Source organism: Allokutzneria sp. NRRL B-24872 (assembly GCF_002155965.1).
GTDB lineage: Bacteria > Actinomycetota > Actinomycetes > Mycobacteriales > Pseudonocardiaceae > Allokutzneria.
In genome coordinates this window covers 1-95580 of record NZ_MUMH01000041.1, presented here as the reverse complement: position 1 = coordinate 95580, position 95580 = coordinate 1, and the positions used below count along the sequence as shown (strand labels likewise).

The window sequence follows — 95580 nt, the reverse complement described above, 5'->3', positions numbered from 1 at the left end:
ACCTCGCTGCCCGGGAGCGGGTGGGCGGGGTGCCCTTCCCCGCTCCCGGGCAGCGAGGTCAATTCATGACGTCGTCGACGGACGGCGACTCGACCCTGGACAGGTTGATTCCGAGGTTCGCGGCTGCGCGCTCCAGGTCCTCGTCGTCGGTGTCGCGCATCTCGATGGCGGCACCGTCGCTGGAGAGCACCTCGACGTTCAGGCACAGCGACTGGAGCTCCTTGAGGAGCACCTTGAACGACTCGGGGATACCCGGCTCGGGGATGTTGTCGCCCTTGACGATGGCCTCGTAGACCTTCACGCGGCCGATCACGTCGTCGGACTTGATCGTCAGCAGCTCCTGGAGCGTGTACGCGGCTCCGTAGGCCTGCATCGCCCAGCACTCCATCTCACCGAAGCGCTGGCCACCGAACTGGGCCTTACCGCCGAGCGGCTGCTGGGTGATCATGGAGTACGGACCGGTCGAACGGGCGTGGATCTTGTCGTCGACCAGGTGCAGCAGCTTGAGGATGTACATGTAGCCGACCGAGGTCGGGTACGGGTACGGCTCGCCGCTGCGGCCGTCGAACAGCTGTGCCTTGCCGTCGCCGCCGACCATCCGCTCGCCGTCCCGGTTGGGCTGGGTCGAGGACAGCAGGCCGGTGATCTCCTCCTCGCGAGCACCGTCGAACACCGGGGTGGCGGTGTTCGTGCCGGGGTCGACCTGGAGCAGCTCCTCCGGCATGCGCTTGGCCCAGTCCGGGTCCCCGTTGATGCTCCAGCCCTGCTGGGCGATCCACCCGAGGTGGATCTCCAGGATCTGGCCGATGTTCATACGACGGGGCACACCGTGGGTGTTCAGCACGACGTCGACGGGGGTGCCGTCGGCGAGGAACGGCATGTCCTCGACGGGGAGGATCTTGCCGATGACGCCCTTGTTGCCGTGGCGGCCGGCGAGCTTGTCGCCGTCCTGGATCTTGCGCTTCTGCGCGACGTAGACCCGGACCAGCTCGTTCACGCCGGGGGGCAGCTCGTCGTCGTCCTCGCGGCTGAAGACCCGGATGCCGATGACCTTGCCGGTCTCGCCGTGCGGGACCTTCAGCGAGGTGTCGCGCACCTCGCGGGCCTTCTCACCGAAGATGGCGCGCAGCAGGCGCTCCTCGGGGGTCAGCTCGGTCTCGCCCTTGGGCGTGACCTTGCCGACGAGGATGTCGCCGTCGCGGACCTCGGCACCGATGCGGATGATGCCGCGCTCGTCGAGGTCGGCGAGCACGTCCTCGGAGACGTTCGGGATGTCCCGGGTGATCTCCTCGGCGCCCAGCTTGGTGTCGCGGGCGTCGATCTCGTGCTCCTCGATGTGGATCGACGTGAGCACGTCGTCCTGCACGAGGCGCTGCGAGAGGACGATCGCGTCCTCGTAGTTGTGGCCTTCCCACGGCATGATCGCGACGAGCAGGTTCTTGCCCAGCGCCATCTCGCCGTTCTGGGTGCACGGGCCGTCCGCGATGACCTGGCCGACCTCGACCCGGTCACCCTCGTTCACGATGGGCTTCTGGTTGATGCAGGTGCCCTGGTTGGAACGGCGGAACTTGTGCAGCCGGTAGGTCTGGCGGGTGCCGTCGTCGGCCATCACCGTGGCGTAGTCGGCGCACAGCTCCTCGACCACACCGGCCTTCTCGGCCACCACGACGTCGCCCGCGTCGATCGCGGCGCGCAGCTCCATGCCGGTGCCGACCAGCGGGGACTCGCTGCGCAGCAGCGGGACCGCCTGGCGCTGCATGTTCGCGCCCATCAGCGCGCGGTTGGCGTCGTCGTGCTCGAGGAAGGGGATCATCGCGGTCGCGACGGAGACCATCTGCCGGGGCGAGACGTCGATGTAGTCGACGCCCTGCGGCGTGACCAGGTCGACCTCGCCGCCCTTGCGGCGGATGAGGACGCGCTCCTCGGTGAAGTTGCCGACGTCGTCGAGCACGGCGTTCGCCTGCGCGATGACGTGCCGGTCCTCCTCGTCCGCGGTCAGGTAGTCGATCTGGTCGGTGACCTGGCCGTCGACGACCTTGCGGTACGGCGTCTCGATGAAGCCGAACGGGTTGACCCGCCCGAAGCACGCGAGCGAGCCGATCAGGCCGATGTTCGGGCCTTCCGGGGTCTCGATCGGGCACATGCGGCCGTAGTGCGAGGAGTGGACGTCGCGGACCTCGAAGCCCGCGCGCTCACGGGAGAGACCACCCGGGCCGAGCGCCGAGAGGCGGCGCTTGTGGGTCAGGCCGTCGAGCGGGTTGGTCTGCTGCATGAACTGCGACAGCTGCGAGGTGCCGAAGAACTCCTTGATCGCCGCCACGACGGGGCGGATGTTGATCAGGGTCTGCGGCGTGATCGCCTCGACGTCCTGGGTGGTCATCCGCTCGCGGACGACGCGCTCCATCCGGGACAGACCCACGCGGATCTGGTTCTGGATGAGCTCACCGACGGTGCGCAGGCGGCGGTTGCCGAAGTGGTCGATGTCGTCGACCTCGACCGGCACCTCGACGACGTCCTCGCCCTGGCCGACCGACATCTTCACCTCGCCCGCGTGCAGGCGCACGAGGTACTCGATGGTGGTGACGATGTCTTCCTCGGTCAGCACGCCGGTGGTGAACGGCATGTTGGTGCCGATCTTCTTGTTCACCTTGTAGCGGCCGACCTTGGCGAGGTCGTAGCGCTTCTCCTTGAAGAACAGGTTCTCCAGGAGGGTCTGCGCGCTCTCCTTGGTCGGCGGCTCGCCCGGGCGGAGCTTGCGGTAGATGTCGAGCAGGGCCTCGTCCTGGCCCGCGGTGTGGTCCTTCTCCAGCGTCTGCATGAGCGTCTCGCTGAAGCCGAACCGCTCGCGGATCGCCTCGGTCGTCCAGCCCAGCGCCTTCAGCAGCACGGTGACCGGCTGGCGGCGCTTGCGGTCGATGCGCACACCGACGGTGTCGCGCTTGTCGACGTCGAACTCGAGCCACGCGCCGCGGCTCGGGATGATCTTGACGCTGTAGACGTCCTTCTCGGTCGTCTTGTCGATCGCGTGATCGAAGTAGACGCCAGGGGACCGCACGAGCTGGGAGACCACGACCCGCTCGGTGCCGTTGATGACGAAGGTGCCCTTGTCGGTCATCCGGGGGAAGTCACCCATGAAGACCGTCTGGCTCTTGATCTCGCCAGTGGTGTGGTTGGTGAACTCCGCGGTGACGAACAGCGGCGCCGCGTAGGTCATGTCCTTGTCCTTGCACTCCTCGACGGAGGCCTTGACCTCGTCGAAGCGCGGGTCGGAGAAGGACAGCGACATGGTGCCGGAGAAGTCCTCGATCGGGGAGATCTCGTTGAGGACCTCCTCGAGGCCACCGGAGGGGTTCTCGTCGCCTGCGTCGATGCGGCGCTGGAACCAGGCATCGGCGCCGATGAGCCATTCGAAAGACTCGTTCTGCAGAGCGAGGAGGTCGGGAATCTCCAGGGGCTCACGAATCTTCGCGAACGAGACCCTCTTGGGCGCTCCAGGGATCCCCGCCGTGGAGTTGGTCGCAGTGGCCTTGGTCGCGCGGGAGACTGCCAAGATGCGTCCTTCCAGGGACTGTTGCCAGCTTGAGCCGGGGACGACCCATCTAGCACAGTTGTCAAGAGGTGCGGTAGTGCCCTGAGATCCTAAGCCCCGGGGTAGGGCACGGAGAAAGAGGGCAGCGCAAAGGGGCAGTCTAGCCACGCGAACGGCGACTGTCGAGTGGGACCGGCCAGAAGAACCGCCCACTGCTCAGGGACAGAGTGACCTCAACGCGACCATCCGTCAAGGTGCCACGCGTTGATCACTCCCCTGGCGCAAAGCGCTCTCACCAGCCGTAACCGGGGGAAGGGGCGATCACCGGCGAAAACGCGGGAAGAGCGAGCCCTCGCCCCCTGGCCAGGAGCGTCGGAGAAGAGTATGGCGAACGCCACACCGACATCGCCAACCGGGGGTCTTTACAAATGGCCCAGGTCACGTCTCGGAGCGCCGAACGGTCGCTCACGACCGTTCAACGGCGGCCCGGTCGAGGCTCAGCGCAGCACGATGTCGCTGATCCGCCAGCGACCGTCGACGCGGCACTCCTCCGGCAGCGCCCGCACGTCACCGAGGGGCCAGCCGCCCGGCACGCCTGGCTAGGCCTTCAGCCAGGCCAGGACGGCGAGGACGCGGCGGTGGTCGTCGTTGGACGGCGGCAGCGTGAGCTTGGTGAAGATCGACGAGATGTGCTTCTCCACGGCCCCGCCGCTGACCGACAGCGAGCGCGCGATGGCGGTGTTGGTGCGGCCCTCGGCCATCAGCGCCAGCACCTCGCGCTCACGCGGCGTCAGTTCGGTCAGCGGGTCGTTGCGGCGGCGCAGCGCGAACAGCCCGGCGACGACCTCGGGGTCGAGCACGGTGCCGCCGTCGGCCACGCGGTGCAGCGCGTCGGAGAGCTCGTCGAGCTTGGAGATGCGGTCCTTCAGCAGGTAACCGACGCCGCCGGAGCCGGGCTGACCCGCCTCGGCGAGCAGGTCGGAGGCGTAGGACTCCTCCACGTACTGCGAGAGCACGAGCACGCCGAGACCGGGCACCGCGGAGCGGGCGCGCATGGCGGCGCGCAGGCCCTCGTCGGTGAACGAGGGCGGCATCCGCACGTCGACGACGGCGATGTCCGGCCGGTGCTCGATCGCGACCTCGACGAGCGAGTCACCGTCACCGACGGCGGCCACGACGGTCGCCCCGGCCTCGCCGAGCAGCCGGACAAGGCCCTCGCGCAGCAGGACGGAGTCCTCGGCCAACACAACGCGCACCGCGTCACCCCTCTTCGAGTTCGAGGGGTAACGCTACCGGTGCGCACGGCTCAGGTCAGGGGGATGTCGGCGGTGAGCACGGTCGGTCCGCCGGAGGGGCTGGCGATGTCGAGCCTGCCGTCCACGGCGGAGAGCCGGTCCATCAGGCCGGAGAGACCGTGGCCCTTGCCGACGTGCGCGCCGCCGTTGCCGTTGTCGCGGACCTGGAGCAGCAGCACGTGCGCGTCGCGCCGCACGGTGACGGTGCACAGGGACGCCCCGGAGTGCTTGGCCACGTTGGTCAGGGCCTCGCTGACCACGAAGTACGCGGCGTTCTCCACGGATTCGGGCAGCCGCTCACCGGTCTCCAGGTCGATGTCCAGCGCGACCTCGACGGGGCACCGGGCAGCGGTCGCCGTGAGCGCCGCGCGCAGGCCTCGGTCGGTGAGGATCGGCGGGGCGATGCCACGGGAGACCGCGCGCAGCTCGGACAGCGCTTCCTGGCTCTGCACAAGCGCTTCCTCGATCAGCGGGCGCGCGGCCTCGGGATCGTCGTCGAGCCTGCGGCGCACGGCTTCGAGGTCCATGTTCAGCCGGACCAGCCGCTGCTGCGGGCCGTCGTGGATGTCGCGCTCGACCCGGCGCAGCGTCTGCGCCTCGGCCTGCACGGCGGCGGTGCGGCTGGTGGTCAGCTGCTCGGTGCGGGCCCGCAGCGCGGCGGCCTCGTTGGTGAGCATCAGCCGCACCATGCCCGCCTCGAAGGCGGCCAGCCCGCGCAGCACGTACGGCAGCGTCAGCGCGAAGAACAACCCGATCGCCACGTAACCGGTGAGGTGGATGAACTCCGAGTTCATCCCGAGCAGCGCGAACAGGTGCACGTTGTCGTTGGGCAGCGACCACTCCCACAGGGGGTAGGTCACGCCGCCGAGCGCGCCCGCCGACCACGTGATCGTCAGCGACCAGGTCACCACGCGCACGGGCAGCTGGACGAAGCCGAAGAGCAGGTCCCGCCAGGACTGCGGGTCCTGGAGCGAGCGCCACAGCCGCCCGAAGCCGCGCCCCTCGTTGCGGCGGTAGTAGGTCGGCGGGAGGTCGCGGCGGTAGAGCCAGCGCACCCGCGCCCGCTCACCGGAGGCGTAGCCGCGCGCCGCGGCGTGGCAGCCGGCGAGGATACCGATGCCGATCCAGATCACCGTCAGGCCGACACCCAGCCAGAAGGTCACCATCAGCGGGATGAACGTGGCCAGCGCGATGAACAGGCCGGGAATCAGGTAGCCGAAGTCCCTGCGAGCCTGGGCCCAGGTCACCGGGACCGGCTGGTACCGGTCGATGCCGGTCGCGTTCGTGGTCATGGCACAAGCCTGTTCTCTCGGCGCTGCCCGTTCCATCCGGCGGCCCGCACACCGCTGGTGGGGCTAACCCCACCCCTGATCAGGTCCCGCGCATGCGGTGCGGCAGTTCCTCGTGGGTCAGCAGGAGGGTGTGGTCGGTGGTCCCGGAGACGATCCGCGCGCGCTCCAGGTTGTGCTCCAGGTAGGCCCACTCGATCTCGTCGATCTCCTCGACGGCGCGCTTGATCGTGGCCTTGTCGGCGGTGCCCCACGCGACCGGGACGGCGACGACGAAGTCCCAGTAGCCCATGCGCGCCCACGGGTGGTCCGGGCTGCTGGAGAAGCGGCACGTCACCGGAACCCGCTCGCCGACCGAGAGCGGGTGCCCCGGGAGGTGCTCCGCGCGCAGCGTGTGCAGCGCGAAGCGCCGGGGGACGTCGCGCGTCGTGGTCACGTCGGCCATCACGAGCACGGTCGCGGCGCCGGCGCTGTCCAGGTGGGAGATCATCCCCGGGCTGAGCGCACCCCGGCGGAAGTACTGGTAGGGACTGCCGTTGGTGCGCCGCGCTCGCAGCAGGAACAGCCCGCCGAGCACCGCCAGCCCGAGCAGGCAGCCGCCGACGACGTAGCCCCACAACTGTCCACTGAGGACGAACGCGGCTCCGGCGAGCGCCAGGACCGCGCTGGTCATGCCGACGGTGATCAGCCACGGCCGGTCACCCCGCCGGTAGATCTCGTTGTACTGGCGCGCGTGGCCGCGATCGGGCTGGAAGTCGAAGCGCCGCTGACCGTTCTTCGGCGACCACGACGTCCCCCGGATGAGCGGGAACACCGGGACGGCCTCCGGCGAGACGTGCGGCTGGCCGCGGTCGTCCCACGCCAGCTCCACGCCGAAGCGCTGCTGCGGGTAACGCAGCTCCGGGGGCAGCTTGTCGGCGGGCAGCACCAGGGGCCGGTCCTTGCCCTTGAGCTGGCTCGCGCCGTGGGCCAGCTCGCCCAGCAGCACCCACTCGGCCGCGTCGATGGACGCGGTGACCTCGCGCAGCACCTGCGCGTCGGCGATCGCCCACGAGACCGGGGAGGCGTCGAAGTGCGACCAGTAGGCCGACTTCCGGCCGCTGAGGTCGTAGGCCACGCACGGGATGCGCTCGCCGGGCGACCACATCGCACCGCCGGGCAGCTGCACCAGGCGCAGGGCGAAACGCGGCACGGTCGTGGGGGAGCGGGACATCTCGGCCATCACCAGCACGGCCGCCCTGCCGTCCTTGCCGACCTCCAGCACGACGCCCGGCACGACCTGGCCGCCGCGGTAGGGGCGCCACGGCTGCCGCCGACCCGCGAGGACGAGCACGACGCCGCCGATGGCGAGCAGCGCGCCCACCACGCCGAGCGCGATCGCCCACCACGGCCCCGTCATCGCCCAGACGCTCAGCGCCAGCACCGGGAAGGCTGCCCACAACGCCCTGCTCAGGCCGGCTCTCCACTGCGCGTAGTGCCCGCTGGTGCTCCGCAGGTGCGCGTCGTCGACCTCCCACTGCTGGTAGCGCTGCGGGTGGGTGGCCGGAAGGCCGTGTCGCGGCTGGTTCAACTCCTGCGCTCCCATGATCGGAGTGGTTCACGAGGAACTTACTTGAGCCGGTGAACCGAGCGCGGGACGCACAGGGGCGTACGTACGTATGAATGGATAGGCTCACTCCGTGGGACATCGCGAAGATCTGCTCGCCGGAGCGAAGCAGTGCCTGTACGAGCGGGGTTACGCGCGCACGACAGCCAGGGACATCGTCGCTGTCTCCGGCGCCAACCTCGCCTCCATCGGGTATCACTTCGGTTCCAAAGAGGCGCTGCTGACGGCCGCGCTCATCGAGGCGACCGAGGAGTGGGCGGCCGCCGTCGCCACCATGTGGTCACCCGATCCGGAGGCGCCCTTCATCGAGCGCTTCGAGTCGTTGTGGAAGGCCGTCGTCGCCTCCCTCGCCGAGCACCGCAACCTCTGGGTGTCCACCTTCGAGGCGCTCAACCAGGCCGAACGCCTGCCCGAGCTGAAGGAACGGCTCTCCGGCGACGTCGAGCACGCCCGCGTCGCCTTCTCCGGCCTCTTCGGTCCCGCACCCGCGCCGACGCCGCAGTCCGCTCCCCCGGTCGACGCCGAGCACGCCGATCGAGCCGTGGGCGCCTTCTACGTGGCGCTCATGCAGGGCCTCATGGTGCAGCGCCTGCTCGACCCGGAGCGCGCCCCCACCGGCGAGGACCTGGCGCTAGCCCTCCGCACCATCATCGAGCGCGCCGCACCCCAACCACCTGAATGACTCGTTCAGTCCGTTGAACGTGCTGAACGAGTCATTCAGCACGCCCAACCACCTCAACGAGTCATTCAGGGACTTCCCGGCGGGCGCTCGCGGCTGCGGTGACCGGGTCGTTCGGCGTGCGGTTCGAGGAGATCGCGGGTGGTCGTGGCACCCCCAACGGCCCGTTCGGTGCGCCCAACCACCTGAATGACTCGTTCAGTCCGTTGAATCACCTCAACGAGTCATTCAGCGCGAAGCCGGAGGCGGTCGGAGCGCGCGCTTCGGCGAGGTGGTGGCGGGTCAGCCAACGGCCCGTTTGACGCGTTGAACGCCCTGAACGGGTCGTTCAGGGCTTAAGCGGCGTGGAGACGTGGGGTCAGGGGGTGAGGATGACCTTGCCGATGGTGGCGCGGGTGGTGAGGGCGGTGTGCGCGGAGGCGGCCTCGCTGAGCGGGATGGGCGGGTTGACCAAGGGGATCAGTTCGCCGGCCGCGAGCGCGTCCATGGCGCGGCGTTCGAGAGCGCGGAGGCCGCCGGCGCGCTGGATGACGGTGGGGCCGATGGCGACGCCAGCGGTGAGGCCGCGGGCCCACAGGTCCTCCTGCGAGATCTTGGTGGACTCCCCGGCGGACCACCCGAAGAAGTAGACGCGCCCGCCCGCGCCGAGCAGGTCGAGCGACGCCTGGCCGACGGAGCCGCCGACGCTGTCGAGGACGAGGGTGACCTGGCGGTCGCCGAGCAGTGAGCGGACCTGGGCGGCCCAGTCCTCCTGCGTGTAGTCCACGGCGATCTCCGCGCCGAGCCCGCGCACGAGGTCGACCTTCGCCGAGCCGCCCGCGAGGCCGATGACGGTCGCGCCGACGTTGCGCCCGTGCTGCACCAAGAGGTTTCCGATACCGCCCGCGGCAGCGGTCACGAGCACGACGTCATCAGAGGTGATGGCGGCGGAGTGCAGGACGGCCATGGTGGTGCGGCCGGTGCCGATCATCGCGACGGCGGCACCGTCCGAGACACCAGAAGGGATGTCGTAGAGCGATTCCACCTGAGCCACGGCCAGTTCCGCGTAGCCGCCGCTGGCCATGCCGAGGTGCGCGACGACGCGGCGGCCGAGCCAGTCGTCGGAAACGCCGGGGCCGACCGCGTCGACGACCCCGGCGACCTCGCGGCCCGGGGTCATCGGCAGCTCGGGCAGCGGCATCGGGCCGCCGCCGATCCCGGCCCTGATCGTGGTGTCGATCAGGTGCACGCCCGAGGCGGAAACCCTGATCCTGACCGACCCCTCACCAGGTGAGGGGTCGGGGACCTCCTGGTAGAGAAGGGTTTCCGCCGGGCCGAACTCGTGCTGCCGGATCGCGTGCATCTCGTCTCCTCGCTCGTCGAGCTGTCGGAGACGACGCTAGAAGCCAAACTGAGGTTGAGGTCAAGCTCAGAACGGCTGCTGGTTCGGTTTGCAGACGAGCCCGGCCTTCGGCAGCTCCACCGAGGTCAGGTACTTCTCGGCGGCGGCGTCGACGCAGTCGCTCGACCCGAGGCTGGTGTGCCCGAACGCGTCCACGTCGAGCAGGCGCGCGTTGCCGAGCTGCTCCGACATCCGCTTGGAGAACGTGTACGGCGTCGCCGGGTCGTTGTAGATGCCGACGACCAGCACGGGCGCCGAGGTCTTGGCGTTCCACGGGCCCCGGTAGACCTTCTTCGCGCTCACCGGCCAGTGCGCGCAGCCGACGAAGTCGTGGAACGCCTGGCGCCGCCCGAAAGTAGGCGCGTCGCGCTCCCACGCGGAGGCGACCGAGGGCACGAGCGCGGGCACCTTCGGGAACGGCTTGTCGGAGCAGTTGACGCCGTAGAAAGCGTCGTGCTCGGTGTAGGGGGCGTCCGTCGAGCGGGACTGCGACAGCTGCTGGAGCTCGGTCGCCAGCTTGGCCAGCTCGACGGGGCCGGTCAGCGGGATGGTCTCCAGCACGCCGCCGACCTTCGCGACGAACTGGCTCAACGTCATCGGGCCCTCGCCCTTGCGCAGCCGCTCGCGGATCGCGTCGAACTTCGCGCGCGGGTCACCCTCGCTGAACGCGCACTTCGGGCCCTCTTCCTTGCAGCGCTTGAGGAAGGCCGACAGCGCGTGCTCGAAGGCCAGTGCCCGTTCGCGGTCGTAGCGCAGCGCGTCGTTGGTGCGCAGGGAAGGATCGACCGCGCCGTCGAGGATCATCGCGCGGACCTTGGTGGGGAACAGGTTCGCGTAGGTCGCGCCGAGCAGGGTTCCGTAGGACAGGCCGACGTAGGTCAGCTTCTGATCGCCGACGGCCGCCCTGATCAGGTCGAGGTCGCGTGCGGTGTCCTCCGTGGACATGTGGTTGATGATCGGCCCGCCGACCGCGCCGCAGGACTTCGCGAACTCCGCGTGAGCGTCCACAGTGGACTTGATCTGCGCGGCGGTCACCGGGACCTGGGTCATCCGCGCGCGCAGCGCGTCAGCGCTTTCCTGAGTGGTGAAGCACTTCAGCGGGTTGCTCCGGCCGACGCCGCGCGGGTCGAAGCCGATGAGGTCGAAGCGGTCGGGCACTGAAGAGGGGAACAGCACGCTCGGGATCGTGGCGAGCAGCAGCCCGTCCGCGCCAGGGCCACCGGGGTTGATCACGACCGAGCCGATGCGCTCGGCGGGCTTGGAAGCCGCGCGGCGCAACAACATCAGGTTGATCTTGCTGCCGCTCGGCTTGGCGTGGTCGAGTGGGACGGCGAGGTTCCCGCAGCTGTAGCGGAATCGGTCCTCCGGCGGCACGAAGGTCAACGCGTCCTCGGGGCACGGGCCCCAAGCGACGGGAGCGGCGGGGGACTTGATGACGGGCTGCGCGACGGCGGGTGCTGCTGACCCGATCAGTGCCGCGACGGCCAAGGTGATCACAGGGAACCGAAGCACTGAGAGCCCTCCTCGGGTTTGCCCTCAGCGTCGCACCGCCCACGTGCCACGGGCATCCACAAAAGTGCTCACTCGCAACACTGCGCGGCCTCATCGGCTCCATGCATGCGCAGGCACTAGAGCGGGGGCAGGGGCGCTTCGTCCAACCAGACGCCGAGTAGGGGGCGGACGTCCACGGCGGAGTGGGCTTCTGCCAAGGAGACGAAGTCGGGCGTGGTGGCGGTGGAGTGGCGGTGTGCGGTCGTCCACTCGCGGAGCAGGCGGAAGAATGCACCGTCGCCCATCGCCATGCGCAGCGCGTGCAGGGTCAGCGCGCCGCGCTCGTACACGCGGTCGTCGAAGATCCGCCGCACACCGGGGGCGCTGAGCGTGAGGTCCTGCGGGAGCAGCGAGAGCTTGGCGTGCGAACGCTGCGCGAGCGCGTGGCAGGACCGCCCGTCCGCCTCTGCCCACAACCACTCCGCGTAGGTCGCGAAGCCCTCGTGCAACCAGATGTGCCGCCAGTCCGACGCCGTCACGCTGTTGCCGAACCACTGGTGCGCGAGTTCGTGCGCCACAAGGCGTTCCGAGCCGCGCCGCCCGTCGACGTGGTTGCTTCCGAAGATCGACATCGCCTGCGCCTCGACGGGGACGTCGAGCTCCTCGTCCACCACGACGACGCCGTACTCCGTGAACGGGTAGGGGCCGAAGAGCCGCGAGAACTCCTTGAGCATCCTGGGCTGGTTGGCGAAGTCGTTGCGGAACGCGCGCAGCAGCCGCGCGGGCACGGCGGCGGGCTGGCGCACCGGCGCCTTCGCCAGCTCAGCCGACACGTATCGTCCAATTTGGACAGACACGAGGTAGGGCGAGGTCGGCTCGGGCTGCTCGTAGACCCACGTGCTGCCGGTGTGGGACACCAGCGTGCCGCTCGCGATCACCGTGTAGCTCGGAGCCGTCGTGACCGAGATCCGGTACGCGGCCTTGTCGGCGGGGCGGTCGTTGCACGGGAACCACGAAGAGGCGCCGGTCGGCTGGCTGGCCACCAACGCTCCGTCGGAGAGCTGCGTCCACCCGATCTCGCCCCAGTGGCCGCGATTCGGCCGTGGCACACCGGCGTAGCGCACCTCGACGGTGAACTCCTCGCCCACCGCGAGCACGCGCCCCGGGCGCACGCGGAGCTTGCCGAGCCGGTGCGCGTAGCGAACAGCCTTGCCGTCGAAGAGAATCCGGTCAACGCGCAGCGGACCGAAGTCCAGGCTCACGCTGTTCAGCGCGGAGCGCGCGACGGCGGTGATCACGGCGCGCCCGCCGAGCCGATTCGCCCCGGGGCGGTAGTCCAGGTGCAGGTCGTAGCGCAGGACGGAGTACCCGTCGTCGCCGTGCGCGTCGAGGTAGGACTGCTGCCTCATCCCTTGCGGGCCTTCCCGGTGCGCCACGCGGCGATCGGGTTGCCCAGCCAGCGGGTGTCCGGCGGAACGCTCTCGCCGCTCATCATCAGCGACGCCGGGCCGACCGTGGTGCGCGCGCCGATCGCGGTGCCGGGCAGCGCGATGCCGTGCGGGCCGAGCGTCGCGCCCTCGCCGAGGGTGACCGTGTCCATCCGCATGATCCGATCATGGAACAGGTGGGTCTGGACAACGCACCCCCGGTTGACCGTCGCGCCCCGGCCGATCCGCACGAGATCCGCTTCGGGCAGCCAGTACGACTCGCACCACGCGCCCCGGCCGATCCGGGCGCCGAGCCCGCGCAGCCACAGGTTCATCAGCGGCGTGCCACCGACCGAGCCGACCAGCCACGGCACCGCGAGCACTTCGACGAAGGTGTCGGCCAGCTCGTTGCGCCACACGAACGAACTCCACAGTGGACGCTCGATCCGGCCGAACCGCCCGACCAGCAACCACTTCGCCAGGCAGGCGACCACGCAGGCCACCACGCCCGCGCCCAGCAGCACGAAACCGCTCAGCCACAACGGGACCGAGCGCAGCGCCCAGAGCACGGACACGGCGAGCGCGACCGTGCACATCACCGGGACCACCCGGCACAGCTCGACGAGCGCCCGCGCGATCACGAGCCTGCGCGGCGGGTCGAACGTCCTGCTCTGGTCGCCGGTCTCCGCCACGCGCGGCAGCTTCATCGGCGGCATGCCGAGCCACGAGCTGCCAGCCTTGGCGCGCTTCGGCGTGGACGAGAGCACACCGACGAGGCCGCGGTTGGGCACCGAGCGGCCCGGTGCGGTCATGCCGGAGTTGCCGAGGAACGCGCGCTTGCCGACCCGCGCGGCGGCGATCCGCATCCACCCGCCGCCCAGTTCGTAGGTGCCGACCATTGTGTCGTCAGCGAGGAAAGCGCCGTCTCCGACCGTGGTCATCGAAGGCAGCGCGAGCACCGTCGACGCTTCGACGCGGCGTCCGACCTTCATGCCCAGCGCCCGCAGCCACACGGGCGTGAACAGGCTGGCGTAGAAGGGGAACAGGGCCACGCGCGAGGAGTTCATCAGCCGCTCGGTGGCCCACGCCTGCCACGCGATCCGGCCGTGCACGGGGTGGTAGCCCTCGCGCAGGCCGATGCTCAGCAACCGCACGCTGACCAGCACGAGCACCGCGTAGGTCAGCATGAACAGCACTGTCACCAAGGGAACCGACAGCAGAGACCCGTTGAACGCGACCAGCACGAACACGCTCGGGATCGCGGCGGCGACCGGCAGGAGGTCCAGGAAGAACGAGGTCACGTTGTAGGTCAACGCCCAGCGGCGCTTGTGCTCGGGCCGCTCGTCCGGCCACCGCTGAGCCGCCTTGCCGGAGCGCGCAGCGGGAACTCCGCCCCAGCGCTGGCCCGCCGGGACCGAGCCCAGCACGCACGAGCCGGGCGCGACCTGAGCGCGCTTGCCGATCCGCGCGCCGGGCATCAGCGTGCTGCGTGCGCCGACGGTCGCGCCCGCCCCGACCCGGATGCGGCCGACGTGCAGCACGTCGCCGTCGAGCCAGTGCCCGGTCAGGTCGACCTCGGGCTCGATCGCGCTTCCCTTGCCCAGCTTGAGCATTCCGGTCACCGGCGGCACCGAGTGCAGGTCGACGCCCTGCCCGATCCGCGCGCCGAGCGCCTTGGCGTAGTAGGTCGTCCACGCGCCGGAGAGCTTCGAAGCGCCGCTCAGCTCGGCCAGCTTCTCCGCCGTCCACAGTCTCAAGTGGACACTCCCGCCACGCGGGTAGGAGCCGGGACGCAAGCCGCGCAACAGCAATCGCGCTCCGCCGACCGCGATCCCCAGGCGTCCGGGCGGGCTGATGAACACCACCCAGCCCGCCAGCACCCACCACCACGACACGGCGGGCGTCCAGCCCAGCACGTTGCCCGCGGCGGCGAGCACGGTGACCCACCGCGTCCCGACCACGGTCAGCAGCAGCGGCAGCAACGCGATCTGCGCGAGCCCGGAGCGAATGCGAGTCGGCTGCACGACGCGCTCCGACGAGTCCGTGACCTTGAACTCGTCGAGCCGCGCGGCCAGTTCGGCGACGGTGGAGCGCTGGTAGACGTCGTTGACCGAGCAGCTCGGATAGCGCTGCCGGAGCAGCGAGACCAGCTGCGCGGCGGCCAGGCTGCCACCGCCACTGGCGAAGAAGTCGGTGTCCTTGCTGGCGGGCGGCCTGCCGAGCACTTCGGTCCACTGCTCGGCGAGCCAGGCCTGCGTGCCGTCGAGCTCGGCGGTCTGCTCGGGTGAACTCGGCAGCGGCCACGGCAGCGCGGCGCGGTCGACCTTGCCGGACGTGCGCGTCGGCAGCGTGTCGACGATCGCCAGCAACGGGACCAGCGCGGCCGGGAGCGCGGCGCGCAGCCGGTCGAGCGCGGAAGCCTCGTCGAAGGAGTCCACTGTGGACACCAGGTAGCCGACGAGGATCTGGTTGCCGCCCTTGGTGCCGCGCACGGCGGCCGCCGCGCCAGCCACGTCGGGCAGCGCCTGGAGCGCGGCGTCGACCTCGCCCAGCTCGATCCGACGCCCGCCCAGTTTGACCTGTTCGTCCGCTCTGCCGAGGAAAACGAGGCCTTCGGGCTCCGCGCGGACCAGGTCACCGCTGCGGTAGGCGCGGTCCCAGCCCAGCGACGGCAGCGGCGCGTATTTCTCCGCGTCCTTGGCCGGGTCCAGGTAGCGCGCCAGGCCGACGCCGCCGATGACCAGCTCACCGGAGCCGCCCATCGGGACGAGTTCCCCGGCGGAGTCCACGACGGCCAGCTCCCAGCCGTCCAGCGGAAGACCGATGCGCACAGGGCCCTCGCCGGTCATCTGCGCGCCGCACGCGACGACCGTGGCCTCGGTCGGCCCGTAGGTGTTCCAGACCTCGCGGCCCTCGACGGCCACACGCTCGGCCAGCTCCGGCGGGCACGCTTCGCCGCCGAAGATGAGCAGTCGCACGTCGTCCAGCGCCTCGGACGGCCATAGCGCGGCCAGCGTCGGCACGGTGGACACCACGGTGATCTCGTGCTCGATCAGCCACGGGCCGAGGTCCATTCCCGTTCGCACCAACGCCCTCGGCGCCGCGACGAGGCAGGCGCCGTGCCGCCACGCGAGCCACATCTCCTCGCAGGAGGCGTCGAAGGCCACTGACAGTCCCGCGAGCACGCGATCGCCGGGACCGATCGGTTCGTCCACAAGGAACAGTCGAGCCTCGGCGTCCACGAACGCGGCGGCGCACCGGTGGCTGACCGCGACGCCTTTCGGCTTCCCAGTGGAGCCCGAGGTGAAGATGATCCACGCGTCGTCGTCCGGTCCGGGCTCGCCCGCGACGTGCATCGGCGTGCCGCGCATCGTCAGCTCGCGGCGCTCGCCGAGCACCGCGCACACGTCCGCCTCACCGAAGACCAGATCGGCTCGCTCGTCCGGGTCCTCGGCGTCGACCGGCACGTAGGCCGCGCCCGCCGCGAGCACCGCGAGGATGCTGACGTAAAGGTCCGTCGTGCCCGAGGGCACACGCACACCGACGCGGTCGCCGACGCCGATCCCCACCGCCGCAAGGGAAGCGCGGAGGTCGTCGACCTCGGCCATCAGCGCCCGGTAGGTCAGCGCGGTCGCTCCGGCCCGCAGCGCGTGCGCCGTGGGGTGCAGCCGCGCGGTCTCGGTGACGATGTCGAGCAGCGTGCGCTCCGGCGGCGCGGACGAACCCGCGAACAAGGCCGGAGCCAGCGTCTGCACCGCGGTCATGCGCGTCCTCCGAACTCAGGGAAGCGCTTTTCGGCTGTGCGAAAGGAAAATCCGATCGGCGCGACCGCAGAGCCTACCGCGAGCGAAGCGAATCCGCTGCTCTCGCTGGCTAACGTCACACCAGGCGGAGCTTCGGCCGCGCGTTCTCCGTGCGCTCGGTGAACCCGGTGAGGCCGCGCAGCGTCGTGTTGTCGACGCGCAGGCGAACGGCGAGCGCGGCCAGGTCGACGCCGTGCTCGGCGGCGAGAACCACGGCGCGGCACAACAGGTTCGGGTGCTCACCAGCGTGCTCGCGGTCGATCGGCTCAGCCGTCCGCCACCCGCGCTTGGCCAGCGCTGTCAACAGCCGCCGGTGCGCCGCGTCGGTCATCAACCCCAGCGCACGCCCGCGCGCCGCGAGCGAGGCCGCGGTCACGCCGTACGCGTCGGCCAGCTCCTTCACCGCGTCGAGGTCAGCGTGCAGCGGGAAGACGCCCGCGATCTCCTCCGCGGGCATCAGGAGCTCGGCGGCGAAGGCGTCCGCCTCCGACTCGTGCACGCGACTGCCCGGCGCCGCGTCCGGGTGCAGCACCAGGTGACCCAGCTCGTGCGCGACGGAGAAGCGTTGGCGCAGAAGGTCTTCTGGGGCGGCCAGCACGATCATCGGCCGCTCGGGGAGCACGCAGGAGAACACGCCGACGGCGACGTGCTGGGGCAGGCGGCTCACCACGACACCGCGAGCTTCGAGCGTGCGGACGAGGTCGAGGACCGGGCCGGACTCCGCGCCCCACGCCCTGCGCACCGCGTGCGCGGCGCGTTCGGGACCGTCGTGCTGCCCGTCGAGATCGACCGGTGGCAGGCCGACCACCTCGTCCAGCGCGCTGGTGACCTCCCACAGCAGCTCCACGTGCGCGAGCGCCTGGGCGCGCTTGGCGGCCGTGGTCGCGCGCAGGGAGCGGAAGTGGGCGTGCGCGGTGTCCAGCCGCAGGTGCGGGCGTCCCGGGGCGAAGAACCCGACCTGCACGCCCAGCCGGTCGGCGCAGCGCGCGAGCACGCTCGGGTCCGGGCGGAGCTGGCCCAGCTCGATCCGCGCGACGGCCGTGGGGGCGAGCCCGACCGCCTCCGCCAGCTCCCGCGCGCGAAGCCCGGCGAGCGCGCGGGCCATCGCCAGCCGCGTCGGATCGAAGGCCCCCGCGCTGGCGTGGGCGTCCGTGGTCACGACGTCTCCTCGACCTGAACGTGGCGGGCTGGGCGTGGGGCTACCAGCATCATCACCCACCACTCGATCGTGGCGGCGCACCGGGGCCGATTCTGGGATGAGTGACCGTCGCATTTCGAGAAACGTTTGCGCACCTGGCAAATGCCCAATGTCTGAGCGGGTGAAATTCCCTAAACGGCGGTTGACGCACATGTCGGAAGATCTGTCGGTCACCCTGCCCTGACCTGCGAGTCCTTCGTTGTCGGGCTACCCGAGCGGCCTAATCCGGGCGCAGAAGAGCATCACCTTCCGTAGCCGTCGGCGCGGCGGACTCGCTAGTCTTCTTGCCCTGTGCGCAAAGGAACCTAGTGAGGTGGCCGTGGCGTTCCCCGCTCCATTTCCGGCCGCACCGCGTGGCGGACGGGCTCGATGACCCTTCCGCTGCCGGACCGGTCGCCGCACTCGGCGGAGTTCGAGATCTCTCCCGAGTCGCTGGAGCGCGCCCGCGCCAGGCTCGCCAAGAAGTGGGCGTACCTGGTCAGCAAGACCACCTACATCCCGATGGCGCAGCTGGAGATCGAGCGCAGGCTCGTCGAACTGGTCGACGTCCTGTTCACCACCATGCGCACCGAGCCGTTCTCGGCCGACGGCGCCACTGACGTCGGCGCGCGCCTGGTGGAGCTGAACTTCGCCGGCCGGGCCAGCCTGCGCCGCACGGTCGAGGTCCTCGGCAAGTCGCTGCTCGGCATGACCGACCTGCTCCCGGTCGACCGGCTGCCGGAGCGCGTCGTCGGCCTGCTCGGCGCCCTGACCTCCGGCTACGTCGAGGCCGTGCGGCTGTCGATCTTCACCCAGCAGGAGAACCTCAACCGCGCGCTGATCAAGGCGGCGCAGGACGCGCAGCGCGACAGCAAGGCCAGCGAGGCGCGCTTCGACGAGGTCTTCACCTCCTCCAGCAGCGGCATCGCGATCACCGACCTGGACGGGGTGTTCGTCCGCGCCAACGCCGCGCTCGGCGAGATCCTCGACCACGCACCGGCGGCGTTCGAAGGGCTGTCGCTGTTCGACGTCATCGCGCCGGAGGACGTCGCGCCCGTCCGCAACGGGCTGCGCGAGCTGGCCGACGGCAAGTCGGAACGGCTGCGCCAGCGCCGCACCATGCTCGGCAAGGACGGCGAGGCCGTGCAGGCGCACCTGGCGATCTCGCTGCTGCGCGACGGCGACGGCAACCCGAACCACTACGTGGTGATCGTCGGCGACGACACCGAGCTGACGTTGTTGCAGGGCCAGCTCAGCCACCAGTCGCTGCACGACGTGCTGACCGGCCTGCCGAACCGGCAGTTCTTCACCACCAGGCTGGAGCGGGTGCTCCGGCACGCCGACCAGACCTTCGGCGTGACCATGTACCACCTGGACCTCGACGCCTTCTCGGTGATCGCGAACGGGCTCGGCGCGCCGGTGGCCGAGGCGCTGCTGAAGAGCGTCGCCGAGCGGCTGCGCTCGATCTTCGCTGGCGAGAGCGCGATGGTCGCCCGGCTCGGTGGCGACGAGTTCGGCGTGCTCGTGCAGAACGAGGCCGGCACGCCGGACGTGGTGCGGACCGTCGAGCAGATCAACGAGGTGCTGGCCGAGCCGTTGTACGTGGACGGCAACGGCGTCGCCTCTTCCGCGTGCATTGGCGTCGTGCACCGCCCGCACCCCGACATCGAAGCCGCCGAGCTGTTGCGCCTGGCCGACATGACGTTGCGGCGCGCGAAGCGCAACGGCAGCAGGCAGTGGGGCGTGTACGACCCCGCGCAGAGCGAACGGGACCGCGCCCGCTTCGGCCTCGCCGCGACGATGCCCGGCGCGTGGGAGAGCGGCGAGGTCGGCGTGTACTCGCGTCCGCTCGCCAAGCTCGACGACGGCAGAACCGTTGCGGTGGAAGCACTTCTGCGCTGGGAGCACCCCGAACTCGGGCAGCTCCCGCACACGCGGTGCGTCGAGCTCGCCGAGCAGATCGGCCTCGTCATGCCGCTGGGCACGTGGCTGCTGCGCTCCGCCTGCCAGAGCATGGCCGAGCGCCAGGTCCCGCTCGGCGTCGGGCTCACCCCGTACCAGGCCGCGGACCCCGACCTGGTCGGCGAGGTGTTGCAGGTCCTGGAGGACACCGGCCTCGACCCGGCGCGGCTCCAGCTCGGCGTGCCCGTGCGGGCGCTGCTCTCCGACTGCGGCGAGGCCGCCGACAACCTCGCGGTGCTCGCCGACGCCGGGATCGGCATCGTGCTCGACGGCTTCGGCACCTCCGCGACCGATCTCGCCTTCGTCGAGGACCTGCCCGTGCGCGGCGTCCGCCTGGCCGCCTCGCTGGTCCGGCTCCAGGCCGAGCGCTCCGGCCGCTCCGCGCTCGACCGCTCGCTGACCGAACTCATCGCGCACGTGCACGCCGCCGGTGCGACCGTGATCGTCGACGGCGTCGAGACTCCCGCGCAGCTGGACTGGTGGCGCTCGGCGGGCGCCGACTTCGGGCTCGGGCGGATGTTCCCGGTCCTGTCCTGAGGTCCGTCCTGCCGGGAACTACCGAGTCGTTACGCTCGTTGGGTGAGTGGCAGTGCCGCCGGTGGGGGACGGACGAACGCAGTGATGGAGACGACGGGGGAGAACCCGCTGGTGCGCCGTTCGCGCTCTTCGCCATCGGAGCTCGCTGGAGCGCCGTTGCTGGAGGACTTCCGCAGGCTGTCCCAGTTCCTGCTGGTGTACAAGTTCGCCGTCGAAGAGCTGCTGACGAAGCTGCGCATCCTCAGCGAGGAGTTCGACTTCGTCCACCGGCACGATCCGATCGAGCACATCACCCACCGCGTCAAGCGGCCCGAGGCGATCATCGAGAAGCTGCGCCGCAAGGGGCTCAGCACCGATCTCGACTCCATCGCAGAACACCTCGACGACGTCGCCGGGGTGCGCGTGGTGTGCCCGTTCGTCTCCGACGTCTACGGCGTCCGCGAGATGCTCGGCCGCCAGCACGACGTCGAGATCCTGCGCACCAAGGACTACATCGCCTCGCCCAAGCCCAACGGCTACCGCAGCCTGCACCTCATCGTGCAGATCCCGGTGTTCCTCTCCGACCGCGTCGAGCACGTCAAGGTCGAGGTGCAGATGCGCACCATCGCCATGGACTTCTGGGCCACCCTGGAGCACAAGCTCTTCTACAAGTACGACGACCAGGTGCCCGCCGACTTCGCCGACGAGCTGGCCAGCACCGCCGCCGTCGCCGCCCAGCTCGACGCGCGGATGGAGTCCCTGCACCGCCGCCTGCACCGCTGAGTGACAACCGGCGGTTTCATGACTAGAATTCTGACCATGAAGACGCTGCCCTTGGCTGAGGTGAAGGCGCACCTGTCCGCCCTCGTCTCCGAGATCGAGGCTCAACACGAGCAGGTCACCGTGACCAAGAACGGCGCGCCTGCCACAGTGATGATCTCCGTGCACGAGTGGGAGTCTCTGCTGGAGACGATCGCCGTGCTCAGCGATCAGCAGACTGTCGCTGATCTCGCGGAGGCGCAGCGCACTCGTGATTCTGGCGAGGCTTACAGCACTGACGACGTCTTGGCGGCTTTCGAGGCACGGCGGTCCGCAGGCGCGTGAGTGAGATTTTTGGGCTTTCCTGGTCCAAGACCGCTAAGAGGGCGATCGCAGGAGAGCTGCCAGAGGCCGTGGCTGCCGCAGTGCTCGAACTCGTGCTCGGACCGCTGCGGGAGAACCCGTACCGCGTCGGCAAGCCGTTGAGAGAACCCTTCGATGGGGTTTGGTCGGCGCGGCGCGCCACCTATCGCGTGCTGTACCGCATCGACGAGGAGCGGCGGACCGTGTTGATCGAGGCGATCAAGCACAGGGGAGACGCGTACCGCTGAGCCGATACCTTCAAATCGGCCAAAGTAACGTTCGGCGTTACTTTAGGCGATTTCGAGGTACTCGTCGCGGACGCTCGCCTCAGCCGAGCGCTGGGCGGTGAACGTGGGGTTGGCCAGTCACCACGACCCCCCCAACCCCTGTCGATCATCGAACCGCCCCAACCCACACAGCGTCGGGGGATCGGTGACGCGCGCCAACGGCTCGTTTGACGCCTTGAGCGCACTGAACGGGTCGTTCAGGGCTTAAACGACGGCGTGGGTCAGAGGTGGTTGCGGCGCCATTCGCGGACGAGGAGCCAGGCGAGGTAGGTGCCACCGATGGCGCTGGTGAGGATGCCGACGGGCAGTGGCGTGGGGGAGAAGAGGCGTTGCACGGCCAGGTCGCTGGCGACGAGCAGCAGGGAGCCGGTGGCCGCGGCGGCGGTGAGGTTGGGGCCGGGGGCAGCGGTGAGCTTGCGGGCGAGTTGCGGGGCGGCGAGGGCGACGAAGGTGATGGGGCCCGCCGCGGCGGTGGCGACGGAGGAGAGGGTGACGCTGACGCCGAGCAGGGCCAGCCGGGTGGTCTCGACGGGGACGCCGAGTGCGCGGGCCTTGTCGTCGCCGAGTTCCAGGAGCGCGAGCTTCTGTCCGAAGTAGACGGTGGGCGGGAGCAGGAGCGCGATGGCGATCAGCAGCGGGAGGAGCTGGAGCCAGGTGCGGCCGTTGAGGCTTCCGGTGATCCACGTCTGCGCGGCGATGGCGCCGGTCAGCGAAGCGCGCGTGACGAGGTAGTTGTTGGCGGCCAACAGCATGGCGCTCAGCCCGATGCCGACGAGGATGAGCCGGAAGCCCTGGACGCCGCGCCGGAAGGCGAGCAGGTAGGCGAGCGCGGCGGTGGCGACGCCGCCGACGAGCGCGCCGAGGGAGATCTCGGCCATGCTGCCCTGGAACACCAGGATGGCGATCAGCGCCCCGGTCGCGGAGCCGTTGGCGAAGCCGATGAAGTCGGGGCTGCCAAGGGGATTGCGGGTCAGGCTCTGCAACACGGCCCCGCTCAGCGCGAGCGCGGCGCCGACGAGGACGGCGATGAGCACGCGGGGCAGGCGCAGGCGGTTGACGATGAACTCCGTCGCGGGATCGCCGAAACCGAGGACGGTGCGCACGACCTCCCAGACGGTGAGCGGGAAGTCGCCGGTGGTCATGCTGACGGCGCCGAGCGCGAAGGTCAGCAGCAGCAACGTGATCACGACCGTCGCCGAGCGCGGGCGCACGCGAACGGAGACAGCGCGGAAGCGGATGAGCATCACAACCTGCCAGGGGAGCGACGGCGGCACAGCGCGATGAACACCGGGGCGCCGAGGAACGCGGTGACGATGCCGACCTGCAACTCAGCGGGAGCGATCACGAAGCGGCCGATGATGTCCGCGCCCACCAACAGGATCGGCGCGAGCACAGCCGAATAGGGCAGCACCCACCGCTGGTCGGTGCCGACGATCAGGCGCGCGGCGTGCGGCACGGCGAGGCCGACGAAGGCGATGGGCCCGGCCGCCGCGGTCGCAGCTCCACAAAGGACGGTCACGGCGAGCACGCCGAGCACGCGCGTGCGGCCGACGTGCACGCCGAGGGACTTGCCGACCTGGTCGCCGAGCGCCAGCGCGTTGAGCGAGCGGGCCAGCAGCAGTGCGCCGGGGATGCTGACCAGGAGGAACGGCGCGACTTGGGCGAGCACGTCGGCACCGCGCCCGGCGAGCGCGCCGACCTCCCAGAACCGGAACTGGCCGAAGGACTGCGGGAAGAGCAGCAGCATCGCGGAGTTGAACGCGTACAGCGTCGCGGTGATCGCGGCGCCGGCCAGCACGAGCCGTTCCGGGGTGGGCCTGCCGCGACCGCTCGCGCCGAGCAGGTAGACCACCACGGACGCCACCGCCGCACCGGCGAAGGCGAGCCAGACGTGCCCGGTCACCGTGGTCACACCGAGGAAGGTGATGCCGGAGACCACGGCGGTGGACGCGCCGAGCGTCACGCCGAGCAGGCCGGGGTCGGCGAGGGGGTTGTGGGTGAGCGCCTGCATGAGCGCGCCCGACAACCCCAACGCCGCGCCGACCAGGACGCCGAGCAGCGTCCTCGGCAGCCGGACCTCGTGCACGGTCACGGCCTCGACGGAGCCGTCGTGGTGCCACAACACGCGCCACAACTCAGAAATCGGGATGTTCCGCAGTCCGAGCCACACGCTGAGCACGATGACCACGCCGAGCGCGGCCACCGCGACGACGAGGCCGAGCCCTCGCAGAGCTGGCCTCACTTCACCTTGCCCGCGAGCATCGGCACGAGCTTGTCGATGGCGTAGGGGATCGACAGCACGGTGTTGAACGAGATCGCGGCGCCGATGGGCGGCTCGTTGTACGGCACGAACAGGTCGCGCTTGTCCTGCGAGACCTTGAGCTTGCGGTACAGCGGCTCGTCGCGGACGCGCTGCGAGGCGACCTCGTCCTCGGAGAGCCAGAGCAGCAGGTCCACGTCGAGCAGGTCCAAGCCCTCCGAGCCGATGCTGATGATGTTCTCGGCCTTGGGCACGTCGAGGATCTTCTGCGGCATCGTGAAGCCGGACTCGGCCAGGAACGCGGCCTTCGGGTCGTGCGCGGCGAACGCGGCGTAGTTGCCGGGCTCGAAGGTGTCGGCGACGATCGCCGTCTTGCCCGCGAACGCCGGATTCTCCTTGCGCACCTTGGCGAAGCGCTCCCCGATGTCGGCGATCAGCTTCTCCCCGGTCGCGCCCCTGCCCAGCGCCTTGGCCAGGTTGCGGGTCATCTCCTGCCAGGTCGCGGCGTAGTCGGCGAACTTCCCGGACTGCGCGACAACGGGCACGCCGAGCTGGCTGAGCGTGTCGTACTGCTCCTTCTTCATCCCCGAGTACTGGGCGATGACCAGATCGGGGCGCAGCTTGGCGATCTTCTCCAGGTTGTACTCGTCGCGCTCGCCGACGATCTCCGGAGGAGTGTTGCCCCACAACGGCTGCGTCCACGGCCACTTGCCGAACGGGCGCTCCTTGAACCAGTCGACGACGCCGACCGGCTTGACGCCGACGGCGAGCGCGACGTCCTGGTCGGACAGGCCCAGCGTCACCACGCGCTGCGGCTGCGCCTTGATCTCGGTGACCCCGTACTTGTGCTCCACGCGCACCGGGAACACACCGTCCGCCGTGGGTGCCGACCCCCCGGCATCACCCGGCTGAGGGGTTGCGGCGCTTCCGCACGCGGTCAGGACCACGGCCATGGCTAGCGCGCTGAGCAGGCGTGATGACACTCTGGGCATGGGGCTCCCCTTCGGCGTGTAACCCGGATGAGGGAAGGCTAACCTAAGGACTTGCGCCCGTGTAACGCCGTGGTGCCCGTCGTCCAAGTAGAGGTGTCGCGCACATCTGGGGACGGGTGAGAGATGACCGACTTCACGCGAATAGGCCACGATCCCGCCGCGTTCGAGGCGTTCTACCGCGAGCACGTCCAAGCGGTGCAGCGCTTCGTCGTCCGCCGCGTCGACGATCCGCACCTCGCCGCCGACCTGACCGCGGACGTGTTCCTCGCGGTGATCGACACCGCGCACACCTTCCGCGCGGACCGGGGTGACCCCACCCGATGGCTCTTCGGGGTGGCGCGCAACGTCGTCGCGGGGGAGTTGCGGCGCCGAGCGCGCGGACTGCGGGCGGCGAGCCGGATCGCCGGGCGGGCGCTGCTCGACGAGGACGACATCGCCGCACTGGAGCGGCGGATCGACGCGGCGAGCCGGGCGCGCGAGCTGTACCGGGCGATGGACCGGCTCTCCGACGGGGAGCGCGCGGTCCTCGAACTGGTCGCGCTCGACGGGCTGACCGTCCAGGACGCCGCGAAGGCGCTGGGCGTGCGGGCCGGGACCGCGCGGGTTCGGCTGCACCGGGCGCGGCGGCTGATGCGCGAGCACCTCGTCTCCTCGAACGCGGAGGTCCTGCCATGACGCAACGTTTCGAAGACCGCCTGCTCGCCGAGCTCAAGCAGGTCGTGGCGGAGCGCGAGCCCGTTCGCCCGGCGGCCAGGTGGCGCGTCGCGCTCGTCGCGGTGGGGCTCGCGGCCGTCGCGGTGCCGTTGCTGTTCACCGGAGGCGGGGCGGCCTACGCGCTGGAGAAGCAGCAGGACGGCACCGTGCGCGTGGAGATCAAGCAGCTCAGCGACGCGTCGGGGCTGGAGCGCGAGCTGGCCGAACTGGGCATCAGGGCCAAGGTCGACTACCTGCCAGCTGGCAAGACGTGCCGGGCGCCGCGCTTCACCCCGATGCGGGACAAGCCGGTGAATTCGGCCGGAGCGCTGTCCTCGGGGCTCAGCAGCGCGCAGGCGGCGGGCACGGCGGCGGTGTTCACCTTCGACCCGGCGGACTTCACCGGCGACCGGGCAGTGGTGATCGAGACCTCCGGCGGCGGAGACGTGTCCGGGCTGGTGGTGGGTTTCGCGGAGGGGCCGGTCAGCGCGTGCGTGCCGGTGGACGCTCCGATCCGGCCAGGGCTGGATAGCGGCGGGTCCCGGTAGGCTCGGTGGGGTCCCAGCCCCGAGCCTGAGCCGGACGGATCGATGAAGCAGGTGTCCATGAAGGACCGCTCAGGCAGCCAGGCGTGGCTTGGGCCGATCTCCCTGGGCTTGGCGATCGCCAGCTGGGTCTTTCCCTACGTGAACCTGGCGCTCGTGGTGGTGGCGTGCGTCTGCGGCGTCGTCTCGATCGCGACCAGGAAGTGGCACACCATCGACTGGACGGCCGTCGCCGGTATCAGCGTGGCGTCGGGGCAAGCGGTGTTCACACTGCTGGTGTACGCCGCGTCTCTGCATCCGTGAGGGGGAGCGCCGTGGAGTACTTCGCGTTGCGCACGTACAAGAAGGACGGTTCAGCGGTCACCGGGCCGATCTGGCTCGCGCCCTCGGGGGACCGCCTCTACGGCTACACGCCCAGCCGCTCGTGGAAGGTCAAGCGGCTGCGGCGCGATCCGCGCGTGGAGTTCGCGCCATCGGACTTCCACGGCACTCCGTGCGGGGAGTGGCGCAGCGGGCGGGCGCGCGTGCTGCCGCCCGCCGAACTGCGCACCGCCAAGCGCGCCATGACCGCCAAGTACGGCAACAAGTTCCGGTGGTTCACCATCGTGCTCCTGCTCGGCAGGGGACGGCGCAACGGCGGTGCTGCTGTGGGGATCGAGATCGAACCCAGCCAGTCGGAGTTCAGCCCGTCGGAGTGAGGTAGTCCGCCCCGCCGACGAACACGGTGTGCCCCGTCGCGACCGGCTCCACGGCGGCCTTCGCCACCGCCTCGGCGAACTCCGCGACGGTGGGCAGGCTCCGCACCTCCGCCCGGCGCGCGTCGACGATGCCGGGCTCCGCGCGGTCGAGCAGCGTGACGGTGATCGTGCCTTCGATCATGTCGCCTGACACCACGACCAGCCCGATACCGCGCTCGCTCAGCAGCGGGATGCGTGCGCGGAGTTCGTCCTCCCCGGCGCGCTTGCTCGCCGCGACAGCCTCGTAGGAGTCGTAGGTCGGGCGCTGGCCGTGGAAGTGCGCCTGGTGGCTGGTCACGAAGACCACGCGGGAGAGCGCGGGCATCAGCGGCAGCGCCAGTTCCACCGCGCGCACCTGCGCGTCCCGGTTGAGCCGCATCGCGTAGTCCGGGTCGCGGTCGCGCTCCATACCGCCCGAAGCGTTGAGCACCAACGCGTCCAGCCGACCGCATCGCGCGCGGACGACGTCGAACATCGCCGCCGCCTCGGCCGGGTCGGTGAGATCGGCCTTGACCGCCTCGGCGCTGCCGCCGGACGACACGATGTCGGCCACCACTCGATCGGCGCGCTTCACCTTGTCCCGGTAGTTCACGAAGACGTGCGCCCCGGAGGCGGCGAGCAGGCGCGCGGTGTCGGCTCCGACCCCACGCGAGGCGCCGGTCACGAGCACCACTCGGCCAGTCATCATTTCTTCTTGCTCCCCAAGGCTTTCAGCCGCTCAGCGGCAACGGTGACCCCGTCGAGCAGTTCCGCGCTCCGTGGCACGCGGCGACGGGGGAGGTGGGTGTTGAGCGCGGCGCCGAAGCCCACCATGCGCACGGTCGCGTCGATGATCTCGTTCACGTCGTCCGGCCACGGCAGCGCGGGCTGGGTGATCAACAGCGCCGCGCAGCCGTGCACCGCGGTCCACATGGTCAGCGCGACGGTGTCGGGATTCCCTTTCAGCACACCGTTTTCCACACAGGCCGTGACCGCGTTCACCATGTGCTCGAAGCACGCCTTCGACGCTTCTGCGGAGGCGGAGGGCCGCATCATCAGCAGCCGGTACTGCACCGGGTGGTCGAGCGCGAAGTGCACGTAGGCCCGCCCGAACTCGCCGAGCGCGATGATCGGGTCGGTGACGCGGCCGACCGCCTCGCGGACGCGGTCGCCCAGTTCGTCCCACACACGCAGGCACACGGCTTCGATCAGCGCTTCCTTGCCGCTGAAGTGCAGGTACACCGACGGTGTCGTGACCCTGGTGCGCTGCGCGACCGCGCGCAGGGTCAGCGCGTCCTCGCTCCCGGTCTCCACGAGCAGCCGTTCGGCGTTGCGCAGGATCTCCTCGCGCAGCCGCGCGCCGTCTCCCGGCTTGGCGCGGGTCCTCCTGGCTTCCACGCCGCTATGTTGACGGCGTTAAGTTGACGGTGTCAAGCTGGAGGCATGATCGAGGTCGCCCCGCTGGTCCCCGAGGACCGCGAGAGATGGGAAGTCCTGGCGCGCGGCTATAAGGACTTCTACAAGACGGTCGAAACCGACGAGAGCTACGAGCGGACGTGGCGCAGGCTGCTGGCGGGCGACGGTGTGCACGGGGTGGCGGCGCGCCTCGACGGGCGGCTCGTCGGCATCGCGCACTTCCTCTTCCACCCGACCGTGTGGATGGAGGATTCCTGTTATCTCCAGGACCTCTTCGTCGATGAGGACGCGCGCGGTCAGGGCGTCGCGCGGGTCCTCATCGACGGTGTCGCGTCGGTGGCGCGGGAGCGGGGATGTCCTCGGCTGTACTGGCAGACGCACCAGGACAACGCCACCGCCCGCGTGCTCTACGACAAGGTCGCGTCCTTCGGCGGGATGATCGTCTACGTCAGTAGCCCACCGTGAACCGCGTGCGGTGGTGGCGCGGGCGCTCGGCCTCGTCGAGCAGTGCCACCGCGAAGTCCTCCATGGAGATCGCCGAGTTCCCCTCGGCGTCGATGATCAGCTCGTCCCGGCCCAGCCGGTAGGCGCCGGTCCGCACGCCGGGCTCCAGCAGCGCGGGCGGGCTCAGATAAGCCCAGTCCACAACGGTTTCCGCCTGGCAGACCGCGAGCTGGGCGTCGCACGCCTCGGCGATCGCGCGGATCTCCGGCGGCAGGTTCGGGTCGTCGAGCACGGTTCCGCCGGTGCCGGGAACGGTGAGGCTCGCCGCGCCGCCGACCATCAGCAGGCGCACCCCGGTCTCGGCGAGCCCCGCCAGCACCGCCTTCGTCGTCACGACCAGTTCGCCTTCGCGTCCCAGTGCCGGTCGGGTCGCGCTGATCACCAGGTCCTGGCCCCTGCTGAGCGCGATCACGTCCTCGACATCGGCCGCGTTTCCTTGCCGCAGCTCGGGAAAGCGCGTGGTGTCACGCGTGACTCCGGAGACTGAGTGCCCCCGTGAGCGCGCTTCCGCCATCACCCGGCTGCCGACGCTGCCCGCCGCTCCGAACACTGTGATCTTCAAGGGGTGCTGCCTTTCTGGTCTGGGCGAAGATGAGCGCGGCCAGCACGATGAGCGCGCCGATCGCTTGCAGGACGGTGAGTTCCTGGCCGAGAGCGAGCCAGCCGAGCATGGTCGCGACGACGGGGCTGAGCTGGCCGAGGAAGGTGACCTGGGTCGGCGGCAGCTCGCGGATGCCGCGGAACCACAGTGCGTAGGCGAACGCCGCGCCGATGATGGAGAGGTAGCCGTAGCCGAGGAGGTTGCTCACGCTCAGCTCGGCCGGCGGCGGCCCTTCGACCAGCAGCGTCACCGGGATCAGCACGATGCCGCCCGCGATGAGCTGCCAGCCCGTGGTGGCCAGCACGGGAGCCGGTGACGTCCAGCGCTTGCTGAGCACCACTCCGGCGGCCATGACCACCGCGCTGCCGACCGCCGCCGCGAGTCCGATCGCGTCGAGCTGAGCTTCGGCCCGCAGGACGAGCAGCGCGACCCCGAAGATCGCGGCCAGCGCTGCCACGAGGGTCCGCTTTGACATGCGCTCGCCGAGAAGGCTCGCCGAGAAACCGGCCACCAGCAACGGTTGCAGCGCTCCGACTGTGGCAGCGATGCCGCCGGGCAGCCGGTAGGCGGCGACGAACAGCAGCGCGAGGAACGCGCCGATGTTGAGCGTGCCGAGCACCGCAGCGCGCCACCACCACGAGCCGGACGGCAGCTTCCGGGTGATCGCGAGCAGCAGCAGGCCCGCGGGCAGCGCGCGCACCGTCGCGGCCAGCAGCGGCCGGTCCGCGGGCAGGAACTCCGTCGTGACCAGGTACGTCGTGCCCCAGATGGCCGGGGCCAGTGCGGTCACCGCGATGAGGCCGATCCGATTGTTTAGCACTAAGATAAACTAGCTTAGTACTAAGAGACTTCGCAAGGGGGCTAGGGTGATGACCATGGCGGACCACGTCGACCAGGTGCTCGCGCAGTGGGCTGAGCAGCGCCCTGACCTGGATGTTTCCCCGATGGGCGTGATCGGCAGACTGAGCAGGGCGGCGCTGCGCGCGGACGCCGAGCTCAGGCGCGTCTTCGCCGAGCACGGCCTCGACCGGGCGTCCTTCGACGTGCTCGCGACGCTGCGTCGCAACGGCCCCGAGCGCTGCATGACGCCTGCGGAGCTGACCCGCTCGGCGATGGTGACCTCCGGCGCGATCACCCAGCGCCTCGACCGCCTCCAGACGCGCGGCCTGATCAGCAGGACGCCGAGCGACACCGACGGCCGCGTGGTGCTCGTGAAGCTCACCGCCGAGGGCCGCGACCTCATCGACCGCGCCCTGCCCGACCACGTCGCCAACGAGCACCGGATGCTCAGCGGCCTCTCACTGGCCGAACGCGACCACCTGGCCGCCCTCCTCAGCAAGCTCCTCGGCAGCTTCGAGGCCTGACCCGCACTCCGCCCGCGCCGTACCCCCTCGCGTTTTGTCACGATGACGCGATTGGGAGCGCTCCCCAATCGCATCACGTAGCCAAAACGTTCGAAGACGGCTGCGGGGGAAGGTTCGGCGAGAGGGGAAAGGTGTCCGGATGGGGACGTGGCGGTTGGTGGCGGGGTGAAGGACTCCTAGCGTTCGGCGGGTGACGGGCAACCCGACTCGGCGGAAGTTCCTGGCGGCCAGCGGTCTCGCCGCGGGGCTCGCGTTCTCCGGTGCGCTCCCGGGCATCGGCACCTCCAACGCCTCCACTGTCGAGGTGGACCGGCTCCGCGACCACCCCTTTCAGCTCGGCATCGCCTCGGGTGATCCGCTTCCCGACTCCGTGGTGATCTGGACCAGGCTCGCGCCGCGCCCGCTCGACCCCTTCGGCGGGGTGAACGAGCGCCCGGTCGCGGTGGTCTGGCAGGTCGCCGAGGACGAGCGGTTCCGCCGCGTCGTGCGCAGCGGCGTCGAGATCGCCAGGCGGGAGTTCTCGCACAGCGTCCACGTGGACGTGCGAGGACTGCGGCCGTGGCGGCACTACTACTACCGCTTCATCGTGGGCGGGCACATCAGCCCGGTGGGCCGCACGCGGACGGCTCCGGCTCCGCGACAAGCCTTGTCCGGCATGACTTTCGCCTTCGCGTCCTGCCAGGCGTGGTGGGAGGGCTACTACACCGCCTTCCGCGATATGGCGGCGCAGGAGCACGACGTCGTGTTCCATCTCGGCGACTACATCTACGAGTACGGCGTCGGCGCGGACTCCGGCGTCCGCCAGCAGGCGGTTCCGGTGGAGTTCACGCGCGAGACCATGACGCTCGACGAGTACCGGGGCCGATACGCGCTCTACAAGACCGATCCGGATCTCCAAGCCGCGCACGCGGTCGCGCCGTGGATCGTCACGGTCGACGACCACGAGGTGGAGAACAACTGGGCGGGACCGATCTCGGAGAACAACGCGCCGCGCGAAGAGTTCCTGGTGCGCATGGCCAACGCCTTCCGGGCTTGGTACGAGCACACGCCGGTACGGCTCGCGCAGGCACCGACCGGTCCTTCCGTCCAGCTCTACCGCCGCTTCCAGTACGGAGATCTGGCGCGCTTCAACCTGTTGGACACGCGCCAGCACCGCGACGACCAGGCCGGCGGCGACGGCGAGAAGCCGCCGAACCCGGGCTCGCTCGACCCGAAGCGCTCGATCACCGGTGCGGCGCAAGAGAAGTGGCTGCTCGACGGCATGGCGGAGAGGTCAGCGCGCTGGGAGGTCCTCGCCCACCAGACCGCCATCGCGCAGCTCGACGTGAAGGCCGGGCCGGACCTCGTGGTGCCGATGGACACCTGGGACGGCTACGTGGCCTCGCGCAAGCGAATCCTCGGTGGCGCAAAGGAAAGAGGCGTGCGCAACCTCGTCAGCATCGCGGGCGACCTGCACCGCAGCGTCGCTTCCGAGCTGCGCGAGGACTACGCGGCTCCCTCGCCCGTCGTCGGCACGGAGTTCGTCGGGACGTCGGTCACCTCCGGTCGCGACGGCATGGACCACGACCAGGTCGGCCGGACGATTCTGGCGGAGAACCCACACGTGAAGTTCCACAACTTCCAGCGCGGCTACGTCCGGTGCGAGGTGAACGCGGCGCAGTGGGTCGCCGACTACCGCGTCGCGGACCGGGTGACCGTGGCCAACGGCACGGTGACCTCGCGGTCCAAGCTCACCGTCGAGGACGGCGTCCCCGCGATCCAGGTGAGGTGATCAGTCATGTGGACTCTCGCATTGGCAGCCGTGCTGCTCGCGCCGGTGACGATAGCGGTGACCCCGGAGAAGGTGCAGGTCGTCGGCCTGCCGTGCCTACCGGGCTCGCTCAAGGTCGGCCTCACCAACACCGGGACGACCGACCGCTACGTCGACGTCGAACTGTCCGCGACGGGACCGCTCGTCCTCGATCGTAAGATCATTTCGACATGGCTGCCCGCGTGGGACCCCGACCACACGGTGAACACGCAGGTCGGAGTGACTGTCCCGCGCACGGCGAAGCCCGGGACCTACTCGCTGAGCCTGAGCGTCGACCGCACGCACCGCACGGTTCCCGTCGAGGTGCTTCCCTTGCCGCCCAAGGACAACCTCGTCCTTGGCGAACAGGCGTCCGCGTCGTCCACGCACGGCAGCTTCCGGGTGTGCGGTGCGGTCGACGGCGACGCGAACTCGGCGAACTGGTCGACGAGCACCGGGTGGAACGACGCGACCCGCGGAGTGTTCCCGGACGATTACTCCGTCAGCCTCGTCGCGCCCTCCGTGATCGGCCGGGTGGAGGTGCAGACGCTCGACTCCGCGCGCTACCCCGCTGCGCAGAACGGTTTGCGTGACTGGGACGTTCAGGTGCGCAGCGCCGGAGCTTGGGTCACCGTCGATTCCGTGCGGGGCAATGTGGCCGGTCGCGTGAAGTCGGTTTTCCCCGCGGTGACAGGGGATGCCGTGCGGATCGTGGCGCTGGACTCCAACGACCACGCGTACTCGCGGATCGTGGAGCTGGAGGCCTACGCGCGCTGACCGCGCCGGGGCAGGTCGCGGGAGACGGCCCGCCCCGGCGTTCGCTCAGTCGCTGTGCGCGACGATTCGCACGAGGTCGTGGAGTGCCTGCCGGACCTCGTCGGTGAGCCGCAGGCCCGCGAGCGTGCGCTCGGCGGAGTGGACGCGCTCGCGCAGCATGCCCCGCACCTCGTCGAGCGCGCCGGAGGACACGATGATCTCCTTCGCCTCGCCCACCCCCGCCTCGCTCAGCGCGGGATCGGCGAGCAGTTCCAGTAATCGCGCGGCGACGGCGGGCGGTGCGCTCGCCAGCGCCGCCGCGATCAGGGTGGTGCGCTTGCCCTGCCGGATGTCCTCGCCGACCGGCTTGCCGACCTCGGCCGCGCTGCCGAAGACGCCCAGCACGTCGTCGTGCATCTGGAACGCCTCGCCGAGCACGGCGCCGAACGCCTCGAACCCGCGGATGGTGTCCTGGTCGACGCCGCCCGCGAGCGCGCCGAGCCGCAGCGGCATGCTGACCGAGTAGTTGCCCGACTTGAGCCGCGCCAGCCGCAGCGCCGAGGTCATCGAGGTGTCGCCGGAACCTCCGGTGGCGATGTCCAGGTACTGCCCGGAAATGAGTTCGAGCCGCATTTCGTCATAGGCGCGCCGGAACGGTTCCGCGCGTCCGTTCGGCGGCAGGTTCTGCGAAATCGTCATATCCGCCCAGATGGAAAGGGCGTCTCCGGCGAGAATTCCGGCCGACACTCCGAAATGGTCCGCGTCACCATTCCATCCGCGTTCCCGGTGGAGCGCGGCGAGTTGTTTGTGCGCGGTAGGAACTCCGCGCCGGGTGTCCGCGAGGTCCATCAGGTCGTCGTGCACGAGTGCGAAGACGTGGAACAGTTCGATCGCCGTCGCGAGTTCGATTGTCTCCGGACTGTCCGCTTCGCCGCCCGCGCGGTAGCCCCAGTAGAACAACTGTGGCCGGATGCGCTTCCCGCCCGCCGACGTCACCCTGGTCAGCGCGTTGACCAGGTCGAGCATCTCGGGCGTGCTGCTGCCGCTCACCCGACAGAAACTTTCCATCGAGCGCGCGAGGGCGTCGTCGATGCGCGCGACGAGCGAGGAGCTGCGCGGCAGTGTCGGAATGCTCTCAGCAGTCATCGTGATTCCTTCCGGCCGTGGTGGGACTGGTTCCTCTCCCGTTGCCAAACCGTGTCATTTCGGGGCTGACCGGATCATTCCCGGGAATCTCCTCCTGCTGCTGTGTCTACCACGCGGGAGGAGGTGCGTCGATCGACGGACCGGCATCGATCCGGGCAAAGTTTCCGCCGCGGTGTTCGCATTCCGAAGGGAATGTGAATCGAGTGGCGAGGTTGCTCGCGGAGGCCGATCGCGTCAATTCGCTCAACCGCCGAGCGGGTGGTCTTGATCGTTTGGCCGCTGTCGGCCGACGAACTGAACCTTGCGCTCCGCACGTCCCACCGTGTTAGTGTCGTGCTGTGCCCCGTATGGGCCTACGCATGGAGGTAGCGGCTTTCTGAGCCACTTCTGGACGGCATGAGTCCGTTCTCGCGCACGGCATCCCCGAACCCATTCAGGTGTTCGTGCCGTGTCCGAACGCGTAGTGCGCCCTCGGGGTTTTCTCATGCGCGTCTCGAAGTGGTTCCGCAGCCGGTCGACCCGTGTGACCAACCGCGAAAGGACCACATGACCGAGACCTACGAAGAGTTCGACTTCACCGACTTCCAACGCCAGGTCATCGCCGAATTCCGCGCCAACTCCGGCCGGGTCGGCGGCATGTTCGAGGGGTCGACGCTCGCGCTGCTCACCACCACCGGGGCGCGCAGCGGACTGCCGAGGACCAGCCCGCTGGGCTACCTGGAGATCGACGGCCAGCCCGTGGTGATCGCCTCCGCCGGGGGCGCGCCGACCCATCCCGCCTGGTACCACAACATCCGCGAGAACCCCGCCGTGACCGTGGAGGTCGGCACCGAGACCTACCAGGCGCTCGCCGGGATTCCCGAGGGCGAGGAGCGCGACCGGCTCTTCCTCAAGGCCGTCGAGCAGGCCCCGGGGTACGGCGACTACCAGAAGCAGACCACGCGCGTGATCCCCGTGGTGACGCTGCACCGGGTGGACGCCCAGACCAGGGGGTTGGGCGACTTCCTCGTGGAGGTGCACGACTGGCTTCGCGCCGAGCTGGCCGGACTGCGCGCCGAGGTGGACGCGATCATCGCCGGCCGGCAGGCTCCGGCCGACCTCGTCGTGCAGCTGCGCGCGCACTGCGCCGAGTTCTGCGGAGCGCTGTCCAAGCACCACGGCGGCGAGGACCACGGCGCGTTTCCCATGCTGGCGCAACGGTTTCCCGCGCTCGCGCCCGCGCTGGAGAAGCTCGGCGCCGAGCACAAGGTCGTCGCCGAACTCCAGGAGGCGATCACCGCGCTCGTCGGCGCGTACATGCCGGGCGTCAGTGACCCCGTGCTGCTCCGCGACGAGCTGGCCCGCCTGACCGCGCAGCTCGAAGCGCACTTCGAGTACGAGGAGAGCACCGTCGTCACCGCGCTCAACGCCCTCGGCCCGGCTCCGTCCTAGGAGACAGGTTCGGCCCAGTCGATGTGGTGCTCGTAGAGCCAGGACTGGAAGGCGCGGCGGCGCTTGGTCAGCTCGGCCAGCTCCTGCTCGCTGGGCTGCCTGGGCGGAGCACCGCTCGTGCGGGCGGCGTCGCGCTCCGCGCTGCTGGCGACGAGTCGTTCCACGCGGTCGCGGCGCAGGCGTTCGTAGGCCGGGAAAGCCTTGTGCGGCGGGAGATCCCGCAGGCACTTCGCGAGGGTGACCGCGTCTTCGAGCGCCATCGAAGCACCCTGGCCGGACGCCGGGGACGCTGCGTGCGCGGCGTCTCCGGCGAGCACCATGCGCGCGGTGTGCCAGTTCGGCGTGGTCGGGATGTCGTAGACGGTGCTGCCGATGACCTCCTCGCCCGTGGACTGGATGATCTCCACGGCGGGGAAGTCGTCGTCGGCGAAGTAGGCGGCAGCGTGGTCTTTCCGTTGCTGCGCAGTCATCGCGCGCAGGTCCAGCTCCTCGCCGGGGAGACGGCTGAACCACCACGTCTGCCCGTTGGGCACGCCGATGTAGCCGAACGCGGCGCGCGTGCCGTGAACGAAGGTGTAGGTGTTCGGCTCCTCACCCTCGCGTGCGGGCGCGTAGCCGTAGACCACGTTCAGCCCGGTGTACCTGGCGCGCGGGGCCTCGGGGTTGATGATCGCGCGGGCAGTGGAGTGCGTGCCATCTGCGGCAATCAGCACATCGCCCTCGGCAGTGCTGCCGTCAGCGAACGTTGCCGTCACGCCACGGTCGTTCTCAGTAGCGGTGACCAGGCGTTTGCTGTGCTCGACGCGGATGCCGCGTTTGGCGGCCTCGGCGTGCAGCAGCTGGTAGAGCGCGGCCCGACGCAGGGTGCGCGGACCCTCGGTGTAGCTCTGCGCGCTGACCTCGCGCCCGGCCCCGGTGAGCAGGCGGACGCCCTGCGCGGGGTAGGAGTGCTCGGCAACGGCGCCGCCCAGGTCCACGGCGGCCAGCGCGTCCATGCCGTTGTGCATGATCGTGAAGAAGGCCCCGGCGTCGTCGGCGCCGGAGGGGGAGGACTCGTGCACCACCGAGTCGATCCCGGCCTTGTGCAAGGCGATCGCGGCAACCGTTCCCGCGATGCCACCCCCGACGACCACGGCCTTCTCGATCACGTCTCCCCCTCGGTCCATCACCTGAGCCTACGCACGCGCTGGGGGAGTTCGCCCCGCGCGGTGATCGCGTGATCGCGCAGCGCCCGGGCTCCGCACGCGGTGAACAGCTTGGCGCTCGCGGTCAGCTCGGTGAGCGCGTGGTCGTGGTGGCCCGCGTTGCTCAGGCTCAGCCCGGCGCGCAGTCGAGACCGGCCCTCATCGAGCTGGAAACCGTTGCCGTGGAAGGTCTTCGCCGCGCTCAGCGCGAGTTCCGCGGAGCGCTCCGGGTCGAGTTCGGTCAGCGCGTGGGCACGGATGAGGTCGGCCATCGCGGAGTTGGTCTCGTGCGCGGGGTGCCGCACCCGTTCCGCGCGATCGGCCCATTCGGCCGCCGCGTCAGCCCTTCCGCGCGCGGCCTCCGCGTAGGCCAGGGCCTCCAACAGGACCAGCATCTCGGTCTCGTCCCGCGCGATGAACTCGTAGTCGTCGCAAGCACTTCGCACGCTCTCGCGCCCGGCGTCGACATCGCCGGAGTAGACGAGCACGAGGCCGGGGCCGCACCGGGCCATGATCGCGCGCCAGTCGCGGCGGGACTCCGCGCACCGAGCCGCCTCCGTGCCCAGCCCCAGCGCGCTGTCGTGATCGCCGAGCCAGCTCAGCACCAACGAGTGCGCGGACAGCGCCATCGACATCGTCTCCGGCAGGCTGATCAGCCGCGCCCGCTCCACCGCGCTCGCGGCCAGCGCCGAAGCGTCGGCCAAGCGGCCCATCCGCCCGAGCACGAACGATTTCACCGACATGACCGTGGACATCACGTGGTGTTCCATCACGTAGTTGGACATGCAGTTCTCGGCCAGCTCCGCCGCGTGGTCCGCGTGCGCCAGCCCGGCGTCGACGCGGCCCGCCAGCACCTCGACCCAGCACAGCCACGACAGCGCCTCGACCCACGCGGCGTGCTCCTCGCGCGACATCTGAGGCAGCAGCGCGGCCGCCGTGTCCAGCCACGTGGCCGTCGCGGGGACGTCTCCGTTCAGGTAGGCGGCCATCGAGCGCAGCACGGCCAGTGAGAACCGCATCGCGGTCGCCAGCTCCATCGCCGCCAGCCGGTCCAGCAACTCCGTCGAGCCCTCGACGTCCCCGGCGGTGAGGTGTTCCACCGCGAGCCGCATGTGCAGCGTGGCCGACTCGGGGGAATCGCCTTCCGGCAGCCTGCGCAGCTCGCCCAGCAGCATCGACTTGGCCCGGCCCGCCGAGCCGAACATGCGCTCGACGGTGGCGCACAACATCACCGCGATCATCCGGCGGATGCCGTCGTCGGCGGGCAGCATCGCGAGCAGTCGCCTGGTCGACTCGACGCCCTCCGCGCCCTGCCCGTCCAGGCACTGCGCGAACGCCAGCATCTTCAGCATCTGCAAGCGCACGGGCTCGGCGTCCGAGCCTTCCGGGACCAGCCGCTGCGCGGCCAGCAGGTTCGGCCGCTCGGTCCTGAGCCAGCTGATCCCCCTGTCATAGGAGGGGAACACCGGCAGCCCGGTCTCGATCTCGTCCGTCCTGAATGGATGGTCGGTGACACCTTCGATGGTGACGCCCATCTGCGCCGCTTTCGCGCCCGCCGTGCAGTAGTAGCCGAGCACCCGGTCAACGGCCGCCGCGCGCTCGTCCTCCGACTCCTCCGTCAGCGCGACCGAGCGCGCGTGCTCGCGGAGCAGGTCGTGCAGCTGGTAGCGCCCGGGCGAGGGCTGCGTGAGCAGGTGCACGTCCAGCAGCTGCTCAAGGCCCTCCTCCGCCTCGGTGAAGTGCGTCGCGGTCAGCGCGCCCGCGAGGTAGGCGTCCCAGTGCGGTCCAGGAACCAGGCCGAGCAGCCGGAAGAGCCGCCTTCGCTCGGGCGGGAGATCGTTGTAGGACAAGGAGAACGCCGCCGCGACACTGCGGTCGCCGACCGAGAGTTCGGCCAGCCTGCGCCGCTCGTCCCGCAGCCGCTCGGCCAGGTGCGCCACCGTCCACGCGGACCTGGCGCGCAGCCGCGCGGCGGCGATGCGCAGCGCGAGGGGCAGGTATCCGCACAGCTGAGCCACTTCCTCGGTCGCGGCGGGCTCGGCGTCGGCCCGCTGCTTCCCGATGATCCGGGTGAACAGCGCGATCGCGTCGTCCTTCGGCAGCAGCTCCAACGAGATCGAGCACGCGGTGTCCAGGTCGGCGAGGCGACGTCGGCTGGTCACGAGCGTCAGCGAACCCGCGGTCCCCGGTAGCAGCGGCCGAACCTGCGCTGCGGTGGCCGCATTGTCAAGCACCACAAGCACTTGGCGCTGTGCCAGCTCGGCTCGCCACCGAGAAGCCCGCTCCTCCACGGAGTCGGGGATCTGCTCGGTGGGCACACCGACCGCGCACAGCAGGCTGCCCAGCGCGGCGGCGGGCTCCACCGGCTGCCGTCCTTCGGTGTAGCCGTGCAGGTCGAGGAAGAGCTGGCCGTCGGGGTAGCGGTCGGCCAGCTGGTGCGCGGCGCGCAGCGCGAGGGTGGTCTTGCCGATTCCCGCCATGCCGTCGATCGCGGAGATCACCACGGTCGTGCCCGCGCTGATGTCCAGCAGCTGCCGGATCTCCTCGGCGCGGCCGGTGAAATCGGCGACGTCACCGGGGAGGTCGCTGCGCGGCGCGGACAGCGCGAGCGCCGGGTCCTCGCGGAGGATCTGCTGGTGCAACTGGCGCAGCGCCGGTCCGGGATCGGTCCCCAGCTCCTCGGCGAGGCACGCCCGGGTCTGCTCGTAGCGCGTCAGAGCTTCGGCCTGGCGGCCACCGCGGTAGAGCGCGAGCATCAGCTGCCCGGCCACCCGCTCGTCCAGCGGGTGCTGGTCGACCCGTGCCGTCAGCGGCAACACCAGGTCCTCGTGCTGGCCACAGCGCAGGCGGACGTCGGTGTGGTCCAGCTCGGCGGCGGCGCGCTCGGCCTCCAGCGTCGTGCGCACCGTGGTCAGCCACGCCGTGTCCAGCCCGGCGAACGCCTCGCCGCGCCACAGCTCCAGTGCTTCGCCGTAGAGGGCGAGCGCGCGTTCGTCGTCGGCGGAGCGGGCTTGCGCGAGCAGTTGCCGGAAACGGTGCAGGTCAACGGACTTCGCGTCGACGACGAGCGCGTAGCCGCCGGGGTGGCGGTTGATCTCCAGGCCCGCCGTGCGCAGCCGCGCGAGGTAACCGTGCAGGGCGTTGCGCGCGCTCGCCGGAGGGCAGTCGCCCCAGACGCGCTCGATCAGCTGCTCCGTCGACACCGGGCGGTTCGCCTCGACCAGCAGCGCGACCAGCACGCATTGCCGTCGTGCGTGGCCCACGTCGACGAGGTGGTCGTCCACCCATGCCTCGACGCCACCGAACAGCCGAAACCGCACCGCCACTCGGCCCCCTCACCGTGCTTCGACCGGTCGGCGACAAGTCTGCCGCCGACCGGCCGAACAGCCCAGGCTTTTGGGGATTCCGGGCGGGTCTATTCAGGTGTTCGCATCAGCCCGTCGGCCACGGCGGGCGGCAGTTCTGCCGAGGCAGGTGGACCGAGCCGTTGGTGAAGACGCCGTCCGCGATGGTGTCGCCCATGATCGAGCGGCGGTCGGCCGGGCGGGTCCACTGGTAGCACTGGTGCTGGGCGAAGTAACCGCCAGGAGCCTCCAGCGTGTCGAAGTGGCACACGCCGTCGGTCTCGATGCAGTAGCGGATGAAGGGAATTCCGCCGAAGTCGGTCCGGCCGGGACCGAAGGAGACATAACCGCCGAAAGGCGAGGGGACGCCCATTCCCGGGGGAATGATGGCGCTGATTCCCCGTCCGGGCGGCCCGACCGGCTGCATCGGGTCGGCGAAGATCTTCGCGCGGAAACGCGACTTGTCGACGCCGAGCCTGCCGTCCGCGATGTCGTTGAGCACCTTGTTGGCGACGAGGGCGCCCTGCGAGTACCCGACGACGGTGAAAGTGGCGCGCGGGTTCTCCCTGAAGGAGTCCGTGACCACGCGCTTCGCCACGTCGTGACCGATCGCGACGCTGCGGTCCATCGGCGTCTGGTCGCAGCCCGGCAGCCCGGCGGCACCCGCCGGGTAGTGCACGACCTTGCGAATCCCGCCGCGCAGCCACGCGTTGTCGTACACGTTTCCGGCACCGTCGCAGGTGCCGCCGATGAGAATGTAGTAGTTGGCCCCCTGGGCCTGTGCAGTCGACGTGGTCGCCCCGAAAAGTCCGGCGACGAGTGTCGCTACAGCCGCGCCGACCAGGGCGGCGCGTCTGGTCTTCTTCACGATTTTCCCTTTCGTTCCACGCGCAGGGACACGCAGTGGGGAATGCGCGGCGGACGCTAGCGACGGCCGCTGAAATCGGGGTGAAACCGCAGGACGAACTTGTTCGTGACGAACATGTTCGTTACGGTGGTGCCATGACCGCACCGCGCAGCCGCCGCGAACGCCCCGCCAAGCCCGCCCTCACCAGGGAGGGCATCGTCGCGGCGGCCGTGGGGATCATGCGAGCCGATGGTCTGCGCAAAGTCACCATGCGGCGCCTCGCCGAGGAGCTGGACACCGGCCCGGCCTCGCTTTACGTCTACGTGCGCAACACCGCCGAACTGCACGCGGCGGTGCTGGACGAACTGCTCGGCACCGTCGAGCCGCCCGAGGCCGCTGGCGACTGGCGCGAGCGCCTGGAGCGCGTGCTGACCTCGTACACGCTCGTGCTGTTCGAGCACCCCGGCCTCGCGCAGGCGGCGCTGATGTCCCGCCCGAGCGGGCACAACTACCTGAACCTCCTGGAAACCCTGCTGGCCCTGCTCGACGAGGGCGGAGTGCCGCGCGCGCAGGCGGCGTGGGGCGTCGACCTCCTGCTCCAGCACGCCACCGCGACCGCCGCCGAGCACTCCGAGCACTCCGGGGATGCGCAGGACATGTCCGGCCTCGCCGCCGCGCTGAACTCCACCCAATCCCACCCGCACATCGCCGGGCTCGCCACCGACCTGCTCTCCGGCGATCCGCGCGCCCGGCTCTCGTGGGGTTTCCAGGCGCTGATCAACGGCATCCTGCACACACATCGGAGCGACACATGAACGCGATCACCATCGTCGGCGCGGGCTTGGGCGGGCTCACCCTCGCTCGTGTCCTGCACGTGCACGGCATCGAGGCCACCGTCCTCGAACTCGACGCTTCCCCCACGGCGCGCGCCCAGGGCGGCATGCTCGACATCCACGAGGACACCGGCCAGGCGGCGCTGCGCGCAGCCGGTCTGCACGAGGAGTTCCGCGCGCTCATCCACCCCGGTGGCGAGGCCATGCGCATCCTCGACCGCCACGCAGTCGTGCACTTCGATGCGCCCGACAACGGTGACGGCGGTCGTCCCGAGGTCGAACGCGGCGAGCTGCGCGACCTCCTGCTCCGGTCGATTCCCCCAGTTCGTTGGGGCACGAAGGTCGTCGGAGCACACCCGCTCGGCGACGGCCGCCACGAAGTCCGCCTCGCGGACGGCACGGCCTTCACCACCGACCTGCTCGTCGGTGCGGACGGCGCGTGGTCCCGCATCCGCCCACTGGTCTCACCGGTGAAACCCAGCTATACAGGCGTTTCCCTCATCGAGCTGGACCTGCACTCCGCAGATGCGCGCCACCCCAACAGCTCCGCGCTCGTCGGCAGTGGCTTCTTCTTCGCTCTCGGCTCCGGGAAGGGATTCCTGGCGCACCGCGAGCCTGACGGCAGCCTGCACGTGTACACCGCGCTCACTGTTGCCGAGGACTGGCACACCACCGCGTCTGCGCGCTCCAAAACCGCTGTGCTGCGCCACTTCTCGGACTGGGACCCGCGCTTGCAAACCCTGATCGCCGACGCTGACGGAGCACTCGTGCCGCGCCCCATCCACGCCCTTCCCGTTGGCCACCAGTGGCCGCGCACGCCCGGCGTCACGCTGCTCGGTGACGCCGCCCACCTCATGTCGCCGTTCGCCGGTGAGGGCGCCAACCTCGCCATGATCGACGGCGCTTCGCTCGGCGAGGCCATCGCCGCGCACCCCGGCGACGTCGAGGCCGCGCTGACCGCTTACGAGCGGAACCTTTTCCCCCGCAGCGAATCCGCCGCCGCTGCCTCCGCCGCCGGGCTCGCCACGTGCTTCGCCGAGGACGCTCCGCAGGGCCTACTCGACCAGTTCGCCGCCGCCTGAGTCGCTAAGCCCGCTCGGTGTGACGTGGGCGGAGGTCCCGCTGATTCTTGGTCTCCACCACTCGGCGGCCGTTGCGCGAGTACGCGACCTCTGCCCACCAAAGGCCGTCATCTCGGCGCCCGAGCCATTTCATGCTGCCGGGCAACCACTTCCCGTCCACGTGGACGTCGCAGGGCTTGTGACCGACTGGTTTGCTGAGCCGGTTCTGCCGGTCCAGCCACTGCTCCGTTCCGCAGACCTGGCACGCGTCGAGACCTGCGGCCTGAGCCGCGGACCAGGCGATCCGCTCGGGCTCATGAACGTCCATTCCCTTGTACCGGGCGAAGTTCTGACCCTCCTGAAGACCGGGACAGTCCCGGTCGTTGTGGAAAGCGCTCCCGCCCTTGGTGCGGTAACCGACCTTCTTGAGCCCCGCCGGTGGCGCCTTGCAATCCGCGCACTGGCCAGCCACCAGATCGTGCAAGCACCGTTCTTCCACGACAACCACCCCCGGGAGCGAAGGTAGCGACGCACTCCGGACTTCGTGGTCAATCGGGCGAGTTCGTCGTGCCCCGAGGGATGATCAGGGTGAAAACTGCACCCTCTGCATTGGACACGTCGATCCGTCCACCGTGCAGCACAGCATTCTCGTAGGCAATCGCCAGGCCCAAGCCGCTGCCCTCGGTGTGCTGCCGAGCGCGGTCGCCGCGCACGAAGCGGTCGAACACGTACGGCGCGAGGTCTTCGGCCAATCCCGGTCCTGAGTCCGCGACGATCACGCGAACCCACCCGGGGCCGGTGCCGTCGACGGTCACGGTGACGGGCTCATCGCCGTGGCGCAGCGCGTTGGTCACGAGGTTGCGGACGATCGTGTGCAACCGCCGAGGATCGCCGACGACGTGCACGTTTCCCTTGCTTTCAACGGAAATCGACGCTTCGGGCGCGCTCAGGTCGACGGCGTCGGCGACGAGCGCGGTGAGGTCCAGCTGCTCGGGGCGGAAGTCAGCGGCTCCGGCGTCGAAGCGCGACATCTCCAGCAGGTCCTCGACGAGCGTGCTCAACCGCCGCACCTGCGTGCCGAGCAGTTCGGTGGAGCGCTCGCGGTCGTCCTCGCTGGGGCTGTTCAGGCTCTCGGTCGCGGCGAGCATCGACGCCAGCGGGGTGCGCAGGTCGTGCGCCACGTCGGCGACGAACTGGCGCTGCTGCTCGTCCTTGCGCCGCAACTGGTCGATGGACTCGCTGAGCCGCTGCGCCATCGAGTTGAACGACGTCGCCAGGTCGGCCAGCTCGTCGCGGCCGTGCACCGGCAGCCGCGTGTCCAGCGCGCCCGAGCCCAGGCGCCTCGCCGCCTCGGCCGCGATCCGCACGCGCCGCTGGATGCGCCGGGCCGCGAGCAGACCGGCTCCCGCGCCGAGCAGCACCACGACGATCGCGACCACCAGGAGCTGTCGGCGCAGCTGAGCCAGCTCGGCGTCGAGCTTCTTCGTCGTGTAGGTCTCCACCAGCATCACATCCGGCGAGATCTCGCCGACGAGCACCAGCCGCGTGTCACCGTGGATCTCCGCCCACGTGGTCGCTTTGCGCGGCCACTGCCTGTTCTGGTCGATCAGCCACCCCGGCCACCACTGGTCCTCCATGCCGGGCGACCCGGCGACGGAGGAGTAGCGCCCGCCCTCGAAGTCCGAGACCTGGCCCGCACGGCCGTTGAGGTTCACGACGGCCCAGCCGGACAGGCCGAGCCTGCCCTTCATGTAGTCCGCGATCTGGTCCACTTTGGACGATACGGTCGGCGTCTTGACCGTGAACTGGTGCGCCTGCTGGACATCGGAGTCGAAGCCCGCGTTCGCGGAGGCGCTGAACCTGTCCAGCGTGGCGCCGACCTGGAGCCGGTAGGTCACCAGCGCCACCGCTCCGGTTGCCACGAACGTGACCAGGACGACGGTGAGCGCGATGCTCGCCCGCAGTCCCGGCTGCCACTTCACGGCGGGTCCATCCGGTAGCCGAACCCGCGCACAGTGCGCAGCAGCGTCGGCCTGCTCGGGTCCGGCTCGATCTTCCCGCGCAGCCGCGCCACCGCCGCGTCCACCAAGCGCGAATCCCCGGCGTAGCCGTAGTCCCACACCCGTCGCAGCAGCGCCTGCCTGCTCAGCACCTGGCCGGGGTGGTCGGCGAACTCCATCAGCAGCCGCATCTCCGTCGCGGTCAACCGAAGCTCCACGCCACCCTTGGTGACGGTCATGCCCGTGCGATCGATCGCCAGTTCGCCGATCGCGCGCACGCCTTCGCGCGACTGCTGCGTGGGCGCGACACGGCGCAGGATCGTCTTCACGCGGGCGTCGAGCACGCGAGGCTCCACCGGCTTGACCACGTAGTCGTCGGCGCCGCCCTCCAAGCCGACGACCATGTCCACCGGGTCGCTGCGCGCGGTCAACAGCAGCACGGGAATCGTGTCCCGCGCACGGATTCGCCTGCACACCTCGAAACCGTCGATGCCGGGCAGCATGACGTCGAGCAGTACCGCGTCGGTCGGCGAACGGCGCTCGAACAACGTGTCCAGGGCGTGCTCGCCGGTGGGGGAGACCTCGACCTCGTGGCCGAGCCCGCGCAGCGCGCGCGAAAGCGCCTCGGCGAGCACGGCGTCGTCTTCGACGAGCAACAACCGGGGCACCGAAAACACCTCAGTCTCAGCAGAGATCAACTGGTGGCCGAATAGTAGGGCGAGGCGCCGGGGTGCGGCATCCGCACTGGTGGCCGCCCATCGGTCTCCGGGCGGAACTCGAAGTGCCACCACTCGTTGTCGTAGGTCCGGTAGAGGTCGTAGCGCCCGCCGTGCAGCTCCAGCCAGTACGCGCCCAGCGTCGGCCGCACGTCCAACGCGATCCCGCGCACGTGGCCCGACTCCTCCGGCGGCAGAACCCGTTGCCGCGCCGCCGCGCAGGACCCCGTCCTGCGGACCTCCTCCGCGAACATGCGGTGCTGCTCGGCCGCGTCGCGGTGGCCCGACGTCAGCCCGATGAGCTGACCGTCCTGCCAGAACGCCTGGGTGCGGGCGTCCTCGAAGGCCTTGCGGGCCCGCGGGTCCAGCCCGTTCAGGTTCTCGGCGGGGTAGCGCAGCCCGAGCGCCCACTGGCAGGCGAGATGACGCGCTCGCCCTGGCGCGCGCAGGAACGCGGCAGGCAGCAACAGCACGGCGAGCACCCAGGTGACCATCCGCAGCAGACGGTCACGGAGACGATCAGGAACGGCACGGGATTCGGTCATGACTCCAAGGTCCGCCGCGAGCGTCCCGGGCTGGTCCGTGTTGTGTGACGAGATCTCGACCAACTGTCACAGTTCCGCACGGAACTCCTCCTGTGACTCGGGTCACTCCAACCATTGGGCCGAGTGGCGGCATCACACCTGATGTCGGGGCGGCCACGGAGGTGGCCGTGAAGCAACAGTCACGAGGAGAGACATTCCATGAGGAAGTTCCAGCGCGTGTTCGGTCTTGCCGTTGTGACCGCGGCCGCGCTCGCCGCGACCGCCGGTACCGGCAACGCCCTGCCTCCGAAGCTCTCCATCTCGGTGGTGGGCGACTCCGTCCAGCTCAACGGCGGCTGCGCCAACGAGGCCCCCGCGGCCCACGGTTGGTACGGCTTCGTCGACGGCGCCGACCCGGAGGAGATCAAGCAGATGACCTTCGCCAACGGCACCTGGTCGACCACCTTCTCCGGCCTGAAGGCGGGCAGCTACATCGGTGTCATGGCCTGCGACGGGGAGCAGGAGACCGCCGTGCAGCACTTCTCGATCGAGACGCGCTAAGCAGCTTCAGGAGCCGGGCGGCGCGCGACGACGCGGGCCGCCCGGCTCCGTCGTGTTCGGCGTGTGCCGAACGGAAAGGAAAAGCCGGGGCGTTAGCATCATCGCCACTACGGCCGTTTAGGGGAACGGCCGCCCGAGACACGAGGGGGCGGCGTGCTCAGCGCCTGGGGGCTCACCAAGGCCTACGACGGCCGCAGGGTCGTCGACCAAGTCGGCTTCGAACTCCAGCCCGGAACCGTCACGGCGTTCCTCGGCCCCAACGGCGCGGGAAAGTCGACGACGCTGCGGATGATCAGCGGGCTGACCGTGCCGGACGCGGGCCAGTCCCTCGTCGCCGGGCGCCCGTTCACCCAGTGGCCCAACCCGTCCTACGTCGCGGGCGTGCTGCTCGACGGCCAGGCCGTGCACCCCGGCCGCTCCGGCCTCACGCACCTGCGGACCTCGGCGATGCTCTCCGGGGTGCCCAAGCACCGCTGCGACGAGGTCCTGCAGATGGTCGGCCTCGCCGACGCGGCCAAGCGCAAGATCGGCAAGTACAGCCTCGGCATGCGGCAGCGCCTCGGCCTGGCGCACGCCCTGCTGACCAACCCGCCGGTGCTGATCCTGGACGAGCCGATCAACGGCCTCGACCCCGAGGGCATTCGCTCGGTGCGGACCCTGCTGCGCGACTACGCCGCGCGCGGCGGCACGGTGCTGCTGTCCAGCCACGTGCTGTCCGAAGTGGACCAGACCGCCGACCGCGTGCTGATGATCGGCGGCGGGCGCATCCTGCGCGACGGGCCGCTGGCCGAGCTGACCAAGTCCAACCGCACCCTGGTGAAGGCCGCCGACATGAACCGGCTCGCCCAGGCGCTGACGGAGAACCAGCTCCAGCCGATGCAGGGCCCGGACGGCCACATCGCGGTGAACGCGACGCTGCAGCAGGTGTCCGAGCTGGCCATGAAGTCCGGGATCGCCGTGCTCAGTCTCAAGGAAGACCAGATGAGCCTCGAAGACCTCTTCTTCCAGGTGACCGGAAACGGAGGTCAGGCATGACCGCGCCATGGCCGCCGACGGGCCCGCAGCCGCAGCAGCCGTACCCCCAGCAGCCGTACCCGCCACAGGGTTTCCCTCCGCAGGGTTTCCCTCCGCAGCAGCAGTACCCGCCGCAGCAGGGTTTCCCGCCGCAGCAGTACCCGCAGCAGCCACCGCAGCCGCAGGTCCAGGCGCCTCCGCCCGGTGCGGAGTGGGCGGTCAACGCCGAGCGGAAGACGCCGTTCATCAAGCTCGTGCTCGCCGAGTTCATGAAGCTCACCGGCACGCTCTCGGACCGGATCACCCTCGCGGTCGGGCCGATCTTCCTGTTCGCGCTGCTGTTCGTCTACAGCGCCCTCGCCAAGTCCGGCATGATCATCTCGGCCTACGACCAGGTCGTCCCGCTGATCCTGGTGACCCAGTTCGGCTCGCTCTTCCTGCTGGTCTCGGTGATCAAGCTGGTCGCGGGCGAGTGGCAGTACAAGAGCGTGCAGCCGACCCTGCTCGTGCAGCCCGCGCGGCTGCGCTACCTCGCGGCGCAGGCCACGGTCATCATGATCGTCTGGTTCGTCACCGCGCTGAGCACCTTCGGCCTGTTCCTGCTGTTCCGCGGCATCGGGGCGGACGCGTCCAACGTCGGCTACCTGCTGCCCATGCGGCTCGGCTGGGTGCTGCTGATCGCCGTGCTGTCCACCTTCATGGTGCTGGCGGCCTCGCTGATCATCGCGATGCTGCTGCCGAACAGCACGGGCGCGCTGGTGGTCTACTTCCTCACCGTTCCGCTGCTGCTGTTCGTCCGCGAGATGGCACCCCAGGTCTTCGGCCCGCTCTACCCGCTGGAGATGGCCTACTACGTCGCGGGCGAGCCCAACTCCGGCGCCATCCAGGCGTGGATCTCCCTCGTCGTCTGGCTCGCGCTGCTGGTCTTCGGCGCCTTCCTGGTCCGCCGCCGCGACGCCGGCTGACCGTTTTCCCGTTTCGTACTCATAGCGGTGAAGGGGAGCGCTGTTTCCCGCTATGAGTACGAAACGGGTGGGGGACTACGGCGCGAGGCGGCTGCCGCCGTTGGGCTCGATGAGCGGGAGCAGCTTCTCGGCGGCCTGCTGCGCCTTGGGGCAGATGGTGTTGACCACGTCGTCGACGGGAAAGTCCTCGTCCTGGCGCTGGTACTTCTCGGCCTGGTCGCGGGGCGGTGAGGCGCGGAAGGTCATCGGCTCGACGTTGCCGGTGTCCACGACCAGCAGGCACGTGCCGTACTCGGACTTCCCGACGGCCATCAGCGCGTAGTAGCGGTTCAGCAGGATCATCCGCCGGGCGTAACCGCTGCCCATGTAGACGTTGCCGTTCCAGTAGTCGGAGAAGTGCTGCTGCTTCGACTGCCGGTACGCGGGCGGGCCCTGGGTGATCGACAGCGACCCCCACGGCTCGCTGAACGAGCAGCCGGGCGTGTACCCGCTGATCGGCCGCGTGCTCATGCCGATCTTGGGGCCGAAGCCCGCCGGCAGGCCCTCGCACTTGCGCTCGTCCTTGTAGACGCGGTCGCGCGTGGTCACGAAGTCCAGGTTGTCGTAGGCGATCGCGTTCGGGTCCAGCTCCGGCGCGGTGCCGCTCTGCACCGCCGGTTCCGGCGCCGAGCACCCGGCGAGCACGACCGCGCACGCCACCAGTCCTGCCGTCATCCCCCGCTTCATCGGCCCCACCTTCGCGCTCGCGCGGCTTCCCCTGAATGGCCGCATGGGGTGAATGCTAATGCCCACCCCCGACGCGTGGGCGACGCACACGCCGCCGCCCGGTGCCGATTTCCGAACGGAAATTCACGATTGCGCTCGGGGAATGACTCTAAGAACCGTCAACCTGCGTTCTTGACTACATGGAACGCGGTTGTCACTCCTTCGCGCGTCACCCGGGTGAATTGCCTTTTTTGCTGACCGTTCTGTTTCTTTGGTTTTTCGTGGCACGGCTCACATTGTCGCCCGATCCGTGACACTTTCGGTTGATCAAATAATCGCGTTATCGCGACGCCGGACCCGGGGTTCTCCGGGTTGTTCGAGTGCTCCTTCCTGCTGTTTTCAGCTCGCCAGTGCCACGGTGAAGCGCTCGAATGCCCCCGGGTTGCCCCTGTGGAAAGCATCGTTCGGCGCCGTCCGTACACTCCCGCTCCATTGTTTCTGGTGATCAACTACTACCGCGTGCCGGGAAATTGTTGCGCGGTGAAGTAAATGTCGGGCGAAGAAGGGTTCGAAGTCGTGATGGACCAGACGACCGTGCTCATCGTGGGCGCGGGACCGGCCGGGCTCGTGTTAGGAAACCTGTTACAGGCCGCCGGGGTCGAGACCCTCGTCGTGGAGCGGGCCAGCCGGGAGCAGGTGCAGACCAGGGCGCGCGCCGGGTTCCTGGGCCCGCACAGCGCGAAGGTGCTCGCCGAGCACGGGCTCGGTACCGGAATGCTCCACAAAGGACACTCGCACGGACTGTGCGCCTTCCGCGGCGAGAGCGGCGAGTTCGAACTCGACTACGCCCGGCTCGGCCAGGGCGAGACGCACACGGTGTACCCGCAACAGGATCTGGTCACCGACCTGATCGCGGAATATCTCACCAGGGGCGGCGAGCTGCGCTTCGGTGTCACCGTCACCGACGTCGACGCGCGGACGGCCACCATCGGCTACCGCGACGCGAACGGCTCGGGTCGGTTGACCGGCAGGTTCCTCGCAGGCTGCGACGGAAGCAGGGGAGCGACCCGGCACGCCATGCCGGACGCGGTGACCCGGCACCACCAGGACCACGGCGTGGCCTGGCTGGCGGTGCTCGCCGAAGCACCGCAGAGCATGGCCGCCGTCACCTACGCCATCCACGACGACGGCTTCGCCGGACACATGGCGCGCAGCCCCGAAGTGACGCGCTACTACCTCCAGGTCTCGCCCGACGACGACGCGGAAGCCTGGACGGACGACCGGATCTGGGCCGCGCTCGACACCAGGATGCGAGCCGACGAGTTCGGCCCGCTGCGCCGGGGCAGGATCACCGAGCGCCGGATCGTGCACCTGCGCTCCGAGGTGGTCGACCCCATCCAGCACGAGCGGTTGTTCCTCGTCGGTGACGCCGCCAGCGTGATCAGCCCGTCCGCCGCCAAGGGCGCCAACCTGGCGATCATGGAGGCCGAGCTGCTGGCCCGCGCGCTCGTCGACGCGCTCGACCGCGACGACCACAGCGCGCTCGACGCGTACTCGCGCACCTGCCTGCCGCGCATCTGGCGGGCGCAGGAGTTCTCCCGCTGGATGATCGAACTCCTGCACGGCCCGGCGGAGGCCACCGCCGAAGCGGACTTCCAACGCGCACTGCGCCACGCCCGGCTCGACAGCCTGCGCGAATCCCAGGCACACCAGCACTTCTTCGCCGAGCACTACGTCGGCATCTGACCTTTTCGGCTTCTCACAACGGAAAGCTTCATGACCGCGACAGCAACCCCAGTACTCGCCGCGGCGGATCTCGACCGCGTCACCGCGGCGATGGCCCTCCTCGGCGCCAACGACACCGAGTCGGTGCTCGCCGCCGCCGTGCCCTCGCTGGACGAGGACGACCGCGCCGCCGTGGCGGGGCACGTCACCATCGACCACGTGGCACTGCTGATCTTCCCCGAGACCCTGGACGGGCTGGCCGAGGCATTAGCCGCACACGGCGTCCAGGTCGGCGAGATGACGCCCAGCGTCGTTGTCCGCGAACGGCTGAGCAGCCGGTACGGCGTGCCGCTGCACGACCTTGAGGTCCGCATCCTGCGCGCCGCGGTCACCGACCACACCGAGATCGAGATCTTCGCGATGGTCACGCCGCCCGAGCTGGCCCACATCGCCGAGGACGAGCGCGCGCACGGTCGCGAGAACCACTTCGCGCTCGCCGTTCCGTGCGCTGATCCGGCTCTGCTGCGCGGACTTCGCGCCACCATCGCCACCGCGATGCGCCCGGACGGCGGCGGCTACAACGGTTACGAGAACTCCACCGTTCTGTACTTCCGCGACGAGCACGGCGCCGATCCGGCGTTCCGCCGCTTGGAGCTGATCTGCGCGGGCCGGTTCACCCGGCTGTTTGCCACCCACCAGCGCGAATCCTGTGCTGGCAGCGAACTCCTGCGCTTGATGACCGGCGCGTGGGCCACCCAGGCCATCGCGACCGGCGCCGAACTGCGGCTGTTCGACCACCTCGCGACTCTTGGGGAACTGCCGGAACTCGCTGCTGCCACGGGTTCTGACCCGCAGAGCCTCGCTCGGCTGCTGCGCTACCTGACGTCGCTCGGCACCGTGCACACCTCCGGGACGCGCTACGGCCTCACCGAGCTCGGCGCTCTGCTGCGCTCCGACGTCGCCAGTTCGATGCGTCCGCTCGCGCTCATGTACGGCGGCCCGTTCTATCAATCGTTCGCCGCGCTGATCGAATCCGTGCGCAGCGGTGGCGAGTCCTACGCGAAAGTCTTCGGCTCCCACCACTTCCAGCACATGGCCGCCGATCCTGAGCTGGCGGAGCTGTTCCACCAGTCCATGGCCGCCAGCAACGCCGTGTTCGCGGGCGTGCCCCGTGTCTACGACTTCTCCGCCGCGCGCACCGTCGTCGATGTGGCCGGTGGCAACGGCGAACTGCTGTCCCGCGTTCTGCGCGCCAACCCGTCCGTGCGCGGCGTCCTGATGGACCGCCCGCACGCTCTTACCGCCGCTGCGTCACGCATGGCCGACGTCGCCGATCGCGTCACCCTCGTCCCCGGCGACTTCACCGAGGCTGTTCCCAGCTCCGGCGACGTCTACCTGCTGTCCCGCGTTCTGCACGACTGGGACGATTCGCAGTGCCGCACCATTTTGGCCTCCTGTGCGCAGAACATGCCCGCGGGCGCCGAACTTCTCGTCATCGAACGCCTACTGCCGTCCTCCGACGGCGCCACCTCACTCGCCGTGCCGTGGGACATCCACATGCTCTGCAACACCGGCGGCCGTGAGCGCACCGAGGCCGACTACCGCTCGCTTTTCGCCGACACCGGCTTCGACCTCGTCGAGACCCACCCACTACCCCTCGACGCCCACCTCATCCGCGCCCGCCTCCGCTAACCCGTTGATCACCCGTTTCGTACTCATAGCGGGACCCCGCTATGAGTACGAAACGGCTCTCCGGCTACGTCGAGACACCCATAGGATGTCGCGATGCTTGCGGGGCTCTCTGACATCGCGTGGTACCGGCTCGATCATGCCTACGGTTCGGCGGAGAACGTGCCGGACCTGTTGCGGGCCGCGGCGTCGGCAGACGGGGACGCAGCCCTCGAAGCGATCGAGGAACTGTACGGAAGCGTTGTGCACCAAGGCTCCGTGTACTCGTCAACGCCTTTCGTGCTGCCCTTCGTGTTCGAGATCGTCGCCGATGCCCGTTCGCAGCACCGCGGCATGCTCGTCGGGTTGCTCAGCGTGGCCGCCGAAGGTGACCATGACGGGTCGGTCGCGGACGTTCTCGATGGACGCGTTGACGATCTCCTGAACCTGCTCGCCGACGACGACGAGCAGGTCCGAGGATTGGCCGCGACGACCTTGGGCCGAATGCGGGGCGTGCCGCCGCACCGGATGCGCTGGGATGCCGAGACGAGTCCGTGGGTCCGCTCGCTGATCCTCGTGGCGGCCCTCCAGCAGGACGGCACCCACGCCTCGGCGTGGCTCAGCCAGGCATTGCGGGAGGAGCCAGTGGTGCGGGTCGCGGCTGCCTACGCCATCGCGACGCGGGGCTTGGAGTGGTCGCCTGAGGTGACTGCGGCCGTCGTGTCGGGATGTGCCGACGGGGACCCGTTGGAGAGCTGGGAATGGGACGACAACTGGCTGTCCACTGTGGTCTGTTCGGTCGATGTCGGCGTTGTGCCGGAGTTCCTGGCGGAACTGGCCCGATCCGAGCACCGCGACGTCCGGCTCGCGTGCGTGTACGCCGCGATCGACGCGATGAACGGCCGCCGCTCGTTGCCGGAGCGCTTGGTGCCCGTGCTCGCGCGGATGCTGGCGGACCCGGACACCGGCATCGTGCGGGGCGCGGTCTCGGCCATCCGCATGAGCGGGTTCGCGGCACGCGCCGCTGACGAGCTGGCGGCGTTGATCGCTCGGGAACTCGATCTGGAAAGCCCGCGATCGACCGATCCGCGCGTGTCGGCATTGTGCGCTTTGATCGAGATCGGCGACCCCAGGTGGCGTGGGGGAGTCCGCGCAGTACGACTGACCGCCGAGATCGCGAACGCCATGGTGGACGCGGCGGTTCCGGTGGACGCGGAGCTGCTCGATGCCACGCGCACCGCCTTCGCGGGCGGATCGGGCCACCAGGACCGAATCGCTCTGGTGCGGCTGCTCGGGAGCTGGGGAACGGCGGCCCGCGCCGCGCTCCCGGAAGTGCTGTCCACTGTGGACTACGCGGGGAGCGTGGCCGCGCGGGCCCTTGCCGCAATCGCCCCGGACTCGGCCCAGGTGCACGAAGCCCTGGCTCGGAGGAGAGGCGAGGTGGCGGCGGCGAAAGCGTTGCACGAGCTGACCGGTGATGCCGAGCCGCTGCTCTTCGCCGCCGAGGCCAACCTCAACGACCACGCCGCCATCGCGGTGCTCGCCGATCTCGGCGACGCCGCGCACCGTCTCCTTCCGCGCCTGCGTGAGGCACTGGGCGATGATGAAGCCATCATCCCCGTTCGCAGGGCGCGCATCGCCGCCGCGAGAATGTACTGGCGGCTGACGGGGGAGACGTCCACCGTGCTGCCGACCGTGGCGGGTGTGCTCGCATACGGCGACTTCCCGGCCATCGACGCCGCCGAGTTCGCGGCAGAACTCGGAGACCGGTCGTTGGTTCCCTTGCTGGAGAACCTCGTGACGGATGATCGGGCAGCGGTCTCCGCCGTGCTCTCCCTGTGGCGGCTCACCGGACGCGCCGAGATCGACCCGGTGCTCCGGGTTCTTGCCGACGGCTGGCCGGGGCCGTCGCAGGCGGTGGCGGCACTCGTGGAGATGCGCGCGTCGGGCACTGTCGGCGTTCTGCGTGAACTGGCCGACCGCGAGGAACGCGTGGTGCGGTCGGGAGTCGAGAGCTCGATCATCCGCGCGGACGAGGCACTTCGCGTCCAGCTCCGCGAGGCCGTCGCCGCCTTGAGCCAGTAGGGCCCGTACACGACGAAACCGGGCCCTGAACAGCATTTCCGCTGTTCAGGGCCCGGTTTCGTGGAAGTGCCCCCGGCAGGATTCGAACCTGCGCTCCCGCCTCCGGAGGGCGGTGCTCTATCCCCTGAGCTACGGGGGCCCATCGCGCTTGCGACTGCTGAAGCTTAGCGCATGGGTCGACCGGGTTCGCGCGGGTACCCCGGGTGTGGTCCAGGGCACGATTGCTCGTATGCGCATCTCGCTATATGTTCGTGGTGAGAGGGGGTCCGATGGGACACGGACATGGGCACGGCATCGCGGCGAACAACCCGGAGAGCGCGTCGGCCAAGCACCTGAACCGGCTCTACGCGGCGGTGGGGCTCGGGGCGTTCACGCTGGTCATGCAGGTCGTGGTGGGGTTGAGCACCTCATCGCTCGCCCTGCTTTCGGACTCCGCGCACGTGTTCACCGACGTCCTGGGGATCACCCTCGCCGTCGTCGCGATCCTGCTGGCGCGCAAGGCCAAGGGGGACAAGGGCCGCACGTTCGGCATGTACCGCGCGGAGGTCCTGGCGGCGCTGGCGAACACGCTGCTGCTCTTCGGCGTGGCGATCGGCGTGCTGATCGAGGCGGTCAACCGGCTGGACGCGCCGCCGGAGGTGCCGGGGCTGCCGGTCACACTGGTGGCGCTGGTCGGGCTGATCGCCAACGTGATCGCCTTCTTCCTGCTCCAGGCGGGCGCGAAGGAGAGCATCAACGTCCGGGGCGCCTACCTCGAAGTCATGGCCGACATGATCGGCTCGGTCGGCGTGCTGGTCAGCGGGCTCATCACGATGTTCTTCGGCTGGCGCTACGCGGACCCGCTGATCGGCGTCGCGATCGGCCTGTTCGTCCTGCCGAGGGCCTACGTGCTCGGCCGCAACGCGCTGCGCATCCTGTTCCAGCACGCGCCGGAGCGGGTGGACGTGGCCTCGGTGCGCGAGGACCTGCTCACCCTCGGCGGCGTGATCGAGGTGCACGACCTGCACGTGTGGACGCTGACCTCGGGCATGGAGGTGGCCTCGGCGCACCTGATCACCGAGCCCGGGATCGAGCACACCGAGGTTCTCCTTGCCGCACAACGGTCCCTGGCCGAGAAGTACCACATCGAGCACGCGACGCTGCAGGTCGAACCGGCCGACTGCGCCACCCCGTGCCGCGAACTAGCCTGGTGAACCGACCGCGATCACGAAGGCGGCCCGCGCGGGCATCCCGAGCGCGCTCCACAGCTGGCCCCCACCGGGATCAGCAAGGCGCACAACGGGTTCGGTCACGGACTTCAGCGCGATGAGCGTGCGGTCCAGCAGCTCGTGCTCCCGCTCGACGTCCTCGGCCCGCGCGGTGACCAGGTAGCGCAGCTCCTCGTCAGCGTGGATCTCGAACAGGAACAGGTGCACGGTCGGCCTCGGGCGCGGTTCGGCCAGCCAGCTCGGGGTCGGCGGGTCGAAGCGCACGAGGGTTCCGCGCGGCAGGTTCTCCAGCAGCGCCGCGCGGAGCGCCTCGCCCGCTTCCACGATCACCTCAAATCAGCCCTTCCCGCAACGCGAACGCCACCGCGTGCGGGCGGTTGCGCAGCTGGAAGCGGCTGATGATGTCGTGCAGGATGCTCTTCACCGTCCGCTGCGAGTAGTTCAGCCGCTCCGAGATCTCCCGCGTGTCCAGCCCGTCGGCCACCATGCGCAGGACCTCGGTCTCCCTCGGCGTCATGCCGGTCATCGCCCCGCCCCGCCCGGACCCCGGCCGGTGCAGGCGCGACACCCGCTGGATGAGCTTGCCCAGCAGCTCCGGCGGGAGGGTGCTGTCCCCGCTCGCCGCCGCCATCACCAGGCGCAGCAACGCTTCCGGAGTCGCTTCCGCCCTTCGGAGTACCCCGCAGACCCCGATCTCGACGGCGGTGAGCAGTTCGGCGTCCTCGAACTCCGACGCCACCAGCACCAGCTTGGTGAACCCCCGGTACCTCAGTTCCCGCAGCACCTGCGAGCTGCGGGCGTCAGTGCGGTCGGTGACGACCATCGCCACCGCGTCCGGCCGCGCCTGTTCGACGCTGACGAACCGGATTTCCTCTCGTTGACCCAGCGCGGCGGCCACACCCGCGCGGGAGATGCCGTCCGTCGCGTGCAGGAGCAGCGATAGCCGTTCGGTCATCAAGGTGCCCACTTCGATCCCCCTAGATCGACCCTGCCTTGGTTCGCGATGTCTACAGTGGCCGGGGGGATGTCCCGGGCACATGGGACCGGGAGTCCCGTCTTTGCCTGAACGGGCTACAGCCCGGCTTCCCTGGCGCGCATGATCGCCTGCGTCCGGTCGGCGACGTGCAACTTGCTGAAGATGTTGGACACGTGGTTGCGCACCGTCTTCGGGCTGATCACCAGGTGCCTGGCGATCGCCGGGTTGCTCTCGCCCTGCGCGATCAGCGACAGCACCTCCCGTTCCCGCGAGGTCAGCTCCGGGAACGCCTCAACCGGCTGGGCCGGGGTGCTGCCGAAGAACCCGAGCAGCCGGGTCGCGACGGCGGGCCCGAAGATCGCCTCGCCCTGCCCGACCGCGCGGATCGCCCTGACGATCTCGTCCTCGCCCGCGCCCTTGAGCAGGTAGCCGCGGGCGCCCGCGCGCATCGCGGCGAACACCGACTGGTCGTCGTCGAACATCGTCAGCACCAGCACCCCGATGTGCGGGCTGGTGTGGGTGATCCGCCTGCTCGCCTCGACGCCGTTGAAGTCGGGCATGTTCAGGTCCATCACCACCACGTCCGGTTGCAGCGACGCGGCCAGCGACACCGCGGCCGTGCCCGTCGCGGCCTCGCCGACGACCTCGATCTCCGGAACTGTCGACAGCATCGCGCAGAGCCCGTATCGGAACAGCGGATGGTCATCGACAACCAGGATGCGCATCTGCTCCACCCTCAGTGTCCCCTTTCTGGCAACGGCAAGCGGGCGAGCACGCGGGTTCCGTGCCCGGCCGCCGACTCCACGGTGCAACTTCCCCCGAGCTCGACAGCGCGTTCGCGCATCGAGTGCAGTCCCACGCCGTCCCGGTACCGGGTGGGCAGTCCGACCCCGTCGTCGGAGATCTCCAGCGTGAGCCCGCCGTCCAACCCGAGCCGCACCGCGCAGCGCTTCGCCTTCGAGTGCCGCGCGACGTTCGTCAGCGCCTCGCACACGATCCGGTAGGCCGCGACCTCCACGGCGGCGGGCAGCGCGGGCAGCTCCTCCGGCAGGTCCATCTCCACGCTCAACGGCCCGAGCCGTCCGGCGATCGTGTTCGCGTGCTCGCGCACGGCCGTCACCAGGCCCAGCTGGTCCAACACCGGCGGGCGCAGCTCGTTGGCGACGCGGCGGATCTCACCGATCGCGTTCTGCAGGTCGTCTTCGAGCCTGTGCAGCATGTCCTTGGCCGCGGGCGGATTCGTGGTCAGCAGGCGCCGCGACGCCTGGAGGCCGAGCGTCGCCGCCGCGAGCGTGGGGCCGACTCCGTCGTGCAGGTCGTGCAGCAGCCGCCGTCGTTCCTCTTCACGCGCCTGCACGATCTCCGCGCGGCTGCGCGCGAGGTCCGTGGTCAGCCGCGCGGTGTGCACGATCGCCCCGGCGTGCCGCGCGATGTCCGCGAGCACAGCCCGGTCCTTGCGGTTGAACCGTTCGCGCGGGCCTCCCGCCACCACCAGGTCACCGAGCACTTCTCCTTGGTAACTCAAGGGAAGACGCGTCAACAGGCCCACCGGTGTACCAAAGACCGCCACCTGCTCGAAGTTGTCACCGCGGCGCAGTTCGATCGCCGCGTACGGAAGACGCAGAGCCTGCCCAACCGTCTCGACGACGGCCTGCACGGTCTCCTGAGGTGTTTTCGTGCCTTGAAGACGGTCGGAGAGCACGGAGACCACGCGGTACGGGTCCTGGCGTGCGCCAAACAGGCGCTGGTTGATGACCGCGTGCACACGGTCGCGCAGCGGCAAAGTCAGCGCCGCAGCCACACCTGCGGCAATTGCCTGCTGCCACAAGCTGTTCAGCCGTGGCAGCGTCGTGGACAGAATGCTGACAATGACCGCGTAGCCGACGCCTACGCACGCGGACAGCAACGCGTAGGCCAACGAGCGGCTGACGACCACTTCGATGTTGAGCGCGTGATAGCGCAACACGGCCGCCGCGAGCGCCAACGGTGCTGGCATGAAGACAACGGGGTAGAACTCGCGCGCCAGCGGCAGTACGCCCCACAGCATCTCCGGTGCCACCCAGAACAACAGGTAGAGCAGGGACGCTCCACCGAGCGTTGCCGCGAGCCAGCGCAACCGTTGCTGCGCGAGCGTGTCCTCGCACGTGCGGTACCGGTACACCAGCATCACGAAAACGAGCGCGGGGTAGACGAAGACGAGAAGGCGCACAGGGGCTCCGACGAGTTCCCAGCGCGCGAGCGCGGTCGTGGCCCACGGCAGCCGCGGCAGCACATCGACCACGTAGAGCAGCGCGGGGCCCAGGTAGGACAACGCCACCCAGAGCTTGCGGTGCCGCGAGTTCAGCGCAGTCGGGAAGGACAGCGCGAAATGCAGTATCGAGCCCCACAGCAGCGCGAACCCGACCTGCGCGAGGTACCAGCGCCAGAACTGGACACCCGAGACGAGGTCCAGTGCCTCCAACTTGAAGTAGCCGCTGCCCGACGTGCAGAACAACGAGGTCATCGCGATCATCAGCGACGCACGGGCCGCCGGATCGCGCGGCCGGTTGGCGAAGATGAACAGCGCGACGCTGACGATGATCGAGATCAGCAGCACCATCGGCCACTGGTTCGCCAGCGCGGACAGCACCGGGTAGGGCTTGAGCACGACTTCGACCGGCACCAGCGCTCCGTCGCGCAGCACGACGTAGGTCAGCCGATCGCCCACCTCAGCGGGGATGGCGCCGGGACCGATCTGGTCGGTGAGCACGCGTCCGCCGACAGAGACGACCTCGTCGCCCACGCGCAGTGGACTGCCCGGGGCGACCTGCCGGACGACGACCTCGCCGTCAGCGAAGGCCATGTCGCCGACGTTGACGATCGTGCCGTCCGACGGTGCGGCGGCGCGGGTCCAGAAGCAGAGCACGCTGAGCACGAGCAGCACCAAGGACGCCGTCGCGAGCGGCGCGGCCCTGCGAGGGAACCCCGACCAGAACGCGCTGCCCACCACCCGCTCAGTGTGCCGGTGAAGCCCCGCCCGGTCACGGGAGCAGGTGTCCCGAACCGGGCGGGACATAGTCACGGCTTGCTCAGGAACTCCTCGCGGATCTCCTTGGGACCGAAGGGCCACGACCGCTCGCGACGTGCCCAGACGAGGAACGCGACCACGCCGAGCCCCACCCATCCGAGGGACAGCATGAACTGGTTGATCCCGGTCCCGGGGATCTCCTGCTGTCCGGAGTGGACGTACACGAAGCCCCAGCCCAGCAGCGCGACGACGCACGGGACCGGGTAGAGCCACTGGCGGTACGGCCGCGCCAGGTCCGGTTGCCGCTTGCGCAGCACGACCAGCGCGAGCACCTGGGCGATCGACTGCACGAGCACGAACACCGCGGTCAGCATCGCGATCACGGTGGCCAGGTCCAGCAGCGAGCCGATCGCGGTCACCACGCCCATCGCCAGCAGGCCGGTGTGCGGGAAGTGCAGGCGGGGGTGCAGCTTGCCGAACCAGGACAGGAACACGCCGTCCTTGGCCGCGTTGTACGGCACCCGGGACCCGCCGAGCAGCCCGGCGAAGACCGACGCGAACGCGGTCACCACGACGAGCGCGGTGAGGATCTGCGCGGCGGTGGTGCCCCAGTTGTGCTCGACGACGGTGGACGCGATCGGGCCGGGCTTGGCGGCCTCCTCCCACGGCAGCACACCGAGGATGCCGACCTGGAGCACGAAGTACAGCGCCATGATCCCGAGGATCGACAGCACGATGGAGCGCGGGATGTTCCTGCCCGGATCGCGGATCTCCGCGCCGAGGTAGGCGCTGGTGTTGTAGCCGAGGTAGTCGTAGATGGCGATCATCAGGCCCGCGCCGAGGCCGAGCCAGAACGAGCCGCCGTCCAGCGAGAACGCGCCCGGGGTGAAGGTGAACGCCAGCTCCGAGTGCCAGTTCGAGTACGCCGCGATGATCACCGCGAAGACCGACACCAGCATCACGCCGAACAGGCCCGTGGTGAGCCGGGTGATCTCGCCGATCCTGCGGTAGAGCAGCAGCACGACCAGCGCGACCACGCCGATCCCGACCGCGTGCCCGGTGAACGTCGTCGCCCCGTCCGCGTCCACGAGACCGGGCACCAGGTACCCCAAATACGTGACGAGGCCGATCACGCCCGTCGACATGATCAACGGGATGAACAGCATCGCCGTCCAGGTGAACAGGAACGGCATCAACCGCCCGGTCCGGTACTGGAACGCCTCGCGCAGGTAGAGGTAGGTGCCGCCGGCTCCCGGCATGGCCGCGCCCAGCTCCGCCCAGACCAGGCCGTCGGCCAGCACGATCACCGCGCCGATCAGCCAGCCGAACATGGCCTGCGGCCCGTTCATCGCGGCGATCATGCCCGGGATCGTGATGAACGGGCCGATCCCGCACATCTGCGTCATGTTGATCCCGGTGGCCTGGAGGAGCCCGATCCTGCGCTCGAACCCCGGCTCCGGAGAACCGGAGGACGGTGGGGAGACACCTGCCACGACGAACCTCCTGGGCCTATTTTGGAAGACTTCTTAACATAGGCTGTGGGGGAAGGGAATCCTCCGCTCGTGCGGTGCGCTGCATAGACTCCCGTGGTTCTCGGACGAAAGAGCAGGTCGCCTTGACCCCACCCCTCGGCACCCCGTCGAGCATGCGCACGCTCAACCAGCGCGCCGTGCTGGAGCGGCTGCGTCAGACCGGCTCGGCCACCCGGCCGCGGATCGCGAAGGACACCGGGCTGTCCAAGCCCACCGTCGGCCAGGCCCTGCTCGGGCTGGAGGAGGCCGGACTCGTCCGCGCGGTCGGCCGGACCTCCGCCGGTCCCGGGCGCTCCGCCGTCGTCTACGAGGCCGACCCCACCGCCGGGCACGTGCTCGCCGTCGACATCGGCCGGGAACGCATCAGGCTCAGCGTGGTCGACCTCAGCGGCGCGCAGATCGCCAGCAGTGACGAGCGCAACCGCTGCCGCTCGGCCAGCTCGCTCGTGCGCACCGTGCGCAAGCTCGCCGAACAGCTCCTGGAGAGCGCCGACCGCACCCTGGACGACGTGGTCGCGAAGGTCGTCGGCAGTCCCGGCGTGCCCGATCGCGGCAACCGCGCGCTCCAGCACGCGCCGAACCTGCCGGGCTGGGGGCGCAAGGGCCTGCTCGACGAGCTCGAAGCCGAACTCGGCGCGGGCCTGGTCGTGGAGAACGACGCCAACCTCGCCGCGCTGGGCGAGCGGCAGCTGGGCGCGGCGCGCGGCGCGAACTCCTTCGTGCTGATCACCGTCGGCACCGGCCTCGGCATGGGCATCGTGGTGGACGGCAAGCTCTTCCGCGGCGCGAACGGAGCGGCGGGGGAGATCGGCTACCTGCCCTACGGGCACTTCGACGAGGCGACGCTGCTCTCCGGCGAGCTGTCCCCGCCGCCCGGCGGCATGCTCGAACGCGTCTCCGCCGCGCGCTCGGTCGTCGAGCTGGCCGCCGCCTTCGGCATGGAGGAACCCGAAAGCGCCCGCGAGGTCTTCGACGCCGCGCGCGCCGGTGACAGCAAGGCGCTGCGCGCGGTCGAGCTGATCGCGGTCCGGCTCGCCTACGGCGTGGCGTCGGTGTCCGCGGTGATCGACCCCGAGCTGGTGGTGCTCAGCGGCGGTGTTGGGCGCAACGGCGATCTGCTGCTCGACCCCCTCAACCGCGCGCTGCGGGGCTTCACGCCGCTGACGCCGCGCATCGTCGAGGGCGAGCTGGGCGAGGAGGCCGTGCTCTCCGGCGCGGTCGCGGTCGGGCTCGAGAACGCTCAGCGGCTGGTGTTCGACCGCCACTTCGGTGCGATCTGATCAGGCTGGGAAGCGCACTTCGTTGCGGTCCATCTTCGCGTGCGCGGCGACCAGCAGGTCGATGCCGCTCGCGTCCGCCAACTGCATCAGGTAGAGGAAGACATCGGCGGACTCGTCGGCGAGGCGCTGCTTCAGTGGCCCGTCGGCGAGGCCTTCGGTGATCTCGGCGTCGCTGAGCCACTGGAGCTCGGCGACCACCTCACCCGCCTCCCCGGCCAGCGCCATCGCGAGGTTCTTCGGCGTGTGGAACGGTTCCCACTTCCTGGCGGCGGCGAAAGCGCGCAGACGCGCGGAAAGAGCGGCGAGCTCGGACATGCCATCAAGGTAGACAGCTGTCCGGCTCGCCGCTCCGACCGGTCCGGTGTTACTCCCAGCGGAACCAGCGCGCCGCCGCGAACCCCGCGATCGCGGTGAAGCCCACCATCACCAGCAGGTGCAGCGGCTGCGGCCAGCCACCCGCCCAAGCCGCCTTGATCGCCTGGCTGCCCGCACCGAGCGGGCTGAACGAAGCGATGTTGCGCAGGAACTCCGGCATGGTCGGGCCAGGCGTCCACAGCCCGGCGAGGAAGGCCACCGGGAAGAACAGCAGCGAGCCGATCCCCGACGCCAAACGGCCCGACGTGGCGAGCGCGGCGATGAGCAGGCCGATCGCGAACACAGCGGTCGTGGCCAGCACCAGCGCGAGCACGAAACCGAGCGCGTTCGCGGGCAGCGCCAGGTCGAACCAGATCGCCCCGATGGCCAGCAGCAGCGCGACCGACAGCAGCGCCATCAGCAGGTGCGTGACCACCTGCGCGGTCAACAGGAAACCGGGCCGCACCGGCGTGGTGGCCAGCCTGCGCAGCACGCCCTTCTCCCGGTAGGAAGCCAGGATCGTCGGCAGCGAGCTGAGCGCCAGCATCGCCAGCGAGGTGGCGATCAGCGCGGGTGCGTACACCTCGATGAAGCGCTCGCCGCCCAGGTCCGGGTCGGGCGCGGCGAAGGACGGGATCGATCCGAAGATCACCAGCAGCAGCGGCGGCAGCGCGATGCCGAACACGACGGTCATCGGTTCCCGCAGGAAGAGCCGGAGTTCGGCGGCGGTGATGCGGGCAAGGCGGTTCATCGTCATGTCTCCTGTGTCTCAGCTGGCCAGCTGGCGGCCGGTCAGCGCCAAGAAGGCGTCGTCGAGGGTTGTGTGCTCGGTGCGCATGTCCGCCGGGGTGATCCCGGCCGCCGCCAGCGCCGCGGTGACGTGCGACAGCAGCTCCCCGGTGCCCGAGACCTGCACCTGGGGGCCGGTCCTGCGCACTTCGGTCACGCCCGGCAGGGCGGTCAGCACTGCGGTGTCGAACGGTCCGGTGACCCGGAAGCGCAGCCGCGTTCCGCTGTCCACCCGCGCGATGAGCCCGGTGGGGCTGTCGGTGGCGACAACGCGCCCGTCATCGATGAGCGAGAGCCGGTCGCAGAGGAACTCGGCCTCCTCCATGAAGTGCGTGACCAGCAGGACGGTGACGCCGCGGTCGCGCACCCGCTGCACGACCTCCCAGGTGTCCCTGCGGGCCTGCGGGTCGAGCCCGGTGGTCAGCTCGTCGAGCACGGCCACCTCGGGGTTGCCGACCAGCGCGAGCGCGATGGACAACCGCTGCTTCTGGCCGCCGGAGAGCTTGCGGAACTCGGTGCCGAGCTTGTCCGCGATGCCCAGCTGGTCGGCCAGCTCCCGCCAGTCGAGCGGATCGGGGTAGAAGGAGCTGTAGAGCGCCAGCGCCTCGCGCACCCGCATCCGCTCCGGCAGCTCGCTCTGCTGGAGCTGCACGCCGACCCGGGTGCGGACCTGGTCGCGGTCGCGGACCGGGTCCATGCCCAGCACGGAGATCGTGCCGCCGTCGGGCTTGCGCAACCCGATCACGGACTCCACGGTGGTGGTCTTGCCCGCCCCGTTCGGGCCGAGGATCCCGAAGATCTCGCCCTCGTCGACGCTGAAGGAGACGTCGTGCACGGCGATCTTGCCGGGGTAGCGCTTGTGCAGGTTGGTGACCTCGATGACCGGCATCTCGCCCGCCTTTCCGACTGTGCTGCGGTGACGGGGAAAACGCTAGGGACGCGGGGGGCCGGCCAGAATCCGTCTGAGTCCCGAGTGGGGGTGGGCCTAGCACCACCCCCTTCGTGGCCCTCGGCGGAATGCGTCGCCCCGGTGCGGCACCGCAGACTGAGCGCGTCGTTGTCGCAGTCGTTCGACCGAGTTGTCAGGAGCAGGCCATGGTGCGCAGGTACTTCGTCGCGATGGCGCGGGGCGTCGCCTTCGCGGGGCTCGCGCTGGCGGGACTGCTCGCGGGGCTGCTGCTGATCGTCGCGCTCGCCCCGGTCTTCGTCGGCCTGGTCTTCACGCACATGCCCGTTGTGGAGGGAACCCGTTTCCTGCCGAGGTTCGCGCGCCGCCTCACCGGCCGGTGGTCCACAGTGGACATTCCAGATCCGTACCGCCCAGCACCGGAACCCGTGCGACCCGAGGCGGACGGGTGGTACCGCGACGGCGACCAGCTGTTCAAGCACGGGTGGTGGCCGAACTACCAGAAGCGGTTCACCTGGATCGGCGAGGACCCCGCGACCTGGCGCGACCACCTGTGGATGCTGGCCAACGGCATCGTCGGCACCGTGCTCGGCCTGCTGCCCGTCGCCGCGCTCGGCTACGGCCTGTTCGGCCTCATCGCACCGTGGCAGCCGTTCGGAATCGCTTGGTACGCGGGCGTTCCCCTGGGCCTCGCCCCGCTGATCGGCCTGCCGCTCATGGTGCTCGGCGTGCTCTCCGCGCCACACCTGGTGACCGCGCAGTGCAGGTGGAACCGCCTGCTGCTCCGGGTGCGGCGCGAGCGCGGCGCCAGGTCCCGGCCACGCGTGTGGCTCGGAGATCGACTGCGCACCATCGGCTACGGCGCCGCCGTCGCGGCGTTCGGCGTGCTGGGTTTCCTGCTGTTCCTGGCGAACCTCATCGTGCTCGTCGTCAGCCAGTTCACCGGGATGCAGCCCCTCGTGTGGCCGCCCCTAGTCGAAGCCAGCCGCACGCTGCCCAACATGGCCCGCGCCCGGGTGAAGGAACTGCTCGGCGCGGAGATCCCGGACCCCTACCTGGCCGAGCCCCCGCTGCCCCGGCCCCGCCCGGACGGCAAGTACCAGGCCGCGCGTCACCTCTACCGCACCGCGGGCCCGGTGATCCGGCACGAGCGGTGGAAGTGGGTGATGACCGACCGGGCCACGTGGCGCGACCTCGCGTGGATGCTGCTGAACACCTTCGTGAGCCTGCTGCCGTTCCTCCCCGCCGTCCTGGCGTGCATCGGCACCTTCGGCTGGGTGCTCCCGTGGTTCTGGGAGCCGCTGCTCGCCTACTTCTTCGACAAGACACCGGAACCCGGCTACACCCTCGCCGACCTGCTGCTGCCGAAGTCGACTCTGCTCGGCCTGCTGCCCGGCTTCTTCGAGCTCGTGTTCGGTGTGCTGCTGACCGTGCTCGCGTTCGTCATCACGCCACGGCTGCTGCTGATCTACGCCAAGTGGAACAAGTACCTGCTCGCGCCCACCAAGTCGGCCCTGCTCGCCAAGCGCGTGCAGACCCTGACCGAGTCCCGCGCCGATGCCTCCGACGCCCAGGCTGCCGAACTGCGCCGCATCGAACGCGACCTGCACGACGGTGCCCAGGCCCGCCTGGTCGCGATGGGCCTGAAGCTCGGTGCCGCCGAGGTGCTCATCGACCGCGACCCCGCCGCGGCCAAGGCACTCGTCGCCCAGGTCCGCGAGGCGTCCTCGGTCGCCCTGCGGGAACTCCGCGACCTCGTGCGCGGCATCCACCCGCCGGTGCTCGCCGAACGCGGCCTCGTCGACGCCGTCCGCGCTCTCGGCCTGGACAGCGCGCTCGGCGTCGAGGTCACCGGCGAACTCCCCGGACGGCCCGAAGCCCCCGTGGAGTCCGCCGCCTACTTCGGCGTCTCCGAGGTGCTGGCCAACGCCACCAAGCACGCAGAGGCCACCCGCCTCGCGATCCACCTGGAGCACGACGGCGAACGCCTGCGGATCGTCGCCACCGACGACGGGCGCGGCGGCGCGGACCCGGCCAGCGGCAGCGGCCTGCGCGGCATCGAACGCAGGTTCGCGACCTTCGACGGTACGTTCACCGTCGACAGCCCGGTGGGCGGGCCGACCAAGGTGATCATGGAGTTGCCGTGCGCGTTGTCCTCGCCGAAGACCTCTACCTCCTCCGAGACGGCCTGACGCACCTGTTGCAGGCGCACGGTTTCGAGATCGTGGCGGCGGTGGAGAGCGGTCCCGAGCTCCAGCACGCGCTCACCGAGCACCGGCCGGACGTCGCCGTCGTCGACGTCCGGCTCCCACCGACCTTCACCGACGAAGGCCTCCAAGCGGCGCTGTCCGCCCGCCGCGAGGTACCCGGCCTGCCGGTGCTCGTGCTGTCCCAGCACGTGGAGCAGCTCTACGCAAGGGAGCTGCTCGCCGACGGCACGGGCGCCATCGGCTACCTGTTGAAGGACCGCGTGTTCAACGCCGAGCAGTTCGTCGACGCCGTCCGCCGCGTGGCCGGTGGTGGCACGGTGATGGACCCCGAGGTCATCTCGAAGTTGTTGGCCAGCAACGCTCGTGACGAACCGCTCGGCAAACTGACCGAGCGCGAGCGGGAGGTGCTGGAGCAGATGGCTGAGGGCCGCTCCAACGCCGCCATCGCGCAGCGGTTGTTCATCAGCGAGGGCGCCATCGGCAAGCACACCGCGAGCATCTTCACCAAGCTCGGCCTCGCGCCCTCCGACGACGACAACCGTCGCGTCCTCGCCGTGCTCGCCTACCTCAACGGCGCCGGCCCGAACTGATCTGCACCGCACCAGACCGGAGGAACCGCATGACCGACTCCCGCCCGGTCGCCCTGGTCACCGGCGCCAGCCGGGGGATCGGGTCCGCCATCGCCCGCGACCTCGGTTCCCGCGGCCACCACGTGGTGGTCAACTACCGCAGCGACGCCGAGTCGGCGGAGGCCACCGTGCGCGCCATCACCGACGCCGGCGGCTCCGCCCAGGCGATCGCGGCCGACGTCCGGGACGGCGACCAGGTGAGCGCCATGGTCGAGACGGTGCTCGGCGCCACCGGCCGGATCGACGCGTTGGTGTGCAACGCCAACATCCAACCGCCGTTCGTGGACATCCAGTCGTTGCCGTGGCAGGTGTTCCTGGACAAGGTCGGCGGAGAACTGGCCTGTGCCTTCCACATCACCCAGCAGGTGCTCCCCTCGATGAAGGACCGCGGTCGCGGTCGGATCGTGTACATCTCCAGCAGCGTCACCGGGAAGGCCGCGCCCGCGCTGCTCGCTCACGGCACGGCCAAGACCGCGCTGGAGGCGTTGATGCGCAACGTCGCCGCCGACGCGGGACGAGCGGGCATCACGGTGAACGCCGTCGCACCCGCGGCCGTCGCCACCGCGGCCACCGCCGACGTGCTGTCCCCGGTCTACCGCGAACACCTCGCGAGCAGGTCGGTGCTCCGTCGCGTGATGGAGCCGGACGACATCGCCCGAGTGGTCGGACTCGTCCTCGATGACGGTTTCGCCGCGGTGACCGGCCAGATCATCCGCGTCGACGCCGGGTTCGAGGTGCTGGCGCCGTCTGCGGTGGAGAACCCGCCACCGACGATCTCCACCCGCGTCTCCACCCTCGGGAGGTCCAGTCACCCCTGGTCGCCGACCTAGCGTTCCCCTCATCGGAGAAAGGGGAGAACGTGGAACACGTCATGGAGTTCTACCTGCTGCGGGTGGGAATCATCGCGGCGGTCGTCGTCGGACTGGTGATCCTGGGCATCGTCCTCCTGGTGGCGCTGAAGAAACTGGGACTGCTCGGACAGGCGAAGAACGTCGTCGGGCCGGTGCTCCAGCGCAGGAGCCAGGAGACTGGGCTCAAGGGCACGGTGGCCAAGGTGGTGCTCAACCGCCTCGACGATTCGCGCCCTCACTGACCAGTTCTTCACAGACCGCAGGCCGGGAGGGAACGGGAATGGCCGGAACTCGGGCGGCCGACCGGCTCGCGCCCAGCTGGCTCGTCGTCCAGGTGCTGGGCACGGTGGCACTGACCGCCACGGTCGTCACGGCGGTTCCGGCCCCGACCTGGCTGCTGCTGGTCTATCTGGCGAGCCTCGCGTGCTGGGTCCTCTGGCTGCTGTCGGCGTCTCGCTTGCCGCGCACCTCCCTGGGGTTGGTGGTGCTCGCGTCGTTGTTGCCCGCGCTCGTCGTCGGGGCGAGCGCGGACGGCACCGCGATGATCATGATGGCGGTGGTGCTCGGGCGAGTGGCCATGCTGCCGAGCGCGACCGTCGTGGTGATCGGGACGACCACCGCGCTGGACGCCGTGGCCGCGACCGCCAGCTGCCTCCTTCTCGACCGGCCACCGAGCCTGGCGTTCGGCGCCGTGGCCCTGTGCGTGTTCGTCACCTTGCTCGGACTGCACCCGCGTCACCACCAGATGCAGGCCGCGCATTCCCGCCAGCTGCTGGAGCAGACCCGCTTGGCCCAACGGGAACAGGCTCGCGCCGCCGCACTGGACGAGCGCACCCGCATCGCGAGGGAGTTGCATGACGTCCTCGCGCATTCCCTTGGCGCCCTTGGAGTTCAGCTGGAAGTGGCCGAAGTCCTGCTGACCGACAAGGGCGACGTCGACGGAGCTGTGCAGCGGGTCCGCCGATCGCGCCGGTTGGCGGCCGAAGGCCTTGCCGAAGCCCGTCGTGCGGTCGCCGCCCTTCGCGCCGACGTGGTGCCTCTCGCCGAGGCGATGACCTCGCTCGCCGAAGCACACCGTTCGGACCACGGCGTGGACGTCGCGATGGCATCCGAGGGAGAACCGCGCCCATTCTCCTCTGCCGCCACGGTGTGCCTGCTGGGCACCGTGCGCGAGGCACTGACCAACGCGGCCAAGCACGCTCCAGGCGCACCCGTCACGATCACCTTGAGGTACAACGACGCGGGCGTTCACGTCGAGGTCCGCAACGCACCCTCGGAGCGAGTCCCGACCACCGCCGTGGAGGCGGCGGGCTACGGCCTCACCGGGATGCGTGAGCGGGTCGCCCTTGTCGGTGGCAGTCTCACCACTGCGCCGACCGAGGACGGTGGTTGGCTGGTGACTGTGGAGGTCCCGGGGTGAACGAGCCGATCCGCGTGATCGTCACCGACGATCAGCAGGTCATGCGCGAGGGTCTGGTGGCGTTGCTGGACCTCCTTCCCGAGGTCGAGGTGGTCGGCGCCGCGAGCAACGGCCGCCAGGCAGTGGACCTGCTCGACGAGGTGGCCGCGGACGTCGTGCTGATGGACCTGCGCATGCCGGTCATGAGCGGTGCGGAGGCAACGCGCCTCATCGTGGAACGGCATCCGGAGGTCGCCGTGCTGGTGCTCACGACCTACGACGACGACGAATCGATCGCTTCTGCCCTGAGCGCGGGCGCGCGCGGCTACCTGACCAAGGACGCCGGTCGCGCCGAGATCGCAGCCGCACTTCGCTCGGTCACCGCCGGACAGTCCACTTTTGACACAGCGATCTCCCAGCGCTTGGTCGCCGCCTTCGCCGGTGACACCGAGGCCGCAGCGCTCCGGCGGCCCGCGGACGGACTGACACCGCGAGAGACCGAGGTGCTCGCCCTGATCGCTGCGGGGCTCGGCAACGGCGAGATCGCGAAGAAGCTCTACATCGGCGAGACCACCGTGAAGACGCACATCAACAACGCGTTCGCGAAAATCGGCGCTCGCAACCGCGCGGACGCGGTCCGCTACGCGTACCGGCACGGCCTCACCGCCGGAGAAGCAGGGGACCCCGGGCTCGGTTAGCCTCGCCCTGTGGGGGCTGATCTGGCCGGGCGGAGGACAACGCCCGAGGGCGTTCGCGGGTGGGGATCGGTCACCCTCGGAGTGTTGCTCGGGCTGCCGATGGCGTTGGTGGACCTGGTTTTCCTGCTGTGGGCGGGCCTGATGTCCGCGCCCGGCCTGATCTGGCCGGCACTGCGCCGATCGTCCACCGGAATGGTGCGTTACCGGGCGTGTGCGCTGGTTCGCTGGGAACGCCGACGCCTCGTGCGGTGGTGCGGCGCCGAACCGGGACGGGACAACGATGGACGCCGCGCGGTGCGCTACCTCGCCGCTCGCGCCCCGATCGGCCTGCTCGGAGGCTTGGTCGTCCTCGTCGGGATCTGGTACGGCGTCAGCTTTCTGCTGGTGTACCTCTACGTTCCACCCGGCTCGCCGCTGGAGGGCACGCAGGGCTGGGCCGTCCAGGCCGACCCGGACGACGCTCGCACCGTCGCCTACATGATCGCGTTGACGGGCATCGGCCTGATCGGCCTGTACGCCACGGCCCTCTTCACCTTCGCCCAGGTGGCGGTCGAACGCTGGTTGCTGCGCCAACTGCTCGGGCCGAGCGCGATCGAGGTGCTGGAGCGCAGGGTCACCCAGCTCTCGGTGAGCAGGGCCGAAATGGTCAAGGCCGTCAACGACGAGCGCCGCAGGATCGAGCGTGACCTTCACGACGGCATCCAGCAGCGACTCGTCGCGCTCGGCATGCTGCTGGGCCGGGTGCGCAGAGGGACGGACCCCGACAACGCGCAGGAGTTGCTGCGCCAGGCGCACGAGGAGTCGCAGCAGGCGTTGACCGACCTGCGCGAGGTGGCGTGGCGGGTGTACCCGAGCGCACTCGACGACCTGGGCCTCGCCGAAGTCCTCGCGGCGCTCGCCGAGCGCTCCGAGGTCCCGGTGCGGCTGCGCTACCTGCTTGAGGAACGCCTGGTCCCGTCGGTGGAGGCGGTCGTGTACTTCGTCGTGTTCGAGGCGGTGACCAATGCGGTGAAGCATTCGGGTGCCTCCAGTGTCGGGGTTCACGTCGGACGAGTTGGGGAAGAGATCGTGGTCATGGTCAGAGACGACGGGTGTGGGGGTGCCGATCCGGCCGGACGCGGGCTGAGCGGCCTCGCCGGTCGGGTCGCCGCGCTCGACGGCGAGTTCGTGCTGAGCAGTCCCGAGGGCGGGCCGACGGAGCTGCGGGTGATGCTGCCGTGCGCGTGATCCTCGCCGAGGACTCGGCGCTGTTGCGGGAAGGTCTAGTTCGTCTGCTGGCCGAGGAGGGCCACGAGGTGCTGGCCGCGGTCGGTGACGCGACCGAACTGCTCGCCCAGGTGCGCCAGCGGCAACCGGACGTGGTCGTCGTGGACGTCCGCATGCCACCGACGCACACGGACGAGGGCCTGCGCGCCGCCCTGGAGATCCGCCGCACCTGGCCCGGGGTGGGCGTTCTGGTGCTGTCGCAGTACGTGGAGAAGCGGTACGCGACCGAACTGCTCAGCACCGACTCCGAAGGCGTCGGGTACCTGCTGAAGGACCGGGTGGTGCAGGTCGGCGAGTTCCTCGACGCGCTGCAACGGGTCGCCGAGGGGGGAGCCGCCTTCGATCCCGAGGTGGTCCGGCAGTTGCTGTCCCGGACCCGCCACGTCGACCCGTTGGCGAGCTTGACGATCCGGGAACGCGATGTGCTCGACAGGATGGCGCAGGGACACACCAACAACACCATCGCCGAGCAGATCCACGTGTCCCGGAGCGCCGTGGAGAAGCACGTCAACGCGATCTTCGAGAAGCTGGACCTCTCGCACACCACGGGGTACAGCCGTCGCGTGCTCGCGGTCCTGCGCTATCTCGGTTCCTGAACCCGCCTGCGCTTCGACACTCGCGTCACCACGAACCAGATCACCACCAGGACGACCGCCGCGGCCACACCCTTCGACAGCACGCCCGCGTACTGCTCCACCAGTCCCCAGTTCTCGCCCAGTGTGTAGCCCGCCAGCACGAAGGCGGTGTTCCACACCAGGCTTCCCAGGGTGGTGAAGAACAGGAAGGTCGACATCCGCATCCGTTCCACGCCAGCGGGTACGGAGATGAAGCTGCGGAAGATCGGGATCATCCTGCCGAAGAACACGGCCTTCACCCCGTGCCGGGCGAACCACGCCTCGGTGCGGTCGATGTCCGCGACCTTCACGAGGGGGAGTTTCGCCGCGATGGCGCGGGTGCGCTCCCTGCCGAGCAGCGCGCCGACCGCGTAGAGGACCAGCGCGCCGACGACGGAGCCGAGCGTGGTCCACAGGATCGCGCCCACGAGGCTGAGACTTCCCTTGCTCGCGGTGAAGCCCGCCAACGGCAGGATCACCTCGCTGGGGAGAGGGGGGAACAGGTTTTCCAAGGCGATGGCGAGCCCCGCTCCGGGCCCGCCCAACGCTTCCATCAGCCCGATGGCCCAGCCGGTGATGCCGCCGGGTTCGGTGCTGGTCGCCAGGTTCATGACTTCGTCGATCACACCTACGACGCTAGGAAGCCCGGGCCGGGAAGTCGCTGAGGAAAACCATCCGAACCAGAGATGAGAACCACAGCGAAAGATTGAAGAAAACCTCAGTGCGCCTCGCTGCTGTACCGGCCCAGACTGGCTGAGGCGGACCGCTGTGCACGGATCACACAGCTGGTTCCGCCGGTCGGTCGAAGGTCGCGGACAGCCTTCGACACACTCGGAGACCGAACGGAGGCCCAACTCCATGCTGAAGGACTGATCAATGGGCAAGCGCACCCGAGAGAAGCGCGCTGCCAAGGCGGAGCAGCGAGCGCGCAGGCACGACGGACCGATCCCGCCGAGTCGGGACTCGGACGGTCCTGACGTGTTCATGAACGAGCAGGCGAGTGCTGAAGAGTGGTTTCGTTCGGTGCGCTCGGCTGTGCGCGCGGCGGCGCAGGTGCACCTGATGCACGGGCCGGACGCGGCGGCGGGTCTCATCGACGATCTGGTCGTCCACAGCTCGCGGGTCGGCGTTCGTGACGTGCACCTGGCGGTGGATCGGATGTTGCTGGACGAGGTCGGCCACCTGTGGCGACGCGGATGGTTGCCGGTCGACGCGTTCCAGTTCGTCCGGCGCAGGGCAGGACGTGAGGCCGCGTCACTGCTGGTCGACGTCGTCGCGGCAGAGAACTCCCGGCACGCTGTGGCCACGGTGCACCCGCGGTGGCGGAGCCAGCTGGCTGAGATCGGGGCCACCGTGTGGTGGGAGCGGTCAGAACCGTTGCTGAGCCAGTGGGCGCGGCGACATGGACACGACGAGGCGACCGCGCTCACCGCGGCCGCGGCCGTGCTCGGCGATCTCGCCTTCACGCCCGCGACCACACCGAGCGTGCCTCCGCCCGGTAGTGCCCAGGACGCGTCCCGGGCGCGCTCCGGCGTTGACGAGAAGGTGCTTTCGCGCGTTCGAGGTCTGCTCGCCAAGGCCGAGTCCACCGACTTTCCCGACGAGGCCGAGGCGTTGTCGGCCAAGGCGCAGGAACTGATGAACCGCTACGCGTTGGACCGCGCCGCGGTTGAGGTCGAGGAACAGGCGCCACCCGCGGTCGCGGTGCGCCGGATCTGGCTGGACAGTCCCTACGTGGCGGAGAAAGGACACCTGGTCTCAGCGGTTGCCGGTGCCAACCGATGTCGTTCGGTGCTCGCCGAGAAACCGGGGTACCTCACGGTGGTCGGCGACGAGTTCGACCTGGACTCCACCGAACTGCTGGCGACCTCGTTGCTGGTGCAGGCTAACAGGGCGATGCTGGCGGAAGGAAAGCGGACCGGGCAGGCGAAAACGCGCTCGTACCGCCAGTCCTTCCTGATCTCGTACGGCGTTCGGATCGGCGAGCGGCTGCACACGGTCACCGAACTGGACGACTCGGTGTCCCGCGCGCTCGTCCCCGTGTTCGCCGCGCGCGAGCAGGCCGTCGACAACACCGTTGACGAGCTGTTCCCGCAACTGAAAGCCCGGGACTTCACCGTGCGCGACGCCACCGGCTGGGCCGCTGGGCACGCCGCTGCGGATCGCGCTCGGCTCACCCTGGAACGCGAACAGCTCCGCTGACCGCTGAACCGAACCACAGAGAGGAGGACCACCCGCAGAGCGTTCACTCTGAGAGCAGGCGGACCTGGGAGGGTTCGATTCCCAGGCGTCCGCCGGTGTCGCCGGTGATCTGGTGGCGGTGGGTGATGGCGTGGTCGAGTTGTTTGGCCAGGCGCGGCACCGTGGTTGAGCTCAGGTAGGTCTCGGCGCCCGCGTCGAGGAGGCGGCGGACCGGGCCTTCGTAGCTGACGCCGAGGACGTCGTCCTCGATCTCGGCGATGATGACGCGGGCCTTCGGGAACCTCGCCTGGAGGCTTCCGATCAACTGCGGGCTGATCGGCGGCACGAGCAGGACCTCGGCGGTCGTCGGGGCCTTGTGCATGTCCAGGACGATGTAGTCCGCGCCGAGTTCGGCGGACAGCGACGCTCGGGCGGCGGCCGACAACTTCATCGCCGTTGCCACGATGGTGACGTCGTCGTAGTCCGTCAGCTGAGGGTCGGCCGCCTCGTTCGGCGAACCGGGCTCGGCGAGGGCGTCCTCCAGCGCGCCGCGGGTGCTGGTGATCGTCGCGATCGGGCTGCCGTCTCGGATGAGGGCCACGTCCTCACCGGGCTTGAGGGCGTCGATGAGGTCCACGACGTCCTCGGGCAGGCGGCTCACGTCGATTCGCCACGTTGCTCGGGTGGCGCGGTCGCCGTTCACGCGATGAGGAATGAGGGCGAGGTGGCCATGACAGGTGCCCGTTGAGCTTTGCGGGGTGTGACCCCTGCGGCGGACACGGTCGATGTCGTCATGCGCTCGATCTCCCCACGTTGGTCGGATCACCGTCTGACGCTTGTCCTGCGGGAGACGGCACCCGTCAAGACGTCCGGCGGTGGTGCCTGGTTGCGCGTGAGGAGGTGAGACAGCGGGTAGTGGGGCTGAGAAGCCGGTCCCAGATCTGTCCCAGCGCGATCATTTCGCGTGGTCAACTGAATGATTCTTTCGGCCAGGCCGGAGCGCCTGTGCTGGCGGACCAGATATGTCGAGACCACGTGTGATGGTCACTTCTCGACCGACCGTGCTGGATCGGCAGAAGCTCGCGCCGTAGGGGGTTTGGGGGACTCGGTCCCCCGACATCACGCCACGCGACCCGGTCCGCGCTTCCGCGGACACGGGGCGCCTGAGCGTGGGGCCGGTGGGACTCGAACCCACACTGGCACGGACCTAAACCGTGTGCCTCTGCCAATTGGGCTACGGCCCCCTGCGGAGCACAGCCTATCGGCCCTGCCGGAGGGCGTCGCGGGCAGCTTCGGAACGCTGTTTGCCGACTTTCGGCGTGCCGGTGTCCGGCATGCGCGCGGTGCTGACTACCGTGTTGGGCCGGAGTGTGTCGTGAGCGAGGAGGAGCCGTGGCCCGCGACCCGGACACCATTGAGCGCGAGATCGAGCAGGCGCGAGACGCGCTCGCCACCACGTTGGACCAGCTGAGTGTGCGCGCGCACCCGAAGCGGTTCGTGGAGAGCGGATCGGACGCCGTGCGCCACAAGCTGGACGACCCCAAGATCAAGCTTCCGCTGATCGGGCTGGGCGTGCTTGTGGTGCTGACCCTCGTGCGCAAGCTGTTCCGCTAGGCGGTTCAGCGCGGTCCAGTGCGGATCAGCGCAGCAGGGGCATCAGGGCCTCGTCGACCAGCCGGTCGATGTAGGTCGGATCAGCGGGCTCACCGATCAGCATCAGCCGGTGGGTGAGCGCCGCACCGGCCAGTTCGACGACGATGCCGTGCGGCGCGTCCTCGCGGATCTCGCCGCGCGCGGTGCCCGCCTCCAGAATCCTGCGCAGGATTCTCCGCTGTGAGCTCAGGAAGCCCGCGCGGAACGCCTCCGCGAGCTCGGGTTCGTGCGGCAGTTCGCCGACCAGGGCCTGCGCGGCCTTGCCGACGGGGCCGGTGAGCAGCGTGGCGTAGGTGGACAGGAACTCGCGCAGGTCGTCGGCGACGGCGCCGGTCTCCGGCTGCGGGATGTTGCGGCTGACCAGCTCCTGGCAGGTGTCGATGACCAGTTCGAGCTTGGACTCCCAGCGGCGGTAGATGGTGGCCTTACCGGCCCTGGCCCGCGCGGCGACGGCGTCCATGGTGAGCGCGCGGTAGCCGACCTCGGCCATGACCTCCAGCGTCGCCTGGCGCAGCGCGTCGTCCCTGGTGGCGTCGCGGGGCCTGCCCCGCTGGACTGTTCTGGGCTGTTCCGACTGGGGCGCTGTGGCCACCATGCCTCCCCTGCGACCGGATGCGGCCCGTGTGCCCGCGCGCCAATCCTAGGTCGCTCGGGGAAGCCCCGTGCTCACCCCGCCGCGCTGGCGGACTCCTCGGGTTCGGCCTCGGACGCCGGGGGTTGCTGCTGCCCGGTGGTCATGCCGTGGCGGGCGTGCAGGTAGGCGGTGGTGAAGGCGAAGGCGTCGCCGTCGAGCAGGTGCACGACGGTGCGCTGCTTCTTGCCGGTGACGATCTTCTCGACGATCTGGTCGGCGCTGTCCCGTGCCGCGATCAGGCCGGGGGCGTGCGCCGTCGTGCTCTCCTCGCCCGCGTTGACCGTGATGGTCCAGTCGTCACCGTCGGGAACGTAGTTGATCGTGATCGGTGTGCTGTCCATGGCGCGCCTCCCCGTGGGCTCGCTCCCATGGTGGGAGACGGTCGGCGTCTCCGCAGGACGAGCTTCACCCGGATGGCCGCCGGTAACGAATTCGGTTCGCAATCGGACAAACCAGGTGTCCGGTCACATGTGAGGAGGGTTGGCGTGCGGTTTCTCGGTGGAGTGCTGGTCGCGTGCGCGCTCGTCCTCGCCGTTGAGCACGCGGCGGTCGCTGAGCAGGCCCCGGACTGCGGCATCGTCGTGGCGCTCGGCCTCGTGCCGGAGGACTGCCAGATCTCTTCGCCCTCGCTGCCCACGGCCAGGACCGCCGAGCCGAGCTCGGCGGCGGCCGACCCGTACTACGCCGGTGACAGCGCGGTCTCCGGCGGCGCGATGCTGGCCTCTCCGCCGGAGAGCCCCGTGCGCGGAGCCCCGGCGCCCGCACTCGCCATCGGCCTCGCCCTGCTGGCTCTCGCAGGGGTCGGCGCGGTGGCGGTGCGGATCGTCCGGGACTGAGCTCAGGCGGGTTGCAGTCCGCGAGAGCGGTCGAGCAGGTGGACCGCGAGCGTGCACACGGCGCCGGTCAGCATGAGCGCCAACCAGGGCAGGTAGGGCGCCCCGATCTCCTCAGCGAGGTCGAGCGCGGCGCCGGTGAGCAGGTTGCCCACGGTGATCCCGATGCCGGAGATGGTGTTGTACAGGCCGTAGTGCGTGGCGACCTGGCGGTTGCCCGACAGCGAGACGATCGTGTCCATCTCGAACGGGTAGCCGACCATCGTGCCCGCCGTCAGGACCGCAGCGGCCAGCAAGGCGGGGATGAGCGCGACGGGAGAGCCCGCGTGGTCGACGCCGAGCAGCGATGCGCCGAGCAGGACCGCGAACGCCGCCGTCATCAGGCCGATGCCGAGCACGAGGCAGCGGCCGGGTGACAGTTTTCGCTTGCACCACGCGGTGATCCGGACCTGGCCGACGATCGCCACGACAGCGGAGATCGCGAACAGCGCGCCGACGCCGATCGTGCCGCCCAGCTCGCTCCCGCTGACCTTCCGCACGTGCAGTGGCAGCAGCAGGTAGACCTGGAACGACAGCACGTAGGAGCCGATCATCGCGGCGGAGAACGCCAGGAACTGCCGGTTCCGCAGCACGGTGCGCCACGAGGAGACGCGGTCCGCGCTCGCCGCCTCGTGCGTGGGCAGGGCCCCGACCTGGGCGATGGTCAACCCCAAGAACACCGCGGCGGCGACGAGGCAGGTGAGCCGAAAATCCAGGCCGGTCAGCGCGAGCCCGAGCAGCGGCCCGACCAGGATTCCCGCCTGGTAGAAGACGTTGAACAGCGCGAACGCCTCCACCCGGCGCTCGCCCGCGTCGGCGGCGAGGTAGGCGCGGACGGCGGGGTTGAACAGCGCGCCGGCGAAGCCGGTGGCGAATGAGGCGATGATCAGCGCGGGCAGCGAGTCGACCAGCCCGAGCAGCGCGAAGCCCCCGGTGCGCAGCGTGCACCCGGCGACGATCAGCGGCTTGTAGCCGAAGCGGTCGGCGAGCGCTCCGCCGAGCAGGAACATGCCCTGCTGCGAGAGGTTGCGGACGCCGAGCACGAGCCCGACCAGCCAGCCCGCGAGCCCGAGCGTGCCGGACAGGTGCGCGGCGAGGTACGGCATGAGCATGTAGAAGGCGACGTTGATCGTGAACTGGTTGACCACGAGCATCCGCGCGGGCCGGTTGAAGGACCGGTACTGCGCAAGGGTTTCTCGCATCACGCACCCGCCGGAGCGGTCACGGTGGCGCAGCGGGTCCAGCGGTGGATCTCGCGCTCGGTGGGACTGGCCACCTCGTCGGGAGCGGTCGCGACGGATGCGCCGAGCAGGCCGTGGGACTCGCAGTACTCGTCGTTGAACACGGTGTCGTAATACCGTTGCGGCCCATCGGGGAACACGGCGGCCACGCGCGTGCCGGGGGCGGAAGCCCGAGCAACCCAGCCCGCGACCAGTGACACCGCGCCCACGCTCCACCCGCCGGTGGCGAAGCTGGTCGCGGCGAGCTCGCGGCACTTGAGGACGGCCTCGGCTGGGGCGACCCAGTGCACCTCGTCGAAGTGCTCGTAAGCCACGTTGCGGGGGTAGATGCTGGAGCCGAGCCCGCGCATCAGCCGGGGCCGCGCGGGCTGGCCGAAGATCGTCGAGCCGATGGTGTCCACGCCGATCAGGCGCAGGTGCGGGAAGTGCTTGCGCAGCTCGCGGGACACGCCCGCGGAGTGACCGCCGGTGCCGACCGAGCACACGAGCGCGTCCACCCGGCCGAGCTGCGCGATCAGCTCGTGCGCCAGCGACGCGTAGCCGTCCACGTTGTCGGGGTTGTTGTACTGGTCCGGGCAGTACGAGCCGGGGTAGCGGGCGAGCAGTTCGGCGACGCGCAGCCGCCGCGCCTCCTGCCAGCCGCCGGTGGGGTGCGGCCGCCGGACCAGCTCCACGCGCGCGCCGTGCGCGGCGAGCAGGCGGTGCATGATCGGCTCCAGACCGGGGTCGGTGACCAGGGTGATCGGGTGGTCGAAGGCGATCCCGGCCAGCGCGAGGCCGAGGCCGAGGGTGCCGCTGGTGGACTCGACGATCATGCAGCCGGGCGCGAGGTCGCCGCGCTCCTTGGCCTTGCCGATCATGTGCAGCGCCGGGCGGTCCTTCATGCCGCCGGGGTTGCTGCCCTCCAGCTTCGCCCAGAAACCGCGGCCGCCGGGCTCGTCGATCCACAGCACCGGGGTGTTGCCGACGACGGAGGTCAGGTCGGTTCTGGCCTGCGTGATGGTGTTCATCTGCGTTGTCCCTCAAGGGATTTCGGGCGCGCGAGAGCGCGACCCGAGCACGAATGTGACAGCGAGCCGTCCCCGGGAAGGGGGCGGTGGCACTGTCAGTTCCGAGCCACGCAGATGGTCAGCAGCAGTGTTCGTCCACTGTGGACGGATCTGCTCGAGCTGCTCCGCCGCCGCCGGGGCACCGGTGAGGTCACGAGGCCCAGCACGGGCAGGACCACGGCCAGCTCGGCCAGCGGCGGGGGTTCGCCCTTCGCACGCGGCACCGCGGTGCACAGCACGTCGTCCGAGGAGTGCGCGTGCGGATCGCACGGCGGCAGGTTGTGCGAGTGCCCGTGCGAGGCGTGCGCGACGGGAGCCGGCGCGCCGGACTCGGAAGAGCAGCAGACGGACAGGTGCAGCGTCACGTAGACGGCGAGCAGGAAGAAAGTCGTGAAACGGCTTCGGACACGCTGCGTGGCCGTCTCGTTTCGCACTGCCACAGGGTACCCATTTCGTGATCTGAAGGGGATGCCATCCGCCGGAGCCGCGTGTAGGAAGGGGCGATGACAACCCCGAGAACTGCGCGGACCCGGCTCGGTCTGGCTGTCCTCGCCGTGGTCCCGGTGCTGGCAGGTGTGCTCACGCCGGTCTCAGCGACGGCGGCACCCGAGGACCGGATGGGATGGCCGGGCGGTGCCAAGCGCGCCACCTCCACCGGCTACGGCGGTGGCGTGGCCACCGTCGACCACGATGCGACCAAGGCGGGGATCGAAGCCCTCGCCAGGGGTGGCACGGCTGTGGACGCAGCTGTCGCCGCAGCGGCCGCCCTCGGTGTCACCGAGGCGTACTCGGCCGGCATCGGTGGCGGCGGCTTCTTCGTCTACTACGACGCCCGCACCAAGCAGGTGCACACGATCGACGGCCGTGAGACCGCGCCCGCCGCCATGGGCCCGAACTCCTTCGTGGACCCCAAGACCGGCAAGGTGCTGCCCTTCGACCAGGCCGTCACCTCCGGCCTCTCCGTCGGCGTGCCCGGCACCCCGGCGACGTGGGAGCGCGCGCTGCGCAAGTGGGGCCGCCTCGACCTCAGGCAGAACCTGCGCCCCGCGATCGAGATCGCCCGCAAGGGCTTCGTCGTCGACGAGGAGTTCCGCGGCCAGACCGCGCTGAACGAGAAGCGCTTCCGCGCCTTCCCCGCGACCGCCGAGCTGTACCTGCCGGGCGGGAAGCTGCCCGAGGTCGGCACGAAGCTGAAGAACCCGGACCTGGCCGACACCTACGAGCAGCTGGGCCGCAAGGGCGTCGACTGGCTCTACAAGGGCGAACTGGGCCGCGACATCGCCAGGACGGCGGAGAAGCCCCCGGTGGACCCCGCGGCCGGGCTGACCGTGCCTGCTGGCCTGATGAAGCCCGCCGACCTCGCCGCCTACAAGGTGGAGGAGCGCAAGCCGACCAAGATCGGCTACCGGGGCCTCGACGTCTACAGCATGGCCCCGCCGTCCTCCGGTGGCACCACCGTCGGCGAGTCGCTGAACATCCTGGAGAACTACCGCCTCTCCGGCAAGACGCCCAAGGACGAGGCCGAGGCGCTGCACCTCTACCTGGAGGCCACGCGGCTGGCCTACGCCGACCGCAACAAGTGGGTCGGCGACCCGGGTTTCGTGAACGTCCCCGTGCAGGGGCTGCTCTCCGACGAGTTCGCCAGGCAGCGGGCCTGCGCCATCAAGCAGGACAAGACGATGGGCCACCCCGCGGTCGCCGGTGACCCGACGAAGATCGTCCCCGGTCAGCCGTGCGCGACGCCGATGCCCGCCGCCCCGATGACCTACGAGGGCCCGTCCACCACGCACCTGGTGGCGGCAGACCGCTGGGGCAACGTGGTGTCCTACACGCTGACCATCGAGCAGACCGGCGGAAGCGGCATCACCGTGCCGAAGCGCGGCTTCCTGCTCAACAACGAGCTGACCGACTTCGACATCGAGCCGCCCGCCGCGGGTCAGCCGCTGCCCGCCAACGCGCCCGCCGCCGGCAAGCGCCCGCGCAGCAGCATGTCGCCGACCATCGTGCTCAAGCAGGGCAAGCCGCTGCTCGCGGTCGGCTCGCCCGGTGGCTCGACGATCATCACCACCGTGCTGCAGACGCTGGTGAACCGGCTCGACCTGGGCAAGTCGCTGCCGGAGGCCGTGCTCGCGCCGCGCATCTCGCAGCGCAACGCCGCCAAGACCGAGGCGGAGAAGGGCTTCATGGACTCCCCGCTGCGCCCGCTGCTGGAGGCCAAGGGGCACCAGTTCACGCTGGCGCCGACCACCTTCGCGCCGAACCCGGAGATCGGCACGGTGGCCGCGCTGGAGTTCTTGGGCAACGGCCGCATCCAGTTCGCCGCCGAGCCCAACCGGCGGGGTGGGGGAAGCGCACTCGCGCTCATCCCGATCCGCTAGCGAACCACCCCGACGGGCCCCCGGACGACCGATTCCGGGGGCCCGTCGGGCTCCGCAGGGGTGAACCCTGAAAACACCCCCAGATCGCCTTCGCAGGCCTCTGCGCAGGGCTTTTCGGGGCTACCGTCGTGGCATGGACTCGTTCTGCGCCTTCGAGGGCTCGGGTGGCACGGTGGTCCCGGTCCGCCGGGCCGTTGCCAGCACCGACAACATCGCGGTCGGTGTCACCGCGGTGTGGGCGACGCCGCAGGGCTGCCACGTCGAGGTGAGCGTCACCGCGCGGGCCGAGGGCCTCGCGGTCGCGGAGTGGGAGCAGATCCGGGCGGGCCTGACGGGCTCGGCCAAGCCGCCGCGCTTCGCCGTCCGGTTCGCCGACGACACGCTCGCCGTCGAGCACGGCGGGGGCTGGCCGAGCTACCGGCACAGCGAGGGCGCGTGGCGGCTGGAGCCGTCGTTCAGCGTCACCTGGGCCGATGCCACGGTCAAGGAGGACGTGGTGCACACCTACGCGTTGCTGTGGTTGTGGCCGCTGCCGCCGGAGCAGCCCTTCGAGTTCCTGGTGGAGTGGTTCTCCGCCGGTGTCGAGCCGACCGGGATCACCTTGGACGGCGCCGAGATCGCCGCCGCGCTGCGGGAGACCAGCTCATGACCTGAGCGGGAGCGTGACCCGCACGTGCAGGCCGCCCTTCGCCCTGGCCTCGGCCGCGACGGAACCGCCGTGCGCCTGGGCGATCGAGGACACGATCGACAGGCCGAGCCCGGCGCCGCCGTCTGCGGAGCCCGTGCGCTCCTTGCCCCTGCGGAACGGCTCGAACAGCAGTGGGACGGTCGCGGGGTCGATCACCTGGCCGGTGTTGACCACCTGGAGCCCGCTGCGGGCGTTGGTGCGGACCCAGATCTGCCCGCCGTCCACGTTGTGCCGCACCGCGTTGCCGACGAGGTTGGTGACCAACTGCGTCAGCAGCACCTGATCCCCCAGCACCAGCAACGGTTCCGCGTTCACCTCGACCTCGATCGAGCGTCCTGCCGCGGCGGACGCGTGCTGCTCCACGACATCGGTGACGATCCGGTGCAGCTCCACCGGGACACGGTTCTCGATGCCGCGATCACTGCGCGCGAGCAGCAACAGCCCGTCGATGAGCCGTTCGCTGCGCCGGTTGGCCTCCAGCATCTGCTCGCTGACCTCGGCGAGCTGTTCGCGGCTGGGGTCCTTCAGCCCGATCTGGATCGCCGCGCGCTGGATGGCCAGCGGGGTGCGCAGCTCGTGCGAGGCGTTGGCGATGAACCGGCGCTGGCTGTCGAAGGCGTGCTGCAACCGGTCGAGCATCGTGTCGAAGGTCCCGGCGAGGTCGGTCAGCTCGTCGCGCGGCCCGGCCAGCGCGATCCGCTCGTGCAGGTTGGCCGAGGACAGCCGCTGCGCCGTCGCGGTGATCTGGTGCAGCGGGCGCAGCACCCGGCCGGAGATCCACCATCCCGCCGCGACCGACAGCGCCGCGATGAAGATCAACGCCAGCCCGGAGTAGAGCAGCAGCGATGACAGGGCGGTGTCCGCGCTGACGGTGGCGATGTCCCTGGTGAACGACTCCACCCGTCGCGCCGCGACGACCGAACGGGGCTCGACCTCGGCCGTCGCTCCGTTCATCGACCACATGAGCACTTCAGACGGCACGTCTGACTTCGCCACCGCGATCGACAGCCGGTCCCCGATCGTCTGCGACATCAACAGGTAGACAACGGTCACCAGCACCGTGCCGGAAGCGAGGAAGAGCCCGCTGTAGAGCGCGGTCAGCTTGGTGCGCACGGTCGGCCGGAGCAGTCCCATCACGCCTCAGATCCGGTAGCCGGCGCCGGGAACGGTCTCGATCACCGGCGGCTCGCCGAGCTTGGCGCGCAGTTTCGACATCGCCACGCGCACGGCGTTGGTGAACGGGTCGGCGAACTCGTCCCACGCCTGCCGGAGCAGCTGTTCGGAGCTGACCACCGTGCCCTGCGCGCGCAGCAGCACCTCCAGCACGGCGAACTCCTTCGGCGTCAGCTCGATCCGCCTGCCGTCCCTGGTGACCCGGCGCCGCGCCGCGTCCAGCTCGACGCCCTTCGCGCTGAGCACGGGCGGCAGCGCGGGAGCGGCCCGGCGGGCGAGCGCGCGCACCCGCGCCACCAGCTCGGGGTACTCGAACGGTTTGGTCAGGTAGTCGTCGGCGCCGAGTTCGAGGCCGTCGACGCGGTCGTCCAGCGAGCCCGCCGCGGTCAGCATCAGCACCTTGGTCCGGCTCGCCGAGCGGGCGAGCTCGCCGCAGATGTCGTCGCCGTGCATGCCCGGCAGGTCGCGGTCGAGCACCACCACGTCGTAGTCGTGCACGGCGAGCCGTTCGTGCGCGGTGAGCCCGTCGTAGGCGACGTCGACGGCCATCGCCTCCGATCGCAGACCCGATGCGACCAGGTCGGCGAGGACCTTCTCGTCCTCGGCCACCAACACCCTCATCCGGTCCTCCACGCGCTCCGTTGTACCCGCCCACCCTGCACGGGCCGGGGTTTCCGAAAGGTTTCCGGCGAACGAAAACCTTCCGAAACACCCCACCACGTAGACCTGGTCGCCGTAACGCCGACGACGGCGAAGTCAGCTATTCGAGGAGTGCGACACGATGAGAACACTGCGGCTCGCTGGTGTCAGCGCCGTCCTGATGTCGGCGCTGGTGCTGGCCGGGTGCTCGGGCGCGCCGGACAACAAGGTCGCCTCGCTCGGCGGGGACAAGGACAAGGCCGCCGCGCAGAATGACGCGGACGTGCCCAAGGACCCCAAGGAACGCATGCTCAAGTTCGCGAAATGCATGCGGGACAACGGGGTCGACATGCCGGACCCGGAGTTCGGGGAGGGCGGTTCCTCGGTCACGCTCGGCCGGGGTGAGATCGACCCCGAGAAGTTCAAGAAGGCCGACAAGGCGTGCGAGAAGTACTCCGGCGCCAAGGACTTCAACCCCAACGACCCGAAGTTCAAGGAGGAGCAGCTGAAGTGGGCCAAGTGCATGCGGGAGCAGGGGATCGACGTCCCCGACCCCGGTGCCGACGGCACGGCGGCCGCGATCCCGCTGGACGGGGACAAGGAGAAGATGGAGGCCGCGTTCAAGAAGTGCAGCGGCGACGGCAAGGGCGGCATGATCGCGGTGCGCCCGGGTGGTGACAAGTGACCGAGAAGCGCGGCGGTCGCAGGGCCGCGGTCGTCGTCGGCGCCGCGGCGGTGCTCGCCGCCGGTGGGATCACCGCGGTCGCCCTGCTCAGCGGGGGAGATCCAGCGGCGGCCGACAACACCAGGGCCAAGCCGGGGGCCACCTCCGAGATCGAGAAGACCACGTTGGTGCAGCAGGAGAAGGTCGACGGCAAGCTCGGCTACGGCGGCACCTACGACGTGTCGGCGGGCGGCTCCGGCGGCGGCATCTACACATCGCTGCCCAAGGAGGGCCAGGTCGTCCGGCACGGCCAGCAGCTGTACTCGGTCAACGACCGCACGGTGCCGCTGTGGCGGGGCGGAGTTCCCTTGTGGCGCAAGCTCTCCTCCGGCGTGGACAAGGGCTCCGACATCAAGCTCGTCGAGCAGAACCTGCGCGATCTCGGCTTCTTCAAACAGACGCCGGACGAGAAGTTCAACGACGCCACGGCCGCGGCGATCAAGAAGTGGCAGAAGGCGCTCGGCGTCGAGCAGACCGGCGCGATCGACGTCGGCGACGTGGTGATCATGCCGAGCGACATCCGGATGACCAAGGTGGACGGCACGCTCGGCGGTCCCGCGCAGGGCAAGCTCGGCACGGCCAGCAGCACCGACCGCGTGGTCACGGTGAAGATGCCGGTGACCAAGCAGTCGGTCGCCAAGAACGGCGCCAAGGTCGAGGTCGCGCTGCCCGGCGGCAAGCGCGCGCCCGGCCGGATCACCTCGGTCGGCACCGTCGCCACCAAGGCCGAGGACGACAAGGGTTTCGGCGGCTCGCCGCCCACGGTCGACGTGGAGGTCGTGCTCGACGACCCGAGCGCGGCGGGCACGCTCGACGGGGCGCCGGTGTCGGTCTACTTCACCAGCGAGAGCAAGGAGAACGTGCTCGCGGTGCCGCTGAACGCCTTGCTGCGCTTGGCGGAGGGCGGCTACGGCGTGGAGCTGGTGCAGCCGGACGGCAGCACGAAGCTGGTCGGCGTCGAGCTGGGCCTGTTCGGCAACGGCAAGGTCGAGGTGACCGGCGCGGACATCCGCGAGGGCGCCAGGATCAAGGTCGCGGCATGACGAACCCGACCCTCGCCACGGTGATCGAGATGGAGCGGGTCTCCAGGACCTACCCCGGTGACGTGCGCGCGCTGCGCGAGGCGTCGGTGCGGATCGTGGAGGGCGAACTGCTCGCGGTGGTCGGCCCGTCCGGCTCCGGCAAGTCCACGATGCTCCAGCTCATGGGCACGCTGGACCGGCCGTCGGAGGGCGTGGTGCGGCTGCTCGGGCACGACGTCGCGGCGCTGTCGGACCGGCAGCTCTCCGCGGTGCGCGCGAACTGGATCGGCTTCGTGTTCCAGCAGTTCTTCCTCACCCCGCACCTCAACGCCGCGCAGAACGTGGAGACGGGCCTGCTCTACCACGGGCTCAGCCGCGCGCAGCGGCGGCGCAGGGCGCTGGAGGCGTTGGAGCGGGTCGGCCTCGGCCACCGCGTCGAGCACCGCCCGGCCGAGCTCTCCGGCGGCGAGAAGCAGCGGGTGGCCGTCGCGCGGGCGTTGGTGGCGCGACCGGCCATCCTGCTCGCGGACGAGCCGACCGGGGCGCTGGACTCGCGCTCCGGAGCGGGGGTTCTCGCGCTGCTGCACGAGCTCAACGCGGAGGGCACGACGATCGCGGTGATCACCCACGACCAGGAGATCGCCCGCTCGCTGCCGCGCCGGGTGGAGCTGCTGGACGGGACGATCCGGCACGACACCTCGCTCCGGGAGGCGGCATGACCACGCTCATCGACCGGCCCGCGAGCGCGTCGCCGGAACCGCGCCCGCTGCCGCGCTCGGCGCGGGTCGGGCTCGCCGACCTGGTCCGCGCGGGGCTCGCCGGGGTGGTCGGCAGGCCGACGCGGGCCGTGCTCTCCGCGCTGGGCATCGCGATCGGGGTCGCCGCGATGGTGGCGGTGCTCGGGATCAGCGCGGCCAGCCAGGCGGAGCTCAAGGCGCAGCTGGACAAGCTCGGCACGAACCTGCTCCAGGTGGGCGCGGGCAAGTCCTTCTTCGGCGAGGAGACCCGGCTGCCGAAGGAGGTGGTCGAGATGGTCGCCAGGATCGGCGGCGTGCGGCAGGCGAGCGGGACCGGCGCGGTGGCCAACGTCAACGTCTTCCGCACCGATCTCAGCAACGCCAGGGAGACCGGCGGGATCTCCGTGCTGGCGGCGAAGCTCAACCTGCTCGACACCGTCGGCGCGTCTGTCCGAAGTGGAACGTGGCTCAACGGGGCGATCGCCAAGTACCCCGGCGTTGTGTTGGGGCACAAGGCCGCCGAGCACCTGGGCATCGACAAGCCGGGCACGCAGGTCTGGCTGGGCGCGCAGTGGTTCACCGTGGTCGGCATCCTCGACCCGGTGCAGCTGGTGCCGGAGCTGGATCGCGCCGCGCTCGTCGGCTGGGAGATCGCCGAGCAGAAGCTCCGCTTCGACGGCCACCCCAGTACCGTCTACGAGCGCTCGGACGACGACAGTGTCGAGCAGGTCCGCGAGGTGCTGCCGGGAACGGTGAACCCGCAGAGCCCCAACGAGGTCAGCGTCAGCAGGCCGTCGGACGCGTTGCAGGCGCAGATCACCGCGCAGAACACCTTCGCCACCATGTTCCTCGGCCTCGGCGCGGTCGCGCTGCTGGTCGGCGGGGTCGGGGTGGCCAACACCATGGTGGTCTCCGTGCTGGAGCGGCGTTCGGAGATCGGGTTGCGGCGCGCGCTCGGGGCGGGCCGGGGCCAGATCAGGGCGCAGTTCCTCACCGAGGCGGTGCTGTTGTCCGGGCTGGGCGGGTTGTTCGGGGTCCTGCTCGGGTTGGGGATCAGCGTCGCGTGGTCGGTCAACAGCGGGTGGCCGATCACGGTGCCTGTCGTGGCGATCGGAGCCGGGGTCGGGGCCTCGGTGCTGATCGGATCGCTGGCGGGCTGGTTCCCGGCGGGCAAGGCGGCGAAGCTCTCGCCGACCGAGGCGCTGGCGACCGCCTGAGGCGGGCACCGCACACGAGGAAGCCGGGGAGGTCAGGGCTCCCCGGCTTCCTCATGTACGTGTTTTCTTAGGCGGCGTAACCCTTTCCGCCGATCCAGGTGCCCAGGTTGTGCGTGCTGATCCAGTACGCCCTCGGCACGTTGGCCCAGCCACCGCCGCCGGAACCCTCACCGGCCGGGTCCGCGATCAGGGCCTCGGCCCCGCCCGCCCGGTAACCGACGACGGCGACGTAGTGGTAGATCATGCCGCCGGGGTAGCCGGGCGGACGCCAGCCGCTGACCACGTTCGCGACGATCGGGTAGTTGTTGTCGATGTTGAGAACGAGGTCGCGGCGGAGCAGGTCCCGCTGTCCCTGGCTGGGCGGGTCAGCCATGTTCTTGGCCTCGAACCACGTGGTGCCCGCGAAGTGGTTCAGCGCGTTGCGGACGAGCCCGATGTGGTTGGTCCCGTTCTCCGTGGTGCCCATGAAGTTGGCCAGCGTCTGCTGGCTGGGCGGGGAGACCCTGGTGCTCAACGCGATCTGCGTGGAGCCGGGGCCGCACCAGTAGCCGGTCTCCTGGCGGCGCCAGGTGTAGTTGAGCACCTTGTTGTCGGCCTGGGCGACAACGCCCTCCGAAGCCGCGTCAGGGGCGGCGTTCGCGGTACCGGCGGCGATGAGCGTCATGGTCGACGCACCGACGAGCAGCAGGGTTGCCAGTCGTTTGATCATGTTGAGTCTCCGTTGCTGATGACGTCCGCGAAGGACGTACGGGACTACGAGATGTAGTTGTCCACCAGGGAGGTGAGGGCTTCGGCGGTCAGCCAGCGAGTCCGGGGAACGGTCTCCCAGCCGGGCCCGCCCGTTCCCTCGGCCGAGGCGTCGGCCACCAGGACCTCCGCCCCACCCGACCGGTAGCCGACGACCGTGACGTGGTGCCCACCCCGCGGACCCGACGGGTGCCAGCCGTCGGCGAGGTGCACGATCACCGGGTAGTTGTTGTTGATGTTGAGAACGACGTCGCGCGACAGCTGGCCGCTGATCGGCTTGAGCTCGAACCAGGACGTGCGCAGGGCCTGGTTCACCGCGCGCCTCATGCGCGTCCCGGGGTCGCCGACGATCGGTGACCCCAGGAGCCCGTGCAGCTTCTGCTGGCTGGGCACGGGCTTGACGCGCGGGCTCACCGCGACCCGCAGTGCGGCGGCGTCGGCCCAGCCCGTCTGCTGCTGGCCCTGCCACTCGTGGGTGAGCGTCTTCTCGGTGGCGTTCGCGTGCGCAGGGGCCGCGAACACCGTTGCTGCGAGGGAAACCGCCGCCACGACGGCGGCTCTACGGCGGATCATGACCACTCCGGTTGAGTTCGTGTCCGGCAGGGACGGGCGATCGGCTCCACAGTGGACGCGGACTGCCGTCCACTGTGGAGCCCGTCGCGAACTCAGGCGGTGTAGCCCTTTCCGCCGATCCAGGTGCCCAGGTTGTGGGTGCTGATCCAGTAGGTGCGCGGGACGTTGTTCCAGCTCCCACCTCCGGCCCCGGCGGCGGCCGGGTCGGCGATGAGGGCCTCGGCACCACCGGAGCGGTAGCCGACGACGGCGACGTAGTGGTAGATCGTGCCGCCGGGGTAGCCGGGCGGGCGCCAGCCGCTGACCACGTTGGCGACCATCGGGAAGTTGTTGTTCACGTTGAGCACCAGGTCGTACTGCAGGCGGTCGCGCTGGGCCTGCGACGGCGGGTCGGGCAGGTTCTTGACCTCGAACCAGCTCGTGCCGATGTAGTAGTTCAGCGCGTTGCGGACGAGACCGATGTGGTTGGTCCCGTTCTGCGTCGTGCCCATGTAGTTCGCCAGCTGCTGCTGGCTGGGCGGCGTGCGCCGGGTGGCGATGGCCATCTTGGCCGAGCCGGGGCCGCACCAGTACCACGTCTCCTGGCCGTACCAGGTGTGGTTGAGGACCTTGCTGGAGAGGGCGTTGACCGAGCCCGCCGAGGCCTCGGCCTTGCTGGCCGGGGTCGCGGGCGCGGCGGAAACGGTGCCGCCCGAGACGAGGGACATGGCCGCCGAGGCGACGACCACCAGGGACGCCAATCGTTTGATCATTCTGTGCTCCGTGGTTGCAGGGGGTGATCACGGAGTGTGAGTGGCCTCACACGTGAATCAGGTTCGCCCCTGTCGGCGCTTTCGTGCGCCCCCCTTCAAGGCTGATCGAAGAACGCGCGAGTAATTCGATTCCGATTTGCTCCGTTCGGCGCAAGCGGCGACTCGCGCATCGAGGTCTTGTCCGCCACTGTTGACTCTTCGGAAACCGTGTGACTGTCTTCAGATTCCAGTTCGCCGGGGAGAACGGGAGTCACCATGCTGCGCATCCACTTCACCGCGGAGGACCTGGGCAGGACGCGCGTCGCCGCGGCACCGGACCCACTGTGGGAAACGGTGCTGAGCGTGCAGCGCCTGCTCGCGCGGGACAGCGACGCGGTCTTCGACGGCTGGCGGCACCAGGTCCGCTCCGCCTTCACCCAGCCCAGCCTGCTCGACCAGCTGCGGTTGCTGCTCCCGCTGCTGCCACCGCGCGGCTACTTCCCGGACTTCCTCACGCCCACCAACGGCTCGCAGGGCCTGCGCGCGGGCATCGAGGCGATCCTCAGCACGCCCAAGCAGCGCCTGCGCGCCGAACTGGACCTGCTGGACAACCGCTACCAGCTGCCGTCGTGGGTCAGCGCGCTCGCGGAGGGCGACCGGGAGGTGCTGCGGCGGCTGACCTCGGCGATCGTCACCTACCACGAGGTCGCGCTCGCGCCGTACCAGTCGCGCCTGCAGGCGTGCGTGGACTCCGACCGCGCGGTCCGCGCCCGCACCGTGCTCGACGCGGGCGCGGAGGGCCTGCTGTCCGGGCTGAGGCCGATGATGCGCTGGTCGTACCCGATCCTGGAGGTCGAGTACCCGGTGGACCAGGAGCTGCGCTTGGACGGCAGGGGGCTCCTCCTGCTGCCGTCGTTCTTCTGCTACCAGTACCCGGTCTCGCTGATGGACCCGACGCTGACGCCGGTGCTCGTCTACCCAGTGGAACGCGACGCCAGGTGGATCGGCGACGATTCGCGGCGCGCGCGCAACGACGGCGAACGCGCGCTCGCGGCGCTGCTCGGCAGCACCCGCGCCGGAGTCCTCGAAGCGGTCGCGGCGGGGCACACGACCAGCGAGCTGGCGCGGCGGATGAACATTTCCCCGGCCTCGGCCAGCCAGCACGCGACAATTCTGCGCAACGCCGGTCTGGTGACCAGCCGCCGCTACGGCAGCGCCGTGCTGCACACGCTCACTCCGCTCGGCGCGTCATTGCTGCGCAATCCCGCAGAACGCGCCGTGCAGGAATCGCGCGCTTACGGCAACCGGTAGCTCAGCCGCGCGATCCGCCCGCGCTCCCCGGAAGCCCAGCAGGCGCCGTCGGCGGTGCAGTCGACGGTGTCGAAGCTCCCGGCGTCCAGGTGCGTCCAGCTCCGCCCGCCGTCCCGGCTCACGTCGCTGCCGGTCGGCCCGACCGCGACCACCGACCTCGGCCGGACGGCGATCCCCGACCGGTATCCGCCGAGCTGGGTCGGCCCCGCCTGCCAGGTGCGGCCGCCGTCACCGGTCAGCGCGACGGTGCTCTTGCCGGCCGCGTTCGCGAAGTCCCCGCCGACCGCGATCCCCTCGCGCCTGCCGGTGAAGGCCATCCCGAAGATCCCGGCGCTCTCGCTCGCCGCGACCGGTGATTCCGTTACGCGCCAAGTGCGTCCACGGTCCTCGGAGTGGAAGACCCGAGACTTCGCCCCGCCGCCCGTGGCGAACCACGCGTCCCGGCGGCCGGAGGAGACCAGGCACTGCCCGCTCGCCGCGAATGCTGCCTCCTTCTCCAATGCTGGTGGCATTCCCTTGTCGGACAGGACTTTCCAGCTCCGCCCACTGTCCGAAGTGGACAGAATGCGGAACTTCCCGCCCACCGGGTCGCTCAGCGCGATGCCGTTGCGCGAGTCGAAGAACGTGAGGCAGTCGTAGAACGCCTTCGGCTCGGGGTTCTGGAAGGCCAGCTGCCAGCTCCGCCCGCCGTCCGAGGTCCGGTACACGCGGGAGTCCGTACCCTCGCCGATCGACAGCACGACCGCGCGGTCCGCGTCGAAGGCGTGGATGTCGCGGAACTGGAGCGCGCTGGTGCCGGGCGGACCGACCCGTTGCCACGCGCGCCCGCCGTCGACGGTGCGCAGCACGACCCCGCCGCTGCCGCCCGCCCACGCCACGCGGTCACTCACCGCCGACAGGCCCCGGAAGCGCGCTTCGGTGTTCGTCGGTGTCAGCTGCCATGGTGACTCGGCGGCCACTGCGGGCAGCGGAGCCAGCGCGAGCAGGGCGACACTCAGGGGCAACCACCTCATGCGGTCGGAAGGTAGCGGCCCCGATGAGCGGTTCATAGAGCTGGAAGGAGCAGCGCGTGTTGTTCCCCCAACGGTTTCTCGACGCCCTCGTGCACGGAGAGGCCGACCTGGCGTTTCGCAGGCGGACCAAGCCCGCCGCGCGCACCGGAGGCAGTCAGCGCACCGCCGCCGGTGTCGTCGAGTTCGTGGCCGTCGAGGTCGTCGCGCTGACGGAGATCTCCGCCGAGGCCGCGCGCCGCGCCGGGTACTCCTCGCGCGCGTCACTGCTGGCCGAGCTGGAGCGGCGGTCGGGGGAGATCTACCGCGTCCAGGTCCGGCTCGCTGGCGCCGACCCGCGCGTGGCCCTGCGCGAGCGGGCTCCGATCCCTGCCGAGCTGACCGAGATCCGCGCCCGGCTCGACCGCTTCGACTCCGCGAGCACGCACGGCGCGTGGACGCTCGCCGTGCTCCGCCTGATCGCGGAGAACCCGGGGGAGCCCGCCGCCTGCCTCGCCGAACTCCGGGGCCGGGAGACGCGACTGTTCAAAGTGGACGTTCGCAAGCTGAAGGAGCTGGGGCTGACCGAAAGCCTCGCCGTGGGCTACCGGCTCTCGGCCAGGGGCGAGGCGGTGCTGGCAGCTCTGGGCTGACCTGCGGAAAATCCGCGTGACGGGATGCCACTAAACTGGGTGACGACCCGCTCTTGCTCAACCAAATGCTGGGGAGACCATGTCCGGCGCGTCCTTCATCTCCACGACGATTCCCTACGTCAACGCCAGCCCGCACCTGGGCCACGCGCTGGAGTGGGTCCAGACGGACGCGTTCGCCCGGCACATGGCCATGCGCGGCCAGGACGTCTACGTGCTCAGCGGCTCCGACGAGAACGCGCTGAAGAACGTGCTCGCCGCCGAGAAGGCCGGTGTCTCGGCCGAGGAGCTGGTCGCGAGCAACGTGGTCTTCTTCGAGGAGCTGATGAGGCGCCTGGAGGTCGGCCTCACCCGGTTCATCCGGACCAGCGTCGACCAGGACCACATCGACGGCGCCGTGGAGATCTGGCGCCGGATGGCCGCCAGCGGCGACATCTACACCAAGGAGTACTCCGGCCTGTACTGCGTGGGCTGCGAGCAGTTCTACGGCGAGGACGAGCTCGTCGACGGCAAGTGCCCGGAGCACCTCACCGTGCCCGAGCTGGTCAGCGAGACCAACTACTTCTTCAAGCTCTCCCGCTACGGCGACCGCCTGCTCGCGGCGCTGGAGTCCGGCGAGATCAAGATCGTCCCGGAGACCCGCCGCAACGAGGTGACCAGCTTCGTCCGCGCCGGTCTTGAGGACATCAGCATCTCCCGCTCGATGGCCCGCGCGCGCGGCTGGGGCATCCCGGTCCCGGGCGACGACAGCCAGGTCATGTACGTCTGGATCGACGCGCTGACCAACTACACCAACGCCCTCGGCTGGTTCCGCGACGACGAGAACTGGCGCAAGTACTGGGTCGAGGCCGAGGACCGCGTGCACGTGGTCGGCAAGGGCGTCACCCGGTTCCACGCCGTGTACTGGCCCGCCATGCTCATGTCCGCGGGCCTGCCGCTGCCCACCGAGATCGTGGTGCACGGCTACATCACCGCGGGCGGTCGCAAGATCGGCAAGTCCCTCGGCAACGCCGTCGACCCGGTCGCCCTCGTCGAGCAGTTCGGCGTCAACGCGATCCGCTACTTCCTGCTCGCCGACTTCTCGCCCTTCGGCGACGGCGACTTCAGCGAGGAGCGCTTGGTCTCGCGCTACAACACCGACCTGGCCAACGGCCTCGGCAACCTCGTCAGCCGCGTCACCAGCATGACCCAGCGCTACCGCGAGGGCGTCGTCCCGGCGCCCGGCCCCGTCGAGGCGCCCGAGCTGTCCCTCGCCGAGCAGGTCGCCGTCAGCGCCCGCGACTCCCTCGAGGCGATGGTCCGCTACGACCACCGCGAGGCCCTGACCAAGGTGTGGGACCTCGTCCGGCGCACCAACGCCTACGTCGACGAGCGCGCCCCCTGGCACCTCGCCAAGGCCGGTACCCCCGAGTCCGAGGCCCTGCTCGACACCACGCTGCACCACCTCGTCGGCGCCATCCGGCAGCTCGGCGGCCTCATCCAGCCGTACCTGCCCGTGCCCAGCGCCGCGATCCTCGAGGCCCTCGGCGAGAAGGCCGAGAGCGTCCCCGCCGCAGACGCGTGGCTCGCCGACCTCACCGGCCGCGCCATCAGCAAGCCCCCCGCCCTCTTCCCCCGCCTGGAACTCCCCGCAGCCGAGTAG

90 protein-coding genes and 2 tRNA genes are annotated in these 95580 nt (G+C 70.0%); 44 read left to right on the top strand and 48 right to left on the bottom strand.

Annotated elements, in window-relative coordinates:
• Window positions 1-58: 58 nt before the first annotated feature.
• The 4 genes from rpoB to CCN37_RS11805 all read right to left on the bottom strand — a co-directional run bounded on the left by rpoB (window position 59) and on the right by CCN37_RS11805 (window position 7683).
• Window positions 59-3550, bottom strand: a complete 3492-nt coding sequence (gene rpoB / locus CCN37_RS11820) for a DNA-directed RNA polymerase subunit beta (RefSeq protein WP_086820773.1) — start codon at window positions 3548-3550, stop codon at window positions 59-61.
• A gap of 578 nt (window positions 3551-4128) precedes the next feature.
• Window positions 4129-4785, bottom strand: a complete 657-nt coding sequence (locus CCN37_RS11815; protein WP_086820772.1) for a response regulator transcription factor — start codon at window positions 4783-4785, stop codon at window positions 4129-4131.
• 50 nt (window positions 4786-4835) lie between these two features.
• Complete coding sequence (locus CCN37_RS11810) at window positions 4836-6116, bottom strand: sensor domain-containing protein (RefSeq protein WP_168200635.1); 1281 nt, start codon at window positions 6114-6116, stop codon at window positions 4836-4838.
• Window positions 6117-6195: 79 nt separating this feature from the next.
• Window positions 6196-7683 carry a DUF3239 domain-containing protein gene (locus CCN37_RS11805; RefSeq protein ID WP_168200634.1) on the bottom strand — a complete coding sequence of 496 codons (1488 nt, stop codon included), beginning with the start codon at window positions 7681-7683 and terminating at the stop codon, window positions 6196-6198.
• 109 nt (window positions 7684-7792) lie between these two features.
• Between CCN37_RS11805 and CCN37_RS11800 the strand changes: the two genes are divergently transcribed.
• A complete protein-coding gene (locus CCN37_RS11800) occupies window positions 7793-8401 on the top strand; it encodes a TetR/AcrR family transcriptional regulator (protein WP_086820769.1) in 609 nt (202 codons plus the stop codon).
• Between the two features lie 355 nt (window positions 8402-8756).
• Here the strand turns inward: CCN37_RS11800 and CCN37_RS11790 are convergent, their stop codons facing one another.
• The 5 genes from CCN37_RS11790 to CCN37_RS11770 form a co-directional block, all read right to left on the bottom strand.
• On the bottom strand, window positions 8757-9740 hold the full coding sequence (locus CCN37_RS11790) for a zinc-binding dehydrogenase (protein WP_086820767.1): 984 nt from the start codon (window positions 9738-9740) through the stop codon (window positions 8757-8759).
• 66 nt (window positions 9741-9806) lie between these two features.
• On the bottom strand, window positions 9807-11291 hold the full coding sequence (locus tag CCN37_RS11785; RefSeq protein ID WP_086820766.1) for an alpha/beta hydrolase: 1485 nt from the start codon (window positions 11289-11291) through the stop codon (window positions 9807-9809).
• Between the two features lie 116 nt (window positions 11292-11407).
• The gene (locus tag CCN37_RS11780; protein WP_086820765.1) at window positions 11408-12679 is read right to left on the bottom strand and encodes a M1 family metallopeptidase; all 1272 of its coding nucleotides are present in this window, start codon (window positions 12677-12679) and stop codon (window positions 11408-11410) included.
• Window positions 12676-16461 (bottom strand): Pls/PosA family non-ribosomal peptide synthetase, encoded by a 3786-nt coding sequence (locus tag CCN37_RS11775; RefSeq protein WP_086820764.1) that lies wholly within the window; start codon window positions 16459-16461, stop codon window positions 12676-12678. The genes CCN37_RS11780 and CCN37_RS11775 overlap by 4 nt, the downstream gene beginning before the upstream one ends.
• Window positions 16462-16576: 115 nt before the next feature.
• Window positions 16577-17659, bottom strand: coding sequence for an ImmA/IrrE family metallo-endopeptidase (locus CCN37_RS11770; protein WP_168200633.1), 1083 nt, complete (start codon window positions 17657-17659; stop codon window positions 16577-16579).
• Between the two features lie 408 nt (window positions 17660-18067).
• Here CCN37_RS11770 and CCN37_RS11765 point away from each other — a divergent pair, with 408 nt between their 5' ends.
• From CCN37_RS11765 to CCN37_RS11750, 4 genes are all read left to right on the top strand, one after another.
• The gene (locus tag CCN37_RS11765; protein ID WP_086820762.1) at window positions 18068-20176 is read left to right on the top strand and encodes a bifunctional diguanylate cyclase/phosphodiesterase; all 2109 of its coding nucleotides are present in this window, start codon (window positions 18068-18070) and stop codon (window positions 20174-20176) included.
• A gap of 42 nt (window positions 20177-20218) precedes the next feature.
• Window positions 20219-20938, top strand: a complete 720-nt coding sequence (locus CCN37_RS11760; RefSeq protein ID WP_246842958.1) for a GTP pyrophosphokinase family protein — start codon at window positions 20219-20221, stop codon at window positions 20936-20938.
• 36 nt (window positions 20939-20974) lie between these two features.
• Complete coding sequence (locus tag CCN37_RS11755) at window positions 20975-21259, top strand: type II toxin-antitoxin system Phd/YefM family antitoxin (RefSeq protein WP_168200632.1); 285 nt, start codon at window positions 20975-20977, stop codon at window positions 21257-21259.
• A gap of 68 nt (window positions 21260-21327) precedes the next feature.
• Entirely contained in the window at window positions 21328-21525 is a 198-nt protein-coding gene (locus CCN37_RS11750; protein WP_246842957.1) for a type II toxin-antitoxin system RelE/ParE family toxin, read from the top strand.
• A 260-nt stretch (window positions 21526-21785) separates the two neighbouring features.
• On the opposite strand, the gene CCN37_RS11745 is transcribed toward CCN37_RS11750, so the two are convergent.
• Genes CCN37_RS11745 through CCN37_RS11735 form a run of 3 tightly spaced genes read right to left on the bottom strand, consistent with a single transcriptional unit; the run spans window position 21786 to window position 24684 of the window.
• Window positions 21786-22808, bottom strand: coding sequence for an iron chelate uptake ABC transporter family permease subunit (locus CCN37_RS11745; RefSeq protein WP_086820788.1), 1023 nt, complete (start codon window positions 22806-22808; stop codon window positions 21786-21788).
• Window positions 22808-23806: an iron ABC transporter permease gene (locus CCN37_RS11740; protein WP_086820758.1), complete on the bottom strand. Its 999-nt coding sequence runs from the start codon at window positions 23804-23806 to the stop codon at window positions 22808-22810. Before CCN37_RS11740 ends, CCN37_RS11745 begins: the two co-directional genes overlap by 1 nt.
• Window positions 23803-24684, bottom strand: a complete 882-nt coding sequence (locus CCN37_RS11735) for an ABC transporter substrate-binding protein (RefSeq protein ID WP_246842956.1) — start codon at window positions 24682-24684, stop codon at window positions 23803-23805. Before CCN37_RS11735 ends, CCN37_RS11740 begins: the two co-directional genes overlap by 4 nt.
• 255 nt (window positions 24685-24939) lie before the next feature.
• On the opposite strand from CCN37_RS11735, the gene CCN37_RS11730 reads away from it, so the two are divergent.
• Genes CCN37_RS11730 through CCN37_RS39770 form a run of 4 tightly spaced genes read left to right on the top strand, consistent with a single transcriptional unit; the run spans window position 24940 to window position 26752 of the window.
• Complete coding sequence (locus tag CCN37_RS11730) at window positions 24940-25491, top strand: RNA polymerase sigma factor (RefSeq protein WP_086820756.1); 552 nt, start codon at window positions 24940-24942, stop codon at window positions 25489-25491.
• Complete coding sequence (locus CCN37_RS11725) at window positions 25488-26057, top strand: hypothetical protein (protein WP_086820755.1); 570 nt, start codon at window positions 25488-25490, stop codon at window positions 26055-26057. Before CCN37_RS11730 ends, CCN37_RS11725 begins: the two co-directional genes overlap by 4 nt.
• A gap of 57 nt (window positions 26058-26114) precedes the next feature.
• The gene (locus CCN37_RS39775; RefSeq protein ID WP_168200631.1) at window positions 26115-26357 is read left to right on the top strand and encodes a hypothetical protein; all 243 of its coding nucleotides are present in this window, start codon (window positions 26115-26117) and stop codon (window positions 26355-26357) included.
• A gap of 11 nt (window positions 26358-26368) precedes the next feature.
• The gene (locus tag CCN37_RS39770; protein ID WP_168200630.1) at window positions 26369-26752 is read left to right on the top strand and encodes a PPOX class F420-dependent oxidoreductase; all 384 of its coding nucleotides are present in this window, start codon (window positions 26369-26371) and stop codon (window positions 26750-26752) included.
• Here CCN37_RS39770 and CCN37_RS11710 read toward each other — a convergent pair.
• Both CCN37_RS11710 and CCN37_RS11705 read right to left on the bottom strand, forming a co-directional pair.
• Window positions 26736-27476, bottom strand: coding sequence for an SDR family oxidoreductase (locus tag CCN37_RS11710; protein WP_086820752.1), 741 nt, complete (start codon window positions 27474-27476; stop codon window positions 26736-26738). The genes CCN37_RS39770 and CCN37_RS11710 overlap by 17 nt on opposite strands.
• On the bottom strand, window positions 27476-28168 hold the full coding sequence (locus tag CCN37_RS11705) for a TetR/AcrR family transcriptional regulator (RefSeq protein ID WP_086820751.1): 693 nt from the start codon (window positions 28166-28168) through the stop codon (window positions 27476-27478). The genes CCN37_RS11710 and CCN37_RS11705 overlap by 1 nt, the downstream gene beginning before the upstream one ends.
• A gap of 45 nt (window positions 28169-28213) precedes the next feature.
• Between CCN37_RS11705 and CCN37_RS11700 the strand changes: the two genes are divergently transcribed.
• A complete protein-coding gene (locus CCN37_RS11700; protein ID WP_086820750.1) occupies window positions 28214-28651 on the top strand; it encodes a GNAT family N-acetyltransferase in 438 nt (145 codons plus the stop codon).
• On the opposite strand, the gene CCN37_RS11695 is transcribed toward CCN37_RS11700, so the two are convergent.
• Together CCN37_RS11695 and CCN37_RS11690 are read right to left on the bottom strand one after the other, a co-directional pair.
• Window positions 28635-29204, bottom strand: coding sequence for an NAD(P)-dependent oxidoreductase (locus CCN37_RS11695; protein WP_246842955.1), 570 nt, complete (start codon window positions 29202-29204; stop codon window positions 28635-28637). The two genes, CCN37_RS11700 and CCN37_RS11695, sit on opposite strands and share 17 nt — an antisense overlap.
• Window positions 29155-30111, bottom strand: coding sequence for an EamA family transporter (locus CCN37_RS11690; RefSeq protein WP_086820748.1), 957 nt, complete (start codon window positions 30109-30111; stop codon window positions 29155-29157). The genes CCN37_RS11695 and CCN37_RS11690 overlap by 50 nt, the downstream gene beginning before the upstream one ends.
• A gap of 55 nt (window positions 30112-30166) precedes the next feature.
• Between CCN37_RS11690 and CCN37_RS11685 the strand changes: the two genes are divergently transcribed.
• The 3 genes from CCN37_RS11685 (at window position 30167) to CCN37_RS11675 (ending at window position 33221) form a co-directional block, all read left to right on the top strand.
• Entirely contained in the window at window positions 30167-30655 is a 489-nt protein-coding gene (locus CCN37_RS11685) for a MarR family winged helix-turn-helix transcriptional regulator (protein WP_086820747.1), read from the top strand.
• Window positions 30656-30845: 190 nt separating this feature from the next.
• Window positions 30846-32426, top strand: coding sequence for an alkaline phosphatase (locus tag CCN37_RS11680; RefSeq protein WP_086820746.1), 1581 nt, complete (start codon window positions 30846-30848; stop codon window positions 32424-32426).
• Window positions 32427-32432: 6 nt separating this feature from the next.
• Window positions 32433-33221 carry a hypothetical protein gene (locus tag CCN37_RS11675; protein WP_143261564.1) on the top strand — a complete coding sequence of 263 codons (789 nt, stop codon included), beginning with the start codon at window positions 32433-32435 and terminating at the stop codon, window positions 33219-33221.
• 45 nt (window positions 33222-33266) lie between these two features.
• On the opposite strand, the gene CCN37_RS11670 is transcribed toward CCN37_RS11675, so the two are convergent.
• Complete coding sequence (locus CCN37_RS11670) at window positions 33267-34346, bottom strand: polyprenyl synthetase family protein (RefSeq protein WP_086820744.1); 1080 nt, start codon at window positions 34344-34346, stop codon at window positions 33267-33269.
• 546 nt (window positions 34347-34892) lie between these two features.
• On the opposite strand from CCN37_RS11670, the gene CCN37_RS11665 reads away from it, so the two are divergent.
• Window positions 34893-35777: a nitroreductase/quinone reductase family protein gene (locus CCN37_RS11665; RefSeq protein ID WP_086820743.1), complete on the top strand. Its 885-nt coding sequence runs from the start codon at window positions 34893-34895 to the stop codon at window positions 35775-35777.
• Here the strand turns inward: CCN37_RS11665 and CCN37_RS11660 are convergent.
• The 3 genes from CCN37_RS11660 to CCN37_RS11650 all read right to left on the bottom strand — a co-directional run bounded on the left by CCN37_RS11660 (window position 35774) and on the right by CCN37_RS11650 (window position 41173).
• The gene (locus CCN37_RS11660; protein WP_210407975.1) at window positions 35774-36943 is read right to left on the bottom strand and encodes an FAD-dependent monooxygenase; all 1170 of its coding nucleotides are present in this window, start codon (window positions 36941-36943) and stop codon (window positions 35774-35776) included. The genes CCN37_RS11665 and CCN37_RS11660 overlap by 4 nt on opposite strands.
• Window positions 36943-40287, bottom strand: a complete 3345-nt coding sequence (locus CCN37_RS11655; RefSeq protein ID WP_086820742.1) for an AfsR/SARP family transcriptional regulator — start codon at window positions 40285-40287, stop codon at window positions 36943-36945. Before CCN37_RS11655 ends, CCN37_RS11660 begins: the two co-directional genes overlap by 1 nt.
• A gap of 106 nt (window positions 40288-40393) precedes the next feature.
• The gene (locus CCN37_RS11650) at window positions 40394-41173 is read right to left on the bottom strand and encodes a PE-PPE domain-containing protein (protein WP_246842954.1); all 780 of its coding nucleotides are present in this window, start codon (window positions 41171-41173) and stop codon (window positions 40394-40396) included.
• A 134-nt stretch (window positions 41174-41307) separates the two neighbouring features.
• On the opposite strand from CCN37_RS11650, the gene CCN37_RS11645 reads away from it, so the two are divergent.
• Window positions 41308-41967, top strand: coding sequence for a TetR/AcrR family transcriptional regulator (locus CCN37_RS11645; protein WP_086820741.1), 660 nt, complete (start codon window positions 41308-41310; stop codon window positions 41965-41967).
• Window positions 41964-43067 carry an NAD(P)/FAD-dependent oxidoreductase gene (locus tag CCN37_RS11640; RefSeq protein WP_086820740.1) on the top strand — a complete coding sequence of 368 codons (1104 nt, stop codon included), beginning with the start codon at window positions 41964-41966 and terminating at the stop codon, window positions 43065-43067. The genes CCN37_RS11645 and CCN37_RS11640 overlap by 4 nt, the downstream gene beginning before the upstream one ends.
• 4 nt (window positions 43068-43071) lie before the next feature.
• On the opposite strand, the gene CCN37_RS11635 is transcribed toward CCN37_RS11640, so the two are convergent.
• The 4 genes from CCN37_RS11635 to vanY-N are packed head-to-tail and all read right to left on the bottom strand — an operon-like array spanning window position 43072 to window position 46307.
• On the bottom strand, window positions 43072-43545 hold the full coding sequence (locus tag CCN37_RS11635) for a hypothetical protein (protein ID WP_143261563.1): 474 nt from the start codon (window positions 43543-43545) through the stop codon (window positions 43072-43074).
• A gap of 49 nt (window positions 43546-43594) precedes the next feature.
• Window positions 43595-45028 (bottom strand): cell wall metabolism sensor histidine kinase WalK, encoded by a 1434-nt coding sequence (locus CCN37_RS11630; protein ID WP_086820738.1) that lies wholly within the window; start codon window positions 45026-45028, stop codon window positions 43595-43597.
• Window positions 45025-45714, bottom strand: a complete 690-nt coding sequence (locus CCN37_RS11625) for a response regulator transcription factor (protein ID WP_086820785.1) — start codon at window positions 45712-45714, stop codon at window positions 45025-45027. The genes CCN37_RS11630 and CCN37_RS11625 overlap by 4 nt, the downstream gene beginning before the upstream one ends.
• Window positions 45715-45740: 26 nt before the next feature.
• Complete coding sequence (gene vanY-N / locus CCN37_RS11620) at window positions 45741-46307, bottom strand: D,D-peptidase/D,D-carboxypeptidase VanY-N (protein WP_086820784.1); 567 nt, start codon at window positions 46305-46307, stop codon at window positions 45741-45743.
• A gap of 198 nt (window positions 46308-46505) precedes the next feature.
• Between vanY-N and CCN37_RS11615 the strand changes: the two genes are divergently transcribed.
• The 3 genes from CCN37_RS11615 (at window position 46506) to CCN37_RS11605 (ending at window position 48826) form a co-directional block, all read left to right on the top strand.
• On the top strand, window positions 46506-46847 hold the full coding sequence (locus CCN37_RS11615; protein ID WP_086820737.1) for a hypothetical protein: 342 nt from the start codon (window positions 46506-46508) through the stop codon (window positions 46845-46847).
• A 153-nt stretch (window positions 46848-47000) separates the two neighbouring features.
• Window positions 47001-47882, top strand: coding sequence for an ATP-binding cassette domain-containing protein (locus CCN37_RS11610; protein WP_086820736.1), 882 nt, complete (start codon window positions 47001-47003; stop codon window positions 47880-47882).
• Window positions 47879-48826, top strand: coding sequence for a hypothetical protein (locus CCN37_RS11605; protein ID WP_086820735.1), 948 nt, complete (start codon window positions 47879-47881; stop codon window positions 48824-48826). Before CCN37_RS11610 ends, CCN37_RS11605 begins: the two co-directional genes overlap by 4 nt.
• Window positions 48827-48901: 75 nt before the next feature.
• Here the strand turns inward: CCN37_RS11605 and CCN37_RS11600 are convergent, their stop codons facing one another.
• Window positions 48902-49552 carry a hypothetical protein gene (locus tag CCN37_RS11600; protein WP_143261562.1) on the bottom strand — a complete coding sequence of 217 codons (651 nt, stop codon included), beginning with the start codon at window positions 49550-49552 and terminating at the stop codon, window positions 48902-48904.
• A 558-nt stretch (window positions 49553-50110) separates the two neighbouring features.
• On the opposite strand from CCN37_RS11600, the gene CCN37_RS11595 reads away from it, so the two are divergent.
• From CCN37_RS11595 to CCN37_RS11585, 3 genes are all read left to right on the top strand, one after another.
• A complete protein-coding gene (locus CCN37_RS11595; protein WP_210407974.1) occupies window positions 50111-51277 on the top strand; it encodes a 4-hydroxybenzoate 3-monooxygenase in 1167 nt (388 codons plus the stop codon).
• A 30-nt stretch (window positions 51278-51307) separates the two neighbouring features.
• Complete coding sequence (locus tag CCN37_RS11590; protein ID WP_086820733.1) at window positions 51308-52948, top strand: methyltransferase; 1641 nt, start codon at window positions 51308-51310, stop codon at window positions 52946-52948.
• A 93-nt stretch (window positions 52949-53041) separates the two neighbouring features.
• Complete coding sequence (locus tag CCN37_RS11585) at window positions 53042-55009, top strand: hypothetical protein (RefSeq protein WP_086820732.1); 1968 nt, start codon at window positions 53042-53044, stop codon at window positions 55007-55009.
• Between the two features lie 67 nt (window positions 55010-55076).
• On the opposite strand, the gene CCN37_RS11580 is transcribed toward CCN37_RS11585, so the two are convergent.
• Window positions 55077-55148, bottom strand: a tRNA-Arg gene (locus CCN37_RS11580).
• A gap of 130 nt (window positions 55149-55278) precedes the next feature.
• Between CCN37_RS11580 and CCN37_RS11575 the strand changes: the two genes are divergently transcribed.
• A complete protein-coding gene (locus CCN37_RS11575) occupies window positions 55279-56202 on the top strand; it encodes a cation diffusion facilitator family transporter (protein ID WP_086820731.1) in 924 nt (307 codons plus the stop codon).
• Here CCN37_RS11575 and CCN37_RS11570 read toward each other — a convergent pair.
• From CCN37_RS11570 to CCN37_RS11550, 5 genes are all read right to left on the bottom strand, one after another.
• The gene (locus tag CCN37_RS11570; RefSeq protein WP_086820730.1) at window positions 56191-56547 is read right to left on the bottom strand and encodes a hypothetical protein; all 357 of its coding nucleotides are present in this window, start codon (window positions 56545-56547) and stop codon (window positions 56191-56193) included. The genes CCN37_RS11575 and CCN37_RS11570 overlap by 12 nt on opposite strands.
• 1 nt (window position 56548) lies before the next feature.
• Window positions 56549-57172: a response regulator transcription factor gene (locus tag CCN37_RS11565; RefSeq protein ID WP_086820782.1), complete on the bottom strand. Its 624-nt coding sequence runs from the start codon at window positions 57170-57172 to the stop codon at window positions 56549-56551.
• A gap of 116 nt (window positions 57173-57288) precedes the next feature.
• Window positions 57289-57918 carry a response regulator transcription factor gene (locus tag CCN37_RS11560; protein WP_086820781.1) on the bottom strand — a complete coding sequence of 210 codons (630 nt, stop codon included), beginning with the start codon at window positions 57916-57918 and terminating at the stop codon, window positions 57289-57291.
• An 11-nt stretch (window positions 57919-57929) separates the two neighbouring features.
• Window positions 57930-60182, bottom strand: a complete 2253-nt coding sequence (locus CCN37_RS41435; protein ID WP_168200628.1) for a histidine kinase — start codon at window positions 60180-60182, stop codon at window positions 57930-57932.
• Between the two features lie 68 nt (window positions 60183-60250).
• Window positions 60251-61693: an APC family permease gene (locus CCN37_RS11550; RefSeq protein WP_256388036.1), complete on the bottom strand. Its 1443-nt coding sequence runs from the start codon at window positions 61691-61693 to the stop codon at window positions 60251-60253.
• Window positions 61694-61845: 152 nt separating this feature from the next.
• On the opposite strand from CCN37_RS11550, the gene CCN37_RS11545 reads away from it, so the two are divergent.
• Entirely contained in the window at window positions 61846-63012 is a 1167-nt protein-coding gene (locus CCN37_RS11545) for an ROK family transcriptional regulator (RefSeq protein ID WP_086820728.1), read from the top strand.
• Here the strand turns inward: CCN37_RS11545 and CCN37_RS11540 are convergent, their stop codons facing one another.
• The 3 genes from CCN37_RS11540 to CCN37_RS11530 are packed head-to-tail and all read right to left on the bottom strand — an operon-like array spanning window position 63013 to window position 65044.
• Window positions 63013-63327: a nucleotide pyrophosphohydrolase gene (locus tag CCN37_RS11540; protein WP_086820727.1), complete on the bottom strand. Its 315-nt coding sequence runs from the start codon at window positions 63325-63327 to the stop codon at window positions 63013-63015. It abuts the gene before it with no gap.
• A gap of 49 nt (window positions 63328-63376) precedes the next feature.
• The gene (locus CCN37_RS11535; RefSeq protein WP_086820779.1) at window positions 63377-64117 is read right to left on the bottom strand and encodes an ABC transporter permease; all 741 of its coding nucleotides are present in this window, start codon (window positions 64115-64117) and stop codon (window positions 63377-63379) included.
• 18 nt (window positions 64118-64135) lie between these two features.
• Window positions 64136-65044, bottom strand: coding sequence for an ABC transporter ATP-binding protein (locus CCN37_RS11530; protein ID WP_086820726.1), 909 nt, complete (start codon window positions 65042-65044; stop codon window positions 64136-64138).
• Window positions 65045-65250: 206 nt separating this feature from the next.
• Between CCN37_RS11530 and CCN37_RS11525 the strand changes: the two genes are divergently transcribed.
• From CCN37_RS11525 to CCN37_RS11490, 8 genes are read left to right on the top strand one after another with little or no spacing between them, the layout of a single operon-like run.
• Window positions 65251-67254 carry a sensor histidine kinase gene (locus CCN37_RS11525; RefSeq protein ID WP_168200627.1) on the top strand — a complete coding sequence of 668 codons (2004 nt, stop codon included), beginning with the start codon at window positions 65251-65253 and terminating at the stop codon, window positions 67252-67254.
• Window positions 67206-67862: a response regulator transcription factor gene (locus tag CCN37_RS11520; RefSeq protein WP_086820724.1), complete on the top strand. Its 657-nt coding sequence runs from the start codon at window positions 67206-67208 to the stop codon at window positions 67860-67862. Before CCN37_RS11525 ends, CCN37_RS11520 begins: the two co-directional genes overlap by 49 nt.
• Before the next feature lie 29 nt (window positions 67863-67891).
• Window positions 67892-68731: an SDR family oxidoreductase gene (locus CCN37_RS11515; protein ID WP_086820723.1), complete on the top strand. Its 840-nt coding sequence runs from the start codon at window positions 67892-67894 to the stop codon at window positions 68729-68731.
• A gap of 29 nt (window positions 68732-68760) precedes the next feature.
• Window positions 68761-68994: a hypothetical protein gene (locus CCN37_RS11510; protein WP_143261560.1), complete on the top strand. Its 234-nt coding sequence runs from the start codon at window positions 68761-68763 to the stop codon at window positions 68992-68994.
• Between the two features lie 38 nt (window positions 68995-69032).
• Window positions 69033-70172, top strand: a complete 1140-nt coding sequence (locus CCN37_RS11505; RefSeq protein WP_086820721.1) for a sensor histidine kinase — start codon at window positions 69033-69035, stop codon at window positions 70170-70172.
• The gene (locus CCN37_RS11500) at window positions 70169-70849 is read left to right on the top strand and encodes a response regulator transcription factor (protein WP_086820720.1); all 681 of its coding nucleotides are present in this window, start codon (window positions 70169-70171) and stop codon (window positions 70847-70849) included. Before CCN37_RS11505 ends, CCN37_RS11500 begins: the two co-directional genes overlap by 4 nt.
• A gap of 9 nt (window positions 70850-70858) precedes the next feature.
• The gene (locus tag CCN37_RS11495) at window positions 70859-72076 is read left to right on the top strand and encodes a sensor histidine kinase (protein ID WP_246842953.1); all 1218 of its coding nucleotides are present in this window, start codon (window positions 70859-70861) and stop codon (window positions 72074-72076) included.
• Complete coding sequence (locus CCN37_RS11490) at window positions 72067-72711, top strand: response regulator transcription factor (RefSeq protein WP_168200626.1); 645 nt, start codon at window positions 72067-72069, stop codon at window positions 72709-72711. The genes CCN37_RS11495 and CCN37_RS11490 overlap by 10 nt, the downstream gene beginning before the upstream one ends.
• Here CCN37_RS11490 and CCN37_RS11485 read toward each other — a convergent pair.
• The gene (locus CCN37_RS11485; RefSeq protein WP_086820777.1) at window positions 72696-73340 is read right to left on the bottom strand and encodes a DedA family protein; all 645 of its coding nucleotides are present in this window, start codon (window positions 73338-73340) and stop codon (window positions 72696-72698) included. The two genes, CCN37_RS11490 and CCN37_RS11485, sit on opposite strands and share 16 nt — an antisense overlap.
• Window positions 73341-73605: 265 nt before the next feature.
• Here CCN37_RS11485 and CCN37_RS41430 point away from each other — a divergent pair, with 265 nt between their 5' ends.
• Window positions 73606-74931, top strand: coding sequence for a DUF2786 domain-containing protein (locus tag CCN37_RS41430; RefSeq protein WP_086820719.1), 1326 nt, complete (start codon window positions 73606-73608; stop codon window positions 74929-74931).
• 43 nt (window positions 74932-74974) lie between these two features.
• Here CCN37_RS41430 and CCN37_RS11475 read toward each other — a convergent pair whose 3' ends face one another.
• Window positions 74975-75571, bottom strand: a complete 597-nt coding sequence (locus CCN37_RS11475) for a hypothetical protein (protein WP_246842952.1) — start codon at window positions 75569-75571, stop codon at window positions 74975-74977.
• A gap of 509 nt (window positions 75572-76080) precedes the next feature.
• Window positions 76081-76154, bottom strand: a tRNA-Leu gene (locus CCN37_RS11470).
• A 148-nt stretch (window positions 76155-76302) separates the two neighbouring features.
• On the opposite strand from CCN37_RS11470, the gene CCN37_RS11465 reads away from it, so the two are divergent.
• Window positions 76303-76524 carry a DUF3618 domain-containing protein gene (locus CCN37_RS11465; RefSeq protein ID WP_030426645.1) on the top strand — a complete coding sequence of 74 codons (222 nt, stop codon included), beginning with the start codon at window positions 76303-76305 and terminating at the stop codon, window positions 76522-76524.
• Between the two features lie 25 nt (window positions 76525-76549).
• Here CCN37_RS11465 and CCN37_RS11460 read toward each other — a convergent pair whose 3' ends face one another.
• Both CCN37_RS11460 and CCN37_RS11455 read right to left on the bottom strand, forming a co-directional pair.
• Window positions 76550-77158 carry a TetR/AcrR family transcriptional regulator gene (locus tag CCN37_RS11460; protein WP_086820717.1) on the bottom strand — a complete coding sequence of 203 codons (609 nt, stop codon included), beginning with the start codon at window positions 77156-77158 and terminating at the stop codon, window positions 76550-76552.
• 71 nt (window positions 77159-77229) lie between these two features.
• Window positions 77230-77538 (bottom strand): hypothetical protein, encoded by a 309-nt coding sequence (locus tag CCN37_RS11455; RefSeq protein ID WP_210407973.1) that lies wholly within the window; start codon window positions 77536-77538, stop codon window positions 77230-77232.
• A 144-nt stretch (window positions 77539-77682) separates the two neighbouring features.
• On the opposite strand from CCN37_RS11455, the gene CCN37_RS11450 reads away from it, so the two are divergent.
• On the top strand, window positions 77683-78033 hold the full coding sequence (locus CCN37_RS11450) for a hypothetical protein (RefSeq protein ID WP_143261559.1): 351 nt from the start codon (window positions 77683-77685) through the stop codon (window positions 78031-78033).
• A 2-nt stretch (window positions 78034-78035) separates the two neighbouring features.
• On the opposite strand, the gene CCN37_RS11445 is transcribed toward CCN37_RS11450, so the two are convergent.
• The 3 genes from CCN37_RS11445 to CCN37_RS11435 form a co-directional block, all read right to left on the bottom strand.
• Window positions 78036-79271 (bottom strand): MFS transporter, encoded by a 1236-nt coding sequence (locus CCN37_RS11445; RefSeq protein WP_086820775.1) that lies wholly within the window; start codon window positions 79269-79271, stop codon window positions 78036-78038.
• The gene (locus tag CCN37_RS11440) at window positions 79271-80320 is read right to left on the bottom strand and encodes a PLP-dependent cysteine synthase family protein (protein WP_086820715.1); all 1050 of its coding nucleotides are present in this window, start codon (window positions 80318-80320) and stop codon (window positions 79271-79273) included. Before CCN37_RS11440 ends, CCN37_RS11445 begins: the two co-directional genes overlap by 1 nt.
• Before the next feature lie 95 nt (window positions 80321-80415).
• Window positions 80416-80793, bottom strand: coding sequence for a hypothetical protein (locus tag CCN37_RS11435; protein ID WP_086820714.1), 378 nt, complete (start codon window positions 80791-80793; stop codon window positions 80416-80418).
• A 69-nt stretch (window positions 80794-80862) separates the two neighbouring features.
• Here CCN37_RS11435 and ggt point away from each other — a divergent pair, with 69 nt between their 5' ends.
• Both ggt and CCN37_RS11425 read left to right on the top strand, forming a co-directional pair.
• Window positions 80863-82737 carry a gamma-glutamyltransferase gene (ggt, locus tag CCN37_RS11430; protein ID WP_210407972.1) on the top strand — a complete coding sequence of 625 codons (1875 nt, stop codon included), beginning with the start codon at window positions 80863-80865 and terminating at the stop codon, window positions 82735-82737.
• Window positions 82738-82870: 133 nt separating this feature from the next.
• A complete protein-coding gene (locus tag CCN37_RS11425; RefSeq protein WP_086820713.1) occupies window positions 82871-83386 on the top strand; it encodes a hypothetical protein in 516 nt (171 codons plus the stop codon).
• On the opposite strand, the gene CCN37_RS11420 is transcribed toward CCN37_RS11425, so the two are convergent.
• Both CCN37_RS11420 and CCN37_RS11415 read right to left on the bottom strand, forming a co-directional pair.
• On the bottom strand, window positions 83381-84559 hold the full coding sequence (locus tag CCN37_RS11420) for a HAMP domain-containing sensor histidine kinase (protein WP_086820712.1): 1179 nt from the start codon (window positions 84557-84559) through the stop codon (window positions 83381-83383). The two genes, CCN37_RS11425 and CCN37_RS11420, sit on opposite strands and share 6 nt — an antisense overlap.
• A 6-nt stretch (window positions 84560-84565) precedes the next feature.
• Window positions 84566-85219 carry a response regulator transcription factor gene (locus CCN37_RS11415; RefSeq protein ID WP_086820711.1) on the bottom strand — a complete coding sequence of 218 codons (654 nt, stop codon included), beginning with the start codon at window positions 85217-85219 and terminating at the stop codon, window positions 84566-84568.
• Between the two features lie 160 nt (window positions 85220-85379).
• Here CCN37_RS11415 and CCN37_RS11410 point away from each other — a divergent pair, with 160 nt between their 5' ends.
• The 4 genes from CCN37_RS11410 to CCN37_RS11395 are packed head-to-tail and all read left to right on the top strand — an operon-like array spanning window position 85380 to window position 88937.
• The gene (locus CCN37_RS11410) at window positions 85380-85922 is read left to right on the top strand and encodes a hypothetical protein (protein WP_086820710.1); all 543 of its coding nucleotides are present in this window, start codon (window positions 85380-85382) and stop codon (window positions 85920-85922) included.
• Window positions 85919-87004 (top strand): peptidoglycan-binding protein, encoded by a 1086-nt coding sequence (locus CCN37_RS11405; RefSeq protein WP_086820709.1) that lies wholly within the window; start codon window positions 85919-85921, stop codon window positions 87002-87004. Before CCN37_RS11410 ends, CCN37_RS11405 begins: the two co-directional genes overlap by 4 nt.
• Complete coding sequence (locus CCN37_RS11400; protein WP_086820708.1) at window positions 87001-87702, top strand: ABC transporter ATP-binding protein; 702 nt, start codon at window positions 87001-87003, stop codon at window positions 87700-87702. The genes CCN37_RS11405 and CCN37_RS11400 overlap by 4 nt, the downstream gene beginning before the upstream one ends.
• Window positions 87699-88937 (top strand): ABC transporter permease, encoded by a 1239-nt coding sequence (locus CCN37_RS11395; protein ID WP_086820707.1) that lies wholly within the window; start codon window positions 87699-87701, stop codon window positions 88935-88937. The genes CCN37_RS11400 and CCN37_RS11395 overlap by 4 nt, the downstream gene beginning before the upstream one ends.
• Before the next feature lie 67 nt (window positions 88938-89004).
• On the opposite strand, the gene CCN37_RS11390 is transcribed toward CCN37_RS11395, so the two are convergent.
• The 3 genes from CCN37_RS11390 to CCN37_RS11380 form a co-directional block, all read right to left on the bottom strand.
• Window positions 89005-89646, bottom strand: coding sequence for a C39 family peptidase (locus CCN37_RS11390; RefSeq protein WP_086820706.1), 642 nt, complete (start codon window positions 89644-89646; stop codon window positions 89005-89007).
• Window positions 89647-89690: 44 nt separating this feature from the next.
• Window positions 89691-90257, bottom strand: a complete 567-nt coding sequence (locus CCN37_RS11385; protein WP_143261558.1) for a C39 family peptidase — start codon at window positions 90255-90257, stop codon at window positions 89691-89693.
• 92 nt (window positions 90258-90349) lie between these two features.
• Complete coding sequence (locus CCN37_RS11380; RefSeq protein ID WP_086820704.1) at window positions 90350-91009, bottom strand: C39 family peptidase; 660 nt, start codon at window positions 91007-91009, stop codon at window positions 90350-90352.
• A 255-nt stretch (window positions 91010-91264) separates the two neighbouring features.
• Between CCN37_RS11380 and CCN37_RS11375 the strand changes: the two genes are divergently transcribed.
• On the top strand, window positions 91265-92299 hold the full coding sequence (locus CCN37_RS11375; RefSeq protein WP_086820703.1) for a helix-turn-helix transcriptional regulator: 1035 nt from the start codon (window positions 91265-91267) through the stop codon (window positions 92297-92299).
• On the opposite strand, the gene CCN37_RS11370 is transcribed toward CCN37_RS11375, so the two are convergent.
• Complete coding sequence (locus CCN37_RS11370; protein WP_086820702.1) at window positions 92284-93312, bottom strand: oxidoreductase; 1029 nt, start codon at window positions 93310-93312, stop codon at window positions 92284-92286. The two genes, CCN37_RS11375 and CCN37_RS11370, sit on opposite strands and share 16 nt — an antisense overlap.
• A 56-nt stretch (window positions 93313-93368) precedes the next feature.
• Here CCN37_RS11370 and CCN37_RS11365 point away from each other — a divergent pair, with 56 nt between their 5' ends.
• Window positions 93369-93941, top strand: coding sequence for a hypothetical protein (locus tag CCN37_RS11365; RefSeq protein WP_086820701.1), 573 nt, complete (start codon window positions 93369-93371; stop codon window positions 93939-93941).
• Window positions 93942-94020: 79 nt separating this feature from the next.
• Entirely contained in the window at window positions 94021-95580 is a 1560-nt protein-coding gene (locus tag CCN37_RS11360; RefSeq protein ID WP_086820700.1) for a methionine--tRNA ligase, read from the top strand.

Coding starts and splice junctions, on each gene's coding strand:
- CCN37_RS11600 (WP_143261562.1), bottom strand. CDS start 49,552: ATGAAGCGGGGGATGACGGCAGGACTGGTGGCGTGCGCGGTCGTGCTC.
- CCN37_RS11780 (WP_086820765.1), bottom strand. CDS start 12,679: ATGAGGCAGCAGTCCTACCTCGACGCGCACGGCGACGACGGGTACTCC.
- CCN37_RS11420 (WP_086820712.1), bottom strand. CDS start 84,559: ATGGGACTGCTCCGGCCGACCGTGCGCACCAAGCTGACCGCGCTCTAC.
- CCN37_RS11525 (WP_168200627.1), top strand. CDS start 65,251: ATGGTGCGCAGGTACTTCGTCGCGATGGCGCGGGGCGTCGCCTTCGCG.
- CCN37_RS11515 (WP_086820723.1), top strand. CDS start 67,892: ATGACCGACTCCCGCCCGGTCGCCCTGGTCACCGGCGCCAGCCGGGGG.
- CCN37_RS11360 (WP_086820700.1), top strand. CDS start 94,021: ATGTCCGGCGCGTCCTTCATCTCCACGACGATTCCCTACGTCAACGCC.
- CCN37_RS11415 (WP_086820711.1), bottom strand. CDS start 85,219: ATGAGGGTGTTGGTGGCCGAGGACGAGAAGGTCCTCGCCGACCTGGTC.
- CCN37_RS11755 (WP_168200632.1), top strand. CDS start 20,975: ATGAAGACGCTGCCCTTGGCTGAGGTGAAGGCGCACCTGTCCGCCCTC.
- CCN37_RS11540 (WP_086820727.1), bottom strand. CDS start 63,327: ATGTCCGAGCTCGCCGCTCTTTCCGCGCGTCTGCGCGCTTTCGCCGCC.
- CCN37_RS39775 (WP_168200631.1), top strand. CDS start 26,115: ATGAAGGACCGCTCAGGCAGCCAGGCGTGGCTTGGGCCGATCTCCCTG.
- CCN37_RS11440 (WP_086820715.1), bottom strand. CDS start 80,320: ATGAACACCATCACGCAGGCCAGAACCGACCTGACCTCCGTCGTCGGC.
- CCN37_RS11505 (WP_086820721.1), top strand. CDS start 69,033: ATGGCCGGAACTCGGGCGGCCGACCGGCTCGCGCCCAGCTGGCTCGTC.
- CCN37_RS11380 (WP_086820704.1), bottom strand. CDS start 91,009: ATGATCAAACGATTGGCGTCCCTGGTGGTCGTCGCCTCGGCGGCCATG.
- vanY-N (WP_086820784.1), bottom strand. CDS start 46,307: ATGACCGAATCCCGTGCCGTTCCTGATCGTCTCCGTGACCGTCTGCTG.
- CCN37_RS11775 (WP_086820764.1), bottom strand. CDS start 16,461: ATGACCGCGGTGCAGACGCTGGCTCCGGCCTTGTTCGCGGGTTCGTCC.
- CCN37_RS11585 (WP_086820732.1), top strand. CDS start 53,042: ATGCTTGCGGGGCTCTCTGACATCGCGTGGTACCGGCTCGATCATGCC.
- CCN37_RS11445 (WP_086820775.1), bottom strand. CDS start 79,271: ATGCGAGAAACCCTTGCGCAGTACCGGTCCTTCAACCGGCCCGCGCGG.
- CCN37_RS11425 (WP_086820713.1), top strand. CDS start 82,871: ATGGACTCGTTCTGCGCCTTCGAGGGCTCGGGTGGCACGGTGGTCCCG.
- CCN37_RS11400 (WP_086820708.1), top strand. CDS start 87,001: ATGACGAACCCGACCCTCGCCACGGTGATCGAGATGGAGCGGGTCTCC.
- CCN37_RS11745 (WP_086820788.1), bottom strand. CDS start 22,808: ATGCTCATCCGCTTCCGCGCTGTCTCCGTTCGCGTGCGCCCGCGCTCG.
- CCN37_RS11460 (WP_086820717.1), bottom strand. CDS start 77,158: ATGGTGGCCACAGCGCCCCAGTCGGAACAGCCCAGAACAGTCCAGCGG.
- ggt (WP_210407972.1), top strand. CDS start 80,863: ATGACAACCCCGAGAACTGCGCGGACCCGGCTCGGTCTGGCTGTCCTC.
- CCN37_RS11605 (WP_086820735.1), top strand. CDS start 47,879: ATGACCGCGCCATGGCCGCCGACGGGCCCGCAGCCGCAGCAGCCGTAC.
- CCN37_RS11375 (WP_086820703.1), top strand. CDS start 91,265: ATGCTGCGCATCCACTTCACCGCGGAGGACCTGGGCAGGACGCGCGTC.
- CCN37_RS11455 (WP_210407973.1), bottom strand. CDS start 77,538: ATGGACAGCACACCGATCACGATCAACTACGTTCCCGACGGTGACGAC.
- CCN37_RS11395 (WP_086820707.1), top strand. CDS start 87,699: ATGACCACGCTCATCGACCGGCCCGCGAGCGCGTCGCCGGAACCGCGC.
- CCN37_RS11535 (WP_086820779.1), bottom strand. CDS start 64,117: ATGAACCGCCTTGCCCGCATCACCGCCGCCGAACTCCGGCTCTTCCTG.
- CCN37_RS11565 (WP_086820782.1), bottom strand. CDS start 57,172: ATGACCGAACGGCTATCGCTGCTCCTGCACGCGACGGACGGCATCTCC.
- CCN37_RS11645 (WP_086820741.1), top strand. CDS start 41,308: ATGACCGCACCGCGCAGCCGCCGCGAACGCCCCGCCAAGCCCGCCCTC.
- CCN37_RS11530 (WP_086820726.1), bottom strand. CDS start 65,044: ATGCCGGTCATCGAGGTCACCAACCTGCACAAGCGCTACCCCGGCAAG.
- CCN37_RS11665 (WP_086820743.1), top strand. CDS start 34,893: ATGACCGAGACCTACGAAGAGTTCGACTTCACCGACTTCCAACGCCAG.
- CCN37_RS11390 (WP_086820706.1), bottom strand. CDS start 89,646: ATGATCAAACGACTGGCAACCCTGCTGCTCGTCGGTGCGTCGACCATG.
- CCN37_RS11810 (WP_168200635.1), bottom strand. CDS start 6,116: ATGACCACGAACGCGACCGGCATCGACCGGTACCAGCCGGTCCCGGTG.
- CCN37_RS11725 (WP_086820755.1), top strand. CDS start 25,488: ATGACGCAACGTTTCGAAGACCGCCTGCTCGCCGAGCTCAAGCAGGTC.
- CCN37_RS41430 (WP_086820719.1), top strand. CDS start 73,606: ATGGGCAAGCGCACCCGAGAGAAGCGCGCTGCCAAGGCGGAGCAGCGA.
- CCN37_RS11730 (WP_086820756.1), top strand. CDS start 24,940: ATGACCGACTTCACGCGAATAGGCCACGATCCCGCCGCGTTCGAGGCG.
- CCN37_RS11590 (WP_086820733.1), top strand. CDS start 51,308: ATGACCGCGACAGCAACCCCAGTACTCGCCGCGGCGGATCTCGACCGC.
- CCN37_RS11660 (WP_210407975.1), bottom strand. CDS start 36,943: ATGGACCGAGGGGGAGACGTGATCGAGAAGGCCGTGGTCGTCGGGGGT.
- CCN37_RS11560 (WP_086820781.1), bottom strand. CDS start 57,918: ATGCGCATCCTGGTTGTCGATGACCATCCGCTGTTCCGATACGGGCTC.
- CCN37_RS11545 (WP_086820728.1), top strand. CDS start 61,846: ATGCGCACGCTCAACCAGCGCGCCGTGCTGGAGCGGCTGCGTCAGACC.
- CCN37_RS11765 (WP_086820762.1), top strand. CDS start 18,068: ATGACCCTTCCGCTGCCGGACCGGTCGCCGCACTCGGCGGAGTTCGAG.
- CCN37_RS11685 (WP_086820747.1), top strand. CDS start 30,167: ATGGCGGACCACGTCGACCAGGTGCTCGCGCAGTGGGCTGAGCAGCGC.
- CCN37_RS11385 (WP_143261558.1), bottom strand. CDS start 90,257: ATGATCCGCCGTAGAGCCGCCGTCGTGGCGGCGGTTTCCCTCGCAGCA.
- CCN37_RS11675 (WP_143261564.1), top strand. CDS start 32,433: ATGTGGACTCTCGCATTGGCAGCCGTGCTGCTCGCGCCGGTGACGATA.
- CCN37_RS11700 (WP_086820750.1), top strand. CDS start 28,214: ATGATCGAGGTCGCCCCGCTGGTCCCCGAGGACCGCGAGAGATGGGAA.
- CCN37_RS11640 (WP_086820740.1), top strand. CDS start 41,964: ATGAACGCGATCACCATCGTCGGCGCGGGCTTGGGCGGGCTCACCCTC.
- CCN37_RS11670 (WP_086820744.1), bottom strand. CDS start 34,346: ATGACTGCTGAGAGCATTCCGACACTGCCGCGCAGCTCCTCGCTCGTC.
- CCN37_RS11695 (WP_246842955.1), bottom strand. CDS start 29,204: ATGGCGGAAGCGCGCTCACGGGGGCACTCAGTCTCCGGAGTCACGCGT.
- CCN37_RS11370 (WP_086820702.1), bottom strand. CDS start 93,312: ATGAGGTGGTTGCCCCTGAGTGTCGCCCTGCTCGCGCTGGCTCCGCTG.
- CCN37_RS11710 (WP_086820752.1), bottom strand. CDS start 27,476: ATGACTGGCCGAGTGGTGCTCGTGACCGGCGCCTCGCGTGGGGTCGGA.
- CCN37_RS11615 (WP_086820737.1), top strand. CDS start 46,506: ATGAGGAAGTTCCAGCGCGTGTTCGGTCTTGCCGTTGTGACCGCGGCC.
- CCN37_RS11575 (WP_086820731.1), top strand. CDS start 55,279: ATGGGACACGGACATGGGCACGGCATCGCGGCGAACAACCCGGAGAGC.
- CCN37_RS11595 (WP_210407974.1), top strand. CDS start 50,111: ATGGACCAGACGACCGTGCTCATCGTGGGCGCGGGACCGGCCGGGCTC.
- CCN37_RS11485 (WP_086820777.1), bottom strand. CDS start 73,340: ATGAACCTGGCGACCAGCACCGAACCCGGCGGCATCACCGGCTGGGCC.
- CCN37_RS11410 (WP_086820710.1), top strand. CDS start 85,380: ATGAGAACACTGCGGCTCGCTGGTGTCAGCGCCGTCCTGATGTCGGCG.
- CCN37_RS11790 (WP_086820767.1), bottom strand. CDS start 9,740: ATGCACGCGATCCGGCAGCACGAGTTCGGCCCGGCGGAAACCCTTCTC.